This is a genomic window from Streptomyces carminius (genome assembly GCF_002794255.1).
GTDB classification, from domain to species: Bacteria; Actinomycetota; Actinomycetes; order Streptomycetales; family Streptomycetaceae; genus Streptomyces; species Streptomyces carminius.
This window is the reverse complement of record NZ_PGGW01000058.1, coordinates 106,624-219,372: the sequence shown is the minus strand read 5'-3', so window position 1 is coordinate 219,372 and position 112,749 is coordinate 106,624. Positions and strand designations below refer to the sequence as shown.

Here is a 112,749-nt window from a genome sequence, read left to right as displayed (position 1 = left end):
TCTGCTTGCGGGGGATGAGTCCGAGGAGCCCGAGCAGACCGAGCAGGCCCCACAGACCCGCGTTGCCGCCGCCGTCGTCCTCCTCCCCGTCCTGGGCGAGGATCATCGGTGCCGCCGCGACGGGGGTGTCCGCCGTTTCGGCCGGTGTCTGGGCGACCGCCGACGAGACCGGGGCGAGAGAGAGGACGAGAGCGGTGGCCGCTGCTGTCGCGATCTTGCGCATGAGCTGTCCCTGTGTTGTCGCGGTGAGTCCGGCGGACGGCCGTGAGCCGCCCGGCGCGGACCTTTCACCCCATCGCCGCACGCCCCTCCGGACACGTCCACCGCAGGAGGGGAGGCGTAGGCCGTCCGGGTGAAAAGGGCGGGCGCTCCCGCTCGCGTGCAAACGGACACGGGTTCCCGGAATGTGAGCTGCCTAACGTTTCACCGGCGTTTCCGTGTGAGGACGCCCGGCACCGGGCATGGGTGGCCGCTGAGCCGGTGCGACGTGGCGCCGCGCCACCACTGCCCGTGGGCGGAACATCTCACGATGTGGTAGAGGCGGGGTCGAAAAGGCCTGCTCGGTAAACTGGAACGACCGCTGGGTTCCTGTACGGGAGCCCCGGAAGACAAAGTTACGAGGAGCGCACGTGGGCCTTGTCGTGCAGAAGTACGGCGGCTCCTCCGTTGCCGATGCCGAGGGCATCAAGCGCGTCGCCAAGCGAGTCGTCGAAGCCAAGAAGAACGGCCACCAGGTGGTCGTCGTGGTTTCGGCGATGGGTGACACTACGGACGAGCTGATCGATCTCGCTGGAGAGGTGTCCCCGGTAGCGTCGGGGCGCGAGTTCGACATGCTGCTGACAGCCGGGGAGCGGATCTCCATGGCGCTGCTGGCGATGGCGATCAAATCCCTGGGACACGAGGCGCAGTCGTTCACCGGCAGCCAGGCCGGTGTCATCACCGACTCCGTCCACAACAAGGCCCGCATCATCGACGTCACACCGGGCCGCATCAAGACCGCTCTGGACGAGGGCAACATCGCCATCGTCGCCGGCTTCCAGGGCGTGTCGCAGGACAAGAAGGACATCACCACCCTGGGCCGGGGTGGCTCGGACACCACCGCGGTGGCGCTGGCCGCCGCGCTGGACGCCGAGGTCTGCGAGATCTACACCGACGTGGACGGCGTGTTCACCGCCGACCCGCGGGTCGTGAAGAAGGCCCGCAAGATCGACTGGATCTCGTTCGAGGACATGCTGGAGCTGGCCAGCTCCGGTTCCAAGGTGCTGCTGCACCGCTGCGTCGAGTACGCACGCCGTTACAACATCCCGATCCACGTCCGCTCGTCCTTCTCCGGACTGCGGGGCACATGGGTCAGCAATGAACCGCAGGGAGACCAGCCGATGGAGCAGGCGCTCATCTCGGGTGTCGCGCACGACACCTCCGAGGCGAAGATCACGATCGTCGGGGTGCCCGACAAGCCGGGCGAGGCCGCCAAGATCTTCCGGGCGATCGCGGACGCCGAGCTGAACATCGACATGGTGGTGCAGAACGTCTCCGCCGCGTCCACCGGACTGACCGACATCTCCTTCACCCTCCCCAAGACCGACGGCCGCCGCGCCATCGAGTCGCTGGAGAAGGCCAAGGGCGGCATCGGCTTCGACTCGCTGCGCTACGACGACCAGATCGCCAAGATCTCCCTGGTCGGCGCCGGGATGAAGACCAACCCGGGGGTGACCGCGACCTTCTTCGAGGCGCTGTCGGGCTCCGGGGTCAACATCGAGCTGATCTCCACCTCCGAGATCCGCATCTCGGTCGTGACCCGCAAGGACGACGTCAACGAGGCCGTGCGGGCCGTGCACACCGCGTTCGGCCTGGACAGCGACAGCGACGAGGCCGTCGTCTACGGGGGCACCGGGCGATGACCCCCGCCGCCTCGGGCGTCCCGCGCTCCGGGGATCGCGCCGGCCGGCCCACCCTGGCCGTCGTCGGCGCGACCGGCGCGGTGGGCACCGTGCTGCTCGGGCTGCTGTCGGAGCGCGCGGACGTCTGGGGCGAGATCCGGCTGGTCGCCTCGCCCCGGTCCGCGGGCCGCAAGCTGACCGTGCGCGGTGAGCAGACCGAGGTGCTCGCCCTGGGCGAGGAGGTCTTCGAGGGCGTGGACGTCGCGATGTTCGACGTGCCCGACGAGGTCGCCGCCCGGTGGGCGCCCGTGGCGGTCGCCAGGGGCGCGGTGGTGGTGGACAACTCCGCCGCGTTCCGGATGGATCCGCGGGTGCCGCTGGTCGTTCCCGAGGTGAACGCCCACGCGGCCCGGAGCCGCCCGCGCGGCATCATCGCCACCCCCGACTGCACCACCCTGACGATGATCGTCGCGCTGGGCGCCCTGCACGCCGAGTGGGGTCTGGACGAGCTGGTCGTCTCCTCGTACCAGGCCGTCTCCGGAACCGGGCAGCGGGGCGTGGACACCCTGCGCGAGCAGCTCTCCGCCGTGGCCGGCACCGCGGTGGGCACCCAGCCCGGCGATCTGCGCCGGGCGGTCGGCGACCGCACCGGCCCGTACCCGGCGCCGATCGCGCTCAACGTGGTGCCCTTCGCCGGTACGGCGGCGCGGGACGGCTGGACCACCGAGGAGCTGAGGATCCGCGACGAGTCGCGGAAGGTCCTCGGACTGCCGCGGCTGCGCGTCACCGCGACGTGCGTCCGTGTCCCCGTGGTCACCACCCACTCGCTGTCCGTCCACGCCCGCTTCGAGAACGAGGTGTCGGTGGCCGCGGCCCACGAGATCCTGGCGAGCGCGCCGGGCGTGGTGGTGTGCGACGACCCGGCCGCGGGCGAGTTCCCCACCCCGGCCGACGCGGTGGGCACCGACCCGGCCTGGGTGGGGCGGGTGCGGCGCTCGCTGGACGATCCGCGGGCGCTGGAGTTCTTCGTGTGCGGCGACAACCTGCGCAAGGGGGCCGCGCTCAACACCGCGCAGCTCGGCGAGCTGCTCGCGGTGGAGTCGGCGGCCGGCCGCGGCTGACGGGAGCGGCGGCCGGCGGCGGGTGCGGGGTCCGGAAGATCCCGGTATCGGCCATCCGGTGTGTGTCCGGTGTGTATCCGGTGCGTCCCCTGCGCACGCCCGGCGCGGGACCGTGAAGGAGTCGTAATGAAGCCACGCCCCGCAACCGCTTGATCCGGACCAACGTTCTGAACGAGGATTTTGCCTTCGCGCATCCGGAACCGCGGTCCGGGCGCGGGCGTCTTCACCTTCCTGCCGGAGAACCCTGCCGGAGACGAGGACGCCGAGGTGGCGGTGCGGAGGAAGAGGTGGTGCGCATGTGGTTCTTCGAATCGTCGTCGACAACGGCGGCCCACGCGTACAACCCTGACGGGGGGCAGTGTGTCCAACTGGCGTGGCAGAGGTACTCGGAATCGCGACGGCGCCCGCACGGATCCCCGAACGGGGCGGTGCGGCGGGCAGGGGCATGCCCGTGACCGTTCCCTGGCAGGCGTCCCGTCCGGCACCGGCACCGGCGCCGACGGCCACCTCGCTTCCCACGCGGCCGACGGACGCTGACGGCGCGATGGCGATGGCAGCGGGCACCACAGTCGACCACCTCACCGAGACCTACCGCGCCCACTACCGTTCCCTGCTGGGGCTCGCCGCCCTGCTCCTCGACGACACCGCCTCCTGCGAGGACGTCGTGCAGGAGGCGTTCATCCGGGTCCACTCGGCGCGGGCCCGGGTGCGGGAGCCGGAGAAGACCCTGGCCTACCTGCGCCAGACGGTCGTCAACCTCTCCCGCTCCACACTGCGCCGCCGCATCCTGGGGCTCAAGCTGCTCTCCAAGCCGATGCCGGACATGGCCTCGGCGGAGGAGGGCGCCTACGCGCGGATCGAGCAGGACGAGTTGAAGAAGGCGCTGCGCAAGCTCCAGCGCCGCCAGCGCGAGGTGCTCGTCCTGCGCTACTTCGCGGACATGACCGAGGCCCAGGTCGCCGAGGCGCTCGGCATATCGCTGGGCTCGGTCAAGGCGTACGGTTCGCGGGGCATCGCGGCCCTGCGGGTCGCGATGGGGGCGCCCGCATGAGCGGCGACAGCCGGCCCGGGGAACAGCGCGAACCGCACGGGGCGCACGGTCCCGCGCCCGGCACCGAACCCGGCACCGTCCCCGGCTCCGATTCCGGCTCCGATTCCGGCCGGGACCCCGGCGGCGACCGCCGCCGGGCGGGAGACGACACCCCGGCGGTCCCGGGGCGGGACGACCGGGCCGCGGAAGACACCCCGGACGACCGGACCCCGGACGGGCCGGACCTGCTGGAGCTGGACGAGCGGTCGCTGCGGCTGCTGCTGCGGGACGTGGTGCAGGACGTCGAGCCGTCCCCGGACGCCCTCGACCGCATCCACCGGGCCGTACCCGCCCGCCGGGCCCGCCGCCGCCAGCTGGCGGTCGGCGCGGTCGCGGCCGGCCTCGTCGCAGGCTTCGCCGTCCCCGTCCTGACGCAGAGCGGTGTCGTCTCCCGGGTCCTGGACGGCACCAGCACCAGCGCCGCCGACGACACCCGGCGGGACGGCGGCTCCGCGACCGACGACCACGGCGGCGACTCCGACCGCGTCGAGGCCGGCGGAGACCTCCGGGACGGCGAGGAGACGGCCGGCGCGCCCGGCGGGGAGGGCTCCCCCGGGGACGGCCGCCCGGCCGAGCCCGGCACCGACGACACCCTCGCCCCCGTCTCCCCGGCCTGCCTGCGCTCCCAGCTCGACGACGGCGGCACCGGCGCGGAGCCCGCCGACGCCGACGGGCAGGTGTACGGGGTGTTCCGGATCACCAACGTCTCCGACTCCTCCTGCCGGATCACCGGCCCCGACACGGTCAGCGCCACGGTGCTGGGCGGCACCGGGGACGGCGACGTCACCGTGGTCCACCACACCGGCGGGAGCCGGGCGACCAGGCTGCCCGACCCCGGGCCGGCACCGGACTCGGTCGTTCTGGCGCCGGGCCGGTCGTACGAGGTGCGGTTCGCCTGGGTGCCGGACGAGGGCGGCGCCCCCGGCTGCCTCCCCTCCTCCGACCCGAGCCCGGCGCCCAGCTCCGGCACCGGTGGCGGAGCCGGCACCGGCGACGGCTCCGGTACCGGCGGTACGGACGGCGACGGCGGCGACGGCGGTACCACCGGCGAGACCGGCGACGGCACCAGTACCGGCACCAGTACCGGCGCCGGGGGCGGGGACGGCACGGAGGGCGGCGACGCCCTTCCGGAGGAGAGTCCGGGCGGCACCGGTACGAACGCCGCCACCCCCCAGCTCGGGTACGACACCGGCGGCCCCGGCGGCGGCACCGCCGCCTCGCCCACGGTGCTCCTGCGCTACGTACCGGCCGCCGGGGAACCGCGCATCGGCCGCGTCGAGATCGCGACCGCCTGCGCCGGGACGGTGTACCGCACCGGACCGCTCCAGGCGAAGTGACGGCGGCCCGCCCGGCGGCGCGCGGCGGGGGCGGCGGGGAGCCGGCCGGTCCGTCCCCGTACCGTTGAGGACGTGTACCGGTTCCTGCTGACGCCGCGCTGGTGGGCGATCAACGTCTTCGTCCTGCTGTCGATCCCCTTCTGCCTCTTCATGGGGAGCTGGCAGCTGGGCCGCTTCGAGGACCGGGTGGACACCCACCAGGTCCGGCAGGAGCGGTCCGAGGCGCGGTCCGGCGCGGGTGCGCGGTCCGCGGCCAGGCCGCTGGAGGAGCTGCTGCCCCTCACCGAGGAGACCGTGGGGGAGCGGGCCCGGGCCACCGGCCGCTACGACACCGACCAGGAGTTCCTCGTACCCGGGCGCCGGATCGAGGACCGCGAGGGCTTCTACGTGCTGACCATGCTGCGTACCGGCGACGGCCCGGCCCTCCCCGTCGTCCGCGGCTGGCTGCCCGGCGCGGCGGATCCGGCGCGGGTGCCCGCGCCGCCCGGCGGCGAGGTGACCGTGACCGGCGCGGTCCAGGCCCCGGAGACCCAGGGTTCCAGGGGCGTGAGCGTCGGTGGCGCCCTGCCGGCCGGGCAGCTCGGCATCATCAGCGCGGCCACCCTGGTCAACATGGTGCCGTACGAGGTGCGCGACGTGTGGATCACCGTCGAGCGGCCGCGGGAGCCGATGGCGGCCGTGCCGCCGGTCGCGCCGGCCGGCGCCGGGCTGGATCTGAAGGCGTTCCAGAACCTGGGCTACACCGCCCAGTGGTTCGTCTTCGCGGGCTTCGTGGTCTTCATGTGGTACCGGCTGTTCCGCCGTGAGGCGGAGAGCGCGCACGATCTCGCCCTCGGTCTCCCGCCCGAGCCCGGTACCGAACCCGGCACCGGCGGGGATTCCGCTCCCGGCCCCGGTGACGAGGCTCTCGTACGGCTCGACGGCAGGACGCCGCCGGGCCCCTGAGGCCGGGGGCGGGACCCCGGTCCGCATCCGCCCGGCCCGCCGGCCGGAAGCGCGTCACGTTCCGGGTGCGCGGCCACCGGCCGGTACGTGCCGTTGCCGTTGTCCGGCGGGCTCGGCCGGGCACTGCGCGCGGGCGGGGCGACCACCACCGCACGTCCGGACGTCCGCGGCAGCGTGCCGTTCGCCGTCCGGCTGGGAGAACGGCGGTGACGAGCGCGGGGCGCGGTGCCGCCGCCATGTCGAGCGCGGACGCTCCCGCCGTCCGGTGCCGCGCGCCCCCAGGGGTCGGGTCTACCGCACCTCGACCGCCGGGCCGTCCCGGTGCCGCCGCAGCCGGTCCAGCGCCTCGTCCACCTGCTCCCGCAGCTCACCGGGCACACCGTCCCGGTGGACCGTCAGCGTGGGGCGGGGATCCCGGGTGAAGCGGACGTACGGCACCGCCGGGTCGGCCGCGTCCTCCACGAGCCGCCGGACCGCACGGGCGTAGCCGCCGCCGCCGTTGCCGCTGTCGCACAGCTCGGCGGGCAGCTCGTACCGCCGCCAGCCCACCGGGGGGCCGGAGACGGGGAACACCAGCCGGGGGTCCGCCCGGCCCGCCCGTCCGCCGTCCCCGCCGGCGCCCTCCGTCCCGTCCTCCTCTCGTTCCTCCTCCCGTTCCTCCTCCCTTTCCTTCTCCGCCCGTGCGATCCGGCGGCGCAGCTCGTCCTCGGCCTGCCGGGGGGTGAGGACCGGTATGCCGTGGTCCCGTACGGCCTTGAGCCCTGCCGCCCGTGCGACGTCCACGGTGACGACCAGGTCGGTGCTCTTCGAGACGGCGGTCCCGACGGTGGCGCCGTGGCGCCCGGCCCAGGCCGCCACGGCCCGCACCTCCGCGTCCTCGCCGCGCGGCACCAGCCGTACGCCGCTCAGCTCCTCGTGGACGGGAGGCAGTTCGCGGGCGAGCTCCGGCACGTCCAGGAGCCGGGCCAGCCCGTGGAGCCGCCGGGCCGCCTCCTCCGGCACCGGGCTCCCGGCCCGGCGGAGCGCGACGCGCCACACCTCGCGGTGCAGGGCCCGCAGCGACTCCTGGCCGAAACCGGCCCGGCCCATCAGAGCGCCCAGTTCGGCGGCACCGTCCCAGGTGACACGGCCGCTTCGGGCGAGACGTGCCTCCAGCGCCGCGCGGTACGCCGCCGCGCCCGCCGGATCCGGCACCGTACGCGCCCTGACCGGCAGGGAACGGCACAGCCCGGCGAGGTCGCCCCGGCGCCCCGTGGCCGGGTAGGCGCGCGGCACGGCGCGCACGCCGCCGTCCCCGCCGTCCCCACCGGGCGGTATCGGCGGGGGCGGCCATACGGGGGCCGGCCGCAGCACGAGCCGGCCTGGCGCCGCGGCCAGCAGGGTCGTCAGCGCGGCCGCCGTGTTGCGGGCGTCGGCGAGCGCGACGTGCTCGGTGCGGGGCCACCGGCCCGACAGGCTCCGCACCGCGCCCGGCAGCCGGTACGCGCGCCAGTCGAGCTGGGCGCGGAAGGCGGTCACCGTGCACAGCCCGGGCAGGCCCGGCTCCGGTGGCGTCCCCGGCGGCGTCCCGCCCAGCCGGCCGAACTCCGCGGCCAGGAACCGCTCCTCGAAGGGCAGGTTGTGCGCGACCGTCACGGCGCCGTGCAGCAGCCGGAGCAGGGTGTCCGCGAGCTGCCCGAACGTCGGCGCCCCGGCGACGTCCCCGTCCCCGATCCCGTGGTGGTCGGCGGTCTCCTTCGGAATGCTCCGGCCGGGGTCCACCAGCGAGGAGAACTCCTCGACGACCTCGCCGTCCCCCCGGACGCGCACCACCGCGATCTCGCACACCCGGTGGCCGTGCCGGGGGTCGAGGCCGGTCGTCTCCAGGTCCACCACCGCGTACTCCGGCTCCAGGGCGTCGACGCCCTCGCCCGGTACGAGACCGCCCTCGTCCCGTACGAGGTGAACGGTGCGGAACATGGCACTCCCCGTAGTCGGTGTAATCGGCGTAGCAGTCTCTCCCGGCGGCCGGTCCCGTGCCGGCCGCCGCCACCCATCCTGCCCGCCGCCCCTGACACCGGCACACGGACCCGGCGGCGGCACCGGCCCCACGTCCACCGGGACGGATTCCGGTCAGGCGGACGTCCGGCACCCGTCCGTCACCCGCCCGTCCCGGCGATACGCCCCATTCGGCCGAGCGTCCGCGCCAGCAGCTTCCGCTCCCCCAGTTCCCCCCGGGCGTGGAGCAGGAAACTCGCCGGCCCCGCCGCCCCGAGGAGTTCCTCCTTCTGCTGCCGGGTGCTCTGCCGGACGGTCAGCAGCCCCAGGGCGGTGGCCGTCGTCCCCGCGACCACCGGCTGCCCGGCGAGCCAGGCGCCACCGGCCAGGGTCAAGGTGGCGGGAAGCTGCGTCCTGACGTTGACCGCCATGGTCGCCGCGCCCAGCCGCAGCTCCTGGAGGTGGCGGCGCAGCGCCTTGAGGGGGAGCGCGAAGCGGCTCTCCACCTCGTCCCTCAGATACTGCTCCAGGATCCTCGGGTCACTGATCCCGGCGAGCTCCGAGAGTTCGGCCGCCGCCTGGTCCACCGCGCGCCCGAACTCCAGGAACTCCCGCTCGTGGCGTCTGCGGAGCGCCACGATCCGCTGGACCGGAACCCGGTCGAGGTGTTCGGGGACGACGAGGTTCAGGGCGAGGAGGGCCACCCGCTGGGCGAGTTCGGTCCCGCGCTCCGGGGCCGCGGCCTCCGGGTTTCCGGGGTCCGGTGTTCCGGGCCCCACCGGCCCGAAGCCGTCCAGCAGTGCCTCCGCGATCCGGTCCGCGGACCAGCCGTTGGCGACCGCGTAGGCGTGGGGGCGGTCGGTGGTGAGCTGGAGCCTGTTGGCCGCCGCCACGTCCTCGGCCGGCACGCTCGTGTACACCGCCACCAGCCGCTCGTCCATGACCACCCACCGCCGGTCCGCCTCGTGCGACAGGTCGATGCGGCCCCTGACGGCCAGCCCGGCGTCCACCAGGGCGTCCACGACCTCCGGCCGCAGTTGGTCGTGGTGCACGGCGCCCGGGGCCGGCCCCGGGCCCGGTCCCGGGCCACCGGGCCGCGCCGCATGCCGGAGGCGTGCCGCGTCCTCCTGTCCGACACCGAGGCGGGGGCGGAGCGCGTCGGCGTGTCCGGACACCAGTTCCAGGAAGCGCGGCGCCACCGAGGCCACGGAGGCCCCGGGGGAGAGGCGCTCGACGAAGCCCAGCTCACCGGTGAGCACCTTCACCGTCTCGGAGTCGCGGGTCGCGTAGTCCTCGGGCACCATGCGCACGATGCGCGGCCAGTACAGCGCGGCGGCCTTGAGCCACCGGTCGTCCCGGACGTGGAAGTACGGGTGGTACAGGCCGTAGCTGCGCTGCCCCGCTCCGGGGGGAGCCGGCGTGCCGGTCACCGGGAGGCACCTCCTGGCCGCTCCAGATGCCGGTCGAGCGCCGCGCGGCTCCCGGAGTGCAGCGACCGGTAGACGGCCGCGTCCCCGGCCAGGCCGCGCTCCCCGGCGTACTGGGCGCACAGCGCGGACCTGTGGAGGGTGACGAGGGTGCGGAACAGGTCCCGCGCGCGCCGGTCCTCGCCCTCGTCGGACGCCACGGTGCTCACGTGGTCGCGGTTGCTGTTGAGCATGACGGCCTCGACGACGTGTGTCGGCTCGTCCCGGCCCCCGCGGCCCGCGGTGTTCCGGGTCAGCCGGAGGATCTGGAAGAAGGGGCCGCGCAGCAGCACCTCCTTCTCGTAGGGGTAGTCGGAGAGCCGGTCGATCGGCACCGCGCACATGGAGGTGACCGTGCCGCGGGGGAAAGCCGCCCGGTAGACGTCCAGCAGTTCGGCGGGGAGGCCCGCGACACGGATCTCCCAGAGGAGGGGGTGCCGCCCGGGATGCCTCCTGGCCTGCTCCAGTGCGAACGCCAGGGCGCTCGCGCGGTCCGTACTGGCCGACGCCATGGCCAGGGGGATGGACAGATAGCGCTGGTCCACCGGGCCGGAGGCCAGTTCGGCGAACCTGCCCAGCTGGGCGTCCGAGACGCACATGCCGCGGTGGACCACGCCCTCGAAGTTGTCCGCGTGGGTGTGCCGGTGCCGGTAGTTGAACAGGTCGATGCTCAGCAGCTCGACCAGGAAGGCCGCGCTGCGCAGCGCCTTAGTGTCGCGGGTGAGGCCGGCGTCCCGGAACGCCGCGTTGATCGTGCCGAAGATCCGCCGGTAGCCCGGCTGGGAGGTGTAGAGGCGGATCGCGCTGTAGTCGTCGCCGTCGCCGTCGTCCTCACCGGGGTCCCGCCGGTCCGCCCACTCCTTCACACCGGAGAAGAGCGCGGCGACCCGCTGCCCGTCCTCCTCCCCGCCCTCCCCGTCCTCCCCGTCGCTCCCTCCGGTGCCGGCCCGGGCCGCCTGGCGTTCCAGGTACTCCCGCAGATCGGCCACGAAGTCGGGATACCGGTCCCAGTGGACGCGGATGTCGTTGATCGCCCTGCGCACCTGGTCCATCCGGCTGCCCACGTCCGCACCGGCGAAGAAGGGCTGCTGGTCGCGCAGGCTCCCGCTGTGGCACATCGGCCGGAGCGTGGACCAGTCCCCGAACCGGCTCAACCGCCGCGTCACCGCCATGGCACACCCCCTTGTCGCCCACGCGGCACGCGCGGGGATCTCAACTGTGCGTAGCCGGAAGGTTACTGGAGATGCGGACGGCCGGCCCCGGCAACGGGGAAGCCGCCGCTCCCGCCCGGGAGTCCGGCGCCGGTACGGCCGGGTTGGGTGCGTCCCGCCCGGTGTGCCCGCTCGGCGGCGGGCTGTGTACGCCGGGCCGTCACGCCGGCGGCCGTGGCCGGTCAGCCCGTCAGTTGGTCACCGGTACCGCGTTGCCGTTGGGCCCGCAGCGGACCGTCCAGTGCGTCCGGGAGTGGACACCGCCCTCGCGGATGCGGACGTCGACCCGCGTGGGGGGCCGGTCGCCGGGCACTTCGGCGTGGGCGGCGGTGCAGACGAGCTGGCTGACCGCCGTGACGTCGAGTTCGCCGGTGGCGACCGTCACCGGGACGGAGATGTCGACGGCCCCGTCGGCCGCCGTGGCGGTGAGCCGGCCGCCCATCGGCGGCACCCGACTGATCAGGCCGCGCCCGCGCTCGGCGGAGGTGGGACCCGCCAGGAGGAGGTCGAGGGCCTGCTGCGGGCCGAGCGGGCGCTCCACCGGGCGGGAGACGGCGCGGATGCCGTGGGAGTCGGCGAAGTAGAGGCGGACGAGGCGGGCTTCGGTGCCGGGCCGCTGGACGCCGGAGGCCGGCGCCCCGGCCGGTACGGGCCCGGCGGGGGCGATCCCGCAGCCGGCGGCGGACGCGGCCGCGAGCAGGGCGGCCAGGGCGCCGAGGACGGCCGCCCCGGGACGGGGGACGCGCCGGGGGCGGGCCGGGGGGTGTGTCATCACTGCTCCCGCGGGGCGGTGGCGAGGGGGAGGGTGAGGGTGAAGGAGGCACCGTCGGGGGTGTTGGCCGCGGTCAGGGTGCCGCCGTGCAGGAGGGCGTTCTCGTGGGCGATGGCCAGGCCGAGGCCGCTGCCCCGCGAGCGGGTGCGGGCCGTGTCGGCCTTGTAGAAGCGCTCGAAGACATGCGGGAGGACGTCCTCGGGAATGCCGGGCCCCCGGTCGGTGACGGTGACGACCGCCCGGCCGCCCTCGGCGCGGGCGGCGACGGTGACCGGAGGCCGGCCGTGGCGCAGCGCGTTGCCTATCAGGTTGGCCAGGACGACGTCGACGCGACGGGGGTCGGCACGCACCGGGACCGGAGCCGGGAGGTCGGCGCCGACGCGCTCGTCGCCGGACCAGCCGCGCAACTGGAGGGTCTTGGTCACGAGAGTGCGGAGGTCCAGCTCCTCCGCGCGCAGCGGGGCGGCCCCGGCGTCGAAGCGGGAGATCTCCATCAGGTCCTCGGTCATGCGGGCGAGGGAGCGGATCTCCTCACTGATCAGCCGGACGGCGTCGGCGGTGTCCGCGGGCAGCACACCGGAGGCGGCGTCCTCGTCGAGGACCTCGGTGACGGCGGCCATGGCCGCCAGCGGGGTGCGCAGTTCATGGGAGACGTCGGCGGCGAAGCGGCGCGCGCCCGCCTCCATGCGGCGCAGCTCCGCGTCGTCCCGCTGCAGGGTCTCGGCCATGGTGTTGAAGGAGCGGGTCAGATCGGCGAGTTCGTCGCGGCCCGCGACACCGAGGCGGGTGCCGAACTCGCCGGAGGCGATGCGTTCGGCGCCGCGGCGCAGACGCCTAACGGGGCGCAGGACGCCGCGGGCCGCGAACAGGGCCGGGACCACGGCGACGGCGAGGGCCGGAACCGCCCCGGTCCGGGCCGCGGTGAGCAGGGCGGCGATGTCGGCCCGCTCGTCGTCGAGGGGGAAGGACGCGTACACGGCCAGCCCGGAGAGCCCGCCCCGCTCGTCCTCCCCGCTGCCGCTGCCGCTGCCGCTGCCGCTCCCGCCGTCGCCCCCGTCACCGGGCCGTCCGGGGTCGTCGGCGTAGGCGACGGGCATGCCGACGGCCAGCCAGGGCCGGCCGTCGTGTTCGATGTGCTGGTACACCGCCCGGCCCCGCTCCCGGACGGCCTCGCGGAGCGCTTCGGGCACGGGCGGCGTGCCGGGGGAGGCCGACACCGGCTCGCCGTCCCGGTACGCGGCCGAGGAGCGCCACGCCCGGGAGCCGCCGACCTGGTCGAGCTGGTGGGCCAGGCCGCGCAGCTCCCCGGTGCCGGGCGGGAAGGCCAGACCGGGGGTGAGGGAGCCGAGCTGGACGCGCAGGTCGGCTACGGCGGTGCTCCGGCTGCGCTCCAGGATGGACGAGCGGGCCTGGTGGAAGGTGAGGCCCGCGGTGAGCAGCGCGCCGAAGGCGGTCGCCAGGAGGAAGGCCACGACGAACCGCGCCCGCAGCCCCCTGGGGAGGCGTGGCCCGGTGATCCTCACCGGACGGGCCCGAAGCGGTAGCCGAAGCCGCGGACGGTCTGCACGTACACCGGCCTGCGCGGATCGTCCTCGATCCTGGCGCGCAGCCGCATCACACAGGCGTCGACGAGGCGGGCGTCGCCGTAGAAGGAGTGTTCCCAGACCTGCTCCAGGAGCTGCTGGCGGCTGTGGACCTGACCGGGGCAGGCGGTGAGGAACAGCAGCAGTTTGAGTTCGGAGGGGGCGAGGGCCAGCTCGGTGCCGCGCTTGGACACCACCAGGGTGGTGCGGTCCACGGTGAGGTCCGCGTGGTGCTCCGCCCCCGTCGCCGGGTGCGCCGACGATGCGTCCTGGGCGGGCGCCACCCGCCGCAGGACGGCCTTCATCCGGGCCTCGATGATCTCCGCGCCGGCCGGTTTGACGATGTAGTCGTCGGCGCCCGCCTCCAGGCCGACGACCATGTCGATCTCGTCGCCGCGCGCGGAGAGGATGATGATGGGGATCTGCTTGTCCTCCCGGATCCGGCGGCACACCTCCAGACCGCTCATCCGCGGCAGCATCAGATCGAGCAGCACCAGGTCGGGCCGCCGGCGTTCCAGGGCCGGCAGCCCGGTCTCGCCGCTGCCGGCGACCTCCACCTCGTGGCCCCGGCGCCGCAGCGCGAGGGTGACGCCCCGCTGCACGGCGGGGTCGTCTTCGATGAGCAGGACTCGTGCCATGGGTGACGCACTCTTCTCGGGCCGGCTGCCTTGTTCCACCAGGGTGCTCGAAGCGTATGACGCCCGTTTCCGCATCACATGATGAAACGATGACGGGCCGTCCGGGCGGCGGTCGCGCGGGTTCTGCTGAGGACATGAACAACGAGACCACCAGGACCACTTCCGCCCCGCGCCCCGTGCGCCCCGCCCGCCGCACCGCCGGACTCGCCCTCGCCGCCGCGGCGGCCGTACTCGGCCTCACCGCCTGCGGCGGAGCCGACGACGGTTCCGGCTCCGGTTCCGCCGCCGACCGCGGCACCGGCGCGACCGCCGACGGGCAGCCGTCCGGCACCCTGGGGAACGGCGCGAGGCCACAGCGACTGCTGTGGATGGGCGACTCCATCGCCGAGGTCGAGGCTCCCGCCCTCGGCGCGGCGCTGGAGGCGGCCCGGGTGGAGTTCGCGTCCATGGCCGCCACCGGGGGCGGCGGCGTCGTCGGTGAGGTCGCGGAACCGACCTGGAAGTCGCTCCCGCGGAAACTGGAGTCCTTCGCCCCGGACGTCGTCGCCTACCAGATCTCCAGCTACGACTGGGGCACTCCCGACGAACAGCGCACCGCCTACGAGCGGCTGGCCGGGACGGTGAACGACGCGGGCGCCGAACTCCTCATCGTGTCCGCGCCGCCCATCAGGATGGACGAGTTCTACAAGCCGCACGAGGCCGAGATCAGGACCGCGCCGAAGTCCGCCGAGGAGGTCGCGGACAAGCACCCGGACACCGTCCACTTCCTCGACTCTGCCGCCCTGTGGGGCACCGACAGCACGGCGGACCGGGCGCAGCGCAGCGGGGACGGCGTCCACTCCTGCCAGCAGGGCTCGGCCGCGTTCGCCAAGTGGTTCGGCGAGGAGCTGGGCGAGCTCCACGACTTCGCCCCGGCCCCGGCGAAGGAGTGGGCGAACGGGGAGTGGACCGGCGACGAGATCTACGGCCGACTCGGCTGCCGGTAGCCCGCGACGCGGCGGGCGACCGCCCGCCGCGCCCCGGCCCCGTCCCATTCCCCCTGGGCACGTCCCGTCCTGCCCCGTCCTGCCCCCTCCCCTTTCCCGAGAGAGATTCATGCCCGCTCAGCTCCCGCCGGTACGCGCCGCCCGCCGTGCCCGTACCGCTCCCGCCGCTCCCGCGGCCGCCGCCGCCCCGGGACCGTCCGCGACACGGCACATCGCACCGCTGGACGGGCTGCGCGGGCTGGCCGTCCTGGGCGTGCTGTTCTTCCACACCGGCCACCTGGGCGGCGGCTTCCTGGGCGTCGACCTGTTCTTCGTGCTGTCCGGCTTCCTGATCACCGGCCTTCTGCTGAAGGAGACCCGGGCCCGCGACGGCCGGATCGACCTGGTCGCCTTCTGGGGGCGGCGCGCACGCCGCCTGCTTCCCGCGCTCGCCGTCATGATCGCGGGGACCCTGGTCCTCACCTGGGCGTTCGGCCCGCCGCTCCTGCTCCGCCACGCTCTGGACGACGCGCCGTGGGTGGCGGCGAACCTCGCCAACTGGCACTTCGTCTCCGACCAGGTCGGCTACTGGGACTCGGCCGACACCCGGGTCTTCGCCCATCTGTGGAGCATCGCCGTCGAGGAGCAGTTCTACCTGGTCTGGCCGCTGCTCCTCGGGCTCGCGGCCCGCGGCCGCGCCGCGCACCGGCGCGTCGCCGTTCTGGCCGCGGCCGGCGCCGCCGTCTCGCTGGCCCTCATGATCGCTCTCACCGTCCCGACCGACACCACACGCGTCTACGAGGGCACCGACACCCGCGCCTTCTCCCTCCTCCTCGGCGCCCTGGCGGCCACGGCACCGGCCTCCCGCCTCCTGGCCCGGGTGGGAGACCGCGCGGCCGGCTGGGCGGGTGCGGTCCTGGTGTGCGGGATCGGGGCGTACTGGGCCACCGCCGACGGACAGGACGACCTCTCCCTGTTCCAGGGCGGACTCTTCCTCCACGCGCTGGCCGCCGCCCTGCTCACCGGCCTCCTCGCCCGGGCGCCCCGGAGCCCGGCCGGCCGCCTCCTCGCCGCGCCTCCCCTGCGCTGGTTCGGCCTGCTCTCCTACAGCCTCTACCTGTGGCACTGGCCCGTCCTCCTGCTGCTGAGCGAGGAACGCCTCGGCCTGTCGGGCTGGGGCCGTACGGCCGTCGTCCTCGCCGTCTCCACCGCCGCCGCCCGGCTCTCCAAGGTGCTGGTGGAGGACCCGGTCCGGTACCGGGCCCGCTGGGCGAAGAGCCGCACCGGGCTCGCCGCCCTCATGGTCACCTTCGCCGCGCTGGCGGCCCTGTGGCTCCTCATCCCCCAGCCGCAGACCGGAACAGGCACCGTCGACATCACCCGCCTCCTCCCGGTTCCTCCGGCCGCCGGGTGACCCCGGCCCACGGGAGCCGGCCGCTACGAGCGGTTCGGCCCGCAATGGCCACCTGCGAGTCCTGCACGAGTCGCAGGACCTCGCGGACGAAGGCGCCCTCGATGCCGAGCTCCTCCTCGGCAAGCGCAGCCACCGAGGTGGTTCCGCCCGGTGAGCGTGGCCGACCACCTCGTCGACACGTCGGCACGTCGGTCCTGGTCCGCACCCTGCCGCGCCGGGCAACCGGGGAACGGGAGCGGCGGATGGGCGCCGGACCGGCCGCCCTGTGCGACCTCACCGAACCGGAGGTGCTCCACTCCGCACGTTCCGAGAAGGACCGTGAGGCCATCCAGGGACGGCTGAGCCAGTTCACCCGGTGCTGCGTCCCGGATGAGTGGGTCAGCGCAGTCCGGCGAAGAGATCGTTCTCGGGTACGGCCGCGCCGGTGGCGTCCTGGACACGCACGAAGGTCTCCATGCCCATCAACTCGCCGAACTTCTCCTTGCCCATCCTGAGGAAGAAGATGTTCTCGCCCTGACTGGCGTGCGCGGCCAGCGCGTCGAACTTCTGGCCGCTGAACGCGGTGGTGTCCACCCATGTGGTGATCTCATCGTCGGGGAGGCCGATCTCGGCCATCGCGGCGGCCTCGGCAGGATCCGGCTCCGGCATGTCCGGATGGAACTCGCGCATGATCTCGCCGAACCGCTGCATCATCGAGCGGGGCGCCGTGGTCCAGTACACCTTCGGTGTCAGCGCGGTCATCTCCAGCGCCGCCATCGTGATGCGGTGGGCCTGGATGTGGTCGGGGTGGCCGTAGAAGCCGTTCTCGTCGTAGGTGACGACCACGTCAGGTCGGTAGTGCCGCATGAGTTCCGCGAGTCGGGCCGCGCCTTCCTCCACGGGGGTCTGCCAGAAGGATCCGGGGGCGTCGTTGCTCGGCCAGCCCGCCATCCCGGAGTCGGCGTAGTCCAGCATCTCCAGATCGCTGACCTTCAGGACGTCACAGCTCGCCCTGAGTTCCTGACGGCGCATCAGTGCGACGGCCGCCGGATCGTGCCCGGGATCGCCCGGCTTGACACCCCCCGCTCCGTCACCGCAACCGCCGTCGGTACACGTCACGAGAACCGTGCGGATGCCTTCCGCCGCGTACCGCGCGAGGACCCCTCCGGTTCCGGTGGCCTCGTCGTCGGGGTGGGCGTGTACCGCCATGAGCGTCAAGGGCCGGCCAGTCATCAAGCAGTCCTCCTGCAGAAATACGTCTCGGTCCGAGTGTGCGGCGGGCGTACCGCGATCCCGGGACCCTGGTCCTGTCGGGGCAGACGGCCTTGTGGTCTCCGAGGTTCCCCGCCCGTGCAGCGCCGATCCCTCGGCCGGTGCAACAGTGCCGGCCGGACCCGTTGTTCCCGGCGCGGCTGCACGCTTCAGCGCCAGGCCGGATCCGACTTCCATCCGGCATCAGGCGTGGGAAGCTTTTGTCCTTTTGTGCCCTTTTGAGGCTGCCGTATCATTTCCGCTGGCCGGGCATGGAGTTGGTGTCTCGACGGCAGCGATGACACATCGTGTCGTCCTCTCGGTGGAGGTGCCGGGTGCCGTCGGTGATGGGGCTGCTGGAGGAGCGGGAACGTGCTGCCCGGCAGCGGGTGGAGGCGCTGCAGGCCGAGCCGCGGGAGGCGGAGGCGGTGCTGGAGCGCCGGGTGGTGGCGTTGGCGGAGCTGGCCGAGGCCCTGGCCGCGGGCGCTGTGGCGGACCCGGCTCCGCAGCCGGTCGTGGAACTCGGCGGCCAGGCCGCGCTCGCGCCAGCGGCGGAAGAAGGCATAGACCCGCTCTCACGGCGGGAAGTCGGCCGGCATCGCCCGCCACTTGATCCCGTTGTCCACCAGGTAGCGGATCGCATCGATCATCTGCCGGTGGCAGTAGCCCTCCGGCTGCCCGCCCCGGCCCTCCAGCCATCCCGGCACCGGCAGCAGGTCCCTCACCACCGCCCATTCGGCGTCCGTCATGTCCGACGGGTACGTCGGTCTCCTGTGCGGCCGGTCCGCGGCGTTTCCGAACCGGTGCGCGAGACAGTCACACGACCGGGCAACCGAGTTGGACTCGCCGACCATCCGGACGGAAGACTGCGGCACAGGGCCTCCTGGCGCTCGAAGGACTTCAGCGATCCCGAGCTGGACAGGAGGCCCTGTCTTCATGCCTGCACCGGCCGAAGATCACCCAGCCGAGTCCCCGTCCTCGAACCAATGCTCACCACTAGAGCAACAGCTTCTGAACCCTGGGGTGTGGCCTGCCTTCGCCAGGCCGCCACCACGGCTGCGGCACCGCTGCGCGTCCGGTCAGGGCCCGATGAAGGGCAGGGCGGCGGCGGCCAGTTCGGCGGGAATCGCCGAACCATATGCCGCTCAGCCGGGCGGAACGATGAGTTCTCGATGATGAACCGGGGACTTCGGGCATTCCCAGACAGGCTCCCCGGCGACGACGTGGGCCACCAGAGGGTGCTGGTGTCCGGGGCAGGGGGGAATCGGATCACCGCTTGAGGCTTCGATGAGATGGTCCTGCAGTTGGGAGGCGAGAGACATGACGGCCTCCGCGCGGTCCACTCCCAGCGTGAAATGCGCCGCGAGGGTCTCCGGCTGCTCGGCTGCGCTGTCGGCGATGAACACGACCTCGGATTCGACGGCGGCCACGCCGTCCAGAGCTTCCTCCGGCATCCTGAAGGGGGTGCGACCGACGGGTGCGGTCTCCGTGACGTGCCAGGACTGACCGGACTGGCCCAAGCGGTCGAGGATCGCTTGGGCCAGCCGGTGGATTTCGTCTTCGGGTGCGGGCATTGTCCTAGTTCGTGAGGTTGAGTCGACCGGCGAAGGTCGGGGAGGCGGTGCCGCCCGGACCGATGTTGTGGCGCCGGATGATGTAGTCCTGGTACTTGATCCGGATTTTGTCGTAAACGGGCTTCAATGTGCCGTGGATCTGGTAGTTCGGCGGAACGGAGTGCCGGGCACTCTGGCCGGCGAATGAGCCGTTGCGCCACCGGCGAGGCCCCGTTTCGTTGATGTCGCCCACCACCGTATTCTGACTGGCTGCGGACAGCTCGAAGCCCCAGGACAGCGTGCACGTGGACCCGCAGTAGTACTGCACGTTGAAGGTGCCGTTGCTGTCGATGAACGCCACACCGTTGCCGCAGCCCAGATCCCATTCGTTGGCCTGTGCCGTAACCGGTTCGTTCCCGGTGTGATCTTCACGAATCGCCTCGGCCTCCCCTACCCCGATCGGCTTGCCGAAGTCCGATGTCAGGATGCTCAAGGCAGTCTGAGCAGTGCGGCTTTCCATGCCTGACCAGCGGGAAGAGACGGCCAGGTTCGGAAAGACAACAGCTTCTTGGCCGCCGCATTTCACGCGGCCTCGTCGCCCGCCACTGGAAGAAGCCGACCAAGAACGTCTCCCAGGCGGCTCCCAAGCACCCCCGGAAAGCGCCAGGGGCCCGATCCGCTATGCGGATCAGGCCCCTGAGCTGGTGTTTCTCTGTCGGGGTGGCGGGATTTGAACCCACGACCTCTTCGTCCCGAACGAAGCGCGCTGCCAAGCTGCGCCACACCCCGGAGCAACGAGGACTACTCTAGCCCACGCCCGTGCTCAGGAGAAATCCGGTTTCCCGGGTGCCGGGGTGGGGTGTGGGCAGCTCTCGGAGCGGGGCCCGGGGCCGGTCAGGGGCGTTCGGTCAGGGTGAGGAGGGTGGCCTCCGGGGGGCAGGCGAAGCGGAACGGGGTGTAGCGGTTGGCGCCGCAGCCCGCCGAGACGTGCAGGTGGGCGCGGTGGCCGCCCGCCTCGTGGTGGGACAGACCCCGGGCGCGGCCGGTGTCCAGGTCGCAGTTGGTGACCAGGGCGCCGTAGAAGGGGACGCGGAGCTGGCCGCCGTGGGTGTGGCCGGCCAGGATCAGCGGGTAGCCGTCGGCGGTGAAGGCGTCCAGGACGCGCAGGTACGGGGCGTGGACCACGGCCAGGGACAGGTCCGCGTCGTCCTCCGGGCCGCCCGCCACCTCGTCGTATCGGTCGCGCTTGATGTGCGGGTCGTCCAGGCCGGTGAGGGCGATCTCCTCGCCGGTGTCGAGCTTGAGCCGGCCGCGGGTGTTGGACAGGCCGACCCAGCCGGCCTCGTCGAAGGCGTCACGCATGCCCTCCCACGGGTTGTGGATGGCGCCGACGGCCGGCGGGTTGCCGTTGAGGCCGTGGCGGCCACTGGTCTTCTCCGCCAGGTAGCGGGCGGGGTTGCGCGGCTTGGGTCCGTAGTAGTCGTTGGAGCCGAAGACGTACGCGCCTGGGTACTCCAGCAGCGGGCCGAGCGCGTCCAGGACCTCGGGGACGGCCTCGGTGTCCGAGAGGTTGTCGCCGGTGTTGACCACGAAGTCCGGGCGGAGCCCGGCCAGCGACTGGAGCCAGCGCTGCTTCTTGCGCTGTCCGCCGACCATGTGGATGTCGGAGACCTGGAGCACGCGCAGCGGCCGCATCCCGCGCGGCAGCACGGGGACGGTGACGCGGCGGAGCCGGAAGGCACGGGCCTCGATGCCCGCCGAGTAGACGAGGCAGGCCGCGCCGACCGCCGTGATGCCGAGGGGGACCTTGAGGGAGAGCGGGTATCGCGCAGGCATGTGTTCATGGTCGCAGACGTACGCGCCGGGTGCGGCCCCCGAACGGCCGACGCCGCGCCGCACGGAGGCTGCGGAGGCCGGGGGGAGGCGGGGGAAGCCGGGGCGGCGCGGCGGAATGCGGTGGGCGTTCGGGGCCGCCTCCTGGCACACTTCCGGCATGACCACGCTCAGGACCCGGCTTCAGGACGACCTCACCGCGGCGATCAGGGCGCGCGACGAGCTGCGCTCCGCCACCCTCCGGCTCACGCTGACCGCGATCCAGAAGGAGGCGGTGGCGGGCGAGACGGCCCGTGAGCTGTCCGACGCCGAGGTCGAGAAGATCATCGCCCGGGAGGCCAAGAAGCGGCGCGAGGCCGCGGAGGCCTTCGCCGGGGGCGGGCGTCCCGAGCAGGCCGAGCGGGAGCGGGCCGAGGGCGAGGTGCTCGCCGAGTACCTGCCGAAGCCGCTCACCGACGAGGAGCTGGACGCGCTGGTGGCCGAGGCGGTGGCGGAGGCGAGGGCCGGCGGGGCCGAGGGGCCGAAGGCCATGGGCGCCGTGATGAAGATCGTGAACCCGAAGGTGGCCGGACGGGCGGAGGGCGGCCGGGTGGCCGCCGCGGTCAAGAGGAGGCTGGCGGGCTGACCGCCGACGCGACGGCGTACGGGGAGGTCCCGCCCGTACGCCGGGCGCGAAGGACGCGGGAGAACGACGGAAGGGGTGTCCCGGCCGGTGTTGCCGGCCGGGACACCCCTTCCCGCGTTCCTGGTGGGACGGTCGCGGTCGGTTGTGCGTTACCTGGGACCCCAGCCGCCGTCCTGGCCGCCATCCTGCCAACCGCCGCTGTCGGCACCGCCGTTGTCGAAACCGCCGGGGAAGCCCCCGGGCTCGCCGGTGGGGGTGACGCCGCCGTTGGTGTTGCCGCCGGCGTTGGTGTTCCCGCCCATGGTCTCGGTGCCGCCGTCGGTGGTGCCGCCGGCCGTCAGGTCGGGCCCGAAGGTGAAGCCCGGGCCGGGGATGGAGGGACGGCCGGGGCGCTCGCCGCCGGGCCGGTTGTCGTTCCGCCCGCCGTCGCCGTCGCCGTCGCCGTCGCCGGGCTTGTCCTCCTTGGTCCTGCCGCGCGGTACGTGCACGTCGTTGAAGGACTCCACCGACTCGCCCTTCAGGGCGCCGGTCATCGCGGTCTTCCAGATGGGCCCGGGCAGACAGCCGCCGCAGACCTTGGGGTAGTACTGGCCGCCGATGGTGATGTCGAACATCTCCCGCGGGGTGCCGACGTCGTCACCGACCCAGACCGCGGTGGAGAGGTTCGGGGTGTAGCCGACGAACCAGGCGTCCTTGCGGCCGTCCGTCGTACCGGTCTTGCCCGCGTTGTCGCGGTCCGAGAGCCCGGCCGCCGTACCGGTGCCGTCCTCCACCACGCCCTTGAGCATCTTGTTGATGGAGTCCGCGGTGTGCTCGGACATCGCCCGCTCGCACTTGGTCCTGGGCACCGACAGCTTCTTGCCGTCGGCGTCGACGACCTTCTCGATGGCGACCGGGGAGCAGTAGGTGCCGCGGTTGGCGAACGTGGCGTAGGCGGCGGCCATGGCGAGCGGACTGATGTTCTGGCCGCCCAGGAGCATTGACGGCCTTTGCTCGACGGGCTGGCCGTCGCCGCGCTTGACGCCCATCTTCCCCGCCATCTTCACGACGTCGCACAGACCGGCCTTCTGCCCCAGGTTGGCGAAGTAGGTGTTGATCGACTTCCCGAGCGCGCTGGTCATGTCCCAGGAGCCCTTCTCGGACTCCAGCTCGTTCTCGACCGGCCACTCCTTGGTGCCGTAGGGCTTGTTGCCGCAGACCGTGAAGTCGCTCTCCTTGAAAGTGGTCTTCCAGTCGCTGCTGTAGGTGTGGGTGGGGTTGATGCCCTTCTGCAGGGCGGCGGCGGCGATGATCGGCTTGAAGGTCGAGCCGACCTGGAAGCCGTGGGTGCTGCCGCCCATGGCGTTGTTGACCGCCAGGTTGAGCGTGGTCTGGTTCTTCTTCTGGTCCAGGCCGTACGGGCGGCTCTGGGCCATCGAGAGGATTTTGCCGGTGCCGGGCTCCACCTGGACCACGGAGGCGGCCACCGGGTCGTCCTCGTAGACCTTGCTGGTGGCGGCCTTGGCCGCGGCCTTCTGCGCCTTGGGCGAGAGCGTGGTGTGGATCGTCAGACCGCCGCGCTTCCAGCGCTCCCGGCGCTCCTCCTCGGTCTTGCCGAAGGCCGGGTCGGTCAGGACGACCTTGCGGACGTAGTCACAGAAGAAGCCCGCCTTGTCGGTGGAGGTGATGCAGCCGCTCTTGGGCCTGCTGATCTTCAGCCCGAGGTCCCGCTGCTTCGCCGCGTCGGCCTCCTTGCGGCTGACGGCGCCCGTTTCGGCCATGCGCTCGAGCACCACGTTGCGCCGCTTGAGGGCGTCCTCCTCGTTGTTGAGGGGGTCGTAGCGGGTGGGGGACTGGACGAGCCCGGCCAGCAGCGCGGCCTCGTGGAGCCCGAGGTCGGCGGCGGGCTTGGAGAAGTAGCGCCGGGCGGCGGCCTCGATGCCGTACGCCTGCTGTCCGAAGAAGGTGATGTTGAGGTAGTTCTCCAGGATCTGGTCCTTGGTGAGCTCCTCCTCCACCTGGATCGCGAACTGCAGTTCCTGGATCTTGCGCCCGATGGTCTGCTGGGTCGCCTCGGCGACCTTCTCCGGGTCGTCCCCGGCCTGTTCGACGAAGACGTTCTTGACGTACTGCTGGGTGAGGGTCGAACCGCCCTCGGAGACCTCGCCCTGCTGAGCGTTCTTGTTGAGGGCGCGCAGGATGCCCTTGAGGTCGACGGCGCCGTGCTCGTAGAAGCGCGAGTCCTCGATGGCGATGATCGCCTTCCGCATGGGCGGGGCGATCTTCTCCAGCGGCACCACCGTGCGGTCGCGGTAGTAGTCGGTGGCGATCAGCTCGCCCTCGGCGTCGAGGATCCGGTTCTTCTGGCTCAGCGGGGGCCGTTTGAAGTCGACGGGGATCTCGTCGAAGTTCTCGACGGCCCCCTTCGCGGCCAGCCCGAGGCCGCCGGCCACGGGCAGCGCGACACCGGCCATCACCGCTCCCGCGAGCACGCTGACACCGAGGAACTTGGCGGCCTGCTGGGGACCGGTCAGTCCGCCACCCGAGCGCTTGTTTGCCATGAGGAGCAGCCTACGTTCTCAATCGCCGGACAGGTGAGCGAGTGTTCGCCTACGCTGTATCACGTCTGACACGGTCACCAGGTTCCTTGTCAACCCCCAACTCACTCCATCGGGTGTTGAGGTGTGACCGGATTGAAATCCTATGTCAGCAGACTTCCGGTCAGATTCCCTCGCTTCGCCGGGGAGATGTCCCTTTATGGGGAGAAAGTGCCGGTCGTTCCCCGCTCACTCCGTTGGGTGATCTGCCGCGTACCCATAGTCCGTTCGGACCATTCAAGATTGGGCCCGTCGGGGGTGTTGCGCCCTGCCCGCCTTCCGTAACGTCCTGCCCTGGCAGCGGTGAATATGCCGTCTGCCGCCGTGGGGGAGCCTCGATATTCGGGAGAGGACGGCGCCGGCATGGGCTGGGTAACCGACTGGAGTGCGCAGGCGGCCTGTCGCACTACCGATCCGGATGAACTGTTCGTACAGGGGGCGGCCCAGAACCGCGCCAAGGCGGTCTGCACCGGATGCCCGGTGCGCACCGAATGCCTGGCCGACGCCCTCGACAACCGAGTGGAGTTCGGCGTCTGGGGCGGGATGACCGAGCGGGAACGGAGAGCGCTGCTGCGCCGCCGCCCGACGGTCACCTCCTGGCGGCGGCTCCTGGAGACCGCGCGCAGTGAGTACGAGCGCGGCTCCGGACTGCTGCCCGTGGAGGTCGAATCCCGGGAGTACGAGGCGCACCAGTACGAGGGCGACTACGCCGCGGCGGGCTGACCCGCCCCGGGAACCGCCGCCCCGGCCGGGCGCGGATGCGGACGGTCAGGCGGACGCGTCGTGCTGCGACGCGAGCCGCTCACCGATCGACCGCAGCCCGTCCAGATCGTGGACGTCGCCGGGCAGGGCCGCCACCTCGGCCACCGGCACCTCGGGGTGCAGCGCGGCGAAGCGGTCCCGCATGCGCCGCTCGCGTGCCAGGACCTGCATCCGCTCGGCGTGCAGCCTCAGCATGCCCGCGGCCAGCCGTTCGGCCGTGGCGGGGGAGCCGGCGGCCGGGGAGCCTGCCGCGGGGGATGCGGAGGACTCGCCGGAAGGGGCGGGGGAGCCGGAGGAGGCGGTGTCGGAGGCGGCCTGTTCTCCACCACCCTTCCCGTCCGGGTGATCCACAATGCCGTCGTCCTCGAGAATCTCCGCGGCGGCCAGCGCCCGCTCCGCGCTGAGGCGGACGGCCTCGCTGCCGTGCATCCGGTTCAGCACCAGCCCGGCCAGCGGCATCCGGTCCGCGGCCAGCCGCTCGACGAAGTACGCCGCCTCCCGCAGCGCGTCCCGCTCCGGCGCCGCCACCACCAGGAACGCCGTGCCCGGGGCCTGGAGCAGCCGGTAGGTGGCGTCGGCCCGGGTGCGGAAGCCGCCGAACATCGTGTCCATGGCGGCCACGAAGGTCTGCATGTCGCGCAGCAGCCCGGAGCCGAGCAGCTTGTTGAGGGTGCCGGTGAACATCGACAGCCCGGTCATCCCCAGGTTCATGAACTTCAGTCCGGCCCGGCCGCCCGCCTTCGCCGGGGCCATCAGCACCCTGATGAACCTGCCGTCCAGGAACGACCCCAGCCGCTTGGGCGCGTCCAGGAAGTCCAGCGCGGACCGGCTCGGCGGGGTGTCGACGACGATGAGGTCCCACTCGCCCTCGGCGCGGAGCTGGCCGAGCTTCTCCATCGCCATGTACTCCTGCGTCCCCGCGAAACCGGCCGACAGCGACTGGTAGAAGGGGTTCTCCAGGATGGCGCGGGCCCGCTCGGGGTCGGTGTGGGACTCGACGATCTCGTCGAAGGTCCGCTTCATGTCCAGCATCATCGCGTGCAGTTCGCCGCCCGCCGGGCCGCCCACGTCCTTCACCCGGCGCGGGGTGTTGTCCAGTTCGGTCAGTCCCATCGACTGGGCCAGCCGGCGGGCCGGGTCGATGGTGAGGACGACGACCTTCCGGCCCCGCTCCGCCGCCCGTACGCCCAGGGCCGCGGCCGTCGTCGTCTTGCCGACGCCGCCGGCGCCGCAGCAGACCACGATCCGGGTCCCGGGGTCGTCGATCAGCGGATCGACCTCCAGCACCGGCAGCTCGCCGCGCGCCGGACGTCCGGCCGTCCCCGCCGTCCCCGCTTTCCCTGTCGGACCCGCCGTCCGTGCCGTCACCTCGACACCCCCTGTTCGCGCAGCTCGCCGGCCAGTCGGCAGACACCGGGCAGATCGGCGCCCTCGGCCAGGAACTCCAACTCGTACGCGGGCAGCCCCAGCGCCGTGATCTCGGCGCGCAGCTCGCCCTCCAGCGCCACCCGTTCGGCGTGCTCGTGAGCCTGGCGCAGCAGCGGTTCGACGAGCTGTTCCGCCCGGCCCCCGCGCCGCGCGCCGCCCAGCCCGGCCCGGGACAGCGACCTGGCCAGCTCGGTGCGGGACTCCCCGGCGGCGTGCACGGAGGCCCGGTCCAGCACCGCCGGACGCGTCATGTTGACGAAGACCCGGCCCACCGGCAGCCCCGCGGCACGCAGTTCGGCCACGCCGTCCACGGTCTCCTGGACCGGCATCTCCTCCAGCAGCGTCACCAGGTGCACGGCGGTCTCGGCCGACTTGATGACCCGCATCACGGCCTGGGCCTGGTTGTGGATCGGGCCGACCCGGGCCAGTCCGGCCACCTCGTCGTTGACCGCGAGGAAACGGGTGATCCGGCCGGTGGGCGGCGCGTCCAGCACCACCGCGTCGTAGACGAACCGCCCGCGGCGGTCGCGGCGGCGCACCGCCTCGCAGACCTTGCCGGTGAGCAGCACGTCGCGCACCCCGGGGGCGATGGTGGTGGCGAAGTCGATCGCGCCGAGCTTCTTCAGGGCCCGTCCCGCGCCACCGAGCTTGTAGAACATCTGCAGGTAGTCCAGCAGGGCCCGCTCGGCGTCGACGGCCAGCGCGTGCAGCTCGCCGCGGCCGCCCGGGCCGGTGGCGATCCTGCGCTCCTCGTAGGGCAGCGACTCCGTCTCGAAGAGCTGGGCGATGCCCTGCCGCCCCTCGACCTCCACCAGGAGGACGCGTCGCCCCTCCTCGGCGAGCGCCAGCGCGAGTGCGGCGGCGACCGTCGTCTTGCCGGTCCCGCCCTTGCCGGTCACCACATGCAGCCTGCTCACCCTTGCGAGCCTAACCACCGGCGCGGCGGAGTACGCGTGGGGATGGGCCATGGTGGGGGAACGCGAGCAGGGCGGGTGGGAGAGGCGGGAGCCAGGGCGGGCGGGGGGAGCGGGGACCGGGAAGGTACTAAGGTCGGGCCCATGACGAAGTGGGAATACGCGACCGTGCCGCTGCTCGTGCACGCGACCAAGCAGATCCTGGACACCTGGGGCGAGGACGGCTGGGAGCTGGTCCAGGTGGTGCCCGGCCCCAACCCGGAGCAGCTGGTGGCCTACCTCAAGCGGGAGAAGCAGTGAGGAAGGGCGGCACCGGGTCCGGTTCCGCGGGCGCCGAGGCCAGGCTGGCCGAGCTGGGGATCGCCCTGCCGGAGGTGGCGGCCCCGCTGGCCGCGTACGCCCCGGCGGTGCGCTCCGGCTCCTACGTCCAGACCTCCGGGCAGCTGCCGCTGGTCGACGGCAAGCTGCCGGCGACCGGCAAGGTCGGCGCCGAGGTGTCGCCGGAGGAGGCCAAGGAGCTGGCCCGGATCTGCGCGCTGAACGCCCTGGCGGCGGTGCGGTCGGTCGCCGGGAGCCTGGACCGGGTCGCCCGTGTGGTGAAGGTCACGGGCTTCGTCGCCTCCGCGCCGGACTTCACCGGCCAGCCCGGTGTGGTCAACGGTGCCAGCGAGCTGCTGGGTGAGGTCTTCGGCGACCGGGGCGTGCACGCGCGCAGCGCGGTGGGCGTCTCCGTGCTGCCGATCGACGCGCCGGTCGAGGTGGAGGTCCTGGTCGAGCTGGTGGACTGGTCGGAGGACTGAGCCCGTCCGGAGCCGGGGCGGGCGCGGCGCCGGTGCGGTGTGCGCGGTACGGGCCGCGGTGTTCGGGCGTCCGGCTCGAACACCGCGGCCCGCCGTCTTACGATCCGGCCATGCCGTCGACGCCGTCATCCCCGCCCTCCTCGTCCCCGCAGCCGCCGCAGCCGCCGCAGCCGCCGCAGCCGCCGCCCGCTCCGGGCGGGCGGCCGGACGGGCAGTGGTATCCGCCCGAGTGGCCCGAACGCATCCGCGCCCTGGCCGCGGGACGGATCGTCCCCGTACCGCCGCGCCGGTCGGCGACGGTGCTGCTGCTGCGGGACACCGACGGCGGCCCGGCCGTCCACCTGCTGCGCCGCCGCACCTCCATGGCCTTCGCAGGGGGCGCGTACGCCTATCCGGGCGGCGGGGTCGACCCGCGCGACGAGAGCGACCGGCTCGCGGTCGCCTGGGCCGGTCCGGCGCGTGCGGAGTGGGCGCGGCGGCTCGGGGTGCCCGAGACGGTCGCGCAGGCCGTGGTGTGCGCCGCCGTGCGCGAGACCTTCGAGGAGGCCGGCGTCCTGCTGGCCGGCCCGGACGCGGACACCGTCGTCGCCGACACCACCGGCGCGGACTGGGAGGCCGACCGGGTCGCCCTGATCGCCCGCGAGCTGTCCTTCGCGGACTTCCTCGTCCGCCGCGGGCTGGTGCTGCGCAGCGATCTGCTGGGCGCCTGGGCCCGCTGGATCACCCCGGAGTTCGAGGCGCGCCGCTACGACACCTGGTTCTTCGTGGCCGCGCTGCCCGAGGGCCAGCGCACCCGCGACGTCTCCGGCGACACCTCCGGCGAGGCCGACCGCGCGGTGTGGCTCCGCCCGGCCGAGGCGGCGGCCGGCTACGACCGGGGCGAGCTGCTGATGATGCCCCCGACGATCGCCACCCTGCGGCAGCTGCTGCCGTACGCCGGGGTGGCCGGGGCGCTGGCCGCCGCCCGGGAGCGGGATCTGGCGCCGGTGCTGGCCAGGGCGTATCTGGAGGACGACGGGGCAGGCGGGGAGCGGGTGGTGCTGCGCTGGCCGGGACACGAGGAGTTCACCAGGCACGTGCCGGCGGAGCCGTCCGGAGAAGAGGGCCGCGGGGCACCGTCCGGAGCACGGGACAGGGCAGCGAACGGGGGAGAGGCAGGATGACCGACGCCGCCATCCCGCCCGGCCGGCCGCGCGGCGGCGCGATCGACGGCACGGGCACCGCCCGTGCGGTGTGCGTGCTCGCGCCCAACCCCTCGCCGATGACGCTGGACGGCACCAACACCTGGATCGTCGCCGAGCCCGGCTCGTCGCTGGCGGTCGTCGTCGACCCCGGTCCGCCGGACGAGGGCCATCTGCGCCGGGTGGCCGACACCGTCGAGCGGTCCGGACGGCGGGTGGGGCTGACGCTGCTGACCCACGGTCACGCGGACCACGCCGGGGGCGCCGCCCGTTTCGCGGCGCTGACGGGCTCGACCGTACGCGCGCTCGACCCGGCGCTGCGGCTGGGGGAGGAGGGGCTGCGGGCCGGGGACGTGATCACCACCGGCGGACTGGAGCTGCGGGTGGTGCCGACCCCGGGGCACACCGCGGACTCGCTCAGTTTCCTGCTGCCCGCCGACGGCGCGGTGCTCACCGGCGACACGGTCCTGGGCCGGGGCACGACGATGGTCGCCCACCCCGACGGACGGCTGGGCGAGTACCTGGACTCGCTGCGGCGGCTGCGCTCACTGACCGTGGCCGCCGCCGAGGACAGGGTGCGCACCGTCCTGCCGGGGCACGGCCCGGTGCTGGACGACGCGCAGGGGGCCGTCGAGTACTACCTGGCCCACCGGGCGAGCCGGCTCGCGCAGGTGGAGACGGCGGTGGAGAACGGCCACCGCACGGCGGAGGAGGTCGTGGCGCACGTCTACGCGGACGTGGACCGCGCGCTGTGGCCGGCCGCCGAGCTGTCGGTGCGGGCGCAACTGGAGTATCTGGAGGAGCACGGCCTGGTCTGACGGCGGCTGACACGGTGGCGAACACGGTGGCGAACACGGTGGCGGAACTGCCGGACGGGCGGCGGCGTGCCGCCGTGCCGGCCGTACGGCGCCGGGCGTCCGGCGCGGGGGCGCCGGGGTCAGCGGGAGCGCTTCGCCAGCCGCTCCACGTCCAGCAGGATGACCGCGCGCGCCTCCAGCCGCAGCCAGCCGCGGCTGGCGAAGTCGGCCAGGGCCTTGTTGACCGTCTCGCGGGAGGCGCCGACGAGCTGGGCCAGCTCCTCCTGGGTGAGGTCGTGCACCACGTGGATCCCCTCCTCCGACTGCACGCCGAAGCGGCGGGAGAGGTCCAGCAGGGCCTTGGCGACCCGGCCGGGGACGTCGGAGAAGACCAGGTCGGACATCGAGTCGTTGGTGCGGCGCAGCCGCCGGGCGACGGCGCGCAGCAGCGCGGAGGCGACCTCGGGGCGGGCGTTCAGCCAGGGCTGGAGGTCGCCGTGGCCCAGGCCGAGCAGCTTGACCTCGGTCAGCGCGGTGGCCGTGGCCGTACGCGGGCCCGGGTCGAACAGGGACAGCTCGCCGATCAGCTCGCCGGGGCCCAGGACGGCCAGCATGTTCTCGCGGCCGTCGGGGGAGGTGCGGTGCAGCTTGACCTTGCCGTCGATCACCACGTACAGCCGGTCGCCGGGCTCGCCCTCGTGGAACAGGGCCTCACCGCGTGCCAGCGTCGTCTCCGCCATGGAGGCACGCAGCTCGGCTGCCTGCTCGTCGTCGAGCGCCGCGAAGAGCGGGGCGCGCCGCAGAACGTCGTCCACGAGTTCTCTCCTTGTCGACCTGCCCTGGGGGACTGTCGCCCCCATGATGCCGGACGGTAGAACAGTGCGATCAGTCACAAGTTTGACGCACTGGTGCCCGAGCACGTGCCTCAGGGGGCCGTTTGGCCTCCGAACCGGTGGTGGCCGGGACGGTGGCCGGTGCTCCCCCGTACGCTGGCCGGGTGGTCAACGCCCCGCTGCGCCGGGGCGGGAACGGCAGGGTACGGCAGGGCACGGCAGGACGACGGAAGGAAAGGGGGCGGGCGGGTGACGGTGTCCCGTGGCTCATCCCGCGATTCAGCCGAGGGCGAACAGGTATCGGCCGAACGGGGGACGGCGGTGAGAGCGGCGGGCGGCGGCAGGCCGGAGTCGCGGCTCGCCATGGTCCGCCGGGCCCGGCGCATCAACCGCGAGCTCGCCGAGGTGTACTACTACGCCCACCCCGAACTGGACTTCGAGAATCCCTTCCAGTTGCTGGTCGCCACCGTCCTGTCCGCCCAGACCACCGATCTGCGGGTGAACCAGACCACCCCCGCCCTCTTCGCCGCCTACCCCGCCCCGGAGGAGATGGCCGCGGCCGACCCCGAGCGGCTGGAGCAGCTGATCCGGCCCACCGGCTTCTTCCGCAACAAGGCCAGGTCGCTGCTCGGACTCTCCGCGGCGCTGCGCGACCGCTTCGGCGGCGAGGTGCCGGGCGGACTGGAGGACCTGGTCTCCCTGCCCGGTGTCGGCCGCAAGACGGCCCATGTGGTGCTGGGGAACGCGTTCGGCAGGCCCGGCATCACCGTGGACACCCACTTCGGGCGGCTGGTGCGCCGCTGGAAGCTGACCGAGCGGACCGACCCCGACAAGGTCGAGGCCGAGATCGGCGAGATCATCCCCAAGAAGGAGTGGACGATGTTCTCGCACCGGGTGATCTTCCACGGCCGCCGGATCTGCCACTCCCGCAGGCCTGCCTGCGGTGCCTGCCCGATCGCCGCGCTGTGCCCCTCGTACGGGGAGGGCGAGACGGATCCGGAGAAGGCGCGGAAGCTGCTGAAGTACGAGATGGGCGGCGCGCCCGGCCAGCGGCTGAAGCCGCCGGCGGACTACCCCGGGCGGCCCGCGCCGCCGCTCGGCGCGGAGTGAGGCGGACATGAGGGACACACGGGGGACGTGCGACTGCTCCGCCGCCGTTTCCGGGCCCGTCCCCGTGACCGGCCGGGGGCTGCCGTCCTGGCTGCGCCCGGTGGCCGAGGCGGCGGCGACCGTACGGCCCGGGCAGCTGAGCCGCTTCCTGCCGCCGCCGGACGGGCGCGGACGGCAGTCGGCCGTCCTGATGCTCTTCGGCGGGAGCGGTGCGGACGGCGGGAACGGCGCGGACGGCGGGAACGGTGCGGGAGGCGGGGACGGCGGCCCCGAGCTGCTGCTGATCGAGCGGGCCTCCAACCTGCGCTCGCACGCCGGGCAGCCGTCCTTCCCCGGCGGCGCGCTGGACCCGGAGGACGGGGACCCGGAGGGCGACGGGCCGCTGCGTGCCGCGCTGCGGGAGGCCGAGGAGGAGACCGGGCTCGACCCGGCCGGGGTGCAGGTCTTCGGCCGGCTGCCGCGCGTCTACATCCCCGTGAGCGGATTCGTCGTCACACCCGTACTGGGGTGGTGGAGGGAGCCGAGTCCGGTGGCGCCGGTGGACCCGGCCGAGACGGCCCGGGTGTTCACCGTGCCCGTGGCCGACCTGGTGGACCCGGCCAACCGGGCCACCGCGGTGCACCCCAGCGGTTTCCGCGGCCCGTGCTTCCTCGTCGGCGGTGCGCTGGTCTGGGGCTTCACGGCCGGGATCATCGACCGGGTCCTGCACTTCGCCGGCTGGGAACAGCCGTGGGACACCGACCGGTGTGTCCCTCTCGACTGGCGCGCATGAGACGGTGGGCGACGTGAACGTGCTGGACGTACTGCTGCTGCTCGCCGCCGTGTGGTTCGCGATCGTCGGCTACCGCCAGGGTTTCGTGGTGGGCGTGCTGTCGGTGGTCGGCTTCCTCGGCGGCGGGCTCGTCGCGGTCTATCTGCTGCCGGTGATCTGGAGCGAGATCACCGACGGGGCGTCGCCCGGGACGGCGGGCGTGGTCGGCGCGGTGGTCGTGGTGATCGTGTGCGCCTCGGTCGGCCAGGCGCTCACCACCCATCTGGGCAACCGGCTCCGGCAGTACATCACCTGGTCGCCGGCGCGGGCCCTGGACGCGACCGGCGGCGCGCTGGTGAACGTCGTGGCCATGCTGCTGGTCGCCTGGATGATCGGCTCGGCGCTGGCGAGCACCACACTGCCCACCCTCGCCCGCGAGGTCCGCGGCTCGGCGGTGCTGCAGGGCGTCTCGAAGACGCTGCCGGAAGGGGCGAACACCTGGTTCGCGGACTTCACCTCGGTGCTGGCGCAGAACGGCTTCCCGCAGGTCTTCTCGCCGTTCGCCAACGAGCCGATCACCTCCGTGGAGCCTCCGGACCCGGCGTTGGTGAACAGTCCGGCCGTCGCCCGCGCCAAGCGGTCCGTCGTCAAGGTGGTGGGTACGGCCCCGAGCTGCGGCAAGGTGCTGGAGGGCACGGGCTTCGTCTTCGCCGACGGGCGGGTGATGACCAACGCGCACGTGGTCGGCGGGGTCGACGAGCCGACGGTGCAGGTGGGCGGCGAGGGCAGGCTGTACGACGCCAGGGTCGTCCTCTACGACTGGGAGCGCGACATAGCCGTGCTCGACGTGCCGTCACTGGACGCGCCCGCGCTGCGCTTCGTGACGGACGACGCGGGGACGGGCGACGACGCGATCGTCGCGGGCTTCCCGGAGAACGGCGGCTTCGACGTGCGCTCCGCCCGGGTGCGCGGACGCATCCAGGCCACCGGGCCGGACATCTACCACCGCGGCACGGTGAACCGCGACGTCTACTCCCTGCACGCGCTGGTGCGGCAGGGCAACTCCGGCGGCCCGCTGCTCACCCCGGACGGCAGGGTGTACGGCGTCATCTTCGCCAAGTCCCTGGAGGACGACAGCACCGGCTACGCGCTCACCTACGACGAGGTGCGGCCGGACATCGAGCAGGGGCTCGCCGCCCGGGGACCGGTGGACAGCCAGGGCTGCGCGATGTGACGGCGGTGCGGTGCCGGTGCGGTCCGGGAAGCCGGCCGGCTTCCCGGACCGCACCGGGGTGCGGCCAAAGGCCGTGCCGGGGCCGTCGGTCGTGCCGGCCCTGTCGGCCCTGCCGGTCCCGGCGGTGGGCTCAGCGGTGCTCCCGTCGGCCCGGCGGCACCGTCAGCCGCGGGTGGTGTGCCGCAGCCGCGCACCGACCCAGCGGGCGCGGCGGCGCAGGATGTGCGGGATGCCGAGTTGGGGATCGCGGGGATCGCGGAGTTCGCGATGCTCCCGCGGAGGTCGCGGGGAGATCCCCCGCGCGCTGTTCTGTTCCCGGATGTCGCGTGACACGTCACGGTAGTCGTGCGTCCAACCCATACCCCGGACTCTGCCCCTGCCCCAAGGTCGGTAATCGCCCAACGGTCCGTCAGTCGGCCTATGCACGCGTCACGTGCGCATGCCGCCCGCCCGGCCCGGGGAATCCCGGCCCGGGCGGGCGACCCGCCGCCGGCCGCGTCCCCAACCTCACAGGTCAGTACACCTAGCGCTCCGGTCCGGGATCCCTGAGCCAGTCGAGCAGCTCGCCGGTGAACCCCTTCGGGTCCTCCTCGTGGGGGAAGTGGCCGAGACCGTCGAACAGCCGCCAGCGGTAGGGGGCCTCCACGACGTACTCTCCCGAGCCCGCCGCGCTGCGGGCGCGCAGCACCGGGTCCAGGGAGCCGTGCAGATGGAGGGTCGGCACCCGGACCGGGCGCTTCATGCGGCGGTTGAACTGGAAGCCGTCCAGCCGTGCCAGCGACCGGATCAGCCAGCGGTACGGCTCGACCGAGCAGTGCGCGGTGGAGGGGATGCACATCGCCCGCCGGTAGACCTCCACCACGTCGTCCTCCGGGGCCTGCGGCCCGGACCACTCCCGCAGCAGACGGCCGACCAGCGCCCCGTCGTCCGCCGTCAGCCGCCGCTCGGGGAGCAGGGGGCTCTGGAAGCCCCAGACGTATGAGCCGGCCGCCGTCTGCCGCGGATCGCCCAGCATCGCCGCGCGCCAGCGGCGCGGATGCGGCATCGAGACGACGGCCAGGCGCCGGACCAGCTTCGGCCGCATCACCGCCGCCGTCCACGCGAGATAGCCCCCCAGATCGTGACCGACCAGGGTCGCGTCGGGTTCGCCCAGGGAGCGGATCACACCGGTGACGTCGAGCGCGAGGTTCGCCGGGTCGTAGCCCCGGGGCGTACGGTCGCTGCCCCCCACGCCGCGCAGGTCCATCGCGACCGCGCGGTACCCCGCCTCGGCGAGGGCGGGAAGCTGGTGCCGCCAGGTCCACCAGAACTGAGGAAAGCCGTGCAGCAGCAGCACCAGCGGGCCCTCGCCCAGTTCGGCGATGTGGAAGCGCGCGCCGTTGGCGGCGACGTCCCGGTGTGTCCACGGGCCGTCCATCCGGACGACGGATGAAGACGCGGGGGAGCCGGGGGGCGTGGGGGAGCCGGGGGGAGGTGTGTCCGGAGTGTCTGCCATGCGTCTCGGGCCCGTCATGTCGGTCATGCGGAAGAGCGTGACACGTGCTCGACGGCCCTGGGCTCCTCCCTCGCCTTCGGGACGGGCCGGGGGTGCGGTTTGACGTTCGACAGCACGGCCGCCGACTCCTTGGCCGAGGAGATCGAGCGCTGGGGCGGTTTGACCTTGGAGAGCTTGCTCTTGGCCAGCAGCAGGAGGACGGCCGCGAGCAGCACGTACACCCCGCCCACGATGGTGAAGGACCAGGCGAGACCGAGCCCCAGGTTGTGGATGCCGTACGCCGCGGCGAAACTGAACACGGGCAGCGAGAAGAGCAGCAGCACCCCCGCCGCGACGGCCGCGCCGCTGCCGATCGCACCCCGTTTGACGTCCTGCCGCAGCTCGGCCTTGGCCAGCGCGATCTCCTCGTGCACCAGCGCGGACAGCTCGGTGGTGGCTGCCGCCACCAGCTGCCCGATGCTGCGGCCGTCGTCGGCTGCGCTCATCGGTTGTTTCCTCTCGTCGTCCACTGGTCTGCCGTCTGCTGCCTGTCGTCCGCCGTGTGCCGTCCGCTGCTCGTGGCCTGCCGCTCGCGGGCCACCGGGCCCACTGCCGGTGGGTCAGCATCATGCCGGAACGGGGCCCCCGGCGTCGCGGCGGCGAGCCGTGGGCTTCCGGGCGAGGCGCATCTCACCCCGCTCCGCAGTTCCTGTGCGGTGCCTGCGCGGTCTCCGCGCGGTGCCTGCGCGGTGCCCGGCCCGCGCTCCGCCGCCCGTCTCGCCGGCACGGGACAGGGGCGCCCGGCCACCACCGACACCGGGTCGGCGGTGGCCGGACGCCCCTGCGTCCGTTGTGCTGTCGGCGGGACCGGCCGGTCAGTCCTCGCCGGCGGAGGCGCCCGGCAGCTTGGCCTGGATCAGATCCATCACCGTGGAGTCGGTGAGGGTGGTGACGTCGCCCAGTGTCCGGTTCTCGGCGATGTCGCGGAGCAGACGCCGCATGATCTTGCCGGAGCGGGTCTTGGGCAGCTCGTCGACCGGCAGGATGCGCTTGGGCTTGGCGATCGGGCCGAGGTGCTTGGCGACGTGGTTGCGCAGCTCGTCGACCAGGCCCTCGTCCTCCGCGGCGGTGCCGCGCAGGATGACGAAGGCGCAGATCGCCTGGGTGGTCTGCGGATCGGTGGCGCCGACGACCGCAGCCTCGGCGACCTTCGGGTGGGAGACGAGCGCGGACTCGACCTCGGTGGTGGAGATGTTGTGGCCGGAGACCAGCATCACGTCGTCCACCCGGCCCAGCAGCCAGATGTCGCCGTCGTCGTCCTTCTTGGCGCCGTCGCCCGCGAAGTAGCGGTCCTTGAAGCGCGACCAGTAGGTGTCCAGGTAACGCTGGTCGTCGCCCCAGATCGTCCGCAGCATGGACGGCCACGGCTCGGTCAGGACGAGGTAGCCGCCGGCGCCGTCGGGGACCTCGTTGGCCTCGTCGTCCACCACGGTCGCGGCGATGCCGGGCAGCGGGACCTGCGCCGAACCGGGCTTGGTGCTGGTGACGCCCGGCAGCGGGCTGACCATGATGGCGCCGGTCTCGGTCTGCCACCAGGTGTCCACCACCGGGGTGCGGTCACCGCCGATGTTGTGGCGGTACCAGATCCACGCCTCGGGGTTGATCGGCTCACCGACCGAGCCGAGCACGCGCAGCGAGGACAGGTCGAACTTCGCCGGGATGTCGTCGCCCCACTTCATGCAGGTGCGGATGGCGGTCGGTGCGGTGTAGAGGATCGTGACCTTGTACTTCTGGACGATCTCCCACCAGCGGCCCTTGTGCGGGGTGTCGGGGGTGCCCTCGTACATCACCTGGGTGGCGCCGTTGGCCAGCGGCCCGTAGACGATGTACGAGTGACCGGTGACCCAGCCGACGTCGGCCGTGCACCAGTAGACGTCCGTCTCCGGCTTGAGGTCGAAGACGGCGTGGTGGGTGTAGGCCGTCTGGGTGAGGTAGCCGCCGGAGGTGTGCAGGATGCCCTTGGGCTTACCGGTGGTGCCGGAGGTGTAGAGGATGAACAGCGGGTGCTCCGCCTCGAACGCCTGCGGGGTGTGGCTCTCGGACTGGCGCTCCACCAGGTCGTGCCACCAGACGTCGCGGTCCTCGGTCCAGGCGGTCTCCTCGCCGGTGCGGCGGACGACCACGACGTTGCGCACGTTCTCGGTGCCGGGACGGCTGAGGGCCTCGTCCACCGCGGGCTTGAGGGCGCTGGGCTTGCCGCGGCGGTAGCCGCCGTCGGCGGTGATGACGACCCGGGCGTCGGCGTCCTGGATACGGGTGGCCAGGGCGTCGGAGGAGAAGCCGCCGAAGACCAGGGAGTGCGGGGCGCCGATACGGGCGCAGGCCAGCATCGCCACGGCGGCCTCGGGGATCATCGGCAGGTAGATGGCGACCCGGTCGCCGGCCCGCACGCCCAGTTCGGTGAGGGCGTTGGCGGCCTTGCAGACGTCGCGCTGCAGATCCGCGTAGGTGATCGCGCGGGTGTCACCGGGCTCGCCCTCGAAGTGGATGGCGACCCGCTCGCCGAGACCGGCCTCCACATGGCGGTCGACGCAGTTGTAGGCCACGTTGAGCCGGCCGTCCTTGAACCACTTGGCGAACGGCGGGTTGGACCAGTCCAGCGTCTCGGTCGGTTCGGTCTCCCAGCTCAGTCGGCGGGCCTGCTCGGCCCAGAAGCCCAGCCGGTCCGCCTTGGCCCGTTCGTAGGCCTCGGCGGTGACATTGGCGTTCGCTGCCAGCTCGGCGGGCGGCGCGAACCTCCGTTCCTCCTTGAGCAGGTTGGCCAGGCTCTCGTTGCTCACGACATCTCCCTTTCCCAGGGTTGTCCGGTGTGTCCCAGGCCCTAGCTCACCAGCCCGTGTGCTGCCTGACAAGACTTTCACCCCAAGTGGTATAGACCTCTTGCGGCCAGGGGTGCACGGTCGTCTGCGAGCGGTCGGTGAACGGTCGAACGGTGCGTTTCCGGGCCTCTCGTCCATCGTCGCCGCCCTCGTCGTCCGCCGCCTCCGCCACTGTTCAGACGGCCGGCACACCGGGTCGTACGGGGGTGAAGACCGGCACCTCCGAGCCGTCCGGGGCGTCCGGGTCGTCCGGCCGGAGCAGTGGCCGGTCGGGTGAACGGTCCGGCGACTGGTCCGGCGCACGCTCCGAGGGGCGGGCCGGTGACCGGTCCAGTACGTACGCCTGAGCCTCGCCGACATGGAAGTACATCCCGTGCAGCCGCAGCGATCCCTCGGCCAGCCGCCGTGCCACACAGGGGTGGGCCCGCAGATGGTCGAGCTGCTGCACCACATTGGCCAGGCACAGTGCCTCCAGTTCGTCGGACTCGCGCGGTACCGGGCCGGGTGCCACGATGCGCGGGACCGGTCCGCCCCGCCCGGTCAGCCGCTCCAGGCTCGGGCTGCCGTGGCCGAGCCAGCGGGCCAGGGAACGGCCCGGCGCGGAGGCGGCCCCCGGCGCCTTCGCTCCGGAGCCGGACAGGGCCTGCATCGCGCCGCAGCCCGAGTGTCCGCAGACGGTGACCGACTCCACGCGCAGCACCTCGACGGCGTACTCGATCGCCGCCGCCACCGAGTCGTCACCGGCCTCGGCGCCGGGCGGTGGCACCAGATTGCCGACATTGCGCACGGTGAAGAGATCCCCCGGGCCGCTGGAGGTGATCATGCTGGTGACCAGCCGCGAGTCGGCACAGGTGAGGAAGAGCTGGGAGGGCCGCTGCCCCTCCCGCGCCAGCCGGGCCAGCTCCTCGCGGACCAGGGGTGCGGTGGTGCGCTGGAAGTTGCTCACCCCGCCCAGGAGCCGGTCCCGGGCGGACCCCCGGGCGGGGGCGTCCGCGGAGTCACCGGGGGAGTCGCCAGGGGAGCCGCCGGGGGAGCCGCCGTCCGGGGATCCCACGGGGCGCGGCCAGGTGCACTGGTGGTTGCGCCAGGGCGTCCAGGGGGTGCAGCCGTGCGCGCCGGACGGTTCCCGTACGCAGGGTGCGGAGCGGCCGGTGACCTCCACCCGGCCGCCGTGCGCGGTGTGGGAGATCTCCCAGTCCCGCAGGGTCTCGTAGGCCGCGTGGTCCATGAAGGAACCGCTCAGCTCCACCACCACCCGGCTGCCCTCGGGAAGGCCGCTCAGGACCCGGCTCAGCCGTGGCACCGCGAGGAACGTCAGCTGACCGCGCACCCGTACCCGGCGGGTCCCGCCGTCCCGGTCGCTCTCGCAGTCGATCCGGGTACGGGCCAGCCGGTGCAGGGCGACGGCGACGGCGGCGGCGACCCCGATCACCACCCCGTGAAGCACGCCGAACAGCACCACACCCGCCGTCGTCGCGACGTACACCGGCACCTCGCGGTGCCGGGTGACGCTGCGGATGTGGACGACCTTGACCATCTGCACCCCGACCACCGTCACCAGCGCGGCGAGCGCGGCCAGCGGGATCAGCTCCAGCAGCCCGGCCAGCAGCCCGGCGGCGAGCAGTACCCACACCCCGTGCAGTACGGCGGAGTTGCGGCTGACCGCACCGGCCTGCACGTTCGCCGAGGTGCGCACCGCCACCCCGGTGACCGGCAGCCCGCCCAGGGCACCGGACACCGTGTTGGCCAGCCCCTGGCCGCGCAGCTCCCGGTCCAGGTCGGCGCGCGGGATCCGAACCGCCGACAGATGCGCCGGGAGGGTGCGGGCGGTGGCCAGCTTGTCGGCGGCCAGCGCGGTCAGCAGCGACTCCACGGAGGCGACCAGGGTGACGGTGAGCACGGCGGCGAGCAGCCCGAGCACCGGCCCCTCGGGCATTCCCGGGAGGGCGTGACTGCGCCAGGAGGGCAGATCCACGCTCGGCAGCCGCAGACCGCCGAGCACCGCCACCGCCGTCGCCAGTGCCACCGCGGCCAGCGCGGCGGGAAGCACCCGGCGTGTCAACTCGCCCGCCCGGCCGGGCAGGCGCGGCCACAGCAGGAGGACGGCCACCGTGACGGCACCGACCGACAGCGCGGCGGGATGTGCTCCGGCCAGCCCGCCGGGCAGGGCCAGCGCGTTGGCGACGGCGGAGCTCTCCGGACTCCCGCCGAGCACGATGTGCAGCTGGGCGAGGGCGATCGTCACCCCGATGCCCGCGACCATGCCGTGCACCACCGCCGGGCTGATCAGCAGTGCCGATCGGGCGGTGCGCAGCGCCGACAGGCCGAGCTGGGCGAGCCCGGCGAGCACTGTCACGGCGCAGGTGGTGCGCCAGCCGTAGAGCTGGATCAGCTCGGCGACGACCACGGTCAGGCCCGCGGCCGGCCCGCTGACCTGGAGGGGAGAGCCGCCGAACCGCCCGGCGACGATGCCCCCGACGGCCGCGGCGACCAGGCCGGACTGCAGGGGTGCCCCGGTGGCCAGGGCGATGCCCAGGGAGAGCGGCAGGGCGATGAGGAAGACGGACACGGAGGCCGAGAGATCAGCGGCCAGTGCGCCACCCGGGGTGTCCCCGTGCCGGGGGCCGGGCAGCCGGGCCCGCAGCCGGTACGGTCGGGCGGCGCGGGAGCGGGAGGAGGTGCCGGAGGATCGGGCCGGGGGGCCCGCAAGGGGCGGAGGAGTCGTCGGGGAGGCCGGTGAGCCGGACCGGGTGGCCCGGCCGGGCGGGTCGGCGTCGGAGGAGTGAGCAGGGGCGCAGGCGGACATCACCGTCTCCGTCCAGGGTCGTTTCACGGTCCGTATGGGCGTCACTACGGAAAGTTTCGGTAAACGAATCGTAATGTCGCGTAAAGGATCAAGGAAGAGGATCCGGGCAATCAGGTTCGTTCTTCACGCCTCGGAGTGAAAAGAGCCCGGGAACCGTCGGCGCCGGTTGCGCCTCTCTGAGGGCGTGTGAGGTTGTTCGCAGGCCGTGCGCATCGGCCGCAGGCACACATGAAGGGCGAGGTGGAACTGATGAGAACTGCGGGGAGGTTGGTCAGGGGAGCCGCGGGAGCGGCCGCGCTGGCCCTGCTGGCGGTCGGGTGTTCGGGGGCCCCGGAGGCGCCGGAGGGCGGCAAGGGGAGCAGCGAGGAGGAGCGGGAGGAGCGTGCGAACAAGGAGGCCCGGCCGGAGAAGCCGGCCCGGGCGAAGCTGATAGGCGACGGCTCCACCGCGTACATAGGCCCGCAGCCGAACCAGCCCCGGTTCGGAAAGCTCGAACCCGGACAGAAGCCCCCGCAGTTCGTCGTCTTCTCCTGGGACGGCGCCGGCGAGGACAGCAAGAAGCTCTTCTCCCACTTCCGGCAGGTGGGCCGGAAGTACGACGCGCACATGACGTACTTCCTCAGCGGGATATACCTCCTCCCCGAATCGGAGGCCGACCGCTACCGGCCGCCCGGGCGCGGCCGCGGCGCCTCCGACATCGGCTATCTCAAGGACGAGAACATACGGGCCACCCTGGAGCAGCTCCGGGGCGCATGGCTGGACGGCAGCGAGATAGGCACCCACTTCAACGGCCACTTCTGCGGGCCGGGAGGTGTCGGCGACTGGTCGTCCGAGCAGTGGAAGAGTGAGATAGAACAGGCCAAGTGGTTCGTGTCGAACTGGAAGACCGCCACCGGCTGGAACGACCTGGAGCCCCTCCCCTTCGACTACGACAGGGAGCTGGTCGGCGGGCGCACCCCCTGTCTGGAGGGCCGCGACAACCTGCTGCCGGCCGCGCGGGAGATGGGCTTCCGCTACGACTCCTCGGGCAACGGCACCCAGGTCTGGCCCGACAAGGAGGGCGATCTGTGGGACCTGCCGCTCCAGCAGGTGCCGATGCCCGGCCGCTCCTTCGAGACGCTCTCGATGGACTACAACTTCCTCGCCAACCAGTCGGGAACGGTCGACGGCGACCCGGCGATGCGCGAGCGGTGGGGGCGCCAGATGCGGGACGGCCTGCTGGCCGGCTTCGACCGGGCCTACGACGGCAACCGGGCGCCGATGATTATCGGAAACCACTTCGAGGGCTGGAACGGCGGCGTCTACATGAAGGCCGTCGAGGACGTCATCAGGGAGATCTGCCCCAAGGCGGACGTGCACTGCGTCTCCTTCCGGCAGCTCGTCGACTGGCTCGACGAGCAGGACCCGGCGATCCTGGAGAAGCTGCGCACCCTGGGCGTCGGCGAGGCCCCGGAAGGCGGCTGGGGGAACTTCCCGGCCGTTCCGGCGACGGCCGGCACGTCCCCGCCCTCCGGCCCCTCCGGCCCCTCCGGCTCCGGGAAGCCGCGCGGATGACACACGGCTGACGGACACGGCGCCGCGATGGTGTGGTGGTGCCGGAGCCGGGCTCCGGCACCACCGCGGGCGGGCCGCCCGCCAAAGAGCCGTCGTGCGGGTCGAGGGCTGCCGTCAGAGGTACCGTCAGAGCTGTCGTCAGACGGGCTGGGGCGCCCGGGCCGCCGTCTCGCCCAGCACGAAGGACGGGTCGACCTGCGCGGCCAGGTCGGTGCCCGTCCGCGCGTTGCCCCAGCTCTCGGCGTTCCGCAGATGGAAGTGGACCATCTGCCGGGTGTAGCGCTCCCGGTCGCGCCGTCCGTACGACGCGTCGGCCGCCCCGTACATCACCCGCAGCGCCTCCCGGTCGGCCTCCGCCAGCTCCGTGAACGGCCTGGGGCGGCCCTTCTCCAGAGCGCGCACCCAGTCGGAGTGCCCGACGGCCGCCAGCAGGTCGTCACCGGTCTCGGCGCGCAGGAAGTCCAGGTCTTCCGGGCCCTGCACCTTGTTGCCGATCACGCGCAGCGCGACGCCCCAGTCGCGGGCGTACTCCTTGTACTGCCGGTAGACCGCCACCCCCTTGCGGGTCGGCTCGGCCACCAGGAACGTCATGTCGAAGCGGGTGAACATGCCGGAGGCGAAGGAGTCCGAGCCCGCCGTCATGTCGACGACGACGTACTCGTCGCGCCCGTCGACCAGGTGGTTCAGATACAGCTCCACGGCACCGACCTTGGAGTGGTAGCAGGCCACGCCCAGGTCCTTCTCGGTGAAGGGGCCGGTGACCATCAGCCGGACCGTGTCACCGGGGGCCCCGCCGGGTGCCCCGGTGGAAGCGTGCCCGGGAGCGCCGCCGGGATCGAGCCGGACGCGGCGGGCGCAGGCGTCGTGGACCGGGTTGTCCTCGGTGATCCGCAGCAGCCGGGAGCCCGTGCCCGGCGGAGTCGTCTTGATCATCGCCTCGGCGGAAGGGATCCGCGGGTTGGTGCCGCGCAGGTACTCCTTGATCAGCGGCAGCCGGGCGCCCATCGCGGGAAGGGCTGCGGCCTCCTCCTCCGGCAGCCCCAGCGCGGTGCCCAGATGCTGGTTGATGTCGGCGTCCACGGCCAGCACGGGAACGCGACGGGCGGCGAGATGGCGGACGAACAGCGAGGACAGCGTCGTCTTGCCGCTGCCGCCCTTTCCTGCGAAAGCGATTTTCATAACCGATAGCGTAGTGAGGTGCACGGGGCCCCGGAGACGGGGAACGGGACCGGGTGAAGAAGACCACTCGAACGTGGGGCGTGGCGGCCGGGCACGGCTGCGTAGGGTCTGGGGCATGTCTACGACTGCTGATCCCCTCGCCGCGCTGGGCGAGCTGCCCGGTGTCCCCGACTCCGTCTCGGCGATGCGCGGAGCCGTGGACCGGGTGTACGGACACCGGGTGATGCGGCGCCGCAGTGCCGAGGTCACCGCCGAGGCGGCGCTGCGCGGCGCGCGGGCCTCCGCGGCGCTCGGCGGCGCCGACTGGCCGCTGGAGGAGGTGCGCCGGCGCAGCGACTTCGGGGCGGACGCCGAGGCCCGCACGGTCGGCGCGGCCCTGCGGGTGGCGGCGGAGGCCGGGCAGCTGCTGGGCGTGTGGCGGCAGTCGCCGCTGCGGGTCCTGGCCCGGCTGCACCTGGTGGCGGCGGGCGGCGGAGTACGGGATCGGGAGACGGCCCGGTCCGGCGGCGATCCGGTGGGGCGGCCGCGGCTGGCGGGCGAGCCGGTGACGGAGCTGCTGCTCGACGGCTTCCCGCTGCTGGACGCCGACGAGGTCACCGCCCGGCTGGACGGACTGGCCGGGCTGATCGTGGCGGGCACCGCCGCGCCCGCGCTGGTGACGGCGGCGGTGGTGCACGGCGAACTGCTGGCCGTACGGCCCTTCACCGAGTACAACGGCCTGGTCGCCCGGGCGGCGGAGCGGCTGGTGCTGATCGCCTCCGGGCTGGATCCGAAATCCGTCTGCCCGGCGGAGCTCGGCCACGCCGAGCAGGGCGGCGAGGCGTACGTCCGTGCCCTCGCGGGCTATGTCTCGGGCACCCCGGAGGGCGTGGCGGAGTGGATCGCCCACTGCGGCCGGGCGGTGGAGCTGGGGGCGCGGGAGAGCACGGCGGTCTGCGAGGCGCTGCAGCGCGGGGCGGCCTGACGGGCTGGACTGTGCAAGCGCCACGGGCGCAGCACGGGCGGTGCGGACACACAAGTGCGACGGTACCGGCGTTGAGTCGGCACCGTCGCTGGCACGTCCGCCGGGGTACCAGGCGTGCATGAGATCCGCCGACATCAGGTGGGCATCTCGCCCGGTCCTGGTGCGGCTGGCCCTATCGCGGGTCGGCTGCGCGTGGGTTCCCGGCTTCCATGCTCGGTCCGTGGGGCCTCTGTCTGTACCGGACTTCCTCTCGGATGCGATTCGGTTCAGGTCTCGCGGGCCGTTGGTTTCTTTGTACCCCACGGCGGGACGAATCGGAACCCTTGCCCACCGATCTTTTCTTTCACCTTCAAACGTCGTCGAAAGGGACGCGGGCGGCGTGCTCAGGCGGTACCGAACCGGGCCCGCCGTCTGCTCGCGTACCACACCAGGCCGGCGGTGAGCGCGGCCGTGCCGACCGCCACCGCCGCGGCCAGCGCGGGCCGCTGGGGCATCGCGAATCCGGAGAACCGCTGCTTGAGGCGGACCGGGCGCTGGAAGGTGAGGATCGGCCAGTCCCGGGCCACCGCCTCGCGGCGCAGCGCCCGGTCGGGGTTGACGGCGTGCGGGTGGCCGACCGCCTCCAGCATCGGGACATCGGTGACCGAGTCGCTGTAGGCGTAGCAGCGGGAGAGGTCGTACCCCTCGGACTCGGCCAGTTCGCGCACCGCCTCCGCCTTGGTGGGGCCGTACGCGTAGTACTCCACCTCGCCGGTGAAGCGGCCGTCCTCGACGATCATGCGGGTGGCCACGACGCGGTCCGCGCCGAGCAGTTCGCCGATCGGCTCGACCACCTCGGCGCCGGAGGTGCTCACGATCACGACGTCCCGCCCGGCGAGGTGGTGCTCCTCGATGAGGGACGCGGCCTCGTCGTAGATGATCGGGTCGATCAGGTCGTGGAGCGTCTCGGCGACGATCTCCTTGACCTGCTGGACGTTCCAGCCGCGGCACAGCGCGGACAGGTAGGCGCGCATGCGCTCCATCTGGGCGTGGTCGGCGCCGCCCACCAGGTACACGAACTGGGTGTACGCGGTACGCAGCGCGGCACGGCGATTGATCAGGCCACCTTGGTAGAAGGACTTCCCGAAGGTGAGCGTGCTCGACTTCGCAATGACCGTCTTGTCCAGGTCGAAGAAGGCAGCGGTGCGCGGCAGCGAGTGGTTTTCCACGAGGGTGAGCATAGGCGCCCGCCATTCGGCGTAAGGTGGGGCGTGTGGGTTTGCCTGAGAAGGCTCTCGGGTACACCATGGAAGTCACGGATCGTTCGCGACCGTGCTACCCCGGTCCGGCTCCTCCCCCCCCGAGTCGGCCGTGGAGACGACCCCCGCTCTCCCCCCCGGCGGGGGTCGTCGCATGTCCGGGGGCATGTCGGGTTGCCAAACCCCTTTATGTTGCATCTTTGATCTCTCTGGGCGCCGAGCGCCGCATCCCTCCGCGTCGTCACTCTGTGTAGTTGTCAAGCTGCGCGCGGGGGCTACTCGTTTGAGTGAGCGAGTTATTCACAACTGCCGAGTTGTCCACGCATTTGGACCAAGATCATCGATTTTTTCCGTTCCCCGGCACGGTGATTGAGCACGGCGTTCGCGGATCTTCCGCGAACTGGAGAGTGCGAATCCGGAAGGGGACGGACAGTGGCCGGAAGCATCCTGATCGTCACGGAGGACGAGAAACTGCTGGACGACCTGCTGCGGCTGTGCGCCGCGGCCGGGGCGGAGGCGGAGGTGGCGCACGGGGCGCCACCGGGGCCGGGCGTCTGGGAGGGCGCCCCGCTGGTGCTGGTCGGCGACGACCGGGCCGGCCCGCTGTCCCGCTCGGCGCGTGCGTCCGCACGCCGGGCGGGCGTGCTGCTCGTCTGCCGGGATCTGGACGATCCCGGGGTCTGGCGGCGCGGCATGGGGATCGGCGCCGAGCATGTGGTGTTCCTGCCGGACGGCGAGCCCTGGCTCACCGGGCGGATCGCCGACGCGGCCGAGGGCGTGGGGCGGCAGGCGCTGACGGTCGGGGTGCTGGGCGGCTGCGGCGGAGCCGGCGCCTCGACCCTGGCCTGCGCGCTGGCGGTCACGGCGGCACGTGCCGGGCACCGCACGGTGCTGGTCGACGCCGATCCGCTCGGTGGCGGCCTGGACATTCCGCTGGGCGGAGAGCGGGCGGAGGGCCTGCGCTGGCCCGCGCTCGCCGAGTCGCGCGGCCGGGTCGGCGGGGTGGCGCTGGAGGAGTCCCTGCCGGTACTGCACGGCCTGCGGGTGCTCAGCTGGGACCGCGGGGACAGCGTGGCCGTCCCGTCGGAGGCGGTGCGCGCCGTCCTGGGCGCGGCCAGACGCCGCGGCGGGGTGGTCGTGGTCGATCTGCCGAGATGGCTGGACGAGTCGGTCGCGGAGGCACTGTCCCAGCTCGACCTGGGGCTGCTGGTCGTGCCCGCCGAGCTGCGGGCCGTCGCCGCGGCGCACCGGGTGGCCTCCCGTACGGGCATGGTGCTGCGGGATCTGCGGGCGGTGGTGCGCGGCTGCGCGGGATCGGGGCTGGCGGGCGGGGAGATCGCCCGGCTGCTCGGACTGCGGCTCGCCGGTGAGGTTCCCACCGAGGCGGGGCTGTCGGCGTCGGTGGACGCCGGACGGCCGCCCGGCACGGACGCCCGGAGTCCACTGGCCCGGTTCTGCGCCGGCTTCTGGGCCCGCGCGATGCCGGAGAGCGGCGGGGCGCCGCCGGCCGGCGGCCTGGGGAGCGTGGCCGTATGAGCGCGCGTACACGGGCTCGTACGGGGCCTGGGGCGAATGCGTTGGGAACGGGCGTACCCGCCGGGCCGGAGGCGCCGCGGGCGCTGGTGGACGCGGTACGCCTGCGGCTCGCGGAGGCGGGTGCCGAGCCCACCCCCGCCCGGGTCGCGGCGGCGCTGCGGGCCCAGGGGAGGCTGCTGGGGGACAGCGCGGTGCTGGGCGTGGTGGAGGCCCTGCGGTCGGAGATGGTCGGCGCCGGGCCGCTGGAGCCGCTGCTGGCCGAGCCGGATGTGACGGATGTCCTGGTGACCGGGCCGGACGAGGTCTGGGTGGACCGGGGCGACGGAGTGGAGCGCACCGCGGTCCGCTTCCCGGACGCGGCCGCCGTTCGCCGGCTGGCCCAGCGGCTGGCCACCTCGGCGGGCCGGCGGCTGGACGACGCCCGCCCGTGGGTGGACGCCCGGCTCCCGGACGGCACCCGGCTGCACGCGGTGCTGCCGCCGGTGGCGGTCGGCTGCGCCTGTCTGTCCCTGCGGGTGGTGCGGCCGAGGGCCTTCGCCCTGCCGGAGCTGACGGCGGCCGGTACGGTGCCGCCGGGCGGTGACCGGCTGCTGCGGGCGGTGCTGGAGTCCCGGCTGTCGTTCCTGGTCAGTGGCGGGACGGGGTCGGGGAAGACGACCCTGTTGTCGTGTCTGCTGGGGCTGGTGGGGCCGCGGGAGCGGATCGTCCTGGCCGAGGACTCCGCCGAACTGCGCCCCGACCACCCCCACGTGGTGCGGCTGGAGGCCCGGCCCGCCAACCAGGAGGGAGCGGGCCGGGTCACCCTGCGGGACCTGGTGCGGCAGGCCCTGCGGATGCGGCCGGACCGGCTGGTGGTCGGCGAGGTGAGAGGGCCGGAGGTGACGGATCTCCTGGCCGCCCTGAACACCGGCCATGAGGGCGGGTGCGGCACCTTCTCCGAACTACGCCTGCGGTCTGGCTCCAAAGGCTCGTAGTGTTCCACCTGTGACGCTGCGTGAAGAACTAGAGAACCTAGCCAAGCTTTACCAGGGAATGACGCCACAGGCGCGGGGGCGCAAGTTCGAAGGATGGTTGAACAGGCTCCTCGCATCGGAGGGGATGTTTCCGAGGACCTCGTTTCGACCCGCAGGGGAAGAGATAGATGGTTCCTTTATGCATGAGGGACGCTTCCACCTACTCGAGGCGAAGTGGTGGAAAGACCAGGTTCCCGCATCCGCCATCTATCAGTTTAAAGGAAAGGTGGACGGCAAGCTCGTTGGAACAATCGGCATCTTCATTTCCATGTCGGAGTACGGCCCTGACGCCGTCGATGCCTTGCGCGTAGGCAAGGATTTGAACGTGCTCCTTTTTGATCGTGATGACGTTTTCGCCGCCGCGACACATGGGTTCGGGAACGTCCTCCGACACAAGCTCCGCCTGGCAGCTGAACTGGGGGAGGTATTCGTTCCCTACATTGCAACGGTTGAACCTAGCGACAAGCCTCTCACCGTAGTAGTGGAAGGGATGCGCGACGAGTTGTTTATCCGCGGAATCGCACAGAATCTCCTCTCCAGAGGCATCAAGACACGGAAGTTGACCGTAATTCATTCACAGGGCTCCGTGGGACTTGCGAACGTTGCGCTGGCCGCTTCGGAATCTCGCGTCGGGCCTGTCGTAATCTTCACTGATCTGTCGAGTGCCGCCGAGCAGCTTCCCGATGATGTCATGTATGTTGCGGGGCGAACAGAGGGAGTTATCGCCGGGCCCTGGAGTGAGAAATGGCTGGGTTTCGCTTCTAAGCGTGAGGCGAAAAGCGCGATAAGGATGGACAAATTTCTTGCTCATGTGGCGGAGATTGACATCGAAGAGATCGCGGAGAGGGATGGCCACTTCCGGAAGCTAGTTCGTCTCCTTAGCGATTAGAAAAAGCCCATCCAGGGGCGATTTCCCCCGCATCTTCTGTGCGCTTCATGTCGACTCGGTGGCGTCAGCCTCGCTGTCACGAGCAATCAGCTGGTCGAAGCTGGGGGTGCCGAGGAAGACTGGTGAGTCCTTTCGGTTTTTCCTTGACTCAAGCTGAGCGATCTTTTCCTCTGCGGCGGTACGGCTGACGGATAGTTGCTCAACTTCGCCGAACCATCCCTCTCTTTCGGCTTCGGCGATCCGATCGGTGAGGTTGTCGCGTACTTCGACCAGGCGTGACAACTCGCTGAAGTCGACAATGAGTACGGGGCATCTGATACAAGCGTGCTCATGAATACAGTCGGTTCCGTAGGCTCGTCCGCAGTCGCCGAGGGCGAGCTTGCGGCGCGCGAAGTGGCCGAGAAACTCCTGCCACTCTTCTGGGGTCACGGCGCGATATTCCTCGACCGGACGCAGAGCCCGCCGGCGCGCGATGAACGCGCGGTGAGCCTCGATCGCCTTGGCAGGGTAGATCGCGTTATATCCCATGGTGGTGTTGATGTTTCCATGGCCTGCAATCACCTGCGCGATGTGCGGCGGCAGCCCGTTGAGGATCGCGTCCGTAATGAAGATTCGACGGAAATCGTGGGGCTGGAAATTCAAGGGTGCTCCGGAAGCGTCAGTAAGGCCAGCGGCCGTCATGGTTTCGTTCAATGATTGTCGGACCGTGTTCACCGAGACCGGCCGGTGCTCTTCACTCACTTGCCATTGGTAAAGGAGGGGAAGGGGATCGTTCCAGACCCGCTCTTGGTGGTCGTAGCTTGGAACCACAGGGACTGTTCCGTATTTCTGGCGGACGCGCGTGATCACGGCACTGAGTACATCGGCGAGTTCTGGAGAGATGAGGAGGAGTCGCTCTTGGTCGATCTTTGACGGGGCGATCTGCAACAGGGGAATGATCTCGCCGGTTGTGGGCAGTTTGTAGCTGATGATGCTGTGATGCCCGAGCTCCAGCAATTCTTCGATTCGGATTCCTGTGTGCCGCAGGATCTCGATCGTGGCCCAGGCCCAGAAAGCCCGCTTCTCCTCCGTGCGCAGGTCACGGCGCCGTCCCTGAACGTCGTGGACCGTGGTTGCCTGCCCGTCGGCGCGGGAGGTGGTCTTCGGGGCGGTGAATGTCTCTCCCAGGACGGTGAAGGTGGAGCCCAGAGGTGCTCTGACGAGGGCAGCAAGCCGCTCACTTGCCTCTTTGAGGCGGCGATCAGCGACACGGACGAGAGCCGGCAGGTAGGGCAGACGCTCACGGGTGCGCTGGTCCATCCGCGCCTTGACCTGCTGCTCAAGTTTCTTCACAGAGCAGTCCGCTTCGGAAACTGGAGACGGAACGGCCCAGGGTCCCCAGCGCTCGGGCTCCTCCAGTGCCCAGTGCCCGATATCCAGATAGAACGCACGGACCGCCATCATCACGGATGGCGCTGAAGCGCGCGGTCCCGTCACCTCCCCGACCGTCCCATCCGGGCGTCTCCTTCGGACAGTTTTCACTGCGAGGCGCGCCTTCCAGGCCGCAGCCATGTCGGGAGAAAGGCGGAGCGAGTTAATTCCGGGGTGATGCTGTTCAAGGTCAGCCCAGAACAATCGGCTGAGGTTCGTCGATAGAAGCTTGAGTGAGTTGTAGTCGATACTCGGCTGACGTTCCGAGAGATAGTCGACAATGAGGTCGCGAACCGGCTTGCACTGAAGGTGATACCGGTCCACGAGTTCGGCTGGCGTGACCTGACCTGAGCGGTTCTCGATCAGGCGAAGTGTCACCGGAGCATTAGACGGAAATTGCCCGATTCCGCGAAGCCAGGAGTAGGCAAGACGCACGGGGCCGCTTTGGTGCCGAGGTACTTCCCGAAGCCTCGCAAGGAAGTCTCCGACGACAATTTCTTCGATCTTTCCGCCGTGCATAACCAGGATCTGGGCAAGGGCCAGCAGCCCGTCCGATTTCCTGCGTCCGGACTGTGGGATAGCAGCTTGGAGCCGAGCGAACCCTTCTGCGTCTCGCGCGGCCGCGATGGCCGGCCTCAAGTGCTTTGATGGGTAGCGGGACAGCCATGCCGCATCGGGTCGGATGGCGTCCGCACAGATCAGAGCCAGGACCCCGGAACGGACTGTGCTTGGTGTGGGACTCCTGCCGATCGTGCGAGCCCACGCACGGACCCCTTCGATCAGTTCCTGCCCCGACCAGGTGACTGCCGGACTGGCCTGCCAGCGTTCCTGCCAAGTGGCTCCCGGGAACGTCTGCAGCCATTGCAGAAGCACCCGGGCACCGATCTCCCGAACCGCCTGGGCAGACTCGCCCGGCGCGCAGAGCGGCGGTCGTTGGATGCTGTGGAGGAGGTACTCCGAAGTCGCCTCCGTCATCGGCCATGTAGAGGCCGGTGTGCGTGGTGGGAAACGCCGGAGCAGCGCAGCAGCCTCCGCCCCCTTCAGGGTCCGCGTCGCGGGCCTGGCCGATGGTGCTGGAACTACTGGCGCCAAGGGAGGTGCGGGCTGCATCACGAGGGCTGCCTTCCGAACAGGATGTTGAGCGAGTCTGAGTTGTAGGCGGGAGACGGCACCACGGGCGCCGGGTTCTGCCGCTTTTGCTCCTGGCGAGCGTGGAAGGCGAGACCTGCCGCGATCACGTCGTCCTTGCTGGGCCGGTTGTAGATGTCCAAGGTCGACAGGTGTTTGTGGCCGAGGATGTGCTGAACGTAGACGGGCGGCATGTCCGGGTCGTCGAGCATCAAGAAGGTCGCGGTGTGCCGTAGGTCGTGGAGCGTCCAGTTGGAGCCCAGGAGTCCTTGGGCGCGTTTGAACATCATGCGGGCCGCGTCGTACTCCAACGGCCGCCACGGACGCCGCAGGGTCCACCACAGCGGCTGGTGGCGGCCTTGTGGGACCCCCTTCTTCCAGGCTTCTTCCTGGTAGAGCCGTAGCCAGACGAACGCATCCAGGTTGGCGGGCAGTTCCTGGTAGTCCTCGGTACCTTTGCGGATCACGCCGATGGTCTGCTGGCCGACCTTCGCGTCGCCCTGCTTTGGGCTGAGGAGTTCCTTGGCGCGGGCACCGTTGGAGACCCAGAAGGCCAACAGTGCCCGGTCGCGGTGCGAACGGAGGCTCGCGAAGACCTCGGTGTACTTGTCCTCGGGGATCCGCCGCGGAATCCGCTTGGGGACCTTGGGGCGGTAGCGGCCCTTCTGATCCGTCTGGAACTCGTCCATCGGGTTGTGGTGGGCGTTCGCCCGCTCACCTGGACGGCCCTGCTTGCCCTGGGCGCTGGGACGGCGCCGGCCCCGGTGTCGTGAGCAGTCCAAGGGGAACGGATTGACCAGCAGGGAACCGGAGTTGTTGTCCAGGTGCCAGTCGTAGAAGGTCCGCAGAGCCGTCTCGCAGTGAGCCCATGTGGTGGGAGCGTACTTCGCCCCGATGGTCGGCTTCCCGGTCACCGGGTTCGGAGTTCCCGGCGCCGGCCGACCAGTCCGGGACGGCGCCGGGATCTCGGAGGGGTCCTTGCCGCGGTGGCGCCAGTGGACGCGTAACGGTTTGTCCGCCAGTTTCATCCACAGTGTGAAATCCCGGGCGTCCACACGGGTCGCGCGGTCCCACTCGATCTCGAACGCCCACAGGAAGCGCCACCACCGCAGGAAATCCATGCCGTACGAGCGCGGCGTCAGCGGCGAGTACGGCCCAGCCAGCAGGTCCTTGAAGTACACCCTGACCGGCTCGACCGGCCGCCCGAACGGGTCCAGCAGCTGGTAGGGCTCCCACGGGTCTCCTGTCTCCAGCAACTTGCCAATCTCGGGCAGCACAAAGTTCCTTAGATCCCTTCCGGGACCCTCTTCACCAGGCATGGCGGGAAGCTAGCAGAAACCCCACCTGACCTGCGAAGACCTGTGAGTTAGTTCGGTCAATACACCGTCCACGCCAACGCGGCGGCCGACGTACCCGCCCGGCTGGAGGCGCTGGGCACCACCGCCGGGCTCGACCGGACCGCGCTGCACAGCCAGCTCGCGGCGGCGCTGTCGGTGGTGCTCCACCTGGAGCGGGACCGCCGCGGGCGGCGGCGCGTCGCGGAGATCCACGTACTGGAGCAGGACCGGTACGGCCTGGTGGTGACCGTACCCGCCGCCGTCTGGAGCCCGGGTGGCTTCGTGCGGGAACGGGGCTGGCCGCGGCTGGAACGGCTGTGCGCGCGGGGTGGTGGTGCGCTGTGACGGTGACCGGACCGGCCGGGACGGCCGGGCTGACGGGAGCGCTGGGACTGGCCGAAGCGGCGGTTCCGGCCGGAGCGGCGGGGCTGGTGGAGGCGCGGCCGGCCATGGTGTACGCGGGATCGGTGTGCGCGGCGATGGTGTGTGCCGGAGCACTGACCTGGCTGTTGAGCGGGCCGGGTGAAGGCGTGCGGCGGGCCCGGTCGCTGTGCGCGGACGATGCGGGGCCAGTTCCCCCGTGGTGGGCCGCCGCCCCGGGACCGGTGGCGCGGATCGTCGCCCGACCGGCACGTCTGCTCGGTGGCCGGGCCGGGGCCTTTCGCGGGATCCGGGCCGGGCTCGTGGGCTGGTGCCTGGCGGGTGGTGCGGTGTCGGCGCTGCTGGGGGGTTCGGTACTGCCGCTGCTGGCCGGGGTGCTGGCGGTGCCCTTGCTGGGGCGCGGGCTGCGGCGGCGGGAACGGCGGCGTGCGGGGGAGGCGCGGGAGGCGGCCGTCGTCGAACTGTGCTCGGCACTCGTCGGTGAGCTGCGGGCCGGCCGTACCCCGGAGCGGGCCCTGCTGGCGGTGGGCATGCCCGGCTTCGGGGACGGTGGCGCGGCGGTACTGGCGGCGGCGCGCTTCGGAGGGGACGTACCGGAGGCGCTGCGGCAGGCGGCCCGGCAGGAGGGCGCGGGCGGGCTGGCCGGGGTGGCCGCGTGCTGGCAGGTGGCGGTGGACGGAGGCGCGGGGCTGGCGGACGGGCTGGACCGGGCGGCCGGGGCGCTGCGCGCGGAACGCGACCAGCGGGAGGAGTTGCGCGCCCAGTTGGCGGGCCCGCGCGCCACGGCGCTGGTGCTGGCGGTGCTGCCGGCGTTCGGGCTGCTGCTGGGCACCGCCATGGGAGCGCGGCCGCTGCACGTACTGCTGCACAGCCCGGCGGGATGGGCCTGTCTGGTCGCGGCCGGGGCACTGGAGTGGGCCGGCCTGGCCTGGGTCGCCCGGATCATCCGTACGGCGGAGAAGGGCGGCCGGAAGTGACCGGCGAAATCTTCCACGGGTTGTGGACGGCGTTCCTCGGACCTTCCGGGCCGGTCGGCTTCCCCGGAGCGGCCGGACTGGCCGGACTGGCCGCTCCGGTGGCCGCCATCTGCCTGGTGGGGACGGTACCGGCGATGGGACGGGCGCGCCGGCACCGGCGGCGGCTGACCGCGCTGCCGGTCGGTCGGCCGGAAGGGCGGACACCGCCGCGCGTCGACCGGATACGGCGGCGGCTGCCACCGCTGCGGGACGCCGCGGCGCCGCTCGGTGTCCTGGCACTGGGAGTGGTGCTGGTCGGCGGTCCGGTCGGCTGGGCGTTCGGGGCCGCCGCGGCGTGGGGCCTTGGACGACTGTCACGCGGCCGCGGCAACCGGACGGAGAGCACCGGTCGTTCCCGTGCCGCCGGACGGTCCGCACGGGGTGAGACGGACCTCGGAGTGCGGGTGGACGAGCGGTTGCCGATCACCGCGGAGCTGCTGGCCGCCTGCCTGGCGGCGGGTTCGGGGCCGTGTGAGGCGGCCGGGGCGGTGGGCGCCTCGGTGGGCGGTCCGCTCGGCGAGCGCCTGGTCCGGGCCTCGGCCGAGCTGCGGCTGGGCGGTGATCCGGCGGCCGTGTGGGAGCGGCTGGGCGAGCTGCCAGGGGCGGCCGGGCTGGCGCGGTGCCTGGAGCGGGCGGGGACGACCGGAGTGCCCGCCGTGGAACAGGTGGGCCGGCTGGCGGCCGAGTGCCGGGCCGCCCGGGCGCGGGCGGCGACGGGGCGGGCCCGCCGGGCCGCGGTCCTGGTCACCGGGCCGCTGGGGCTGTGCTTCCTGCCCGCCTTCCTGCTGGCGGGAGTGGTGCCGGTGGTCATCGGCCTGGCGCGGTCCCTGCTGTGAGCCGGTCGCCGTACGGCGACCGAGAAGAGAACACGAACACCCGGAACACCCGGAAGAACACCCGGAACAGAACCGGAAACCGGAAGAGGAGAGGGAGAGAACCATGCGGGGACGGATGCGGGAGTGGAGCGGCAGGATCGCGCGCAGGGTGCGGTCCGGGGACACACAGGCGGGGATGAGCACGGCGGAGTACGCGGTGGGCACGATCGCTGCCGCGGGCTTCGCTGCGGTCCTGTACAAGATCGTCACCAGTGAACCGGTCAGCGATGCGATGCAGCAGTTGATCGAGCGGGCGCTCGATGCGGGCTTCTGACGGCGCCGGGACGGGCGCGTCCGGCGGTACGGGCCCACCCGGCGGTGCGGGAGGGCCACTCCGGTCGGCGGCCCCACGGATGCGGGCCCCACGGATGCGGGCTCTCCGAACGGGGGCGGGGCAGGAGGCGGGCTATGTCACCGCGGAGACCGCCGTGGTGGTGCCCTCCCTGGTGGTCCTGCTCGGGATGGTGCTGTGGGCGGTGGCGGCGGTGGCCGCGCAGATCGGATGTGTGGACGCGGCGGGCGCCGGCGCACGGGCGGTGGCCCGGGACGAGCCGCCGGAGCGGGTGCGGCGGGCCGTACGCGCGGTGGCGCCGCGCGGTGCGGCGGTGGAGACGGCGCGGGAGGGAGAACTGGTGCGGGTGCGGGTGACCGCGAGGGCGGCCGGTCCGGGACCGCTGGCCGTGGAACTGGGGGCGGAGGCGGTGGCGTATGCGGAGCCGGACTGACCGGCGAAGCGGGCGCCTGCCCGGCAGCCTGCCGCCCGGCCCGCCTGACCGGCCGCCGACGGACCGGTCGGCGGCCCGGCGACCGGGGCGCGGGGACGGGGGCTCGGCCACGGTGTGGGCCGCGGTGTGCGGGGTCGTGCTGTGCGTGCTGGCGGTGGCCGTGCTGGGCCTGGGGCAGGCTGTCGTGGTCCGCCACCGGGCGGGTGCCGCGGCGGACGCGGCGGCCCTCGCGGCGGCCGATCACGCCCTGTGGGGCGACGCACGGGCGTGCGCCGCGGCCCGGGAGGTGGCCGCCGCCCAGCGGGCGAGAGTGGTCCGCTGCCGGGTGCGGGACCTGGTCGCCGATCTCACGGTGCGGGTGCGGGCGGGTCCGTACGCCGCCGGGGTGCGGGCCCGGGCGGGGCCTGCCGCAGCAGTTCGGTGAGCAGCCGGACGGCGCCGCGCTTGTGCAGGGGGTCGTTGCCGTTGCCGCACTTGGGAGACTGTATGCACGAGGGGCAGCCGCTGTCGCACTCGCACGCCGCGATGGCCTGGCGGGTCGCGGTCAGCCACTCGCGGGCGGTGTGGAAGGCGCGCTCGGCGAAGCCGGCGCCGCCGGGGTGTCCGTCGTAGACGAACACCGTCGGCAGCAGGGTGTCGGCGTGCAGCGGTACGGAGACACCGCCGATGTCCCAGCGGTCACAGGTGGCGAACAGCGGCAGCATCCCGATCGAGGCGTGCTCGGCGGCGTGCAGGGCCCCGGGCAGTATCTCCGGGCCCACCCGGGCGGCGTCGAGCTGGTCCTCGGTGACCGTCCACCACACCGCGCGGGTGCGCAGGGTGCGCGGCGGCAGGTCCAGTTTCGTCTCGCCGAGCACCTCGCCGGTGACGAGCCTGCGGCGCAGGTAGGAGACGACCTGGTTGGTGACCTCCACCGAGCCGAAGCACAGCCGGGCCCCGCCCCAGGGGACCTCGGCGGTGGTCTCCAGGACGGAGATCGCGGTGGTGTCCCGGGCCATCGTCGTCCAGGGGGGATCGGCCTGCTCGACCAGGGCGACCGAGTCGTCCAGGTCGAGCCGCCGGACCACGTAGCTGCGGCCCTGGTGGAGATGGACCGCGCCGTCGTGGACGGTGGTGTGGGCGGCCGCGGCGTCGACCGTGCCCAGCAGCCGTCCGGTGGCGTCCTCCACCACCTGCACCGGCCGGCCGCCCCGGCCGCGGATGTCGGCGAGGTCGCAGGCCCGCTCACGGCGGGTCCAGTACCAGCCCGTTCCCCGGCGGCGCAGCAGTCCGCGCCGCTCCAGCACCGGCACCAGCCCGGGCACCGCCGGGCCGAACAGCTCGAAGTCGGTCTCGGTGAGAGGGAGTTCCGCCGCGGCCGCGCACAGATGGGGGGTGAGGACATAGGGGTTGTCCGGGTCCAGGACGGTGGACTCCACGGGGCGGCGGAAGATCGCGTCGGGGTGATGGACGAGATAGGTGTCCAGCGGGTCGTCCCGGGCGACGAGGACGGCCAGCGCTCCCTGGCCCGCCCGGCCGGCCCGCCCGGCCTGCTGCCACAGCGAGGCCCGGGTGCCGGGATACCCGGTCAGCAGGACGGCGTCGAGCCCGGAGACGTCGATGCCCAGTTCCAGGGCGTTGGTGGCGGCCAGGCCGAGGAGTTCGCCGGAGTGCAGTGCCTGCTCCAGGGCGCGGCGCTCCTCGGGCAGATAGCCGCCGCGGTAGGCGGCCACCCGTCCGGCCAGATCGCGGTCCACCTCGGCCAGCCGCTCCCGGGCGATGACCGAGATCAGCTCGGCGCCGCGCCGGGAGCGGACGAAGGCCACAGTCCGCACCCCCCGGACGGCGAGGTCGGTGAGCAGGTCGGCGGTCTCGGCGGTGGCGGTACGGCGCACCGGGGCGCCGCGCTCGCCGCGCAGCTCCGTCAGCGGGGGTTCCCACAGGGCGAAGACCACCTCGCCGCGCGGGGAGGCGTCCTCGGTGACCTCGGTCACGGGCAGGCCGGTGAGCCGGGTCGCCGCCCTGCCCGGCTCGGCGGCGGTGGCGGAGGCCAGCAGGAACACCGGCGCGCCGCCGTAACGGGCGCACACCCGCCGCAGCCGCCGCAGCACCTGGGCGACATGGGAGCCGAACACCCCCCGGTAGGTGTGGCACTCGTCGACGACCACATAACGCAGCGCGCGCAGGAAGGAGGACCAGCGGGCATGGCCCGGGAGCAGCCCGCGGTGCAGCATGTCGGGGTTGGTGAGCAGCAGGTTGGCGTACTGCCGCGCCCAGTCGCGTTCCTCGGCCGGTGTGTCGCCGTCGAAGACCGCGGGACGGACCGCGCTGCCCAGTGGGGCGGCCAGTGCGCTCACGGCCCGCCGCTGGTCGGCGGCGAGGGCCTTGGTCGGGGCGAGGTAGAGGGCGGTGGCGCCGCGCCCGTTCGGGGCCCCGGAGCCGTCCAGCAGGGCGCTGAGCACCGGGGCGAGATAGGCCAGGGACTTGCCCGAGGCCGTTCCGGTGGCGACGACCACCGACTCGCCGCGCAGTGCGTGCCGGGCGGTACGGGCCTGGTGCTCCCAGGGGCGGTCGATACCCGCCGCGCGGATCGCGTCGATCACTTCCGGCCGAATCCGGCCAGGCCAGTCCGCATGACGACCGACCCGTGGGGGCAGGTGCTCCGTATGGGTGATGCGCACGGCCCGGTCCGCCCCCGCGGTGAGGCCTTCGAGGACTGCCCGGGGGGACGGGGACGGGGGTCGCGCGTCTGCCGACGCCGCGCGGTGGTTGGTGGCCATCGGATTCGAGTGTGTCACCGGCACGACGGACAATGGTCGCAAGGCGTCGTGCATGACCCGGGTAAGTGATTGAATGCTTCTGCGGCTGCCGATCCGTCCCCTACCTTCGGTGGGGAGGCTTCACCTCTGCCTTCGGCGGGACACCCTCCCGCCCCCCGGTGGGAGGACCCCCTCCCCGCTTCCGGTAGAAGGGACCCCTCTCCGCTCCCGGTGGGGTACATCCCAGGGGGCGGACCGCTCGATAGCAAGGTGCTGGAGGATCCGTGGACCTGTCCCTGTCGACCCGTACCGTCGGCGATCGCACGATCGTCTCGGTGGGTGGCGAGATCGATGTATACACCGCGCCCAAGTTGCGTGAGCAACTGGTGGAGCTGGTGAACGACGGCAGCTACCACCTGGTCGTGGACATGGAGGGTGTTGACTTCCTCGACTCCACCGGCCTCGGTGTGCTCGTCGGCGGGCTCAAGCGAGTGCGCGCGCACGAGGGATCACTGCGTCTGGTCTGCAACCAGGAACGCATTCTCAAGATCTTCCGTATCACCGGCCTGACCAAGGTGTTTCCCATTCACACCTCGGTCGACGAGGCCGTGGCGGCCACCGACTGAGAAGCCGGGGCCGCACAGCCCGCGCAAGGCGGCGACAGGGGTACCGGGTCCACACGTGTGTCGGCCCGGTGCCCCTTGCCGACCGTCGGCTGTCGGCTGTCGGTCGCTGACCGCCGGCCGCCGGATCCAGGCATCGGGCCGCCGGGCCGGTGAGTTCCCGGCCGGTGAGCGCGAAGGTCCGCACGTACTACCGAGGGGGATGGCTATGGCCACCGTCGAACTGCTCTTCAGCGCGCTGCCCGAGCATGTGAGGACGGCGCGGCTGGTGGCGGCCGCCGTCGCGCGCCGGTCCGGTGTCGACGAGACGGCGCTCGACGAGGTGCGGCTCGCGGTGGGTGAGGCGTGCAGCCGGGCCGTCGGTCTCCATGTCGGCCACGGCCTCGACACACCTGTCCGGGTGAGGCTGACCGAGGGCGAGAAGGCGTTCCGCATCGAGGTCGGGGACGACGTCCCGACGGTGCACGGTCCGGGCCATGGCTCCGCCAACGGGGACGGCGCCGAGGGCGACGACGAGAGCGATCTGGGGCTCGCGGTGATCAGCGGGCTGGTGGACGACTTCGAGGTGACCGCCGACGAGCACGGCGGCCTCATCCGGATGAGCTGGCCGGTCACCCCGGTCTCCCGCGCATAGCCGGGTCCTCCCCGCACGGCGCTCCGCACCGGAGGACCGGCCCTCCCGCCACCGGCTGCCGCGTCGGCTTCCTCCGCCGGTCTCCCTCCTGTCCGATCCCTCTCCTGTCCGATCCCTCTCCTGTCCGGTCCCTTCCCCCTCCCGTCCTGGTCCCTCCCGGCCGGGTCGGTGCGCCGGGCCGCCTCCCCACGCGTACGGCCCGCCGCGGGAAATTCCGTAGGGGAAAACCTGCGTGCCGTCGCTCCGGAAGCTCCGGCCGGCGTCGCCCTGGTGTTTCCGGACGCATTCCTCGTGGCCTTTTTCCGGAAATCACCCGAATGGCACCTCGGGGGGTGTCTCAAAGAGCTGCCGTCCCAGTGAGACGGCGGTGTCACAGGGGAATACATCCCCCTGTTCGGGGGAATCGTCTCGGTGCCTGCTATTCGATCTTCAAAGGTGCGGATCGGCGGTGAATAGCGCACTCTGGTTATGACCCGGAGCGGCTCCTACAATCCGTCCACATCTTTGCAGCAGGACGCCTGAGCGTGCTTGCGCGCGCCCATGTGCCAAACGTCAAGGAGGACGAATGGCCGCGCACCACATCCCCTCCCAGAACCGGCTGCACCTGGCCGAAGCCGTTCTCACCAGCGGCAACCGCGGTCTGGTGCTGGTGATCGCACTGATCGCGGTGGCGGCCCTGGTGGTCGCCGTGATGCTGGTACGTCAGGTGCTCGCGGCCGGTGAGGGCACCGACAGCATGAAGAAGATCGCCGCCGCCGTGCAGGAAGGTGCGAACGCCTACCTCGCGCGGCAGTTGCGCACTCTCGGCGTATTCGCCGTCGTGGTCTTCTTCCTTTTGATGTTGCTCCCGGCCGACGACATGGGCCAGCGAATCGGCCGCTCCTTGTTCTTCCTGGTCGGCGCCGGCTTCTCGGCGGCCACCGGTTATATCGGCATGTGGCTCGCGGTACGCAGCAACGTACGGGTCGCCGCCGCCGCACGGGAGGCGACTCCCGGTGCGGGAGAACCCGCCAGGGATCTGACCGACGTCTCCCACCGGGCGATGAAGATCGCTTTCCGTACCGGTGGTGTCGTCGGAATGTTCACCGTCGGTCTGGGCCTCCTCGGCGCCGCCGTCGTGGTGCTCGTCTACGCCGCCGACGCCCCCAAGGTCCTGGAGGGCTTCGGTCTGGGCGCCGCGCTGATCGCGATGTTCATGCGAGTGGGCGGCGGCATCTTCACCAAGGCCGCCGACGTGGGCGCCGACCTCGTCGGCAAGGTCGAGCAGGGCATCCCCGAGGACGACCCGCGCAACGCCGCCACCATCGCGGACAACGTCGGCGACAACGTCGGCGACTGCGCGGGAATGGCCGCCGACCTCTTCGAGTCCTACGCCGTCACCCTGGTGGCCGCGCTCATCCTGGGCACCGTCGCCTTCGGCGACGCGGGCCTGGCCTTCCCGCTGCTCGTCCCCGCGATCGGTGTCCTCACGGCCATGATCGGCATCTTCGCGGTCGCCCCGCGCCGCGCCGACCGCAGCGGCATGACCGCCATCAACCGCGGCTTCTTCATCTCCGCGGTGATCTCGCTGGTCCTCGTCGCCGTCGCGGCGTTCGTCTACCTGCCGTCCAGCTTCGCCGAACTGGACGGCGTCACCGACACCGGCATCCTCGGCCACGACGGCGACCCGCGGGTGTTCGCACTGGTCGCGGTCGCCATCGGCATCGTGCTCGCCGCACTGATCCAGCAGCTCACCGGCTACTTCACCGAGCCCGGCCGGCGGCCGGTGCGCGACATCGGCAAGACCTCGCTGACCGGCCCGGCCACCGTGGTCCTGGCCGGCATCTCCATCGGCCTGGAGTCCGCGGTCTACACGGCGCTGCTGATCGCCCTCGGCGTCTACGGCGCCTTCCTGCTGGGCGGCACCTCCATCATGCTGGCCCTGTTCGCCGTGGCGCTGGCGGGCACCGGTCTGCTGACCACCGTCGGCGTCATCGTCGCGATGGACACCTTCGGCCCGGTCTCCGACAACGCCCAGGGCATCGCCGAGATGTCCGGCGACGTGGAGGGCGCCGGCGCCCAGGTGCTCACCGACCTCGACGCCGTCGGCAACACCACCAAGGCCATCACCAAGGGCATCGCCATCGCCACCGCGGTACTGGCCGCCGCCGCGCTCTTCGGCGCCTACCGGGACGCGATCGCCACCGCCGTGGCGGACGTGGGTGCCCGGGCGGGCGAGATGAACCTGAGCCTGGACATCTCCCAGCCGAACAACCTGGTCGGCCTCATCCTCGGCGCCGCGGTCGTCTTCCTGTTCTCCGGGCTGGCGATCAACGCGGTGTCCCGGTCGGCGGGCGCGGTGGTCTTCGAGGTACGGCGCCAGTTCCGGGAGAAGCCCGGGATCATGGACTACACCGAGAAGCCCGACTACGGCCGGGTCGTGGACATCTGCACCAAGGACGCGCTGCGCGAGCTGACCACCCCCGGTCTGCTCGCCGTCATGGCGCCCATCGCCGTCGGCTTCACCCTCGGCGTCGGCGCGCTCGGCTCCTTCCTGGCCGGGGCGATCGGCGCGGGCACCCTGATGGCGGTCTTCCTCGCCAACTCCGGCGGTGCCTGGGACAACGCCAAGAAGCTCGTCGAGGACGGCCACCACGGCGGCAAGGGCAGCGAGGCGCACGCCGCGACCGTCATCGGCGACACCGTCGGCGATCCGTTCAAGGACACCGCCGGCCCGGCGATCAACCCGCTGCTGAAGGTGATGAACCTGGTGGCACTGCTGATCGCGCCCGCGGTGGTGCAGTTCAGCTACGGCGACGACGCCAGCCCCTGGGTGCGGGCCCTCATCGCGGTCCTCGCCCTCACCGTCATCGTCGGCGCGGTCTACGTCTCCAAGCGGCGCGGCATCGCGGTGGGCGACGCGGACGCGGACACCGGCGCGGACGGTGGCGCGGACGGCGGCGGGACGCCCGGCGGCACACCGTCCGGCTCCACGGAGTCCGGGGCCCCGGTGACGACTCCGTAGCGCGGTCCGGACAGCGGCACGGGCCGGAGCGGAAAGATCAGAAGGATCAAGAAAGGCCAAGAAGGGCCAAGAAGGAAAAGAGACAAGAAGGACCTGAAAGACCGGAAGGGCCGGACGGTCACGGAAGGCGCGGAAGGGAACAGCCGCCGGCGGGGCGGGCACCCGGGATACCGGGCGCCCGCCCCGCCGTGTGCCCGGGCGTCCGGTCCCGGACGGATCCGTGTGAGATGTGCTTGTCCCCGGGACGTCCATATCGACCACAAACCGCGTATAAGCCGTGTGCCGTAATCGGCCGTTGGACCGTATGCGTGTATGTTCCGGGCCGGACAGCCACGAAGGGACCGATCCGGAGTGAACAAGAAACTTGCGATCGCGCTGACCGGCGGCACGGCACTGGTACTCGCGCTCAGCGGGTGCGGCGGTGACGGTGAGGACAAGACCGCCGCGTGGGCCCAGAAGTTCTGCGACCAGGTGCAGCCCCAGGTGAAGAGGATCCAGCAGGCCAACGCCTCCATCACCCAGGCCACCGAGGGGGAGAAGCCCCCGGAGGAGATCAAGACGACCGACGCGCAGGCCTTCTCTGACATCTCCCGGGCCTACGCGGCCCTGGCCAAGGCCGTGAAGGGGGCGGGCACCCCGCCGGTCGAGGACGGCGCCGCGCTGGAGAAGGACGCGGTCCGGCAGCTCGACGGCATGTCCCGCAAGTACGCCGACCTCAAGAAGCAGGCCGACGCCCTGAACACCGAGGACCAGGCGGAGTTCGCCGACGGGCTCAAGGAGATAGCCGACGGGCTGGGCCGGCTCAACGAGGGCGGTGACCAGGCGCTGGAGAAACTCCAGAAGGGCGAGCTCGGCAAGGCCATGGCCGAGCAGAAGGGCTGCCGCAAGCCGGCGCCGAGCCCCTCCGCGTCGGCGGCGTAGGCGGCGCGGGCGGCGCGGGCGGTACGGCCCGTGTACCGGAGGTGTCCGGTACACGGCGGGCACGTCCGGTGCCCGGGACGGTTCCACGCCACAATGGGGCGGTGAGTACGGACCACCTCCCCGCCCCCGGCCCCGCCCTGCCCCGGCTGCGCGACGCCTTCCGCACCGCCGACTTCACCCCCGACGGCCTGCTGGAGCTGCTCGGCGCCACCGCCTACGCCGCGCTGGCCCGCAGCGAGACCGTCCCCGCGCTGCGCGCCACCCGCGACGGCGGGCCGCTGGCGACGCTGGTGCGGCTGTTCCTGCTCCAGCGGCCGGTGCCGTACGAACGGGCCCGCGCCGCGCTCCCGGCGGACGACGCGCTCGCCGACGGCTGGCTGCGCCGCGCCGGCGGCGGTACGGCGGGCGGCGCGGACGCCGTACGGGCCACCGTGGACATCCGGCCGTACGGCGGCCCGGCGGGGCAGAACTGGTGGATCGTCTCCGACCTCGGCTGCGCCGTCGGCGGCGCCGGCGGTGTCCGCACCGCCCGGGACACCGGCACGGTGGCGGGCCCGGACCTGGCGGATCCGGGCACGGACCCGGCCGGCTCGGGTACGGCCGGCCCGGACCCGGACCCGCGGGCCCGGCTCGTCCTCGGGGTCGGCGGCGCCTCCACCACCCTGGCGGGCATCACGGTGCGCACACCCGTGGCCCGCGCCCTGGACCTCGGCTGCGGTTCGGGCATCCAGGCGCTGCACGCCGCCCAGCACGCCGACTCCGTCACCGCCACCGACCTCAACCCCCGCGCCCTGCGGCTGACGGCCCTCACCCTGGCGCTGTCCGGCGCTCCCGAGGCCGATCTGCGCGAGGGCTCGCTCTTCGAGCCGGTCGGGGGCGAGGCGCCGTACGACCTGATCGTCTCCAACCCGCCCTTCGTCATCTCCCCCCGCGCCGCGGCGGGCGCCCCCGACGGAACCCGGCTCACCTACCGGGACGGCGGTATGGGCGGCGACGACCTGTGCCGCATCCTCGTGCGGGACTCCGCGGCCCACCTCGCCGACGGCGGCTGGTGCCAGCTGCTGGCCAACTGGCAGCACGTGGACGGCCAGGACTGGCGCGAACGGCTCGCCTCCTGGGTGCCGCCCGGCTGCGACGCCTGGATCGTGCAGCGCGAGGTGCAGGACGTCGCCCAGTACGCCGAGCTGTGGCTGCGCGACGGCGGCGACCACCTGGGCGACCCCGCGGTGTACGCGGCACGGTACGACGCCTGGCTGGCGGAGTTCGCCGCGCGCGGCACCACGGCCGTCGGCTTCGGCTGGATCACCCTGCGCAAGTCGGGCGCCGAGCGTCCGTCGGTCACCGCCGAGGAGTGGCCGCACCCCGTCGAGCAGCCGCTCGGCGGGGAGGTGCGCGCCCACTTCGAGCGCCGGGACTTCCTGCGCGCCACGGACGACGCGGCCCTGCTCGCCACCCGGTTCGTCCTCGCCGACGAGGTGGTGCAGGAACAGATCGGCAAGCCCGGCGCGGACGACCCGGAGTACGTCGTGCTGCGGCAGAACCGCGGTATGCGGCGGGCGACGCGGGTGGACACGGTCGGGGCCGGCTTCGCGGGTGTGTGCGACGGCTCGCTCCCGGCGGGCCGGATCCTCGACGCCATCGCCCAGCTCCTCGGCGAGGACCCGGTGGGCCTGCGCGACCGCACTCCGGAGTCGATCCGGCTGCTGGTGGAGCAGGGCTTCCTGCTGCCCCTGGAGGGGCACGGGGGCACGGCGGGCTGAGGACGCCGGGAGCAGAAAGCCGGAGGACACCGGATGGCACCGGGGAACGAGCCGGGGTGCGGAAGAAGAGGAGAGGCCACGGGGGGTCGGAATCCGGCCACTTCGCCGGTGTTCACCCGCCGTTCGCCCGCAGGTCTTCCCGGAACGCGACCATGCTCCGCATGGAGAGTGGACCCGCCGTCTTCGCCGGGGCGACCTTCGCACTGGTCGGCGCCGGACTGCTGCTGTGGACATCGGTGCGCGTACGGCTGCGCGAGCCGGTGGCCGACGGCGTCGACCAGACCGTGGCCGCCGCGGTCACCACCTTGTTCGGCACGGCCCTGCTGGCCGCCGGCGCCTGGCTGTTCACCCTGCTCTGAGCCCGTTCACCGCGGGGCACCCCGGCCTCCGACCGTCAGCCGCGCAGGACCCGGCCCTGCTTGTCGGTGCGGGTGCTGCTGGTGAGAAAGAGGATGCCGTCGATCAGCGCCCAGAGACCGAGACCGCCGCAGGTCAGCAGCTGGGTGACGGCCATCCCGGTGTGGCCGGTGTAGAAGCGGCCGATACCCAGGCCGCCCAGGAAGATCTGCAGCAGGCCGACGACGACCTTGGACTTGTCGGAGTACGGCTGGCCGTTGGGCGCGGTGCCGGGGAACGACATGGGAGATCCTTGCCTTCGTCTTGGGGACGTACTGTGGCTGCCGGTGCTCCGGCCGTACCGCGGCGGAGGCCCAGACGGTCGGCGGCCCCCACTGGTTGTCCGGTGGCCGGAGCCGTGATCGAAAGGTGACCGGACGGGCGCGCCGTGAACCGCGCGCGGACCGCGTACCACCGCGAAGCGGTGCGGAGGAGGGCGGCGGGGGAGAGCGGGAGAGAGCGGGCGGATTCAGCCGGTCAGATTCCGTACGACCGCCCACACCACCGCGGTCCCCACGATCGCCACCGTGCCCCACCGCCCCGCCGACGGCCGCCACCGGCGCCCGCGCAGCCCCGCCACGAGCCACCGCCCGCCCAGGTATGCCGCCGCCGGCCCGCCCAGCACCAGCAGCAGGGCGTTGTCGTGGAAGGCGGCGGCGAGGTCCCCGTGCAGCAGGTCGTACGCCAGCCGCGTACCGCCGCACGCCGGGCACAGCAGTCCGGTGAGCACGTTGAACGGGCAGCGCGGCAGCCACTGCCCGGACTGGTGGGGGTCGGTGTTCCACAGATAGCCGGCCGCGACCAGCCCGGCCGCCAGCGCGGTCAGCGGTGGGGTGGCCGGATGAGTACGGGCGGTACGCAGGAACCGGGCGGTACGGGTGGCCCGGGCGGATCTCCCGGTGCCCGTCCGCGTCCGCTCGCCCGGTCCGTGAACAGGGCCCGACATGGCAGGAACCCCCCCAGGCGGTCGGCTGGAACGCATGACCGGCCACATCCTGCCAGTCGACGCGGGGCGGCAGGAATGCTGGGACTCGGGTTACCGTTCGAGTGGCGTTGCGGACTTTTACCGTTTGACACGGGGGCGGGAGGTACCGTCACACTCCGCAGCGAGAGCGCAAGCGACCCAGAGCCGACACGGACCGGGACCACGCCCCAGGGAACCGGAGAGAAGAGCGAGAAGAAGTTGTCCCCGACCAGCAAGGCCGCAAGCGGCGGGCGCCGACTCGTGATCGTCGAGTCGTCGGTCAAAGCCAAGACGATCAAGGGCTACCTCGGTCCGGGCTATGTGGTCGAGGCCAGCGTCGGGCACATCCGGGACCTGCCGAGCGGTGCCGCCGAGGTCCCCGCCAAGTACAAGGGCGAGCCCTGGGCCCGGCTCGGCGTCAACGTCGACCAGGACTTCGAGCCGCTGTACGTCGTCAACAGCGACAAGAAGGACCAGGTCAGGAAGCTCAAGCAGCTGCTGGCGGAGTCCGACGAACTGTTCCTGGCCACCGATGAGGACCGCGAGGGCGAGGCCATCGCCTGGCACCTGCAGGAAGTTCTCAAGCCCAAGGTCCCGGTCCGCCGGATGGTCTTCAACGAGATCACCAAGGACGCCATCCGGGCGGCCGTCTCCAACACCCGGGAGCTGGACCAGCGCCTGGTCGAGGCCCAGGAGACCCGCCGCATCCTCGACCGGCTCTACGGCTACGAGGTCTCCCCGGTGCTGTGGAAGAAGGTCATGCCCCGGCTCTCGGCGGGCCGGGTGCAGTCCGTCGCCACCCGTCTCGTCGTCGAGCGCGAACGCGAGCGCATCGCGTTCCGCTCCGCCGAGTACTGGGACCTGACCGGCACCTTCGCCACCGGCCGCACGCACGGTGCCGACGGCGCCGCCGACCCCGCCGCCGAACCCGCCTCGCTCACTGCCCGGCTGACCGCCGTGGACGGCCGCCGGGTCGCGCAGGGCCGCGACTTCGGCCCCGACGGGCGGCTCAGGCAGCAGGGCGCGGACGTCCTGCACCTGGACGAGACCGCCGCCCGCGCGCTGGCCGCCGCGCTGGCGGACACCGGCTTCGCCGTCCGCTCGGTGGAGTCCAAGCCGTACCGCCGCTCGCCGTACCCGCCCTTCCGCACCACCACCCTCCAGCAGGAGGCCAGCCGCAAGCTGGGCTTCGGTGCGAAGGCGACCATGCAGGTGGCCCAGAAGCTGTACGAGAACGGCTTCATCACCTACATGCGGACGGACTCCACCACCCTGTCCGACACCGCGGTCAACGCCGCCCGTGCCCAGGTCACCCAGCTCTACGGCGCCGAGTACCTGCCCGACCGCCCCCGCACCTACGCGAACAAGGTCAAGAACGCGCAGGAGGCGCACGAGGCGATCCGCCCCTCCGGGGACCGCTTCCGCACCCCCGCCGAGACGGGCCTGACCGGCGACCAGTTCAGGCTGTACGAGCTGATCTGGAAGCGGACGGTGGCCTCCCAGATGAAGGACGCCACCGGCCGGTCCGTCACCGTCCGCGTCGGCGGCCGCAGTGCCGACGGCCGGGACGTGGAGTTCAGCGCCTCCGGCAAGATCATCACCTTCCACGGCTTCCTCAAGGCGTACGTCGAGGGCTCCGACGACCCCGCCGCCGACCTCGACGACCGCGAGCGCCGGCTGCCGCAGGTCGCCGAGGGCGACCCGCTGACCGCCACCGCGATGTCGGCGGACGGCCACGCCACCAAGCCCCCAGCCCGCTACACCGAGGCATCCCTGGTCAAGGAGCTGGAGGAGCGCGAGATCGGGCGCCCCTCGACCTACGCGTCGATCATCGGCACCATCCTCGACCGCGGCTACGTCTTCAAGAAGGGCACGGCGCTCGTTCCCTCCTTCCTCTCCTTCGCCGTGGTCGGCCTGCTGGAGAAGCACTTCGGCCGGCTGGTCGACTACGACTTCACCGCGAAGATGGAGGACGACCTCGACCGCATCGCCGCGGGCCAGGCCGAGGCCGTGCCGTGGCTGCGCCGCTTCTACTTCGGCGCCGACGAGCCGGGCTCCGGCGACACCGCCGCGGCCGACGCCGGGAACGGCGACGGCGACCACCTCGGCGGACTGAAGGAGCTGGTCTCCGACCTCGGCGCGATCGACGCCCGCGGGGTGTCGTCCTTCCCCGTCGGCGAGGGCATCGTGCTGCGCGTCGGCCGCTACGGCCCCTACGTCGAGGAGCCGGCCGCCGCGGAGGGCGAGCCCGGCCGCCGCGCCGACGTGCCCGAGGACCTGCCGCCGGACGAGCTGACGGTGGAGTACGCCAGGGAACTGCTGGCGAAGCCCAGCGGCGAGGTCGAGCTGGGCACCGACCCGGACACCGGCCGCACCGTCGTCGCCAAGGCGGGGCGCTACGGGCCGTACGTCACCGAGGTGCTGCCCGAAGGGACGCCCAAGACGGGGAAGAACGCGATCAAGCCGCGCACCGCGTCGCTGTTCAAGTCGATGTCCCTGGACACCGTCACCCTGGACGAGGCCCTGAAGCTGCTCTCCCTGCCGCGCACGGTCGGCACCGACCCGGCCACCGGCGAGGAGATCACCGCGCAGAACGGCCGCTACGGGCCGTACCTGAAGAAGGGCACCGACTCGCGGTCGCTGCAGAGCGAGGACCAGCTCTTCACCATCACCCTCGACGAGGCCCTCGCGATCTACGCCCAGCCCAAGCAGCGCGGCCGGGCCGCGGCCAAGCCGCCGCTGAAGGAACTGGGCGACGACCCGGTCAGCGGGCGTCCGGTGGTGGTCAAGGACGGCCGTTTCGGCCCGTACGTCACCGACGGCGAGACCAACGCCACCCTGCGCCGCGACGACGACGTGGAGACGATCTCGCCGGAGCGCGGTTACGAGCTCCTCGCCGAGAAGCGCGCCAAGGGCCCGGTGAAGAAGACCGCGAAGAAGGCGCCGGCGAAGAAGGCACCGGCCAAGAAGGCGCCGGCCAAGAAGACCGCCGCCAAGACCGCTGCCAAGAAGACGGCGGCGAAGACCACCGCGAAGAAGACCGCCCCCCGCAAGACCGCGGCGAGCGCCAACGGCACCGAGTGAGGACCGTCCTCGGGCGGCGGCCCGTGCCTCTCCGGGGCACGGACCGCCGCTCGGGACGCCGCCCGAGGACGCCGCCCGGGAGGCCGCGCCCCGCCCCCGTCCCGCAGCGGCTCCGAAACGACACCGTCCACCTGTTCGGCCGTACCGTCACTCCGCCGCCGCGGCCCGCTAGGCTGGCGGGATGACGCGAGCAGAGCAGCCACCGGTCGTGACCTCCACCTCCGACGCCCTGGCCGCCGACTCCCGCGAGCGCGCCGTACGGGCCCTGCTGGGGCATGCCCCGCTCAAACGGCTGTGGGGCGCACAGCTCACCGGTGGGGTCGGTGACATCCTCGCCCTGCTCGTCCTGGTGCTCCTCGTGCTCCAGGCGGCCTTTACCGTGCCCGCCGGCGGCGGTGAGCCGCTCCTCGGCGGCGGCTACCGCGGGGCGGCCCTGGCCGTGGCCGCCGTCCTCGGTGCCCGGCTGCTGGCCACCCTGCTGTTCGGCGCCGTCCTGCTGGGCCCGCTGTCCTCCCTGACCGCGGACTCCTCCGGCGCCCTCGACCGCCGCTGGACCATGATCGGCGCGGGCGGCGTACGGCTCGCGCTGATGATCGTCGCACCGCTGTGGGTCGACTGGACGCCCGACCAGGCTTTCGCGTTCCTGCTGGTCACCGCCTTCCTGCTGGGGGTCGCCGAACGCTTCCACACGGTGGCCAAGGACAGCGCGGCCCCCACGCTGCTGCCCGCGCCGCCGCCCGAGGGCGCCGCCGTACGCCCCCTGCCGGACCACCACGACGCCCTGCGCCGGCTGTGGCTGCGCACGGGCTTCGCCGCCGTGCCGCTGGCCGGCGCGGCCCTGGTGGCGGTCGCCCTGGTGAGCAACCTGCTGGCCACGGTCGTCGACTGGTTCGGCACCCACCAGGCGGCGCTGGCCTCGTACGCCGCCGCCGGACTGTTCGCCGCCTCGGTGAGCCTGCTGTACTTCCTCCGTCTCCCGGCCGGCGACACCCCGCGCCCCCGCTCCCCGCTGGAGGGTCTGCGCCGGCCCAGGACCGGCGGTGCGGACCGGACGGCGCGCAGCAAGGCAGGCCAGACGGACAAGGCAGGCCAGACGGGCAAGGCGGACGAGGCGGGTGAGGCGGCGAAGGGCGCCGACCGGACGGTGGACCGGGGCCGCACCGGCGCCGCCCCGCTGCTCGTCCTGGCCTGCGCCTGCCTCGCCGCCGCGATCGCCGCGGCCGTGGCGCTGGCCGCCCTGCACACCGCCGACCTCGGCGGCGGCCCGGTCGCCTTCGGCCTGTCCGTCCTGGCGCTGACCGGCGGCACCGCCGCCGGTGTCCGCCGGGCGCCGCGCGTCCTGCCCGCCCTGTCCCGGCGCCGGCTGCTGGCCCTGGCCACGGGCCTGACCGGGCTGGCCCTGCTCGCCGCCGGGCTCACCCCCGACCTGACGACCGTGCTGCTGCTGGCCCTGCTCGCGGGCCTGGCCGCCGGGGTCGCCGCGAACACCGGACACACCCTGCTGGACGAGGAGACCGAGGAGCCCCGCCGCGCCCGGACGACCGACCACCTCCACGCGGTCGTACGGCTCTCCATCGCGCTCGCCGCCCTCGCCGCGCCCGTGCTGGCCGCCCTCATAGGGCCGCACCGGGTGGAAAACGGCGACTTCGTCCTCGCGCACGGCGGCGCCGCCTTCGCCATGATGCTGGTGGGCGCGCTGCTGCTGCCGGTGGCTGCCCTCGTCCTGGTCCGTCTGGACGACCGGCAGGGCGTACCGCTGCGGCGCGACCTGCGCGACGCGTTCACCGGCGGCACCGAGCCGCGTCCGGCGCCCGCGCCGAACGGCTTCTTCATCGCCGTGGAGGGCGGCGACGGAGCGGGCAAGTCCACCCAGGTGGAGGCGCTGGCCGAGTGGATCCAGGCCAAGGGCCACGAGGTGGTGGTCACTCGCGAGCCGGGCGCCACCCCGATCGGCAAGCGGCTGCGCGCGATCCTGCTGGACGTCTCCTCGGCCGGCCTGTCGCACCGTGCCGAGACCCTGCTGTACGCCGCCGACCGGGCCGAGCACGTCGAGTCGGTCCTCCGGCCCGCCCTGGAGCGCGGTGCCGTCGTCATCTCCGACCGCTACGTGGACTCCTCCGTCGCCTACCAGGGCGCGGGCCGCGATCTGTCGCCCACCGAGGTCGCCCGGATCTCCCGCTGGGCCACCGGCGGGCTCGTCCCGCACCTGACGGTGCTGCTGGACATCTCGCCGGAGACCGCCCGCGAGCGGTTCACCGAGGCGCCCGACCGGCTGGAGTCGGAGTCCGCCGAGTTCCACCGGAAGGTCCGCGCCGGTTTCCTGGCGCTGGCCGCCGCCGACCCGACGCGCTACCTGGTGGTGGACGCCGGGCAGGAGCCCGAGGCGGTCACCACCGTCGTACGGCACCGGCTCGACCAGACGCTGCCGCTCTCCGAGGCCGAGATCGCCGCCCGCGAGGAGGCCCGCCGCAAGGCCGAGGAGGAGGCCCGCAGGCGCGCGGAGGAGGAAGCGGCGCGCAAGGCCGAGGAGGAGCGCCTGGCGCGTGAGCGGGAGGAGCGTCTGGCCCGGCTGCGCGCCGAGGAGGAGGAGCGCAGGAAGCGCGAGGAGGAGGAAGCCCGCCGCCGCGAGGAGCTGCGCCAGGCCGAGGAGGCCCGCCGCCGCGCCGAGGAGGCCCGCCGGCAGGCGGAGGAGGAGCGCAGGCGCCGCGAGGCGGAGGAGCGGACCCGCCGTGAGGAGGCGGAACGCCGCCGCCGGCAGGCCGAGGAGGAGGCCCGGCTGCGGGCCGAGGCCGAGGAACGCCGCCGGGAGAAGCAGCGCAAGGCCGAGGAGGCGCTGCTGCGCGCCGAGGAGGCCCGCCGCCGGGCCGAGGAGGAGCAGCGGCGAGCACAGCCCGAACAGTCCGGGCACTCGCTGCGCACGACCGAGGAGGCGGACGCCGCGGGCGCCGCCGGTGCCGCCGGCCCGGGTGCCGACCCCGATGCCGAGACCAGGATGCTGCCGCAGATCCCGGCGGAGGGCCCGGCGGGGAAGCCGGCGGAGGACGAGACGGTCGTCATACCGCGGGCCCGGCCCGCCGGCCCGCCGCCGTCCCGCGACCCCGACGCGGACGAGACCGCCGTACTGCCCCAGGTCCAGCCGCCCGCGCCGCCCGCGTCCGCCGCCCCCGGGCCGGACGAGGCGGAGCGCACCAGGGAGCTGCCCCAGGTCGACGAGGAGGGCCGCCCCCGGCGCCGCCCCGAATGGGCGGAGGAGACACCGCTGGACGACCTGCCCACCCTCGCCGACGAACTGCTCGGCCCCCAGCAGGCGCTGACCGGCGACGACACCGCGGACCCGGACGGCCCCGCCGGCGAGGACGGGCGCGGCGGACGCCGGGGCCGCCGCGGCTGAGAGCCGGCCGCCGGGCACGGTCCGCCGCACCGGCCTGTCAGCCGGGCACGGCACAATGGGCCGGGCCGGGACGGACCCGCCGGGACGGGCCCGGACAGCGGGACGACAGGACACCGGAACACCGGGAGGAGGGGCACCGGACCATGACCGTATGGGAGGACCTCGTCGGGCAGGACGGGGTCACCGAGCAGCTCGTCGCCGCCGCCCGTGACGCCGACGCGTACGTCACCGCCGCCTCCTCCGGCGGTGCCGCCGCCTCCGGCGGAGCGGGGACCGCCGCGCTGCCCGGTTCGGCGATGACGCACGCCTGGCTGTTCACCGGGCCGCCCGGCTCCGGCCGGGCCACCGCCGCCCGCGCCTTCGCCGCCGCCCTGCAGTGCGTCAGCCCCGACCGGGCGCTGGGCGGCGCCCCCGGCTGCGGCTTCTGCGACGGCTGCCACACGGCCCTGGTCGGTACGCACGCCGATGTCGAGGTCGTCCGCACCGACCAGCTCAGCATCGGCGCCGACACCACCCGCGAGCTGGTGCGCCGCACCCAGCTCTCCCCGTCGGGCGGCCGCTGGCAGGTCATCGTCCTGGAGGAGGCCGACCGGCTCACCGAGAGCGCGGGGAACGTCCTGCTCAAGGCCGTCGAGGAGCCCGCCCCCCGCACGGTGTGGCTGCTGTGCGCCTCCTCCGTCGACGACGTCCTGCCCACGATCCGCTCCCGCTGCCGTCTGCTGGTGCTGCGCACCCCGCCGGTGGCCGCCGTCGCCGACCTGCTGATCCGCCGCGACGGCATCGAGCCGGAGACGGCCGCCACCGCCGCCCGCGCCACCCAGGGACACATCGACCGGGCCCGCCGGCTGGCCACCGACGAACGGGCCCGTGCCCGCCGCGCCGCCGTACTGCGGCTCCCCGTCCGCATCGAGCAGCTCGGCGACGCGCTGAAGGCCGCCCAGGAGCTGATCGACGCGGCCGGCACGGACGCCAGGGAGGCCGTCGAGGAGGTGGACGCCAGGGAGACGGAGGAGATGCGCGCCGCGCTCGGCGCGTCCGAGGGCGGCCGGCTGCCGCGCGGTACGGCGGGGGTGATGAAGGATCTGGAGACCCGTCAGAAGCGCCGGGCCACCCGGGCCCAGCGCGACTCCCTCGACCTCGCCCTGGTCGATCTCACCTCCTTCTACCGCGACGTCCTGGCCCGGCAGTTCGGCTCTCCGGTCGCCCTCGCCAACGAGGACGTCCGCGACGCGGTGGAGCGCGTCGCCGCCACCACCCGGCCGGAGCAGACGCTGCGCCGCGTGGAGGCCGTCCTGCGGTGCCGCCGCGCCATCGACCGCAACGTGGCGCCGCTGCTCGCCGTGGAGGCGATGGCGGTGACCCTGCGGACGGGCTGAACCGGCCGCCTGGGCGGAGAGGCGCCCTGCCGCGCCGCTCCGGCCCGTATACGCTCCGGACATGGACACCAGGCGTCTGCTCCGTACCGGCGGCGTCGCGCTCGCGACCGCCGCGCTGCTGCTGTCGGGCTGCTCCGGCTCGGACGGCGACGGCCCCGGGGAGCCCGGAGAGGAGAAGCGGCGCGGTCCGGGCGTCTCCGAACCGCCCGCGCGGTCCCCGGGCGACGACCGCGCGGCCCCGACCGCCGCGCCGCTGGAGCCGCTGCCGGAGGAGATCCCGGCGGAGCTGAAGCCGTACTACGGGCAGAAGCCGGACTGGAAGGACTGCGGAGTCTCCGGCTTCCAGTGCGCGAAGCTGCGGGTGCCCCTGGACTACGCGGCGCCGGACGCGGACGAGGACCTGGAGCTGGCCGTCACCCGCAAGAAGGCCACCGGCCCGGGCGAACGCCTGGGCACCCTGCACGTCAACCCGGGCGGCCCCGGCGGCTCCGCCGTCGACTACGTCCAGCTCGCGGCGGGCGTCGGCTATCCGGCCCCGGTGCGCGCCCGGTATGACATCGTCGGCATGGACCCGCGCGGCGTGGCCCGCAGTGAGCCCGTCGAGTGCCTGGCCGACGAGGAGATGGACGCCTACACGCAGACCGACGTCACACCGGACGACCAGGGCGAGACCGAGGAACTGGTCGAGGCGTTCAAGAAGTTCGCCGAGGGCTGCGAGAAGCGCGCGGGCGAGCTGCTGGGCCATGTCTCCACCGCCGAGGCCGCCCGCGACCTGGACGTCCTGCGCGCGGCACTCGGCGACGACAGGCTCACCTACGTCGGCGCCTCCTACGGCACCTACCTCGGCGCCACCTACGCCGGACTCTTCCCCTCCCGGGTCGGCCGTCTCGTCCTGGACGGCGCCATGGACCCCTCGCTCACCTCCGAGGAGCTCAACCGCGACCAGACCGCGGGCTTCGACACCGCCCTCACCGCCTTCCTGGCCGACTGCGTGGAGCGGCGGGACTGCCCGCTGGGCACCGAGGACCCCGAGGACGCGGGCCGGAAGCTGGGCGACTTCCTGAAGCGCCTGGACAGCCGGCCGCTGGAGACCGGCCAGGAACGCGAGCTGACCGAGTCGCTGGGCACGATCGGCGTGCTGAACGCCATGTACACCGAGTACTACTGGCCGAAGCTGCGCTCGGCGCTCACCTCCGCCCTGGACGGCGACGGCGCGGAACTGCTGGCGCTGGCCGACGACTACTACGAGCGGGACCCGGACGGCTCCTACGGCAACATCATGTACGCCAACGCCGCGGTGAACTGCATCGACCTCCCGCCGCCCTTCAGCAGCCCGGCCGAGGCCAAACGGGCCGTGGCGGACTTCCGGGAGGCATCCCCGGTCTTCGGCCGCAGCTTCGCCTGGTCCGCCCTGAACTGCACCTACTGGGAACCGCGGCCCACCGGCGAACCCCACCGCATCGAGGCGGAGGGCGCCGCCCCGATCCTGGTCCTGGGCACCACCCGAGACCCGGCCACCCCGTACAAGTGGGCCGAGGGCCTGGCCGCACAGCTCTCCTCGGCGACCCTGCTGACGTACGAGGGCGACGGCCACACCGCGTACGTGCGCGGCAGCGACTGCGTCGACTCGGCGGTCAACGCCTACCTGCTGCGCGGCAAGGTCCCCGAGAAGGGCGCGAAGTGCACCTGACCCCGGCGTCCCCGCCCCGGGTCCCGCTCCCGGGCGCCCTCGCCGCCCCGGCGCGAACCCGGTACGGGGCACCCCCGGGCACTGTGTAGACTTGAGCCCGCCGCGGCCCGGCCGCGAGCGTTCGCCGCCTTAGCTCAGTCGGCCAGAGCGACGCACTCGTAATGCGTAGGTCAAGGGTTCGATTCCCTTAGGCGGCTCCGCCCCTCACCAGGGGAGACGGTTCGAACAGAAGGCCCCCGTGATCCTCACGGGGGCCTTCTGTATCTGCTCGGCGTCGTACGTGAGCGGGCGTGCGCGCGATCCGCATGCATCAGGCTTTGACGATCTCGATGGCGGGTCCGCAGAGCAGGCTGATGTCCTCGGGGTCGGAGGTGAGGACGGTGACCGGTCCCGGCGCGGAGCGCGCGATGGCCGCGAGGACGGCGTCGATGGCGTACTTATGGCCTCTGAGGCGGTGGCCACGCAGCAGTGCAGCCGCTTGGCCGGTGACGTCCTTGGTGACGTCATGGACGTCGATCCGGGAGAGCACCCACCGGATGCGAGCGGGGTGGATGCGCTCGTAGTCCGCCTCGAGAGTGGTCATGGCGGTCGTGGCGACCCGGACGCCTTCTTCCGAGGCCGCCTGGACGAGGGCCAGGACGGTGCGGTCCTTGAGGTAGAGCTTGGACAGCCCCTCGCTGTCGAGGAAGAGCGTGCCGGGCATCAGGCCGCAGCACCGCCTGAGTTACGCCGGTCGTGGCGCAGCATGGCACGGGCCGCTTCGATCTCCTCGCGGGACAGCGGTTCGTTGTCGGTCTCGAAGTCGGTGACGATCTCGCGGAGCTTGTCCATGGCCACGCGCTGTTCCAGCGCCTCGGCCACATAGGCGGAGAAGCCGCCGGGGCCCACATGAGTGCGTACGGACTCGGCGAGATCTTCGGGAAGACTGATGGAGTATTTTTTGCTACTACTCATGGTCCTGATCCTACCGAAGGTAGTAACGGTTCTCGGGGTGCGGAACAGGAGGCATTCGGGCAGGCCACGGAAGGGAACTCCTCGTGCAGGTGACTCCTGTGATGAAGCAGGCCTCCGACGTAGTGGAGGGTGACGCCATGGTGACGGTGGGGGTCGACCTGGCCGGGCGTACCGGGACCACGGGCATGTGCCGCGTGACGTGGGGCCGGCGGCCTGTGGTCGAACTGCTTCCCGCGAAGCTCGACAACGACCTGTTGGCAGCGATGCGGTCCGCGGACAAGACGGGACTGGACTCGCCCCTGGGCTGGCCGGTCGACTTCATCTCCCTGCTCGTCGCGCACCGGGCCGGTGCCGAGCTACCGGCGCTTGCCGACCACGCGACGTGCGCCGACGGTCGTCCCGGGCTCGGCAACACCTTTACTCATCGGCTGACCGATGACGTGGCGTGGAAGCGCACCGGGGCAGGCAGACGGCGTCCGCTGTCGGTGTCGGCCGACAAGCTCGGTGTCGTCGCCATCCGTGCGGCCGGCCTGCTGGCTCGGCTGGCCGAGGGCGGTCCGGCGATACCGCGTGACGGTTCGGGCCCAGTCGTCGAGGTCTACCCGGCGTTCGCGCTGATCCAGTGGGGACTCGCTCCGGATGGGACCTACAAGGGCAAGGGTGCCACGGCTGCGCGGGCCCGGATTCTTGCCGGTCTTGAGGACGGCCTGGACCTGGACCTGTCCGACCGGGTTCGTGGCCGGTGTGTGGCCAGTGACCATGATCTGGACGCCCTGATCTCGGCGGTCGTCGCGCGGGCCGCAGCGTGTGGGATGACCCATGTGCCGGCCACCGAGGAGGAACAATCCGGGGCCGAGGTCGAGGGCTGGATACACCTCCCCCGACGGGACCTTCCGCTCACCGCTGTGCGGGACGGAGTGGTTCTCTGACCCCTCGCCAATCCGGCCGCTGTTCCACCACGCCGTCGGACCCCGGGATCCCGGGAGGCTTGTCGACCCCATGGGACCACGTGGAGCTGGGCGTGGCCATGGGGATCCTCGACTTCGGCCGCGCCACAAAGCTCTCCGGCTCCCGCGAACACCCCGGCGATCTCCTCCGGGCGGCCGGGCGCTCACCGGCCCGGGCCGTCACCGTTCACCGGTCCATGTTCCCGCCGGCCGGTCGGCCCCGGAGCCGGGCGTCCCCTCAGCCCTTGACGACGCCCAGCGGCACCAGGCTGGAGACCAGGTGGGCCAGGCCCGCCCCCTGGGCGCGCACATCAACCTCACCTCCGCCGATAGAGGAAGGCCGAGTCATCCGCCGCGTTGTCGGCCACGGCCGGCGGAGTTCCTGATGCGTGCCGGTGGCGCCCGGACGTGGTGGTCAGGTATGCAGCCTCATATCTCCAACTCGACACCCGTCGGCGGTAGTCGTGCCTACGCTGGGCCTGCTGCGTCCGAAGGGTCCGAATCCGTCCGAGCTTTCAGGCTCTCTTCGCATGAAGGGAACGCTTTGACTACCTCCTACACGGAGAAGGGAAGATGCCGGCTCTGCGGCGGTGCCATACGGATAGACCGACGCACGGGAAAGGTACTCGCTCATCCCCGCGTTGATCGGCGAGTCGGGCAGTGCCCGGAGTCCGCGAAGCAGCGTTATCAGCCTGGAGTGCCCCAGATGCCGCTCTACAAGATCGGTCCCTCTGACAACTCGCATTCCACGCCACGGCGTCCCCGCAGCACGATCCAGGAGGTGCCTGTGCCGAGACCATCGTGGATCCCGCTGTGGGACGACGCCGATGCCCCCATCGTCACCCTCCCGGCCAAGGGGCGCACCGGTTACTGGATCCCCAAGCACGGCTGGCAGAAGCACGAGCGGTTCGTGCACACCTACGTACACAGCCGAGCCAGGCCGGAGTGGGAACGGAACAACGGCTCCTGGGCTGTGGCCACGGACCATTTCATCGAACTCACTGGCGCTCTTGTGCAGCGGCACGGTCGCATCCTGCTCGGCCGGGAGTTCAACCGTTCCGAGAAGTGCAACCCACGCTGTATGAATGCGATCGGCTATGTATGCACCTGTTCATGCCGAGCACGCAACCACGGCGGTGGCAGATGGATGAGCGGATGGCGAGTCGCAGACGAGACCACCCTGGTGATCGACGGGCGTTCGTGGAGCTGGACCCTCTTGGAGAAGATCCCCTCAGGGACTGCTCGCCTGTGGCCCACTCCATGACAGGGTGACGCCACGCTCTCCTGAGTGCGGCCCGAGGCCGTTCAGGAAAGCAGAGCCGCGTCAAGGTATTCCTGCACCGGCTCGAGCAGCCCGTACGGCACGTACTGCGGGATCTCGTCACGGGCGATCCAGGCGAGCTCGGCCGGTTCCTCGGTGTCCGCGACGTGGGAGGTGCCGCCCACCACCTCGCAGGCCGTGTACGACATCAGCCGGCCCGTCTTCGGGGGGATCCGCTCGCCGAGCGGTTTCACGGCGGCCACGTCCAGGCCGGTCTCCTCCTGGGTCTCCCGCCAGCGGCGTCCTCGCGGGACTCGCCGGGCTCGACCTCTCCGGCCGGGAACTGCCAGGAGAGCTGTCCCTCGCTGACCCGGCGGCGCACCATGAGCACGTGTCCCTCGTGTACCACGATGGCAGTGGCGATGCCCGGCCGCTCGTCCGTGTTCCGCTGCGTCACGTCTGCTCCTCCAGGACGGCCAGGACGGGCGAAGATCGTATTGACGGGGATGAAGCGGGTCACCGAGTCTCTGGGGGACCCACATGACGTCGATGTTCTCGGCTGCGTCGTCATCTCTTCGGTACACCAGCAGGACGTCACTGTCACGGATGACCACGGCGATGGCCACGCGGAGTGCCTGCGCGCCGACGGGTGTCGACCTCGCTGATGTCCGGCCCTTCGCCAACAGGAGCGCGAAACGCTGCCGTGCCGCGTCGGAAGCCTGCTCGTGAGCGGTGTCGAGGAGCTGCTGCATCTCCCCGTGGGGCACGACGTTCTCGTCGGCGTGCCAGGCGGCCATGGCCCGCACGCCGATGCCCAGTCCCGCGGCGAACTGCTCGTTGCCGAGACGGACGGCAGCGCACCGAGGCCGCTGAGCCTGTCGCTCCTGACTCTCACGGACAGACGCCGAGTCGATCAGCCGGTACCAGAGAACGATCGCTGCGGTGCACGGACCCGCGGGTTCTGGCCGACGGTCTGCCCATCATCACGGTTACTGTTCGTCACCATCGGAAGTGGACAGAGCGGAACATTCTACAGTTCCGCCGGATGAGTTGAGGATGGCCGAATCATGCGGTCGCGGAATTCGGGAATACCACCTTGAACCAGGCCGCCTCAGGCCGGTCGCTTCGGGTGTGGGCTGAAGGCCGTGGCCCTGCCCGGGAGGAGAGCCCCTTGCCCGTAGCCGCTCGGCATGCGGGCAAGGTGGCTGATGTCCTCGCGGTTCACGACGGGGTACAGGTCACCGCAGGGTCATGGCGAGTACGGCTGTGATCAGGGGCACGAGGAGCGCCATGCCCATCAGGGTCACGGTCAGCGGTGCGGTGAGCCTTGGGTGGCGCAGCACCACGTAGAACAGGAAGGCGCCGATGGTGAGGAGCACCAGCACGCCCAGCAGGGTCAGGATCGGCACGACGGCTGTCGCGTCCACCATCACCGGCTGGGGCTGCGGGTCGGTCGGGGGCAGTTCGGACATGAGCGTCCTTCGGGATCAGGCATGCACCGGGCATGCGGTGTACGAAGCGCCGGGCGCGCCGCCTCTTTGCGGGAGGTGGGGCCGGACAGCGGCCACAGTGCGGGAGGAGGCACTTAGCGCCGCAAGTCCGGGCGGCAGGCGCCTCGCGACACCACGGAAGATCCGTGCTCGCGCATCCTGGCCTGCGGTTTCGTTGAGATGCGGGTACTGGGAGCGGCGCCCGTACACCATGGAGGGGTAAGCCCCGCAACCCCCGGCGGACGCCGGTTCCGGCAGCCGACCGGTGGCAGGTCGGGGAGGGACGTCCGTGCCCGGGCGGAGGAGGTGCGCGGGGTAGTCCTGCGGGACGGCGGGCCGGGTGGCCGGTCTGTGGAGGTCGCGGTCCGCGCAGTCGGCAACGCCGTGCGGGCCGGGCCGTGGCCACGCGTCCGTGGTCCGGGCAGACTGGTGCGCGGCCGGTTCCCCGGGGACGCGGAAGTACGCCGCGTCCGAGTAGCAGTGCGCAGCCTGCGCGTTCGGAGCCCTCTCCGTGATCTGCCGCTACGTCCGGAGCCTTCCTGACGGACGGGTGCCCCATGGGGAGCCCTGGCACCATCGGGGACGCACCGGGGACAGCGGGGCCCGCCGGGGACGTACCGGGGACGGGCGGTCCGGGAGCGGTCGGGAGTGCCCGGGACCGGAGGGGACCGGCCGGGGGAGAACAACCGCAGGTCAGCGGCCCGAGAGGTGATTCCCGAGGCTCCGCCGCAGGTCAGCCCGTGATCACCGTTCGGTACCTGTTACTGCTCGTAATGCGTAGGTCAAGGGTTCGATTCCCTTAGGCGGCTCACTCCGGGAAGGGCCCAGGTCACGTCTGTGACCTGGGTCCTTCCTCGTTGTCTGATCCTGCGGCGGCGCCGGGCGCGGGCCGCCTCGGTGGGGCTGCGGTCCCGGTTCTGGTCTCGTTCTGCGGCCGGAGAGCGTCACCCAAGGCGTTGGTCTCCGCCGGGGGCGGAGGGTGCCGCCCGTGACCGATTCCGGGTGGGTCCGGGGAAGGCGTTGTTCCCGTGTCCGCCTGATCCTCCTATTCTCGCGGGCCGGTGAAAGGAAGGAGCCGGCCGCGCCCGTGCACGCGCCCTCACCCCGGTGCGGCCGTACCGGGCGGCAGCGGCCGGCAACCGGAACGCCGAGAACGCGAGAACGCGAGAACGCCGGGAACGCCGGGAACGCGAGAACGCCGAGAAGGGGAGAGCCCGACCATGGCCACGGACACCACCCCCGCCGCGGGCCCGCCGGACTTCGCCCCCGGCCGTCCCGTCGTCTTCCGCCGTGCCACGGTGCTGGCCGTGGACACCGGCGCGGTGGTCGAGGACGGCGACGTACTGGTCACCGGGGGCCGTATCGAGGCGGTCGGCCGTGAGCTGGCCGTTCCCGCCGGGACGGCAGAGATCGACGCCGCCGGCGGCATCCTGCTGCCCGGCATGGTCGACACCCACCGCCACATGTACCAGACGGCGCTGCGCGGCATCGGCGCGGACTGGACCCTCGGCCAGTACTTCGCCTTCTGCTACCTGAACTGGGGAGAGGTGTTCCGGCCCAGGGACATCCACGCCGGCAACCTCCTGGCCGCCGTCGAGGCGCTCGACGCGGGGGTGACCACCGTCCTGGACTGGTCGCACGGCCTGCGGACCCCGGAGCACGCCGACGCCGCCGTGGACGCGCTCCGGGCCGTGCCCGGCCGCCACGTCCTCGCGTACGGCAACCTGCTCGGCGCCCCCTGGGAGTGGGCCACCGGCACCGACTTCAGGACCTTCGCGGAGCGCCGGTTCACCCCGGGGGACGACATGCTGGGTCTCCAGCTGGCCTTCGACGTCACCGGTGACCCGGCCTTCCCCGAGCGGGCGGCGTTCGAGGCGGCGCGTGAGCTGGGGCTGCGCGTCACGACCCACGCCGGGGTGTGGGGCGCCACCGACGACGACAGCATCCGGCTGATGTGGGAGCACGGCTGCATGACCCCCGCGGTGACCTATGTGCACGCCGCGTCGCTGTCCCCGGACTCCTGCCGGCGCATCGCGGACACCGGCGGCACCGCCTCGGTCGCCGCCGAGAGCGAGCTCAACGCGGGCCAGGGGTACCCGCCGACCCGGCGGCTGCACGAGTACGGGATACCGGTGTCCCTGTCCACGGACTCCGCCATGTGGGGGAGCGCGGACCTGTTCGCCGCCATGCGCGCCACCCTGAACGCCGACCGGGGCAGGGCGCACCTGGCGGCCCACGAACGCGGTGAGACCGTGTCCCACCACCGGCTGCGCGCCGAGGACGTCGTGCGGTGGGCCACCCTGGGGGGCGCGCGGACCCTCGGCCTTGACTCCGTGACCGGCAGCGTCACCCCCGGCCGGAAGGCGGACCTCGTCCTGGTGAAGAACGACCGGTCACCCGTCATGTCCCCGGTCGTCCACCCCTACGGGCACATCGTGCTCCAGGCGGGCCGCGGTGACGTGCACACCGTCATGGTCGACGGCCGGGTCGTCAAGTACGGGCACCTGCTGCTCGGTGGCCTCCGCGACCGTCTGGCCGCCGCCCGTTCGGCCGCCGCGGAGACCGTCGAGCACGTTCGCGCCGCCATGGGCGAGAGGGAGTGGCGGACCGTCCGCGAGCCCGCGCTCCCGGCCGGGGCGGGGGGCTCCGGCCCGTACACCTACGCCTCCCGGGAAGGCCGGGACGGCCGTGACGGCGGGGGCGGTGACGGCGGCGGGCCGGAGGTGTAGCGGACCGGTGCCGCCCCGTGCCATCGAGCGGCGAATACCGGGAACGTTCTGTACGGGAGGGAGGCCGCAGCCGCGGCACGGCCCCCCGGGAGACCCGTACCGACCGACGACCCGTGCAGGGAGCAGAGCATGATCCAGACAGCTGACATCCGCGAGTGGCGCAACCGTGACGTCATCGACCCGGAAGGGCACAAGATAGGCGAGCTGGAGGCGGTCTACGTGGACACGGCGACCGACGCGCCCGCCATGGCCACCGTTCGCACCGGGCTGCCCACCCGTCACCGCCTGGTGTTCGTCCCCGTCGGCGAGGCGGTCGCCGGGCCGGACTACGTACGGGTGCCGTACGACAAGGCGCTGGTGAAGAAGGCTCCGGCCATCGGCACGGACGACGTGCTGCCCGCCGAGCAGGAGGAGTCGGTCTTCCGGCACTACGACCTGGCCTACCAGCCGGGCGTCGGCGGCGAGCGGCGGCTGGCCCGCCGCTGACCGTCCGCTCCCGACCGGTGCGAAACACGAAAGGGGGGCTCACCGCATGGCGCTCTTCCTGTTCCTCGTCCTTGTGGCCGTCGTCCTGGGAATCGTCGGGGTGGTGGTGGAGACCCTGGGTTACCTGCTGGCCGTCGGCATCGCGGTCCTGGTGGCCGCCTTCGTCCTGCTCGCCGTACGGCTGGCCCTGCGCTCCCGCCGACGCCCGGTCCGCTGAGGGACGCTTCCCGGGCCGTCCCCGCCCCGGGTGGGTGGTCTCCCGGGGCGGGAGCGCGGCTCGTCCCGGAGCGTCCTCCCGCACCTCTCGCGGCGGGGGCGTCAGGCCGAGACGGGGGCCGGTTCGAAGAGGGTGCGGACGCCGTGCGGCAACTGCTCCATCGCCCGGTCCAGCTGACCGGGCGAGAGGCGCCCGCGCACGGTGTCGGTGACCGCGGGGACGATCCGGGGGACCGCCTCGGTGCTGACCATGGCTTCCTGCGCGAAGCGGTTCACGAAGGCCGTGCGGTCGTACTTGACCGGCACGCTGCTCGGGACCCAGCCGTCGTAGTAGACCCCGCGCAGCAGTTCGGGGAGCTGGGCGGCGAAATTGGCCGCGGCGTCGACGGTGAGCCGGTCGCGGAGGGTGTGCAGCCAGGTGCGCAGGACCCGGTGGGCGAGGTGGCGGTCCTCGGTCTCCAGGGCTTCCGACACCGCCTTCAACCAGATGTTCGCCGTGTGGATGACGTGCTCGAACTCGGCTGTGTGCGTGGCGGACATGGGACTTCCCCTTACGGAGGGATACGGGGGACGGGCGGGGGCAACGGACTGTTCGCGGATTTCTTCGCCCTGGTTCCAGGGTATTGCGGGTGGGGCCGACCGGCAGCCGGAGCGGGCGCGGACGCCGGGGACACCGAGCGCGGCCCGGCCGGGGCAGCCCGGTGCCGTGTGGAGCCGAGCGAGCCCCCTTATTGGTTTCTGTCGAATTGTCATCGAATGTGTTTTGGTCGGATGGCCGGGGGGATAACGCGGCCAAAGTGCCTGGGAGCGCTCCCGGCAACTCCCGGTGCTTCAAGCAGGGAGTCCTCGATCCCCGAAAGGCGAAGAATCCATGCCTTATTGTCATGAGCATGATTTAAGAGGGCGCTGGACGCTCCGGGTCCTCGCGCTGCTGTCCGCCGTGCTCGTCGGTCTGGTCCCGTGGGCCGACCCGGCCGCCGCCCACGGTTCGGTCATCGACCCCGCCTCCCGCAACTACGGCTGCTGGCTGCGCTGGGGAAGCGACTTCCAGAATCCGGCCATGCAGCGGGAGGACCCCATGTGCTGGCAGGCCTGGCAGGACGACACCAACGCCATGTGGAACTGGAACGGCCTGTACCGCGAGAACGTCGGCGGCGACCACCGGGCGTTCATCCCCGACGGACAGCTGTGCAGCGCCGGCCTCACCGGGGACGGCCGCTACCGGTCCATGGACAACCCGGGCCCGTGGCGGACCACGGACGTCGGCGAGGACTTCACGGTGCACCTGCGCGACCAGGCCCTGCACGGTGCCGACTACCTGCGGGTCTACGTCACCCGGCAGGGCTTCGACCCCACCACCCGGCGGCTGGGCTGGGGCGATCTGGAGCTGCTCGGGACGACCGGGCGGTACGCCCCCGCCTCGGACCTTCTGGTCGACGTCAGCGCCCCCGGCCGAACCGGGCACCACATCGTGTACACGATCTGGAAGGCGTCCCACGCCGACCAGGTGTACTACATCTGCAGCGACGTGAACTTCTCCTGAGGCGCCGGGACCGGACGCCGCACGGACGGACCCGCCGGCACCGGGCCCGTCCGCGCGGCGGAGGCGCGGCACGGCCGGCGGGCCGTGCCGCCCGCCGGGACGGGCCGCCGGGACGCGGACGCGCCGGTGGCGGTGCGGCGGCTCCGCTCCGCCACCCCCTGCTCCCGCGGTGTCAGTCCGGGTGGGCGGCGCGCTCCGGAACGCGCGGCACGAGGACGGCCGGGTCGTCGTGGCCGCCGCCGGTGTGCCGGTGGGCGAGGACGCGGCACAGCGCGTCCGGCGGCGGCGCGGCGTGGTCGGCGGCCACCCGGGCGAGTGCCGCCATCGTCTCGTCGAGCGGGTGCCGGGGGTGCTCCACCAGCCCGTCGGTGAAGAGGACCACCGAGGCCCCGTCCGGCAGGGGGTGGGTGTGGTCGGGCCGGGGCGGAGGCCGGGATCGACGCCGAGCGGTACGCCGGGTTCGGCGTGCAGGTACTCCGCCCGCCGGTCCGGGGTGGCCACCAGGGGCGGCGGGTGCCCCGCGCTGCTCCAGCGCAGACGCCAGGCGGTCGCGTCGTCCGTCCCGCCCGGTTCGGCACGGGCCGGGCAGGCGGTGGTGACGGGGCTGTCGGCGATCGCCTCCAGGGTGCGGTCGAGCTGGGTGAGGACCGGGCTGGACGGGGTGCGCCGGTCGTACACGGCCTCGGGGAACATCGGTACAGCGGTGACGCCAAGCCGGTGATCTCGGTCAGACTGGGGCTCCGAGGGTGCTGACGCGGTTCTCGTACTCGCGGCGGGCCTTGCGCCGGGCGGGGATCGCCCCGGCGCCGTCGAGTACCTGGCAGCGGGCGAGGAGTTGGAGGTGGACCGCGGGAACGGCGGTGACGCGGAGGGTGTAGCCCGTGCCGCGTCGCACGGCCTGGCCGTGGTCGAGCGCGGCCCGCCCGGCGTCGTCCGGCTCGGTGGTACGGAGAAAGTCCGCGACCTTGCCGGGCATGTCGAGGGTGATGGGGAGCTCCGGGGCCGGGGCGGGTTCGTCGTCGGCGACGTGCTCGGGCAGGAGGTCGGCGACGGCGGTGCGCACGGCGCCGCGGCCAACGCTGTGCTCGCGGGCCAGGGCGGCGACGGACTGGCCCTCCAGGTGTGCGGTGCGCACGTCGGCGACCGTCTCGTCCGCCAGGGCGGGACGGCGTCCGCCCTTGTTGTCCTTGGCCTCGGTGGCCCGCAGTCCGTCGTACGTCAGCTCCCGTTGGAGGTCGCGCTGGAGGTCGCCGGCGGCGGCGAGGGTCTGCACCATGAACTTCACGGTGGACGGCAGCTGGCCGGTGCGCGGGTGGCGTGCGGTGAGGTCCATGCCGGAGAACACGCCGTCGTGGATGCGCGGGGCGAGACGGTCGCGGTGCGGGACGTCGAGCACGTCGAGGATGTGTCCGGTGCCGCGTACGAGGCGGAACATCTCGGAGACGTGCACGGTGTCGCCCGGCCGTGCGTAGGTGAGCAGGCCGCCAAACTTCGGGTGCTCAAGCGGGTGGAGACGGCTGGAGGTTCCAGCCTCCTCGAAGACGACCGAGTCCTCGATCCCGGCCTCGGCCAGGACGAGGTTCTGGCGGGCGGTCGACTGCTGGTCGGTCGACCCCCGCTTGTAGACGAGATTGGCCACGCTGTCCCTCGCTTCCGCCCCTCATCGGACCTCGGTCCTCGGTGTCGTCTGCCTCTGCCGTCAACCGCTATCGGATCCCGTTGGAGCTGAGCCGTCGCCGGGCCCCGGAAAGTCCCGGTTCATCGGACGTGCGCCCGGCCTGTCGTCATTCGATCGTTTGACGACGGACGGGCTCGCCCCTGGAAGCTCCTCGACCAATAACTTGGCCAGCCACGTAATCAGTGCTACTTTTATGTGGCTGGCCACTAAATTTGGTCGGTGCGGCATCCCACTTCAAGGAGAGCTGTCATGAAGGCCATAGTTTTCGACACGTTCGGTGGCACCGAGGTCCTGCACGAGGCGGAGATCGACATCCCCCAGCCCGGCCCCGGTCAGGTCCGTGTGCGTGTCCGGGCTGTCGGTGTCAACCCGGTGGACGGCAAGATCCGTTCCGGCGGTATGGAGGCCATCTTCCCCACCACCCTCCCCGCCGTGCCCGGCGGCGAGATCGCTGGAGTGGTCGACGCCGTCGGTGAGGGCGTCGACCACCTCAAGGCCGGAGACGAGGTCCTCGGCTGGTCCGACACCGGCTCCTACGCCCAATACGCCCTGGCCTCCGCGGCCGTCCTCGCGCCCAAGCCCGCCGGTCTGGACTGGGCGCACGCCGCCGCCCTGCCCGTGGCGACCGACGGCGCCGAGCGCGTCCTGGACCTGCTCGGTGTCACCTCCGGTGAGACGCTGCTGATCCACGGTGCCTCCGGGGCGCTGGGCACCATCGCCGTCCAACTGGCCGTCGCACGCGGCGCCCGCGTCATCGGCACCGCGGGCCCGGCCAACCAGGAGTACGTCACCTCCCTCGGCGCCACCGCGCTGGTCTACGGCGACAACCTGGTCGAGCGGGTCCGTGCGCTTGCCCCCGAAGGGGTGGACGCTGTCTTCGACGCCGCGGGCAAGGGTGCGCTGGAGGACTCCATCACTCTGCGCGGCGGCACGGACCGGATCGTCACCACTGCCGACTTCCGCGCCGCTGAGCTCGGCGTCGTCTTCGCCGAGGGGCCCCAGCGCCGCTCCGCCGCCCGCCTCGCCGAGCTGGCCCAGCAGGCCGCCGACGGCACCCTGGTCACCACGATCAGCGCCACCTACCCCCTCGCCGAAGCGGCCAAGGCCCAGCAGGCCAGCGACGCCGGCCACAACCGCGGCAAGATCGTCCTCACCGTCAACTAGTCCGCCAGCCCACTTGCTGTGTGATGAGGGAGCAGCCATGTCAGACCCCACCTCGTCGGAGCTTCCGAACACGGCGGAAGCGGGGCCGTTGAGCTACGCCATCTTCCAGCTCGCCCGCACCCACCGCGCCCATGCCGCCGGCATGCTGCGCGCCATGAACCTGCACCCGGGGCAGGAGCTGCTGCTCATGCAGCTCTTCGACCACGATGGCCGGACCCAGGCGGAACTGCTGGAGCGGGCCGGTCTCGACCACTCCACCGTTTCCAAGTCCCTGCGCCGTATGCAGGAGGCCGGGCTGCTCACCCGGGAGCCCGCCTCCCACGACCGGCGGGTCATGGTGGTCCACCTCACCGACGCCGGGCGTGCTCTCCAAGAGCCCATCGCCGACATGTGGCGGACCCTGGAACAGGTTTCCGTGCGCGACCTGACCCCTGACCAGATCCAGGCATTCACCACATGCGCGCGCATCATCGAGAAGTCGCTCAGGGACCACAGCCGACAGCCACCTGGCGAGTAAGCGGGCACGGAGAGCCGGCTGACTTGTCGACACCATCCGTGTCCTGTGTGGAGCTAGGGCTGCCCTCGCTCCACACGGGCCCAGGAGGACATGCTTCGACTCCGCCCATGATCGGCGTATCAGCGCGGCGGGAACGCACGAACACGCACGTGGGGCCTCTACGGTCCCGTCGGCGCTACGCGGGCGCGGCCCCGTGCCCGGACCGGCGCGCAGAGATGACTCGCAGGCCGACGACGCAGCAGATGCTCCCCTTTTTCTTCCATCTTTGTGACAGCAGGGAGATTCTCATGACGAACGTATTCGCCCCGGTCGATGTGGCCGGCCGGTCGCTGGCCAACCGCATCGTGATGGCGCCGATGACCCGTAGCCGGGCCTACGGGCCGGGCGCCACCGCGACCGACCTGATGGCGACCTACTACAGCCAGCGAGCGAGCGCCGGCCTCATCGTCACCGAGGGCATACAGCCCTCGCCGGTCGGCCAGGGCTACCCCGACACATCGGGCCTGCACTCGCCGGAGCAGGTCAGCGCCTGGCGCAAGGTCACCGACGCCGTCCACGCCAGGGGCGGGGTGATCTTCGCGCAGCTGATGCACACCGGCCGCATCGGCCACCCCAGTCTCCTCCCCGCCGGTCTGCACCCCGTTGCGCCCTCACCCGTCGCCGCGAAGGGCCAGGTGTTCACCCACCAGGGGCCGATGGACTTCGTCACCCCGCAGGAACTGGACGCCGACGGCATCGCCCGCACCATCGCCGACTTCGCCGACGCAGCACGCAACGCGATCGCCGCGGGCTTCGACGGGGTCGAGATTCACGGCGCGAACGGCTACCTGATCCACCAGTTCCTCGCCCCCAACACCAACCAGCGCGCGGACGGCTGGGGCGGTGATGTGGCAGGCCGGGTCCGCTTCGCCCTGGAGGTGGCTGCAGCTGTCGCAAAGGCGATCGGCGGCCGCCGCACCGGCTTCCGAATCTCGCCCGCGAACCCCTACAACGACATCGCCGAGCACGACGCGGCGGACGTGGAGAGCACCTACACCACGCTGGTCACCCGGCTCAGCGAGTTGAACCTGGCCTACCTGCACATGATCGAAGGAGCCGACCGGGAACTGACCACACGCCTGCGCAAGTCCTGGCCCTCGACGTTCATCCTCAACCCGCTCACCCACCCGCAGCCCACCGGCCCGGACGCACTCACCCTCATCCAGGACGGCACCGCGGACATGATCGCCTTCGGGGCACTGTTCCTCGCCAACCCCGACCTGCCCGCCCGCCTGGCCGCCCAGGGCCCCTACAACACACCGGACCCCGCCACCTTCTACGGCGGTGACCACCACGGCTACACCGACTACCCGCACCTGTAGGACACGCCCTCACCGCGGGACGGACTCTCACTCCGGTCGGCCGCTCGCATACTCGGTTCGCGTTTCGTCGTCCTCATCCAGTTCCAGCGTGTCCGGGTCGCGCAGCGGGCGCAGGGCGCCGGCCGCCGGGGTGGAGGCGGTGAAGCTGTAGCGGGGCCGGGTGTCCCTCGCGGCCGAACATGCGCAGCAGGTCGTAGGCGCGGACCTGGTCGGTGACGAGGGAACCGGCGACCTTCGGCATGTCCGGCCAGTGCGTGATCACCTTGTTCAGGTTCACGCGGTTGCGGGCCAGGTCCTCCACCACGCCGTACGTGCCCGTCTCGACGCCGGGCACCGAGGCCCGCCAGAACCGCTGGTCGTCCAGGTCGCGGAACCGCGGGCTGAAGTCGTAGCCGAGGATCTTGAACAGGCCGAACACCATGTCGGAGTACGAGGCATTGGATCCGCTCGGTGATCCGGTCGGGGTCGGCGCTCGGCGCGAGGTGCGGGCCGGAGCGGTTCCGGTCGTTCCCCGGCGGCCCCCGGACTGTTCCACCGGCTCTCCTCGTCGCTCCCGCTCCCGCTCCGGCCCGCCACCCGTATCCCGCGCGGGGCGGTGGCCGGTCGTGGTGGCCGATTCTCGCCCACCGGGCACCCCGCGGGCGCGCACACCGGAAGTTTCCGTCTCGACGCTTTCCTTCCGGCGGCTGTCCGGCCGGCTGTCCGGATCCGTGCGGTCCCTTCCGCCCCGTGGGGCGCGCGGGCAGGCGTGCGGTGGCCGGGTGCCACCGGAAGCCGGATAACATGCCGCCGAGTAGTTACTTGCCGGTAGCAGCCTGTCGGGAGGGCCCGCCCTCCCGCCTCCCTGACCGAAGGAGCCACCCATGCCCACGCTGGAGCGCCGGGACGACGTCTTCCTCCTCGACCTCGGGGACACCGAGAACCGCTTCCACCCGGACTGGCTCGCCTCGGTCGGCGCGCTGCTCGACGAGGTGGAGAACGCCGAGGGGCCCCGTGCCCTGGTGACGGCGGCCACCGGCAAGTTCTTCTCCAACGGCCTGGACCTCGACTGGCTGCTCGCCCACACCGACCGGGCCGCCGAGTACGCCGCGAGCGTCCAGGAGCTCCTCGCCCGGGTGCTGACCCTGCCGCTGGTCACCGTGGCCGCCCTCCAGGGCCACACCTTCGCGGCCGGCGCCATGCTCTCGCTGTGCCACGACTTCCGGGTGATGCGCGCCGACCGGGGCTACTGGTGCCTGCCCGAGGCCGACATCCACATCCCCTTCACCCCGGGCATGTCCGCCCTGATCCAGGCCAGGCTGACCCCGCAGACCGCCCACGAGGCCATGGTCACCGCCCGCCGCTACGGGGGCGAGGAGGCCCGCGCCGCCGGGATCGTCGACCGGGCGGTGGCCGAGGACGCCGTACGCGCCACCGCGCTGGAGATCGCCGGGTCCCTGACGGCCAAGGCGAGCCCCACACTCGGTGTGATCAAGTCCCGGATGTACGGCCGGGCCGTCGCGGAACTGCGCGCCGAGGAGATCCCGCTCTCCTTCGGCTGAGGCGCCGGCCGGGGCGCCCCTGCCCCGGCGGTCCCCGGACCGCCCGCCGCGCGCCCGCCGTCCGCCGTCCGCCGTCCGCCTCGTTTGACAGGGCCGCGCCGCCCCTCCATCGTCGGTTCCACCGGCCGGCCGGTGGAACCGGCCAGAGGGGGGTGAGGGAGATCGAGTTCCGCATCGACAGACGGAGCGGGATCGCCGCCTACCAGCAGATCGTCCTGCAGACCAAGCAGGCCCTGCGGCTCGGTGTGCTGCTGCCGGGCGACCGGCTGCCGACGGCCAAGGAGGTCGCGCGGACCTGCGCGGTCAACCCGAACACGACCCTCAAGGCCTACCGGGAACTGGAGCGGGAGGGACTGGTGGAACCGCGCCCCGGCCTGGGGACGTTCGTGCGCCGGTCGCTGGCCCGGCCCCAGGCCGCCGCCGACTCGCCGCTGCGCGGGGAACTGACGGCGTGGATGGACCGGGCCCGTGCGGCGGGGCTCGACCGGGAGGACGTGACCGCCCTGGTCACGTCGGTCCTGCAGGAGCGGTACGGCGGGAGCGCGGCGGCCGCCGGCGACGGGCACGGCGGCGCGGGCGGGGAACCCGGGTGAGTACGGCCGCGGCCGGCGGGGGGTACGCGGAGGAGGCGGAGGAGTCCGCCATCGAGGCGTACGGCCTGGGGAAGCGGTACCGGCGCGGCTGGGCGCTCCGGGACTGCTCGTTCCGGCTGCCGGCCGGCCGGGTCTGCGGGCTCATCGGCCCGAACGGCGCCGGCAAGACCACGCTGATGGGGCTGGCGGCGGATCTGCTGAAGCCGACGACGGGCACCGTCCGGGTGTTCGGCGCGGCCCCCGGGACCGCGGAGGCCGGCCTGCGCGTCGCGTTCCTCCCTCAGGAGAAGCCGCTGTTCAAGCGGTTCACCGTCGCCGAGACACTGCGGCTGGGCCGGGAGCTGAACCCCCGCTGGGACCAGCGGACCGCCGAGCGGATCGTCCGCTCCGGCGGGGTGCCCCTCGACGCGCGGGCCGGTGCCCTCTCCGGCGGCCAACGCACCCGGGTGGCCTTCGCGCTCGCCTTCGGCCGGCGTCCCGACCTGCTCCTCCTGGACGAGCCCGGGTCCGGCCTCGATCCGCTGGTGCGCCGCGAACTCATGTCCGTCCTGCTGGCCGAGGCCGCCGAGTACGGCACCACCGTGCTGCTCTCCTCCCATCTGCTCGCCGACCTGGAGAACAGCTGCGACTACCTGCTCGTCCTCGCCGCGGGCGGCATCCGCCTGGCCGGCGGGGTCGACGAGATCCTCACCACCCACACCCTGCTCACCGGGGCGCTCACCGGCGCGCTCACCGGGACGCCCGCCGGCCGGGACCTCCCCCCGGAGCTCGCCCGGCACACGGTCGTCGAGTCACGGGTCAGCGGCCGGCAGCTCACCGCGCTCGTCCGGCCCGACGGACCCGTCGCCGGCGGTTGGCGGACCGACGACCCCACCCTGGAGGAGATCCTCCTCGCCTACTTCCGCGACTCCGGCGCGCCGCCCCTGATCAGCCCCGGCGCGCACGTCGGCCCGCGGACGGCGGGGGACGGCACCGCCCCGCACCCACCGGAGCGACGGGTGCGGGCACCGGGCCGTCCGGGCCGTCCGGGCCGTCCGGGCCGGGCCCGGTGACCCCGGGCGTCCGGGAACGGTGTGGGCGCCGCGTACGGGTCCGTACGCCCGCTGCCGTCGGCGCGGCCCGCGGGGGTCCCGCCCGCTCCTCGTAGTACCTGAGAGCCACCCGGAAGGTGGGCTCCCCGGAGGGACGCGGGTCAGGGGGCGCGCTCCGTAGTCTCGGTGCCGGAAAGCACGGCAGCCGTCCGGCACCGGGAGGGACCCGCCATGCAGCTCCGCACGCGCGGCGGACGGGTACGGGGTACACGTCACCCGCGGCGCGTCCGACGCGCCCTGCTCACCGCCCTGCTCACCGCCCTGCTCACCGCGCTGGTCGCCGCCTCGGCGGCGGTGCCGGTGTCGGGTGCGGCCGGGGCCGCGGACGTACCGGCACCGCCACCGGCCGCGCTCGGCCCGGTGGACGCGTACTCGGCGGCCCTCGCCGCGCGGTACCGCGCCAACCGCGGGAACGTCCTGGCCGCCGCCCGGACGGCCGACGGCCACGGCGACCGGCGGCGGGCCGCCGCACTGCGCGCCATGGCGGCGCCGGACCGGCACTTCCTCACCTTCGGCGGCCGCAACGGCGGCCGGTCCGCCGAGGTCTTCGGGAACCCGGCCCGCGCCGAGCGGATCACCGTCGTCGTCCCCGGCGCGGACACCGACTTCGAACCCGTGCGGTACGAGCGCCTCCGCGCCGGCGCGGAGGCGTTGTGGTGGACGGCGGGAGCCGGCGGGGAGTCGCTAGGGTGAGGCCCGTGCCGAGGGGGCGGAGCGTGCGGGGGCGGATCCTGCGGGGCCTGCGGGCGGCGCCGCGCGCCCTGCGCGAGGACCTGCTGACGGTGTCCGCCGAGCCGCTGCCGCCGGTGGGGCGGCGGCTGTGGCTGAACTGGTCGCTGATGCTGGTGATACCGGTGGTGCTGCTCGCGGTGGTCCTGAACTTCGCCATGGCGGACGACTACAGGGCCGTCTACCGGCTGGGTCCGGAGACGGCGCTGCTGCTCGCCGGCGCCCAGGCGGGGGCGCTCGTCGGCGCGCTGTACCGTCCCGTGCCGGCCTGGTGGGTGTCGACGGTGGCCCCGGCCCTGGCCCTCGCGCTGGCGGGCCCGGTCTCCGCGGACATGGTGGAACGGGGCAGGGGCGCGGGCCCCCCGATGTACCCCTGGACCGAGCCGGGGTTCTTCGCGCACGCCGCGGTGCTCTTCCTGCTGGCCCTGCGGACCCGGCCCCGGGTCGCGGCCGAGGCACTGGTGCTCAGCCTGCTGGTGGGGGCGACCGGTGTGTCGCTGAACCCCGACCGGTTCCCCGAGCCCCGCACGTACGTCGTCACCTTCACGGTGCCCGTGGTGCTCGGTGCCGCGCTGCGCGGCGTGCGGGTGGCCCGTACCCGGCTGGCCGAGCAGGAGGAGCTCACCGCCGAGGAGCGGGCCCGGCGCACCCTGCTGGAGGAACGCAGCCGGATCGCCCGGGAACTGCACGACGTGGTCGCCCACCACATGTCGGTGATCTCCATCCAGGCGCAGGTCGCCCCGCACCTGGTCGCCGACCCCTCGCCGGAGCTGCGGGAGAACCTCGCGGGCATCCGCGAGAACGCCGTCGAGGCGCTGACCGAGCTGCGGCGCGTCCTGGGGGTGCTGCGCTCGGAGGACCCGGGGGCGGAGGGGACACGTGCCCCGCAGCCCGGTCTGGACCGGCTGGACGAACTGCTCGGCACGGTGCGCGGCGCCGGGGTCGAGGTCACCACCGGGATCACGGGGGAGCCGCGTCCGCTGTCGCCGGGTGTGGAGCTGTCGGCGTTCCGCATCGTGCAGGAGGCGCTCAGCAACGCGATGCGGCACGCGCCGGGCGCGGCGGTACGGGTGGAGATCGGCCACCGGCCGGACGCGCTCACCGTGCGGGTCGCCAACACCGCGCCGGGCCGGGAGGGCCGTACGGTACCGTCCGTCCCGCCCGGGGGGCACGGGCTGCTGGGCATGCGGGAGCGCGCCGCCATGCTGGGCGGCGAACTGGCCGCCGGGCCCACTCCGGACGGCGGCTGGGAAGTGACCGCCGTCCTGCCCGCCGATCCCGCAGACTCCGCAGACCCCGCCGAGGAACCCGCATGACCACGATCCGCGTACTGATAGCCGACGACCAGGCGATGGTCCGGCAGGGCTTCACGGTGCTGCTGGGCGCCGAGCCGGACATCGAGGTCGTCGGGCAGGCGGTGGACGGGCTGGAGGCCGTCGGCCGGGTCGCGGACCTCGCCCCGGACGTCGTCCTGATGGACATCCGGATGCCCAACCTCGACGGCATCGAGGCCACCCGTCTCGTCACCGGGCGGCCGGACAACACCACGAGGGTCCTGATCCTGACCACCTTCGACCTCGACGAGTACGTGTACGAGGCGCTGCGCGCGGGCGCGTCCGGCTTCCTGCTCAAGGACGCCTCGGCCGGCGAGCTGGCCCACGCGGTACGGGTGGTGGCGGCCGGTGACGCGCTGCTCGCACCGAACGTCACCAAGCGGCTCATCGCGGAGTACTCCCGGGTGACCAGAGTGCCCCGGGCCCCGCTGCAGGACCGGACGGGGGAGCTGACGGAGCGGGAGACCGAGGTGCTGTCCCTGATCGCCCAGGGGCTGTCGAACGCGGAGATCGCCGCCCGGCTGGTGGTGGCGGAGCAGACGGTGAAGACCCATGTCGGCCGCATCCTGGCCAAACTGGGGCTGCGGGACCGCACCCAGGCGGCGGTCCACGCCTACGAGACGGGGCTGGTGCGGCCGTCCGGCTACTGAGCTCCGGCTACTGAGCTCCGGTTGTCGGGCCGCCGGTTATCGGACCCCCGGGCGCGGTTCCGCCGGGTGCGCGGGCCCCGGCCGCCGGGCGGGCGGCTGCCGGGGAGGCGCCTCCAGGGTCAGCTCGCGCAGCGCCCGGTACGCGGTGTGGATGAACGTGCCGCGCAGGGTGGGCGAGCCGTTGGTGAGGGCCGCCAGGGCGGTGCCGGTGGTGGGGGAGAAACCGGCGAACGAGGTGAAGCCGCGGGTGCCGCCCGAGTGGAACAGCAGCTCGCGGGGGGCGCCGTCGGCCGCGGTGAGCAGCCGCGACTTCCACACCAGGCACACCCGGTCGCCGCCGGGCTCCGTGACGCGCGGCCGGGTCACGTCGTGCAGCGCGGTGCGCAGGGTGCCGGGGATCCGCGCGGGGCCGTCCGGCGGGTCCAGCAGGGCCGTCAGATAGCGCAGGAGGTCGCGTGGGCTGGAGCGCAGCGCGCCCGCGCCGGGCAGGCCGGGGATCCGCCACGGGGGGCGGGGCCGGTGGTGGAAGTGGCCGGTGGCCTGCGGGACCTCCGGGTCGCAGGTGGTGTCGGCCAGCCCCAGCGGTGCCAGCACCCGGGCGGTGAGCGCGGCGGCGTAGCCGGTGGGATCGGTCTGACCGGCGGGGCCGGAGCGGTCGGCGGGGCCGGTGCCGGCGGCCTCGCCCAGCAACTGCCCCAGCAGCCCGACGCCGAGGTTGGAGTAGCGCACCCGCTCACCGGGCGGACGGCGCACCCGGACCCGGGGGAGCGAGCGCAGCAGGTGCTCGGGGGTGAAGGTCTCGTACGGGTTGGTGAACCAGCGGGGCAGCGCCCGGCGCGGCAGCCCGGGCGGCAGCCGGGGCAGTCCGGCGGTGTGGGTGGCCAGGTGCTCGAAGGTGATCCGGTCGCCCAGGCCCCGGGGCACGGCCGGCCCGGGGAGGCGGCCCGCGATCGGTTCGTCGGCGCGCACCTCGCCCCGGGCGACCGACTCGGCCAGCAGCAGGGCGGTGAACGTCTTGGTCACCGAGCCGAGTTCGAAGCGGGTGGCCTCGGTGGCGCCCCGGCACAGCATGGCCGGCTCCCCGGCGCGTACCGCCACGACCGCCACCGCCGGGCCGGAGGCGGCGTCGGCCACCGCCGCCAGGCGGGCGCCGGGCCCGGGCCCGCCCGCCGGGCCGTACTCCGCCGGGCCCGGTCCGGTGGTGGCGGTGCCGCTCACCGGGCGGCTTCTGGGGAGGGGCCGTGGGGGCCGCCGGAGGGAGGGACCCGGGCCAGGGCCAGGGTGCCGGCGACGGCGGCCACCACGGTGGGGTGGTGGTGGTCCCGGAAGCGCCGGCCGGCGTCCCCGTCCACCGCCTTGCCGTCCCGGGGGACCAGTCCGTCCTCGTGCTGCACGGCGGCCAGCTCCGCCCACGCGGCCGGGTCCAGGTACGGCTCCCGCAGACAGGCGCCGACGATCAGCAGTTCGGCGAACAGGTCCCACTCCTCGACCTCCCGCCACACCTCCAGCCAGACCGGCAGCCACAGCTGGAGGTACTCCTCCAGGTGCGGCGGCAGCTCGCCGGGGCGTGCGCCCCAGTCGGTGAGGTGGAAGACGGTGTGCGTCATGGAGTAGGCCGTCATCCAGTCGACGGCCCACGGCTCGGGGGTGTTGCCCAGCCAGGTGGCGTCGGTGAGCAGCTTCCAGTCGATCCCCCGGCCGGTGGCGCGGTCCAGGCCCATCAGCCGCGCGGCGTTGGCGATCGCCAGCCGCCGGTTGGGCACCTGCTCGACGGCGTACGGCGTGACCACCCCGTACAGGTGCTCCAGCAGGGCGTCCAGCCGCCGGTGCCGGTAGCCGGCGCGGACGAAGTGCGTGTAGAGCTCCAGTGGGTCGGTCATCATCAGGTACCGGAGCTGGCGCTCGTAGAGCATGTCGCCGCCGCGCAGCTCCCACCAGGCGAAGTCGAGCAGCTCGCGGGCGGCCTTGTGGTCCCGCGGGTCGGCCCGCTCCTCGCGCAGCACCAGGGAGCCGGCCAGTGCCGTCTCGCCCAGCGGTTTGTAGACGCTGTCGGGGTGGGCGAGCTCCGCGGTGGTGCCGGGGGGCAGGACGCCCAGCTCGCAGTGGCGGCGCAGCCAGCCGAGGGCCCGGCCGGTCACCTGCCGGGCCGACCGCGGCACGGGGGCCGGCGCGGGGGCGCTCAGGGGGGAGGTGCTCGGTGTGCTCACGGTGTCGGGCCTCCCCGGTGCTCCGGCCGGTCCAGCAGCCGGCGGGCGATCGCGGTGTCCAGCGCGGTGCGGGCCCCGCCCACGCCGTGCAGTTCGATGTGCCGTACCACGGCCGCCACGTCCAGGCGGGGCCGCGCTCCGCGGTGTGCCGGGTGGGCGAGCCAGCGGGCCAGGCAGGCGGCGATCGGGTAGTCGCGGCGCAGCATCGCCCGGGCCGTGCCGCGGGCCAGGGCGGACGACCGCCGGGCCGCCGCCGCGTGGACGGGGCCGGCCACGCCGGGCAGGGCGAGCGGGGCGAGCTGCGCCATGCGCAGGGACCACACGCGCCAGGAGGTGTCCGGTGCTCCGGTGCCGCCCCCCGCGCCGTCCGGTCCGTCCGGGCCCTCCCCGCCGTCGTCGAGGACGGGTGGTTCGGGCGCGCCCAGGGAGTCGTCACCGCCGTACCGGAGGAGGAGCCGGGCGGTGGTCCAGTCGCGCCACGCCGTCTCGGGCGTGGCGTCGGGGGCGGGCGGGAAGAGCCGGAAGGACTCGGCCACCGTCCGGACGTCGGCGGGGCCGGGAGGGGCCTCGCCGAACAGCGCCGGGGCGAAGACGTCCGGCCCCAGTACGCGTACGGCGGCCAGCGCCGCCTTGGGGTCGGGTGCCTCCTCCACCTGGGTGGCGATCACCACCGGGTCCCCGGCGCCCCGCAGGGCGCCGAGGACGCGGTCGGCCAGACTCTCCACCGCGGCGGTGTAGGCCGCGCGCGGCGAGACGTCCGGGTTCGGCATCAGAGATCCACCTCTCTGGACCGGTCTGTCATGTCGTGCCGCTCTCCTGTGACTTCCTGGAATTCGCCGGGATGTCCGGGGCGCCCCGGGATCTCCCGGGGTGCCCCGTCCCGCTGTCGGCCCGGGCCGGCTCGCGCCGTGTCCCGTCGCGCCGCGCGGCCGGGGGCCGCGGGACGCGGCCCGGTCACTTCTCCCGGGGCTCCCTGGGGGAGAGCAGGAGCGCGAGCAGCAGGAGGCCGATGGCCTCGGGCGCCCACACCGGCGCGTCGCTGACCGGGGCCTCGCGCACGGTCATCAGGTCGGTGACGGTGTGCCGCTCGGTCAGGTCGGCGGGCGTGAGAGCGGGGCCGGCCGTTGCGTGAGTGATCATCGAAGGTCCTCCTCGTTGGATCCCCGGTACGGTGTCGCCGCCTCGGCGGACGGCTTCCCGCTCGACGTTACGAAAGCGGACCAAAGCGCGCATGTAGTCATATGGGAGGGGTTGCGGGCGTCGGGGCGGTGTGCTCGGGCCGGTGCGGTCCTGGTGATGGTGGGGCGTGCGGCGCCGTACGCCTGCGGCACTCGTTCTCGAGCCCCGGAAACCCGCGCCCGAATTCACCCGTGTGGGGCGGTGTGCTTACTTCTTTCGGGTGTCTTTGCCGATAACCGGGCAAAGGGTCGGGCGCCCGGCGGCGGAGCGGGCGCGGAGGGCCGTGAGAAGGGTTGAGGCGGATTCAACCAATGGTTGAGTCCGCGGTACACGGGGTGGCCGGTGGCGGCCGGGGAAAACCGTCAGGCGGTGGATGCCCCGGCGCGGTCCCCCCTGTGAGACTGCGGGGTACGGAAAGCAGGCCGCCTGCCACGGCCCCGCCCGTACCGCCCCGGACCCCGGGGCGGTCGCGGGGTACCGGTGGCGCCTCACGGGGGTTCCGGCAGGCCGGCGGCCGCTGTTGATCGCAGCAAAACGGGGGAACGTCGTGCGGATCAATCTTCTGGGGCCCGTCTCCGTCTCCGTGGCGGGGCAGAGCCGGGAAATACGGTCGAACAAGGTGCGGGCCATGCTCGCCACACTCGCGCTGGACGCCGGGCAGGCGATATCCACCGGGGACCTGGCCGAGGAGCTGTGGGCCGGCACTCCGCTGGGCAACATCCGCAACGCCCTGCAGGCGAACGCCACCAGGCTGCGCAAGGTGCTCGACGGCGCGGCCCGCCGCCCGTGCGACACCACCGTCCTGCGCGCCGTGCACAACGGCTACCTGCTCGACGTGTCCGCCGAGTGCGTGGACGGCAACCGCTTCCTGGACCTGGCGGTGCAGGGGACGGCGGCCCTGGTCCACGAGCCCGCCCGGGCGCTGCGGCTGCTGCAGTCCGCCCTGGAGCTGTGGAGCGGCCCCGCGCTGCTCGACGCCGGGGACGGGCTGCGCTGCCGCAGCGCCGCCGCGCTGTTCGACGAGCGCCGGCTGACGGTCTGGGAGGACCTGTCCGCCGCCCGGCTGGCGGTCGGCGACGAGTCCCGCGCGATCGCGGAACTGCGGCGGATGGTGGCGCGGTACCCGCTGCGGGAACGCTTCTGCGAGCTGCTGATGCTCGCCCTGTACCGCTCCGGCAGGCAGAGCGAGGCACTGGAGGTGTTCCACCGGGCCCGCCGGTACCTCGACGAGGAGCTGGGCGTCCGGCCGGGCGACCGGCTCCAGCGCCGGCACGCGGAGATCCTCGCCCGGGACCCGGACCTCGACCGGCCGGCCGCGGTCTGGGCCGGCGGGCGCGCCCCGGCGGCCGCGCACCGCTGACCGGCGCACCCGCCGAAGGGCGCGCCGTGACACCGCCGTGCCCGTCCACCGTTGTGCCCGTCCACCGCCGTGCCCGTCCACCGCCGTGCCCGTCCACCGGGCCGGACCCACAGCCGAGACACAGGAGCAGCCGCATCATGCCGTCCGACACACCGCCCGGCGCACGGCGGGAGCACCGCCCGGACCAGGCTCCGCCGGAGCCGATCGCGATCGTGGGGATGGCGGCGCTCTATCCGGGTGTCCGGAGCCCCGGCGACTACTGGAGACTGCTGAACGCCGGGCCTCCGGGGGAGCCCGGCGCCGGCTCCGCAGACCGCGCCGACTCCCCCGCCGGGAGCCCCGGCGGGCTGGCGGACCTCCGGGTCGACGTGGCCCGCTACGGCATCCCGCCGGCCCAGGCGGGCGCCATGGCACGGATGCAGCTGCTCATGCTGGAGGCGGCGCGGCGCTGTCTGGCCGACGCCGGCCACCCCGGCCGGCCGCTGCCCGCCGACCGCACGGACGTGGTCACCGGCACCTGCTTCGGACTCGACCGCCAGTACGCCAACGCCCTGCGCGTGGAGGCCGGCCGCTACGCGCGCGAGGTGGCCGCCGCGGCGGGCGGCGCGCCGTGGGGCGCCGAGGCGGCCGAGCGGCTGAGGGTACTCCTGGTGGAGCGCGCCGGGGGGTCCTCCCACGACCGGGTGGGCGAAATGGCCAGCACCATCCCGGCGCGGATCGCGGGCGCCTTCAAACTGCACGGCCGTACGCTCGCGGTCGAGTCCGCCGACGCGACCTCCTTCCTGGGCGTCGCCCACGCGGTCAACTGCCTGCGCGGCGGGGTCTCGGACGCCGTCCTCGTGGTGGCGGGCCAGCGCCGGGAGGGCCCGCTGCCGGAGCTGGCGCTGGCCGCCAAGGGCCTGCTCGCCCCCGGCACCCGTCCCTTCGCGGCGGACGGCCGGGGCTTCCCGCTCGGCGAGGGGGTCGGGGCGGTCCTGCTCAAGAGGCTGTCGTCGGCCGTGCGCGACGGGGACCGGATCTACGCCGAGATCCGCGGCGCCGCGCTCCGCCACCACGCCCGGCCCGGCGCGTTCCGCTACTCCGACTCGGTACCGCTCCGCCGGGAGACCGCCGAGGCCTCCCACCGGGAGGCCGCCGTACCGGCCGGGGCGGTCGGGTACGTCGAGTGCGCCGGCTCCGGGCTGGCCCGGGAGACGGCGGCCGAGCTCGCCGCGCTGGCCGGGCTCCACCGGGGCGCGGACGGGGAGCCGGCCGGCCCGGCCGGGGGAGTCGTCCTCGGCAGCGTCCGGGACCGGCTCGGGCACACCTTCGCCAACGCGGGCCTGGCGGCCCTCACCAAGGCGGCCCTCGCCCTGCACCACCGCGGGCTTCCCCCGCAGTGGCCACCGCCGGACGGCGGCCTGCCGTACGGCGCCCCCTTCCGGATGCTCCGCACCGGCGAGGAGTGGCCGCGGGGCCGGGACGGGGCGCCGCGGTACGCGGCCGTCCACGGCGCCTCCCTCACCGGGACCCTGTGCCATCTGCTGCTGGCCGAGCACGAGCCGGACCGGACCGCGTCCGGCGGCCGTGCGGGCGGGCCGCCCGTACGCACCGCCGCCCGTACCGCCGCCGCGGCCGAACCGGTCGCGGTGGTCGGGGTCGGCGGCCGGTTCGCCGGGGCACGCGACGCCGGGGAGTTCTGGCGGGTGGTCCACTCCGGACGGGACCGGCTGGGACCGGTGCCGGACTCGGTGCTCGACCGGGAGCTGTACCACGCGCCGGGCGCGCTCAGCCTCACGCACAGCTACACCGACCGGGGCGGCCACGTCCCGGTCCCCGATGAGCCGCCCGCCGGGCTGCGGATCACCCCGCTCCGCCATGCGGCCATGGACGCCGCGCAGCGCCTCGCCCTCGCGGTCGCCGGCGAACTCCTCACCGGGCACCGCCGCGCCGCGGGCACCCTGAGCGGCCCGGGCGTGGTGGCGATCGGCAGCAACCTGGGGCTGACCGCGGAGCGCCGCGCGGCCGTCGACCTCGCCCTGCGCGACACCGAGGAGGCCCTCGCCGCCCTCGCCGGGGCCGCCGGGCTGTCCCCGGTGGAGGTGCGGACGCTGCTCAAACGGGTGCGCGAGCGCTACGGCGGCCCCGGCGACCCCCTCTCGCCCGCACTCCTGGACGGCTGCCTGGCCGGCGGCACGGCGGCGCTGATCGCCAACGAGTACGGCCTGGCCGCCGTGCCCGTCGCGGTGGAGGCGGCGTGCGCCTCGTCGCTGGCCGCGCTGGACCTCGCGGTCGGCGCGCTGCGGGCGGGCACCGCCGACTTCGCCGTCGCCGGGGGCGTCGAACTGGCCTGCAACGCCCGGGACATGGTCCTGTGCTCGGCGCTGGGCCTGCTCTCGCACGGCACGAACCGGCCGTTCGACGCGGCGGCCGACGGCTTCACCCCCGGGGACGGCTGCGGCCTGTTCCTCCTCAAGCGGTACGCCGACGCCCGCCGCGACGGGGACGAGATCCTCGGCGTCCTGCGCGGGGTGGGCGCCTCCAACGACGCCAGGTCCCTGATCGCCCCCGACGCGGCGGGCCAGGCGCGCGCCATGCGGCGGGCCTTCGAGCAGGTCGACTTCGGCCCCGGGGAGGTCGACTACCTGGAGGCGCACGGCACCGGCACCCGGGTGGGCGACCGGGTGGAGATCGACGCCGTGGCGCGGGTCTACGGCACCCCCGGGCGGGACCCCCTGCGGATCGGCTCCGCCAAGTCCTTCTTCGGCCACACCTTCGCGGCGGCGGGCAGCGCGGGCCTGCTGCGCGCGCTCCAGGCCATCCGGGCCCGGACCATACCGCCCGGCGCCAACCTCCGGACCCTCAACCCCGCGCTGGACCTGGCCGCCGTGCCGGCCACCGTCCCGACCGAGGCGGCCCGGTGGCCGGCCGGGCCGGGGCGGCCCCGGCGCGCGGGGGTCAGCTCGTTCGGCACCGGCGGCATCAACTACCACCTCCTCGTCGAGGAGCACACGGACGGAACGCGATGAACTTCGACCTCGATCCGGAAACCGCGGAGATGCGCGACATGGTCCTGCGGTTCGCCAGACGTGAGCTGGCCGGGCCCTCCGGGGGATCCGGGGACGCCCCGGCGGGTCCGGGGGGCTTCGACGCCGGGGACTTCAGGAGGCGCTGGCTGCTGGCGGGCAAGCAGGGCGTGGTGGGCGCCACGGTGCCCGGCCGGTACGGCGGCAGCGGACTGGACGCCGTGGCGGCCGCCGCGGTCCTGGAGGCGCTCGGGGAGGGCAGCCCCGACACCGGCTTCGCGTTCTCCGTCGCGGCCCATCTGTTCGCCTCGCTGATGCCCATCGTGGAGTTCGGCACCGAGGAGCAGAAGCTGGGCTGGCTGCCGGCGCTCTGCTCGGGCGAGCGGATCGCGGCGCACTGCGTCACCGAGCCGGAGGCCGGCTCCGACGCGTTGAACCTGCGGACCCGCGCCGAACGCCGGGACGGCCACTACGTACTCGACGGCGAGAAGTGCTTCACCACCAACGCGCCGGTGGCCGACGTCTTCGTCGTGCAGGCGGCCACCGCGCCCGGCGGCGGCTTCTTCGGGCTCAGCACCTTCGTCGTGGACGCGGGCACCCCCGGGCTGAGCGTCGGCCCGCCCTACCGCAAGGTGGGGCTGCGCGGTTCGCCCACGGCCGACGTCCGCCTCGACGGGTGCGTGGTGCCGGCCGACCGGATGCTGGGCGCCGAGGGCGCGGGGGCCAGTGTGTTCACCTCGTCGATGAAGTGGGAGCGGACCTGCCTGTTCGCCGCCTACCTCGGGGCGATGCGGCGGGTGCTGGACGACACCGTCCGCCACGTCGGCGAGCGCGAGCAGTTCGGCACGCCGATCGGCGGCTTCCAGGCCGTCAGCCACCGCGTCGTGGACATGACGCTGCGGCTGGAGGCGGCCCGGCTGCTGCTCTACCGGGCCGCCCGCGGGCTGGCCGACGGCAGCCAGGACGAGATCGCGCCCGCGCTGGCGAAGCTCGCCGTGAGCGAGGCGGCCGTACAGGTCGGCCTCGACGCCGTCCAGCTCCGGGGCGCGCTCGGCGTCCTCGACGGCGAGGCCGAGACCCTGCTGCGCGACGCGCTGCCCGCCCGCATCTTCTCCGGGACCAACGAGATCCAGAAGAACAACGTCGCCCGGGCGATGGGGCTGACCGGCCGCCGCCCGGGCAGGCGCCGCTGACCGTCCCGCCCGTGCGCCGCCACCACACAGCACCGCCACCGCACAGTCACCGCACTCTCCGGAGGACACCATGACGACCATCGTTCACCGCATCCGCCTGCACGAGGGCGTGGACCCGGCCGACTTCGAGGCCTGGGTCCGGGACACCGACTACGCCGCCTGCCCGGAGCTGCCCAGTGTGCTGGCGTTCGGCGTCCAGCGCGTCGTGGCAGGGGAGAGCGGCGGGGCCGCGGCACCGGTCCACTTCTTCGAGCTCATCGAGGTGACCAGCCGGGAGGAATTCGAGAGGGACATGCAAAAGGAAGTTTTCCGCTCGCTCGTCACCGATTTCGACAAGATGGCGGTGGTGGTCGACGAACTCGTGGGCGAGCGCGTCGAGCCGGGCTACCGGGCCTGACCCGGGCTCTTCCCTTGCCTCCGCCCCTTCCGTTCACCCGCCCGCTTCTCGCCGGGAAAGCGGAATTCCGCGGGGGGATCCGATTTCCCCTCCGCCCTCTCCTCCATCGCCGCCATGATGCCGCTCTCGTAGGCCAGGGCGACGGCCTGGGTACGTGATTCAACATTCAATTTTCTCAGCAGGTGATGGACATGGGACCGGACGGTCGCCTCGGAGACCGAGAGCTTCCCGGCGATCTCGGTGTTGGAGCTTCCCCGGGCGAGCAGGAGCAGTACCTCGGCCTCGCGCGGGGTGAGCGTGCCCAGCAGTCGTGAGGCGGTGTCGGAGTCGCGGCTCCCGGGCAGCGAGAACAGTGCGCGCCGGGTCGCCTTGGGGATGACCATGGCCTCGCCCGAGCTGATCGTCCGGAGTGTGTGGATCAACTCGTCCGCGGAGGTGTCGGGCGCCAGGACCGCACTGACTCCCTGGCGCACCGCCTCCAGGGAGCGGTGCGTGTTCTCGGCCTTGGGGATCAGCACGACCTTGGCCATGGCGGCGAGCTGCGCGAGCTCCCGCCGGTGTTCGATGCTGAGGGCCGGGGAGATCACCAGGACGATGTCGGGCCGCGACCGCGCCGTGATCCGGGCGCAGTCGCGGCCCGACGAGTGGCCGACGACCTGGACGTCCGGCTGCTCGTTCAGCAGTGCGCGGATGCCCGCGCTCATGATCGACTCATCGCAGCACAGCAGGACCCTCATGTTCATCTTCCACCGCCCCCCGTACTGGGGACTGTCTGCCGCGGTGGAAGGTTCCGCGATTCCCGTATTCGCTCGGACGCGCCGTTCGGGCCGCCTTCCCGTGCGGACATTCCGGCCCGTCCCGGGCTTCCCCCATGCGGCACTGATGTTACCCCTTGGTCACTTATGTGGGACAACGGTGATGCCCGTGGCTCTATCAGACCTACGCGCGAATTACTAATTTCCGGGGGACCGAGATTAACACGGGCAGGGGTTTTTTGACCGTGTTCGGGCGAGTGGGGGCCGGTGGCCGCGGCGCCGGCCGGGCGGGGAACGGAGTATTCGCCGGAAATTCCGTCAGATTGTCCGGAAAGCGGCCTCGGCGGCCCGGCGCGGCGCCGGGGGGAAGCCGGTGGTGGGCCGGCCGAGGCGGGCGACGAGGAAGGGCCGCCCCGGCAGTCCGAGCAGGGACTGGACCCGCCGGCGCGGGTCGTCGTGCTGGAGGACGACGCTGACCGGGTGCAGGGCGAGCCCGGCCCCGGTCGCGCGCAGCCAGTAGTCGGCCAGCCGCGCACCGCCGCGCACGAGGTCACCGGGGCCCGGCTCCCCGGCCGGGAGGCCCATCGCGACGAGGACCGGCGCCGCCCGTACGGTGGCCGCGAGCTGCCGGGCCAGCAGGCGGTGGTAGCCGGCCAGGCACAGGACGCCCATGGTGGCGGGGGCCAGGGCGGCGCGCAGCGCCAGCCGCCGCAGGCGTGACAGCGGCCCGAAGAGCTGGTCGAGGGCGAAGCCGTCGCCGTGGGCCCGCGCGTCGGCGTGGTCCCGGCGGAGGAAGGAGTGCGTCTCCCGCCAGGCCGGTCCATGGCTGAAGTCCCGGCCGCCGTGGCGGGCGACGAGGGCGGCGAAACGGGCGCGCACCCCGGCGTCCCCGATGTGCCGTACGACGACCCCGGCGCCTGCGGTGTCCCAGGCGGTGTCCCAGGCGGTGTCCCCGGCCGGGGCGAGCAGTTCCTCCAGGACCGCCGGATCGATCTCCCCGGCGCGGTAGGGCGCCCGGTTGGTGCGGCGGGCGAGCGCGGTGGCGTGCAGCGCGGCGGGGTCCTCGGCCGGGGCGCCGGGGCGCAGCCGGACGACGCACAGCGGTGCCGACCAGCTCCCCGGCCACGCGGGACCGAACCCGCCGGGCCCCCCGGAGTCTCCGGTGCCCCCGGTGCCCCCGGTGAAGCGCACGCGGTCCGCCGTCCAGCCCCGGGCGGCCAGGGCGCGCAGCAGCAGCCGCCAGTACAGGCCGCAGCTCACCAGCATCTCCGCGGCGTGCGCGGGGAGCGCGTCGAGCTGCCGCGCGCGGTCCAGGGCCAGCACCAGGTAGTGGCGCTCCTCCCCTTCCGTTCCCGTCCCGCCGCTCCCGCTCCCGCTCCCGCCGTCGCCGTCGCCGTCGCCGTCGCCGTCACCGCCGCCGTCGCCGAGCAGCCGGGCGGCCGCCCGGCGGGCGGCGGGCCCGGCCGCCACCGCGACCGCCCACGGCTGGCAGTTGTGCGACGACGGGCTGAGGGCGGCGGTCCCGGCCGCCGCGCGGAGCGCCTCCCCGAAGCCCGGGCCGGGCACCGGTCCGAGGGGCCCACCGGGACGGGGGGCCGGGGACGGTACTGCTGACACGGAACACGCTCCTCACTGCCACACCAGGGCCAGGAAGTAGTCGCCGAACCGCCCCGCCCAGCTGTCGAAGCGGCGGCCGTCGGCGACGGGGACACGGCGGCGCAGCTCCGGTCCGGCCCGCCACGAGAACCGGCCGTCGTCCTTCCAGCCGCGCAGCTCGACCTCCTGGGCGCCGATCCGCAGCCCGAAGCCGAAGTGCTTGAGCACGGCCTCCCGGCAGGCCCAGCGCAGCGGCAGCGGCATGGCGGCCAGCCGCCGGCGGCCGGGGGTCCGGGCGCCGACGCGGTCCACGGCGAGCAGCTCGGCCAGCAGGGGAGGCACCGGGCGGTCGGACTCCAGGTCGATTCCGACGGTGCGCGGACCGCAGACGGCGACGGCCAGGTCGCCGGAGTGTGAGAGCCCCACGTCCACCGGCGCGTTGACGGTCGGCCTGCCGGCCCGGATGCCGTCGGCCACGGGCCGGACCCGCACCTCGTGCGGCGCGGTCGCCGCACCCCCGTGCCGCCGCAGGTACGCGCAGACGCTGTGCTTGACGGCCAGCCGGCCCGCGAGCCACTCCGACCGCCGCTTGGGCAGGTGCAGCGTCGCCAGCCGGGCCGCCTCCTCGTCCCACAGGTAGCGCTCCCGGAGCGCCGCCCGGTCGGCCTCGCTGCGCTCCCGCAGCCAGGCGATCGACACCACCGCGACCGTGAGCGGCCCCCGCACATGGCTGACGTACAGCGGGCGCGACGGGTCCAGGACGAGGCTCTCGCCGATCCCGGCCGCCGGTGCCCGCGGGGCCGTGGCGCGGTACGGCACCCGGGGTGCCGGCGGCCGGGGCGCGGGGGGCGGCGCGGACACCGCCCCGGGGACCGCCGTGGAGACCGTCACGTCAGCGCTCCACGGGGGGCGGCAGCAGGAAGGGGTAGGTGCGCCGGCGGACGCTGCGGTGCCAGAAGCGGTCGGCCCGGCGCAGCCGCTGGATCAGCTCCCACATCCGGGCGTCGTCGCGGTAGTAGGCGGCCACCTCCCGCTCGGTGATCGGCTTCGCCAGCCGCGCGTTGGCCCGCTCCAGGAACACCGGGACCAGATGGCCCAGCCGCTCCTTGTGCAGATTGCCCAGGAAGTCGAGGAGGACCCCGCGCACCTCGTAGAACTTGTCGAAGATGGACCGTGTCATCGACAGCCGGACGGGATCGCGCAGCAGCCACGGCAGCGAGGTGAAGAACAGCCGGACGTCGAGCAGTTCACGGCCGCGCCCGTCGCGCATGAGCGGGGTGGTGACGTCGAGGTAGACCAGCTCGCCGTCCACCTCCATCCAGTTGGCCGCCTGCGCGTCCAGCCCGAGCTCGGGCGACACCGCCTGCTCGACCCGGTCGAGGAAGCGCGCGAAGAAGTCCCCGGCCCACGCCTCGTCCGCGCCGTGCAGCAGCCGGGAGCACAGCCGGTGCGCGGGCAGTTCCCGCTGCACGCAGTAGGCGACGATCCGGCCCGAGGGCAGGGGGAGGTGCCACAGCAGGGTGTCGGCGACCCGCAGCCCGCCCTTGCCGAGCCGCTCCAGGTACTCGTCGAGGGAGTGCCGGTAGCGCTCGAAGCGGTCCCGGTCGGGGAAGACCGGCAGCCGCTTGCAGGCGAAGGCCCCCTGGCCGGTCGCCAGCCGGAGCACCAGGGTGACCTCGCCGTAGCCGAGGATCTCCAGGGCGCTGTCGTCGGCCGTCCGCAGGGCCCCGGCCACCCGCTCCTCCAGGGCCGCCAGCTCCGCGTGCGGCAGGGTGAACGGCGCCCGGGCACCGGTCGTTCCGCTCATCGGGGCCCACCCCCGGAGGCCGGCGGGGCGGTGGGGTCGTCCGGGTCCGCGGGATCCGGTGGGGCCAGTGGGGCGGTGGGGTCCAGCGGGTCCGCGAGGGGCACCGCCTCGGCGGCCGGCGAGCGGTGCAGCCGCAGCAGGTATATGGCGGCGGCGAAGAACGCCGCGTCCATGACGAGTATCTGCGGCACGCTGCCGACCAGGATCACCACGAAGCAGACCAGCATCAGCAGCTGGCAGTACAGCACCGGCAGGACGAGGTACCGGTTGAGCAGGAGCAGCAGTCCGGAGGAGATCATCGCGGCGGCGACGAAGAGGGTCACCCCGTCGGGGTACCGCGCGAGCCAGTCGGTGAAGGGACCCAGCAGGGGCGCGTCGCCGTTCGACCGGGCGGCGTCGTCCAGCCGCTGCTCGACCGATTCGATCTCGGGGAAGAACTTGCCGATGCCGGCGGCGATGTACAGAACGCCGACGACGCGCTGCAGCAGCAGGTTCCCTCTGGTCATGGGCGTGGTCGAAGTCACGTGACGGGATCTTCCGGTGTCGTGGCCGAACGGCCGGGGGAGACGTGCCGGGGCGTACCGCTCGTCCGGGTTGTACCGCGGGCCCGGGGCCGTGTCATGGGGGCCGCGCCCGGCGCGGTGCCGTGGGGCGTCACGCGGCCGTGACGACCAGGACCGCGTTCTGGCCGCCGAACCCGGAGGAGTTGCTGACCGCCACCTCGGTCCGGGTCCGCCGCGGCGCCCCCGCGACGACGTCCAGCTCGATCCGCGGATCGAGCCGCTCCAGGTTGGCGGTGGGGGGCACCGTGCCGCGCTCGACGGTCAGGACGGTCAGGGCGGCCTCGATCGCCCCCGCCGCGCCGAGGGAGTGGCCGAGCACCCCCTTGGCGGACGTGACCGCGACACCGTCGCCGAGCAGCTTGCGCAGCACCGCGGCCTCCGCGACGTCGTTGAGGGGGGTGGAGGTGCCGTGCGCGTTGACGTGGTCCACCTCCCCGGGGACGGCGCCCGCGTCGGCCAGCGCCGCGCGCAGCGCCCGCAGCACACCGGCGCCCCCGGGGTCGGGCGAGGTCATGTGGTGGGCGTCGGCGGACGCCCCGTACCCGGCCACCGAGGCGCGCACCCGCGCCCCGCGTGCGCGGGCGTCCGCCGTCCGCTCCAGGACCAGCATCCCGCTGCCCTCGCCGATGACGAACCCGTCCCGGCCGGCGTCGAAGGGGCGGGACGCGGCGGACGGCTCGTCGAGCCGCCGGGACAGCGCGCCCATCCGGGCGAAGCCGGTCACCATCAGCGGACTCACCCCGGCCTCGCCGCCGCCGGCGACCACCACGTCGCAGGCGCCGGAGCGCAGCAGGTGCAGCGCGCTGCCGATCGCGGTCGCGCCGGAGGCACAGGCGGTGGCGGTCACGAAGTTGGGCCCGGTGGCCCCCAGGTCCATCGCCAGGTGCCCGGCGACCATGTTGGGCACCAGCATCGGGACCAGCAGCGAGGAGACCGCCTCGGGGCCCTGCTCCAGCATCCTGCGGTGCTGCTCCTCCCAGGTGGCGACACCGCCGAGCCCGCAGCCGACGACCACCCCGACCCGGGCCCCGTCCCAGCCGGCCGGATCGAGTCCGGCGTCGGCGACGGCCTCGCGGGCGGCCGTCAGGGAGAGCTGGACGAACCGGTCGTGCATCAGGGAGCTGCGGCGCCCCACGTGCTCGCGGGCGCTGAAGCCCGGCACGGTGCAGGAGATGTCCACCGGCAGCCCTTCCAGCGCGGGGTTCCGCGCGGCGGCCGACTCGCCCCGGCACACCCCCTCCCAGGTGGCTTCGGTGCCGATGCCCGCGGCGGTGACCAGGCCCAGGCCGGTGACGGCGACGCCGGTCATGAGGAGGTGGCGGGGGTGTCGGCGGAGGTGCCGGTGCGGCTGTCGATCAGCTCGGCGACGGCCGCGACGGTGTCGCCCGGGGA

General features: G+C 73.1%; 98 protein-coding genes, 2 tRNA genes and 6 pseudogenes (1 of these 106 only partly in view). 57 read left to right on the top strand and 49 right to left on the bottom strand.

Annotated elements, in window-relative coordinates:
* Positions 1 to 223 carry the 5' portion of a WGxxGxxG family protein gene (locus tag CUT44_RS18165; protein ID WP_100202926.1) on the bottom strand. 53 nt of this gene lie to the left of the window's left edge, so 223 of the gene's 276 nt are visible here — the first part of the coding sequence; it begins with the start codon at positions 221 to 223; its stop codon lies off the left edge, out of view.
* A 406-nt stretch (positions 224 to 629) separates the two neighbouring features.
* On the opposite strand from CUT44_RS18165, the gene CUT44_RS18160 reads away from it, so the two are divergent.
* From CUT44_RS18160 to CUT44_RS18140, 5 genes are all read left to right on the top strand, one after another.
* The gene (locus CUT44_RS18160) at positions 630 to 1,901 is read left to right on the top strand and encodes an aspartate kinase (RefSeq protein WP_100202925.1); all 1,272 of its coding nucleotides are present in this window, start codon (positions 630 to 632) and stop codon (positions 1,899 to 1,901) included.
* Positions 1,898 to 3,001 (top strand): aspartate-semialdehyde dehydrogenase, encoded by a 1,104-nt coding sequence (locus CUT44_RS18155; RefSeq protein WP_100202924.1) that lies wholly within the window; start codon positions 1,898 to 1,900, stop codon positions 2,999 to 3,001. The genes CUT44_RS18160 and CUT44_RS18155 overlap by 4 nt, the downstream gene beginning before the upstream one ends.
* A gap of 373 nt (positions 3,002 to 3,374) precedes the next feature.
* Positions 3,375 to 4,052, top strand: a complete 678-nt coding sequence (locus CUT44_RS18150) for a SigE family RNA polymerase sigma factor (protein ID WP_100202923.1) — start codon at positions 3,375 to 3,377, stop codon at positions 4,050 to 4,052.
* Positions 4,049 to 5,428 (top strand): hypothetical protein, encoded by a 1,380-nt coding sequence (locus tag CUT44_RS18145; protein WP_100202922.1) that lies wholly within the window; start codon positions 4,049 to 4,051, stop codon positions 5,426 to 5,428. The genes CUT44_RS18150 and CUT44_RS18145 overlap by 4 nt, the downstream gene beginning before the upstream one ends.
* A 72-nt stretch (positions 5,429 to 5,500) precedes the next feature.
* Entirely contained in the window at positions 5,501 to 6,373 is an 873-nt protein-coding gene (locus CUT44_RS18140; protein WP_100202921.1) for an SURF1 family protein, read from the top strand.
* A 291-nt stretch (positions 6,374 to 6,664) separates the two neighbouring features.
* Here CUT44_RS18140 and CUT44_RS18135 read toward each other — a convergent pair whose 3' ends face one another.
* The 6 genes from CUT44_RS18135 to CUT44_RS18110 form a co-directional block, all read right to left on the bottom strand.
* Positions 6,665 to 8,332 carry a 3'-5' exonuclease gene (locus CUT44_RS18135; RefSeq protein ID WP_100202920.1) on the bottom strand — a complete coding sequence of 556 codons (1,668 nt, stop codon included), beginning with the start codon at positions 8,330 to 8,332 and terminating at the stop codon, positions 6,665 to 6,667.
* Between the two features lie 179 nt (positions 8,333 to 8,511).
* Complete coding sequence (locus CUT44_RS18130; protein ID WP_100202919.1) at positions 8,512 to 9,780, bottom strand: DUF6236 family protein; 1,269 nt, start codon at positions 9,778 to 9,780, stop codon at positions 8,512 to 8,514.
* Positions 9,777 to 10,988 carry a hypothetical protein gene (locus tag CUT44_RS18125; protein ID WP_100202918.1) on the bottom strand — a complete coding sequence of 404 codons (1,212 nt, stop codon included), beginning with the start codon at positions 10,986 to 10,988 and terminating at the stop codon, positions 9,777 to 9,779. Before CUT44_RS18125 ends, CUT44_RS18130 begins: the two co-directional genes overlap by 4 nt.
* 229 nt (positions 10,989 to 11,217) lie before the next feature.
* Positions 11,218 to 11,799, bottom strand: coding sequence for a GerMN domain-containing protein (locus CUT44_RS18120; RefSeq protein ID WP_100202917.1), 582 nt, complete (start codon positions 11,797 to 11,799; stop codon positions 11,218 to 11,220).
* Positions 11,799 to 13,322, bottom strand: coding sequence for a sensor histidine kinase (locus tag CUT44_RS18115; RefSeq protein ID WP_100202916.1), 1,524 nt, complete (start codon positions 13,320 to 13,322; stop codon positions 11,799 to 11,801). The genes CUT44_RS18120 and CUT44_RS18115 overlap by 1 nt, the downstream gene beginning before the upstream one ends.
* Positions 13,319 to 14,020 carry a response regulator transcription factor gene (locus CUT44_RS18110; protein ID WP_100202915.1) on the bottom strand — a complete coding sequence of 234 codons (702 nt, stop codon included), beginning with the start codon at positions 14,018 to 14,020 and terminating at the stop codon, positions 13,319 to 13,321. Before CUT44_RS18110 ends, CUT44_RS18115 begins: the two co-directional genes overlap by 4 nt.
* A 134-nt stretch (positions 14,021 to 14,154) precedes the next feature.
* Here CUT44_RS18110 and CUT44_RS18105 point away from each other — a divergent pair, with 134 nt between their 5' ends.
* Complete coding sequence (locus CUT44_RS18105) at positions 14,155 to 15,006, top strand: SGNH/GDSL hydrolase family protein (protein ID WP_100202914.1); 852 nt, start codon at positions 14,155 to 14,157, stop codon at positions 15,004 to 15,006.
* 109 nt (positions 15,007 to 15,115) lie between these two features.
* Complete coding sequence (locus tag CUT44_RS18100; protein ID WP_100202913.1) at positions 15,116 to 16,399, top strand: acyltransferase family protein; 1,284 nt, start codon at positions 15,116 to 15,118, stop codon at positions 16,397 to 16,399.
* Positions 16,400 to 16,777: 378 nt separating this feature from the next.
* Here the strand turns inward: CUT44_RS18100 and CUT44_RS18085 are convergent, their stop codons facing one another.
* The 6 genes from CUT44_RS18085 to CUT44_RS18060 all read right to left on the bottom strand — a co-directional run bounded on the left by CUT44_RS18085 (position 16,778) and on the right by CUT44_RS18060 (position 21,018).
* A complete protein-coding gene (locus tag CUT44_RS18085) occupies positions 16,778 to 17,611 on the bottom strand; it encodes a PIG-L family deacetylase (protein ID WP_100202912.1) in 834 nt (277 codons plus the stop codon).
* Positions 17,612 to 18,204: 593 nt separating this feature from the next.
* On the bottom strand, positions 18,205 to 18,378 hold the full coding sequence (locus CUT44_RS34070; RefSeq protein WP_408646754.1) for a transposase: 174 nt from the start codon (positions 18,376 to 18,378) through the stop codon (positions 18,205 to 18,207).
* A 396-nt stretch (positions 18,379 to 18,774) separates the two neighbouring features.
* Positions 18,775 to 19,203, bottom strand: a complete 429-nt coding sequence (locus CUT44_RS18075) for a hypothetical protein (protein WP_100202910.1) — start codon at positions 19,201 to 19,203, stop codon at positions 18,775 to 18,777.
* A 4-nt stretch (positions 19,204 to 19,207) separates the two neighbouring features.
* Positions 19,208 to 19,675, bottom strand: coding sequence for a hypothetical protein (locus CUT44_RS18070; protein ID WP_100202909.1), 468 nt, complete (start codon positions 19,673 to 19,675; stop codon positions 19,208 to 19,210).
* Positions 19,676 to 19,897: 222 nt separating this feature from the next.
* Positions 19,898 to 19,971 (bottom strand) — tRNA-Pro (locus CUT44_RS18065).
* A gap of 105 nt (positions 19,972 to 20,076) precedes the next feature.
* A complete protein-coding gene (locus tag CUT44_RS18060) occupies positions 20,077 to 21,018 on the bottom strand; it encodes a metallophosphoesterase (protein ID WP_100202908.1) in 942 nt (313 codons plus the stop codon).
* A 157-nt stretch (positions 21,019 to 21,175) separates the two neighbouring features.
* Between CUT44_RS18060 and CUT44_RS18055 the strand changes: the two genes are divergently transcribed.
* Entirely contained in the window at positions 21,176 to 21,640 is a 465-nt protein-coding gene (locus CUT44_RS18055; RefSeq protein ID WP_100203056.1) for a GatB/YqeY domain-containing protein, read from the top strand.
* Positions 21,641 to 21,789: 149 nt separating this feature from the next.
* Here CUT44_RS18055 and CUT44_RS18050 read toward each other — a convergent pair whose 3' ends face one another.
* The gene (locus tag CUT44_RS18050; protein ID WP_100202907.1) at positions 21,790 to 24,180 is read right to left on the bottom strand and encodes a transglycosylase domain-containing protein; all 2,391 of its coding nucleotides are present in this window, start codon (positions 24,178 to 24,180) and stop codon (positions 21,790 to 21,792) included.
* Positions 24,181 to 24,579: 399 nt separating this feature from the next.
* On the opposite strand from CUT44_RS18050, the gene CUT44_RS18040 reads away from it, so the two are divergent.
* The gene (locus tag CUT44_RS18040) at positions 24,580 to 24,939 is read left to right on the top strand and encodes a WhiB family transcriptional regulator (protein WP_100202905.1); all 360 of its coding nucleotides are present in this window, start codon (positions 24,580 to 24,582) and stop codon (positions 24,937 to 24,939) included.
* A 45-nt stretch (positions 24,940 to 24,984) separates the two neighbouring features.
* On the opposite strand, the gene CUT44_RS18035 is transcribed toward CUT44_RS18040, so the two are convergent.
* The gene (locus CUT44_RS18035) at positions 24,985 to 26,346 is read right to left on the bottom strand and encodes an ArsA family ATPase (RefSeq protein ID WP_199185743.1); all 1,362 of its coding nucleotides are present in this window, start codon (positions 26,344 to 26,346) and stop codon (positions 24,985 to 24,987) included.
* Positions 26,343 to 27,323 (bottom strand): ArsA-related P-loop ATPase, encoded by a 981-nt coding sequence (locus tag CUT44_RS18030; protein WP_100202904.1) that lies wholly within the window; start codon positions 27,321 to 27,323, stop codon positions 26,343 to 26,345. The genes CUT44_RS18035 and CUT44_RS18030 overlap by 4 nt, the downstream gene beginning before the upstream one ends.
* Positions 27,324 to 27,464: 141 nt before the next feature.
* Between CUT44_RS18030 and CUT44_RS18025 the strand changes: the two genes are divergently transcribed.
* The 4 genes from CUT44_RS18025 (at position 27,465) to CUT44_RS18010 (ending at position 30,119) form a co-directional block, all read left to right on the top strand.
* Positions 27,465 to 27,620, top strand: a complete 156-nt coding sequence (locus CUT44_RS18025; RefSeq protein WP_100202903.1) for a DUF4177 domain-containing protein — start codon at positions 27,465 to 27,467, stop codon at positions 27,618 to 27,620.
* The gene (locus tag CUT44_RS18020; RefSeq protein ID WP_100202902.1) at positions 27,617 to 28,120 is read left to right on the top strand and encodes a RidA family protein; all 504 of its coding nucleotides are present in this window, start codon (positions 27,617 to 27,619) and stop codon (positions 28,118 to 28,120) included. Before CUT44_RS18025 ends, CUT44_RS18020 begins: the two co-directional genes overlap by 4 nt.
* Positions 28,121 to 28,230: 110 nt before the next feature.
* Positions 28,231 to 29,283: an NUDIX hydrolase gene (locus tag CUT44_RS18015; RefSeq protein ID WP_158239627.1), complete on the top strand. Its 1,053-nt coding sequence runs from the start codon at positions 28,231 to 28,233 to the stop codon at positions 29,281 to 29,283.
* On the top strand, positions 29,280 to 30,119 hold the full coding sequence (locus tag CUT44_RS18010; RefSeq protein WP_100202901.1) for an MBL fold metallo-hydrolase: 840 nt from the start codon (positions 29,280 to 29,282) through the stop codon (positions 30,117 to 30,119). Before CUT44_RS18015 ends, CUT44_RS18010 begins: the two co-directional genes overlap by 4 nt.
* Before the next feature lie 119 nt (positions 30,120 to 30,238).
* Here the strand turns inward: CUT44_RS18010 and CUT44_RS18005 are convergent, their stop codons facing one another.
* The gene (locus CUT44_RS18005) at positions 30,239 to 30,913 is read right to left on the bottom strand and encodes a Crp/Fnr family transcriptional regulator (RefSeq protein ID WP_100202900.1); all 675 of its coding nucleotides are present in this window, start codon (positions 30,911 to 30,913) and stop codon (positions 30,239 to 30,241) included.
* A gap of 339 nt (positions 30,914 to 31,252) precedes the next feature.
* Here CUT44_RS18005 and nth point away from each other — a divergent pair, with 339 nt between their 5' ends.
* From nth to CUT44_RS17990, 3 genes are read left to right on the top strand one after another with little or no spacing between them, the layout of a single operon-like run.
* Complete coding sequence (gene nth / locus CUT44_RS18000; protein ID WP_233221477.1) at positions 31,253 to 32,041, top strand: endonuclease III; 789 nt, start codon at positions 31,253 to 31,255, stop codon at positions 32,039 to 32,041.
* Between the two features lie 7 nt (positions 32,042 to 32,048).
* The gene (locus CUT44_RS17995) at positions 32,049 to 32,813 is read left to right on the top strand and encodes an NUDIX hydrolase (protein WP_100202898.1); all 765 of its coding nucleotides are present in this window, start codon (positions 32,049 to 32,051) and stop codon (positions 32,811 to 32,813) included.
* A 13-nt stretch (positions 32,814 to 32,826) separates the two neighbouring features.
* The gene (locus CUT44_RS17990; RefSeq protein ID WP_100203053.1) at positions 32,827 to 34,026 is read left to right on the top strand and encodes a MarP family serine protease; all 1,200 of its coding nucleotides are present in this window, start codon (positions 32,827 to 32,829) and stop codon (positions 34,024 to 34,026) included.
* Between the two features lie 162 nt (positions 34,027 to 34,188).
* Here the strand turns inward: CUT44_RS17990 and CUT44_RS17985 are convergent, their stop codons facing one another.
* The 5 genes from CUT44_RS17985 to CUT44_RS17965 all read right to left on the bottom strand — a co-directional run bounded on the left by CUT44_RS17985 (position 34,189) and on the right by CUT44_RS17965 (position 41,185).
* Positions 34,189 to 34,386 (bottom strand): hypothetical protein, encoded by a 198-nt coding sequence (locus CUT44_RS17985; RefSeq protein WP_100202897.1) that lies wholly within the window; start codon positions 34,384 to 34,386, stop codon positions 34,189 to 34,191.
* A gap of 163 nt (positions 34,387 to 34,549) precedes the next feature.
* On the bottom strand, positions 34,550 to 35,521 hold the full coding sequence (locus CUT44_RS17980) for an alpha/beta fold hydrolase (RefSeq protein ID WP_100202896.1): 972 nt from the start codon (positions 35,519 to 35,521) through the stop codon (positions 34,550 to 34,552).
* A gap of 23 nt (positions 35,522 to 35,544) precedes the next feature.
* On the bottom strand, positions 35,545 to 36,006 hold the full coding sequence (locus CUT44_RS17975) for a phage holin family protein (RefSeq protein WP_100202895.1): 462 nt from the start codon (positions 36,004 to 36,006) through the stop codon (positions 35,545 to 35,547).
* A gap of 369 nt (positions 36,007 to 36,375) precedes the next feature.
* Positions 36,376 to 38,340 carry an acetate--CoA ligase gene (gene acs, locus CUT44_RS17970; RefSeq protein WP_100202894.1) on the bottom strand — a complete coding sequence of 655 codons (1,965 nt, stop codon included), beginning with the start codon at positions 38,338 to 38,340 and terminating at the stop codon, positions 36,376 to 36,378.
* Positions 38,341 to 38,554: 214 nt separating this feature from the next.
* Positions 38,555 to 41,185 carry a SulP family inorganic anion transporter gene (locus CUT44_RS17965; protein ID WP_100202893.1) on the bottom strand — a complete coding sequence of 877 codons (2,631 nt, stop codon included), beginning with the start codon at positions 41,183 to 41,185 and terminating at the stop codon, positions 38,555 to 38,557.
* Between the two features lie 249 nt (positions 41,186 to 41,434).
* On the opposite strand from CUT44_RS17965, the gene CUT44_RS17960 reads away from it, so the two are divergent.
* On the top strand, positions 41,435 to 42,739 hold the full coding sequence (locus CUT44_RS17960; RefSeq protein ID WP_100203052.1) for a polysaccharide deacetylase family protein: 1,305 nt from the start codon (positions 41,435 to 41,437) through the stop codon (positions 42,737 to 42,739).
* Between the two features lie 138 nt (positions 42,740 to 42,877).
* Here CUT44_RS17960 and CUT44_RS17955 read toward each other — a convergent pair whose 3' ends face one another.
* A complete protein-coding gene (locus CUT44_RS17955; RefSeq protein ID WP_100202892.1) occupies positions 42,878 to 43,918 on the bottom strand; it encodes an ATP-binding protein in 1,041 nt (346 codons plus the stop codon).
* A 115-nt stretch (positions 43,919 to 44,033) separates the two neighbouring features.
* Between CUT44_RS17955 and CUT44_RS17950 the strand changes: the two genes are divergently transcribed.
* Positions 44,034 to 44,882, top strand: a complete 849-nt coding sequence (locus CUT44_RS17950; protein ID WP_100202891.1) for a Fic family protein — start codon at positions 44,034 to 44,036, stop codon at positions 44,880 to 44,882.
* A 383-nt stretch (positions 44,883 to 45,265) separates the two neighbouring features.
* Here CUT44_RS17950 and CUT44_RS17945 read toward each other — a convergent pair whose 3' ends face one another.
* Complete coding sequence (locus tag CUT44_RS17945; RefSeq protein WP_100202890.1) at positions 45,266 to 46,102, bottom strand: HAD family hydrolase; 837 nt, start codon at positions 46,100 to 46,102, stop codon at positions 45,266 to 45,268.
* 450 nt (positions 46,103 to 46,552) lie between these two features.
* Here CUT44_RS17945 and ssd point away from each other — a divergent pair, with 450 nt between their 5' ends.
* The 3 genes and pseudogenes from ssd (at position 46,553) to CUT44_RS17930 (ending at position 49,558) form a co-directional block, all read left to right on the top strand.
* Entirely contained in the window at positions 46,553 to 47,656 is a 1,104-nt protein-coding gene (gene ssd, locus CUT44_RS17940) for a septum site-determining protein Ssd (protein ID WP_100202889.1), read from the top strand.
* Positions 47,653 to 48,588, top strand: a pseudogene (locus CUT44_RS17935) (TadA family conjugal transfer-associated ATPase); the annotation flags it as partial. The gene ssd and the pseudogene CUT44_RS17935, both read left to right, overlap by 4 nt.
* A gap of 52 nt (positions 48,589 to 48,640) precedes the next feature.
* Positions 48,641 to 49,558 (top strand): restriction endonuclease, encoded by a 918-nt coding sequence (locus CUT44_RS17930; protein ID WP_199185742.1) that lies wholly within the window; start codon positions 48,641 to 48,643, stop codon positions 49,556 to 49,558.
* A gap of 45 nt (positions 49,559 to 49,603) precedes the next feature.
* On the opposite strand, the gene CUT44_RS17925 is transcribed toward CUT44_RS17930, so the two are convergent.
* Positions 49,604 to 51,346, bottom strand: a complete 1,743-nt coding sequence (locus CUT44_RS17925; RefSeq protein ID WP_233221475.1) for a site-specific integrase — start codon at positions 51,344 to 51,346, stop codon at positions 49,604 to 49,606.
* 731 nt (positions 51,347 to 52,077) lie between these two features.
* Positions 52,078 to 53,352 carry a tyrosine-type recombinase/integrase gene (locus tag CUT44_RS17920; RefSeq protein ID WP_233221474.1) on the bottom strand — a complete coding sequence of 425 codons (1,275 nt, stop codon included), beginning with the start codon at positions 53,350 to 53,352 and terminating at the stop codon, positions 52,078 to 52,080.
* 117 nt (positions 53,353 to 53,469) lie between these two features.
* On the opposite strand from CUT44_RS17920, the pseudogene CUT44_RS17915 reads away from it, so the two are divergent.
* From CUT44_RS17915 to CUT44_RS17890, 6 genes and pseudogenes are all read left to right on the top strand, one after another.
* A pseudogene (locus CUT44_RS17915) lies at positions 53,470 to 53,778 on the top strand (TadA family conjugal transfer-associated ATPase); the annotation flags it as partial.
* Positions 53,779 to 53,882: 104 nt separating this feature from the next.
* A complete protein-coding gene (locus CUT44_RS17910) occupies positions 53,883 to 54,791 on the top strand; it encodes a type II secretion system F family protein (RefSeq protein ID WP_100203050.1) in 909 nt (302 codons plus the stop codon).
* The gene (locus CUT44_RS17905; protein ID WP_233221473.1) at positions 54,788 to 55,666 is read left to right on the top strand and encodes a type II secretion system F family protein; all 879 of its coding nucleotides are present in this window, start codon (positions 54,788 to 54,790) and stop codon (positions 55,664 to 55,666) included. Before CUT44_RS17910 ends, CUT44_RS17905 begins: the two co-directional genes overlap by 4 nt.
* A 103-nt stretch (positions 55,667 to 55,769) precedes the next feature.
* Positions 55,770 to 55,979 (top strand): DUF4244 domain-containing protein, encoded by a 210-nt coding sequence (locus tag CUT44_RS17900; protein ID WP_100202885.1) that lies wholly within the window; start codon positions 55,770 to 55,772, stop codon positions 55,977 to 55,979.
* Positions 55,980 to 56,073: 94 nt separating this feature from the next.
* Positions 56,074 to 56,430 carry a TadE family type IV pilus minor pilin gene (locus tag CUT44_RS17895; protein WP_233221472.1) on the top strand — a complete coding sequence of 119 codons (357 nt, stop codon included), beginning with the start codon at positions 56,074 to 56,076 and terminating at the stop codon, positions 56,428 to 56,430.
* Positions 56,414 to 56,854 (top strand): Rv3654c family TadE-like protein, encoded by a 441-nt coding sequence (locus tag CUT44_RS17890; protein ID WP_100202883.1) that lies wholly within the window; start codon positions 56,414 to 56,416, stop codon positions 56,852 to 56,854. Before CUT44_RS17895 ends, CUT44_RS17890 begins: the two co-directional genes overlap by 17 nt.
* Here CUT44_RS17890 and CUT44_RS17885 read toward each other — a convergent pair.
* Positions 56,778 to 59,189 (bottom strand): DEAD/DEAH box helicase, encoded by a 2,412-nt coding sequence (locus CUT44_RS17885; RefSeq protein ID WP_233221471.1) that lies wholly within the window; start codon positions 59,187 to 59,189, stop codon positions 56,778 to 56,780. The two genes, CUT44_RS17890 and CUT44_RS17885, sit on opposite strands and share 77 nt — an antisense overlap.
* A 263-nt stretch (positions 59,190 to 59,452) precedes the next feature.
* Here CUT44_RS17885 and bldG point away from each other — a divergent pair, with 263 nt between their 5' ends.
* The 6 genes from bldG (at position 59,453) to CUT44_RS17855 (ending at position 66,469) form a co-directional block, all read left to right on the top strand.
* Positions 59,453 to 59,794: an anti-sigma factor antagonist BldG gene (bldG, locus tag CUT44_RS17880; RefSeq protein ID WP_093657489.1), complete on the top strand. Its 342-nt coding sequence runs from the start codon at positions 59,453 to 59,455 to the stop codon at positions 59,792 to 59,794.
* 205 nt (positions 59,795 to 59,999) lie between these two features.
* Complete coding sequence (locus CUT44_RS17875; RefSeq protein WP_100202881.1) at positions 60,000 to 60,425, top strand: ATP-binding protein; 426 nt, start codon at positions 60,000 to 60,002, stop codon at positions 60,423 to 60,425.
* 565 nt (positions 60,426 to 60,990) lie between these two features.
* Positions 60,991 to 63,429 carry a sodium-translocating pyrophosphatase gene (locus CUT44_RS17870; protein ID WP_233221470.1) on the top strand — a complete coding sequence of 813 codons (2,439 nt, stop codon included), beginning with the start codon at positions 60,991 to 60,993 and terminating at the stop codon, positions 63,427 to 63,429.
* Between the two features lie 351 nt (positions 63,430 to 63,780).
* The gene (locus tag CUT44_RS17865; RefSeq protein WP_100202880.1) at positions 63,781 to 64,350 is read left to right on the top strand and encodes a small secreted protein; all 570 of its coding nucleotides are present in this window, start codon (positions 63,781 to 63,783) and stop codon (positions 64,348 to 64,350) included.
* Between the two features lie 101 nt (positions 64,351 to 64,451).
* The gene (locus tag CUT44_RS17860) at positions 64,452 to 66,110 is read left to right on the top strand and encodes a DUF7059 domain-containing protein (RefSeq protein WP_100202879.1); all 1,659 of its coding nucleotides are present in this window, start codon (positions 64,452 to 64,454) and stop codon (positions 66,108 to 66,110) included.
* A gap of 161 nt (positions 66,111 to 66,271) precedes the next feature.
* Entirely contained in the window at positions 66,272 to 66,469 is a 198-nt protein-coding gene (locus tag CUT44_RS17855; protein ID WP_100203049.1) for a hypothetical protein, read from the top strand.
* 35 nt (positions 66,470 to 66,504) lie between these two features.
* Here the strand turns inward: CUT44_RS17855 and CUT44_RS17850 are convergent, their stop codons facing one another.
* Together CUT44_RS17850 and CUT44_RS17845 are read right to left on the bottom strand one after the other, a co-directional pair.
* The gene (locus CUT44_RS17850) at positions 66,505 to 66,750 is read right to left on the bottom strand and encodes a TM2 domain-containing protein (protein WP_100202878.1); all 246 of its coding nucleotides are present in this window, start codon (positions 66,748 to 66,750) and stop codon (positions 66,505 to 66,507) included.
* A 225-nt stretch (positions 66,751 to 66,975) separates the two neighbouring features.
* Positions 66,976 to 67,452, bottom strand: a complete 477-nt coding sequence (locus CUT44_RS17845) for a DUF2752 domain-containing protein (protein WP_100202877.1) — start codon at positions 67,450 to 67,452, stop codon at positions 66,976 to 66,978.
* A 237-nt stretch (positions 67,453 to 67,689) separates the two neighbouring features.
* Between CUT44_RS17845 and topA the strand changes: the two genes are divergently transcribed.
* The 5 genes from topA (at position 67,690) to CUT44_RS17820 (ending at position 77,208) form a co-directional block, all read left to right on the top strand.
* Positions 67,690 to 70,554 carry a type I DNA topoisomerase gene (gene topA, locus CUT44_RS17840; protein WP_100202876.1) on the top strand — a complete coding sequence of 955 codons (2,865 nt, stop codon included), beginning with the start codon at positions 67,690 to 67,692 and terminating at the stop codon, positions 70,552 to 70,554.
* Between the two features lie 181 nt (positions 70,555 to 70,735).
* A complete protein-coding gene (gene tmk / locus CUT44_RS17835; protein ID WP_100202875.1) occupies positions 70,736 to 73,945 on the top strand; it encodes a dTMP kinase in 3,210 nt (1,069 codons plus the stop codon).
* 143 nt (positions 73,946 to 74,088) lie between these two features.
* Entirely contained in the window at positions 74,089 to 75,321 is a 1,233-nt protein-coding gene (locus tag CUT44_RS17830) for a DNA polymerase III subunit delta' (RefSeq protein WP_100202874.1), read from the top strand.
* A gap of 61 nt (positions 75,322 to 75,382) precedes the next feature.
* Positions 75,383 to 77,011 (top strand): alpha/beta hydrolase, encoded by a 1,629-nt coding sequence (locus tag CUT44_RS17825; protein WP_100202873.1) that lies wholly within the window; start codon positions 75,383 to 75,385, stop codon positions 77,009 to 77,011.
* 123 nt (positions 77,012 to 77,134) lie between these two features.
* A tRNA-Thr gene (locus CUT44_RS17820) sits at positions 77,135 to 77,208 on the top strand.
* 113 nt (positions 77,209 to 77,321) lie between these two features.
* On the opposite strand, the gene CUT44_RS17815 is transcribed toward CUT44_RS17820, so the two are convergent.
* Entirely contained in the window at positions 77,322 to 77,714 is a 393-nt protein-coding gene (locus tag CUT44_RS17815; RefSeq protein WP_100202872.1) for a type II toxin-antitoxin system VapC family toxin, read from the bottom strand.
* Positions 77,714 to 77,965: a hypothetical protein gene (locus CUT44_RS17810; RefSeq protein WP_100202871.1), complete on the bottom strand. Its 252-nt coding sequence runs from the start codon at positions 77,963 to 77,965 to the stop codon at positions 77,714 to 77,716. Before CUT44_RS17810 ends, CUT44_RS17815 begins: the two co-directional genes overlap by 1 nt.
* 101 nt (positions 77,966 to 78,066) lie before the next feature.
* Between CUT44_RS17810 and CUT44_RS17805 the strand changes: the two genes are divergently transcribed.
* Positions 78,067 to 78,894 (top strand): DUF429 domain-containing protein, encoded by an 828-nt coding sequence (locus CUT44_RS17805; protein ID WP_199185741.1) that lies wholly within the window; start codon positions 78,067 to 78,069, stop codon positions 78,892 to 78,894.
* A gap of 724 nt (positions 78,895 to 79,618) precedes the next feature.
* On the top strand, positions 79,619 to 80,176 hold the full coding sequence (locus tag CUT44_RS32800; RefSeq protein WP_146252253.1) for a hypothetical protein: 558 nt from the start codon (positions 79,619 to 79,621) through the stop codon (positions 80,174 to 80,176).
* A 41-nt stretch (positions 80,177 to 80,217) separates the two neighbouring features.
* Here the strand turns inward: CUT44_RS32800 and CUT44_RS17795 are convergent.
* The 3 genes and pseudogenes from CUT44_RS17795 to CUT44_RS17785 all read right to left on the bottom strand — a co-directional run bounded on the left by CUT44_RS17795 (position 80,218) and on the right by CUT44_RS17785 (position 81,645).
* A pseudogene (locus CUT44_RS17795) lies at positions 80,218 to 80,630 on the bottom strand (NUDIX hydrolase).
* A pseudogene (locus CUT44_RS34890) lies at positions 80,627 to 81,087 on the bottom strand (hypothetical protein). The pseudogenes CUT44_RS17795 and CUT44_RS34890 overlap by 4 nt, the downstream one beginning before the upstream one ends.
* A gap of 324 nt (positions 81,088 to 81,411) precedes the next feature.
* Positions 81,412 to 81,645 (bottom strand): hypothetical protein, encoded by a 234-nt coding sequence (locus tag CUT44_RS17785; RefSeq protein ID WP_100202869.1) that lies wholly within the window; start codon positions 81,643 to 81,645, stop codon positions 81,412 to 81,414.
* A 1,238-nt stretch (positions 81,646 to 82,883) separates the two neighbouring features.
* Between CUT44_RS17785 and CUT44_RS17780 the strand changes: the two genes are divergently transcribed.
* From CUT44_RS17780 to CUT44_RS33570, 3 genes are all read left to right on the top strand, one after another.
* The gene (locus CUT44_RS17780) at positions 82,884 to 84,392 is read left to right on the top strand and encodes an amidohydrolase family protein (RefSeq protein WP_100202868.1); all 1,509 of its coding nucleotides are present in this window, start codon (positions 82,884 to 82,886) and stop codon (positions 84,390 to 84,392) included.
* A gap of 129 nt (positions 84,393 to 84,521) precedes the next feature.
* Entirely contained in the window at positions 84,522 to 84,878 is a 357-nt protein-coding gene (locus CUT44_RS17775; RefSeq protein ID WP_100202867.1) for a PRC-barrel domain-containing protein, read from the top strand.
* A 46-nt stretch (positions 84,879 to 84,924) separates the two neighbouring features.
* On the top strand, positions 84,925 to 85,095 hold the full coding sequence (locus CUT44_RS33570; protein ID WP_199185740.1) for a hypothetical protein: 171 nt from the start codon (positions 84,925 to 84,927) through the stop codon (positions 85,093 to 85,095).
* Between the two features lie 101 nt (positions 85,096 to 85,196).
* Here CUT44_RS33570 and CUT44_RS17770 read toward each other — a convergent pair whose 3' ends face one another.
* Complete coding sequence (locus tag CUT44_RS17770) at positions 85,197 to 85,634, bottom strand: DUF2267 domain-containing protein (RefSeq protein WP_100202866.1); 438 nt, start codon at positions 85,632 to 85,634, stop codon at positions 85,197 to 85,199.
* A gap of 331 nt (positions 85,635 to 85,965) precedes the next feature.
* On the opposite strand from CUT44_RS17770, the gene CUT44_RS17765 reads away from it, so the two are divergent.
* On the top strand, positions 85,966 to 86,637 hold the full coding sequence (locus CUT44_RS17765) for a lytic polysaccharide monooxygenase auxiliary activity family 9 protein (RefSeq protein ID WP_100202865.1): 672 nt from the start codon (positions 85,966 to 85,968) through the stop codon (positions 86,635 to 86,637).
* 172 nt (positions 86,638 to 86,809) lie between these two features.
* Here CUT44_RS17765 and CUT44_RS34735 read toward each other — a convergent pair whose 3' ends face one another.
* The 3 genes and pseudogenes from CUT44_RS34735 to CUT44_RS17750 form a co-directional block, all read right to left on the bottom strand.
* A complete protein-coding gene (locus CUT44_RS34735; RefSeq protein ID WP_332888273.1) occupies positions 86,810 to 87,019 on the bottom strand; it encodes a SpoIIE family protein phosphatase in 210 nt (69 codons plus the stop codon).
* 107 nt (positions 87,020 to 87,126) lie between these two features.
* Positions 87,127 to 87,330, bottom strand: a pseudogene (locus tag CUT44_RS34730) (hypothetical protein); the annotation flags it as partial.
* Between the two features lie 34 nt (positions 87,331 to 87,364).
* On the bottom strand, positions 87,365 to 88,276 hold the full coding sequence (locus tag CUT44_RS17750; RefSeq protein ID WP_100202863.1) for a recombinase family protein: 912 nt from the start codon (positions 88,274 to 88,276) through the stop codon (positions 87,365 to 87,367).
* 288 nt (positions 88,277 to 88,564) lie between these two features.
* On the opposite strand from CUT44_RS17750, the gene CUT44_RS17745 reads away from it, so the two are divergent.
* From CUT44_RS17745 to CUT44_RS17735, 3 genes are all read left to right on the top strand, one after another.
* A complete protein-coding gene (locus CUT44_RS17745; RefSeq protein ID WP_100202862.1) occupies positions 88,565 to 89,479 on the top strand; it encodes an NADP-dependent oxidoreductase in 915 nt (304 codons plus the stop codon).
* A 37-nt stretch (positions 89,480 to 89,516) separates the two neighbouring features.
* Positions 89,517 to 89,996, top strand: coding sequence for a MarR family winged helix-turn-helix transcriptional regulator (locus CUT44_RS17740; RefSeq protein ID WP_100202861.1), 480 nt, complete (start codon positions 89,517 to 89,519; stop codon positions 89,994 to 89,996).
* 287 nt (positions 89,997 to 90,283) lie between these two features.
* Positions 90,284 to 91,357 carry an alkene reductase gene (locus CUT44_RS17735; RefSeq protein ID WP_100202860.1) on the top strand — a complete coding sequence of 358 codons (1,074 nt, stop codon included), beginning with the start codon at positions 90,284 to 90,286 and terminating at the stop codon, positions 91,355 to 91,357.
* A 148-nt stretch (positions 91,358 to 91,505) separates the two neighbouring features.
* On the opposite strand, the pseudogene CUT44_RS17730 reads toward CUT44_RS17735, so the two are convergent.
* A pseudogene (locus tag CUT44_RS17730) lies at positions 91,506 to 91,796 on the bottom strand (Tn3 family transposase); the annotation flags it as partial.
* Between the two features lie 424 nt (positions 91,797 to 92,220).
* Between CUT44_RS17730 and CUT44_RS17725 the strand changes: the two are divergent.
* The 6 genes from CUT44_RS17725 (at position 92,221) to CUT44_RS17700 (ending at position 97,295) form a co-directional block, all read left to right on the top strand.
* Positions 92,221 to 92,898 (top strand): enoyl-CoA hydratase-related protein, encoded by a 678-nt coding sequence (locus CUT44_RS17725; RefSeq protein WP_100202859.1) that lies wholly within the window; start codon positions 92,221 to 92,223, stop codon positions 92,896 to 92,898.
* A gap of 161 nt (positions 92,899 to 93,059) precedes the next feature.
* On the top strand, positions 93,060 to 93,491 hold the full coding sequence (locus CUT44_RS17720) for a GntR family transcriptional regulator (RefSeq protein ID WP_199185753.1): 432 nt from the start codon (positions 93,060 to 93,062) through the stop codon (positions 93,489 to 93,491).
* A complete protein-coding gene (locus CUT44_RS17715) occupies positions 93,488 to 94,543 on the top strand; it encodes an ABC transporter ATP-binding protein (RefSeq protein WP_233221468.1) in 1,056 nt (351 codons plus the stop codon). The genes CUT44_RS17720 and CUT44_RS17715 overlap by 4 nt, the downstream gene beginning before the upstream one ends.
* Positions 94,544 to 94,753: 210 nt before the next feature.
* Complete coding sequence (locus CUT44_RS17710; RefSeq protein WP_100202857.1) at positions 94,754 to 95,275, top strand: alpha/beta hydrolase; 522 nt, start codon at positions 94,754 to 94,756, stop codon at positions 95,273 to 95,275.
* Positions 95,276 to 95,298: 23 nt separating this feature from the next.
* Complete coding sequence (locus CUT44_RS17705; protein WP_199185739.1) at positions 95,299 to 96,627, top strand: sensor histidine kinase; 1,329 nt, start codon at positions 95,299 to 95,301, stop codon at positions 96,625 to 96,627.
* Entirely contained in the window at positions 96,624 to 97,295 is a 672-nt protein-coding gene (locus CUT44_RS17700) for a response regulator (protein WP_100202856.1), read from the top strand. The genes CUT44_RS17705 and CUT44_RS17700 overlap by 4 nt, the downstream gene beginning before the upstream one ends.
* A 36-nt stretch (positions 97,296 to 97,331) precedes the next feature.
* On the opposite strand, the gene CUT44_RS17695 is transcribed toward CUT44_RS17700, so the two are convergent.
* From CUT44_RS17695 to CUT44_RS17680, 4 genes are all read right to left on the bottom strand, one after another.
* A complete protein-coding gene (locus CUT44_RS17695; protein ID WP_233221467.1) occupies positions 97,332 to 98,513 on the bottom strand; it encodes a serine hydrolase domain-containing protein in 1,182 nt (393 codons plus the stop codon).
* On the bottom strand, positions 98,510 to 99,502 hold the full coding sequence (locus tag CUT44_RS17690) for a DUF6895 family protein (RefSeq protein ID WP_233221466.1): 993 nt from the start codon (positions 99,500 to 99,502) through the stop codon (positions 98,510 to 98,512). Before CUT44_RS17690 ends, CUT44_RS17695 begins: the two co-directional genes overlap by 4 nt.
* On the bottom strand, positions 99,499 to 100,272 hold the full coding sequence (locus CUT44_RS17685) for a hypothetical protein (RefSeq protein ID WP_233221465.1): 774 nt from the start codon (positions 100,270 to 100,272) through the stop codon (positions 99,499 to 99,501). The genes CUT44_RS17690 and CUT44_RS17685 overlap by 4 nt, the downstream gene beginning before the upstream one ends.
* A gap of 184 nt (positions 100,273 to 100,456) precedes the next feature.
* A complete protein-coding gene (locus CUT44_RS17680) occupies positions 100,457 to 100,642 on the bottom strand; it encodes a hypothetical protein (RefSeq protein ID WP_100202855.1) in 186 nt (61 codons plus the stop codon).
* A 667-nt stretch (positions 100,643 to 101,309) separates the two neighbouring features.
* Between CUT44_RS17680 and CUT44_RS17675 the strand changes: the two genes are divergently transcribed.
* The 4 genes from CUT44_RS17675 to CUT44_RS17660 all read left to right on the top strand — a co-directional run bounded on the left by CUT44_RS17675 (position 101,310) and on the right by CUT44_RS17660 (position 106,636).
* The gene (locus CUT44_RS17675) at positions 101,310 to 102,041 is read left to right on the top strand and encodes an AfsR/SARP family transcriptional regulator (RefSeq protein WP_233221464.1); all 732 of its coding nucleotides are present in this window, start codon (positions 101,310 to 101,312) and stop codon (positions 102,039 to 102,041) included.
* 137 nt (positions 102,042 to 102,178) lie between these two features.
* Positions 102,179 to 105,049 carry a beta-ketoacyl [acyl carrier protein] synthase domain-containing protein gene (locus CUT44_RS17670; RefSeq protein WP_100202853.1) on the top strand — a complete coding sequence of 957 codons (2,871 nt, stop codon included), beginning with the start codon at positions 102,179 to 102,181 and terminating at the stop codon, positions 105,047 to 105,049.
* A complete protein-coding gene (gene redW / locus CUT44_RS17665; RefSeq protein ID WP_100202852.1) occupies positions 105,046 to 106,239 on the top strand; it encodes an L-prolyl-[peptidyl-carrier protein] dehydrogenase in 1,194 nt (397 codons plus the stop codon). Before CUT44_RS17670 ends, redW begins: the two co-directional genes overlap by 4 nt.
* Before the next feature lie 70 nt (positions 106,240 to 106,309).
* On the top strand, positions 106,310 to 106,636 hold the full coding sequence (locus CUT44_RS17660) for a RedY protein (RefSeq protein WP_100202851.1): 327 nt from the start codon (positions 106,310 to 106,312) through the stop codon (positions 106,634 to 106,636).
* On the opposite strand, the gene CUT44_RS17655 is transcribed toward CUT44_RS17660, so the two are convergent.
* From CUT44_RS17655 to CUT44_RS17630, 6 genes are all read right to left on the bottom strand, one after another.
* Positions 106,624 to 107,379, bottom strand: coding sequence for a response regulator transcription factor (locus CUT44_RS17655; protein WP_100202850.1), 756 nt, complete (start codon positions 107,377 to 107,379; stop codon positions 106,624 to 106,626). The genes CUT44_RS17660 and CUT44_RS17655 overlap by 13 nt on opposite strands.
* A 330-nt stretch (positions 107,380 to 107,709) precedes the next feature.
* Positions 107,710 to 109,008, bottom strand: a complete 1,299-nt coding sequence (locus tag CUT44_RS17650) for a nitroreductase family protein (protein ID WP_146252252.1) — start codon at positions 109,006 to 109,008, stop codon at positions 107,710 to 107,712.
* Positions 109,009 to 109,020: 12 nt separating this feature from the next.
* Positions 109,021 to 109,878 carry a 4'-phosphopantetheinyl transferase family protein gene (locus CUT44_RS17645; RefSeq protein WP_233221463.1) on the bottom strand — a complete coding sequence of 286 codons (858 nt, stop codon included), beginning with the start codon at positions 109,876 to 109,878 and terminating at the stop codon, positions 109,021 to 109,023.
* Position 109,879: 1 nt separating this feature from the next.
* Positions 109,880 to 110,794, bottom strand: coding sequence for a DUF6206 family protein (locus CUT44_RS17640; RefSeq protein WP_100202848.1), 915 nt, complete (start codon positions 110,792 to 110,794; stop codon positions 109,880 to 109,882).
* Positions 110,791 to 111,300, bottom strand: coding sequence for a DUF6041 domain-containing protein (locus CUT44_RS17635; RefSeq protein ID WP_233221462.1), 510 nt, complete (start codon positions 111,298 to 111,300; stop codon positions 110,791 to 110,793). The genes CUT44_RS17640 and CUT44_RS17635 overlap by 4 nt, the downstream gene beginning before the upstream one ends.
* Positions 111,301 to 111,448: 148 nt before the next feature.
* Entirely contained in the window at positions 111,449 to 112,666 is a 1,218-nt protein-coding gene (locus CUT44_RS17630) for a beta-ketoacyl-[acyl-carrier-protein] synthase family protein (protein WP_100202847.1), read from the bottom strand.
* Between the last annotated feature and the right edge of the window lie 83 nt (positions 112,667 to 112,749).

Bases quoted from the DNA above. Each gene is read 5' to 3' on its own strand.
- CUT44_RS18155 (WP_100202924.1), top strand. From the start codon at position 1,898: ATGACCCCCGCCGCCTCGGGCGTCCCGCGCTCCGGGGATCGCGCCGGC.
- CUT44_RS17775 (WP_100202867.1), top strand. From the start codon at position 84,522: ATGATCCAGACAGCTGACATCCGCGAGTGGCGCAACCGTGACGTCATC.
- CUT44_RS18110 (WP_100202915.1), bottom strand. From the start codon at position 14,020: ATGGCACGAGTCCTGCTCATCGAAGACGACCCCGCCGTGCAGCGGGGC.
- CUT44_RS17635 (WP_233221462.1), bottom strand. From the start codon at position 111,300: ATGACCAGAGGGAACCTGCTGCTGCAGCGCGTCGTCGGCGTTCTGTAC.
- CUT44_RS17950 (WP_100202891.1), top strand. From the start codon at position 44,034: ATGTCTACGACTGCTGATCCCCTCGCCGCGCTGGGCGAGCTGCCCGGT.
- CUT44_RS17960 (WP_100203052.1), top strand. From the start codon at position 41,435: ATGAGAACTGCGGGGAGGTTGGTCAGGGGAGCCGCGGGAGCGGCCGCG.
- CUT44_RS17670 (WP_100202853.1), top strand. From the start codon at position 102,179: ATGCCGTCCGACACACCGCCCGGCGCACGGCGGGAGCACCGCCCGGAC.
- CUT44_RS17845 (WP_100202877.1), bottom strand. From the start codon at position 67,452: ATGTCGGGCCCTGTTCACGGACCGGGCGAGCGGACGCGGACGGGCACC.
- CUT44_RS18040 (WP_100202905.1), top strand. From the start codon at position 24,580: ATGGGCTGGGTAACCGACTGGAGTGCGCAGGCGGCCTGTCGCACTACC.
- CUT44_RS18025 (WP_100202903.1), top strand. From the start codon at position 27,465: ATGACGAAGTGGGAATACGCGACCGTGCCGCTGCTCGTGCACGCGACC.
- CUT44_RS17685 (WP_233221465.1), bottom strand. From the start codon at position 100,272: ATGCCGAACCCGGACGTCTCGCCGCGCGCGGCCTACACCGCCGCGGTG.
- CUT44_RS17830 (WP_100202874.1), top strand. From the start codon at position 74,089: ATGACCGTATGGGAGGACCTCGTCGGGCAGGACGGGGTCACCGAGCAG.
- CUT44_RS17900 (WP_100202885.1), top strand. From the start codon at position 55,770: ATGCGGGGACGGATGCGGGAGTGGAGCGGCAGGATCGCGCGCAGGGTG.
- CUT44_RS18135 (WP_100202920.1), bottom strand. From the start codon at position 8,332: ATGTTCCGCACCGTTCACCTCGTACGGGACGAGGGCGGTCTCGTACCG.
- CUT44_RS18105 (WP_100202914.1), top strand. From the start codon at position 14,155: ATGAACAACGAGACCACCAGGACCACTTCCGCCCCGCGCCCCGTGCGC.
- CUT44_RS17675 (WP_233221464.1), top strand. From the start codon at position 101,310: ATGCTCGCCACACTCGCGCTGGACGCCGGGCAGGCGATATCCACCGGG.
- CUT44_RS17740 (WP_100202861.1), top strand. From the start codon at position 89,517: ATGTCAGACCCCACCTCGTCGGAGCTTCCGAACACGGCGGAAGCGGGG.
- CUT44_RS17640 (WP_100202848.1), bottom strand. From the start codon at position 110,794: ATGAGCGGAACGACCGGTGCCCGGGCGCCGTTCACCCTGCCGCACGCG.
- CUT44_RS17855 (WP_100203049.1), top strand. From the start codon at position 66,272: ATGGAGAGTGGACCCGCCGTCTTCGCCGGGGCGACCTTCGCACTGGTC.
- CUT44_RS17825 (WP_100202873.1), top strand. From the start codon at position 75,383: ATGGACACCAGGCGTCTGCTCCGTACCGGCGGCGTCGCGCTCGCGACC.
- CUT44_RS17975 (WP_100202895.1), bottom strand. From the start codon at position 36,006: ATGAGCGCAGCCGACGACGGCCGCAGCATCGGGCAGCTGGTGGCGGCA.
- CUT44_RS18050 (WP_100202907.1), bottom strand. From the start codon at position 24,180: ATGGCAAACAAGCGCTCGGGTGGCGGACTGACCGGTCCCCAGCAGGCC.
- CUT44_RS17890 (WP_100202883.1), top strand. From the start codon at position 56,414: ATGCGGAGCCGGACTGACCGGCGAAGCGGGCGCCTGCCCGGCAGCCTG.
- CUT44_RS18060 (WP_100202908.1), bottom strand. From the start codon at position 21,018: ATGCCTGCGCGATACCCGCTCTCCCTCAAGGTCCCCCTCGGCATCACG.
- CUT44_RS17995 (WP_100202898.1), top strand. From the start codon at position 32,049: ATGAGGGACACACGGGGGACGTGCGACTGCTCCGCCGCCGTTTCCGGG.
- CUT44_RS17660 (WP_100202851.1), top strand. From the start codon at position 106,310: ATGACGACCATCGTTCACCGCATCCGCCTGCACGAGGGCGTGGACCCG.
- CUT44_RS18120 (WP_100202917.1), bottom strand. From the start codon at position 11,799: ATGACACACCCCCCGGCCCGCCCCCGGCGCGTCCCCCGTCCCGGGGCG.
- CUT44_RS17735 (WP_100202860.1), top strand. From the start codon at position 90,284: ATGACGAACGTATTCGCCCCGGTCGATGTGGCCGGCCGGTCGCTGGCC.
- CUT44_RS18085 (WP_100202912.1), bottom strand. From the start codon at position 17,611: ATGACTGGCCGGCCCTTGACGCTCATGGCGGTACACGCCCACCCCGAC.
- CUT44_RS17810 (WP_100202871.1), bottom strand. From the start codon at position 77,965: ATGAGTAGTAGCAAAAAATACTCCATCAGTCTTCCCGAAGATCTCGCC.
- CUT44_RS18125 (WP_100202918.1), bottom strand. From the start codon at position 10,988: ATGGCGGTGACGCGGCGGTTGAGCCGGTTCGGGGACTGGTCCACGCTC.
- CUT44_RS17745 (WP_100202862.1), top strand. From the start codon at position 88,565: ATGAAGGCCATAGTTTTCGACACGTTCGGTGGCACCGAGGTCCTGCAC.
- CUT44_RS17895 (WP_233221472.1), top strand. From the start codon at position 56,074: ATGCGGGCTCTCCGAACGGGGGCGGGGCAGGAGGCGGGCTATGTCACC.
- CUT44_RS17770 (WP_100202866.1), bottom strand. From the start codon at position 85,634: ATGTCCGCCACGCACACAGCCGAGTTCGAGCACGTCATCCACACGGCG.
- CUT44_RS17965 (WP_100202893.1), bottom strand. From the start codon at position 41,185: ATGTCCGCCTGCGCCCCTGCTCACTCCTCCGACGCCGACCCGCCCGGC.
- CUT44_RS17655 (WP_100202850.1), bottom strand. From the start codon at position 107,379: ATGAACATGAGGGTCCTGCTGTGCTGCGATGAGTCGATCATGAGCGCG.
- CUT44_RS32800 (WP_146252253.1), top strand. From the start codon at position 79,619: ATGCCGCTCTACAAGATCGGTCCCTCTGACAACTCGCATTCCACGCCA.
- CUT44_RS17630 (WP_100202847.1), bottom strand. From the start codon at position 112,666: ATGACCGGCGTCGCCGTCACCGGCCTGGGCCTGGTCACCGCCGCGGGC.
- tmk (WP_100202875.1), top strand. From the start codon at position 70,736: ATGACGCGAGCAGAGCAGCCACCGGTCGTGACCTCCACCTCCGACGCC.
- CUT44_RS17815 (WP_100202872.1), bottom strand. From the start codon at position 77,714: ATGCCCGGCACGCTCTTCCTCGACAGCGAGGGGCTGTCCAAGCTCTAC.
- redW (WP_100202852.1), top strand. From the start codon at position 105,046: ATGAACTTCGACCTCGATCCGGAAACCGCGGAGATGCGCGACATGGTC.
- CUT44_RS17885 (WP_233221471.1), bottom strand. From the start codon at position 59,189: ATGGCCACCAACCACCGCGCGGCGTCGGCAGACGCGCGACCCCCGTCC.
- CUT44_RS17980 (WP_100202896.1), bottom strand. From the start codon at position 35,521: ATGGCAGACACTCCGGACACACCTCCCCCCGGCTCCCCCACGCCCCCC.
- CUT44_RS17700 (WP_100202856.1), top strand. From the start codon at position 96,624: ATGACCACGATCCGCGTACTGATAGCCGACGACCAGGCGATGGTCCGG.
- CUT44_RS17785 (WP_100202869.1), bottom strand. From the start codon at position 81,645: ATGTCCGAACTGCCCCCGACCGACCCGCAGCCCCAGCCGGTGATGGTG.
- CUT44_RS17945 (WP_100202890.1), bottom strand. From the start codon at position 46,102: ATGCTCACCCTCGTGGAAAACCACTCGCTGCCGCGCACCGCTGCCTTC.
- CUT44_RS17765 (WP_100202865.1), top strand. From the start codon at position 85,966: ATGCCTTATTGTCATGAGCATGATTTAAGAGGGCGCTGGACGCTCCGG.
- CUT44_RS17805 (WP_199185741.1), top strand. From the start codon at position 78,067: ATGAAGCAGGCCTCCGACGTAGTGGAGGGTGACGCCATGGTGACGGTG.
- CUT44_RS18145 (WP_100202922.1), top strand. From the start codon at position 4,049: ATGAGCGGCGACAGCCGGCCCGGGGAACAGCGCGAACCGCACGGGGCG.
- CUT44_RS17850 (WP_100202878.1), bottom strand. From the start codon at position 66,750: ATGTCGTTCCCCGGCACCGCGCCCAACGGCCAGCCGTACTCCGACAAG.
- CUT44_RS17725 (WP_100202859.1), top strand. From the start codon at position 92,221: ATGCCCACGCTGGAGCGCCGGGACGACGTCTTCCTCCTCGACCTCGGG.
- CUT44_RS17955 (WP_100202892.1), bottom strand. From the start codon at position 43,918: ATGAAAATCGCTTTCGCAGGAAAGGGCGGCAGCGGCAAGACGACGCTG.
- CUT44_RS18055 (WP_100203056.1), top strand. From the start codon at position 21,176: ATGACCACGCTCAGGACCCGGCTTCAGGACGACCTCACCGCGGCGATC.
- CUT44_RS18075 (WP_100202910.1), bottom strand. From the start codon at position 19,203: ATGCCCGCACCCGAAGACGAAATCCACCGGCTGGCCCAAGCGATCCTC.
- CUT44_RS17780 (WP_100202868.1), top strand. From the start codon at position 82,884: ATGGCCACGGACACCACCCCCGCCGCGGGCCCGCCGGACTTCGCCCCC.
- CUT44_RS17875 (WP_100202881.1), top strand. From the start codon at position 60,000: ATGGCCACCGTCGAACTGCTCTTCAGCGCGCTGCCCGAGCATGTGAGG.
- CUT44_RS17910 (WP_100203050.1), top strand. From the start codon at position 53,883: ATGGTGTACGCGGGATCGGTGTGCGCGGCGATGGTGTGTGCCGGAGCA.
- CUT44_RS17870 (WP_233221470.1), top strand. From the start codon at position 60,991: ATGGCCGCGCACCACATCCCCTCCCAGAACCGGCTGCACCTGGCCGAA.
- CUT44_RS18010 (WP_100202901.1), top strand. From the start codon at position 29,280: ATGACCGACGCCGCCATCCCGCCCGGCCGGCCGCGCGGCGGCGCGATC.
- CUT44_RS17985 (WP_100202897.1), bottom strand. From the start codon at position 34,386: ATGGGTTGGACGCACGACTACCGTGACGTGTCACGCGACATCCGGGAA.
- CUT44_RS33570 (WP_199185740.1), top strand. From the start codon at position 84,925: ATGGCGCTCTTCCTGTTCCTCGTCCTTGTGGCCGTCGTCCTGGGAATC.
- CUT44_RS17680 (WP_100202855.1), bottom strand. From the start codon at position 100,642: ATGATCACTCACGCAACGGCCGGCCCCGCTCTCACGCCCGCCGACCTG.
- CUT44_RS18015 (WP_158239627.1), top strand. From the start codon at position 28,231: ATGCCGTCGACGCCGTCATCCCCGCCCTCCTCGTCCCCGCAGCCGCCG.
- CUT44_RS34070 (WP_408646754.1), bottom strand. From the start codon at position 18,378: ATGACGGACGCCGAATGGGCGGTGGTGAGGGACCTGCTGCCGGTGCCG.
- CUT44_RS18100 (WP_100202913.1), top strand. From the start codon at position 15,116: ATGCCCGCTCAGCTCCCGCCGGTACGCGCCGCCCGCCGTGCCCGTACC.
- CUT44_RS17710 (WP_100202857.1), top strand. From the start codon at position 94,754: ATGCAGCTCCGCACGCGCGGCGGACGGGTACGGGGTACACGTCACCCG.